Source organism: Achromobacter sp. (assembly GCF_050285585.1).
GTDB lineage: Bacteria > Pseudomonadota > Gammaproteobacteria > Burkholderiales > Burkholderiaceae_B > Achromobacter.
In genome coordinates, this window is sequence record NZ_JBLZXF010000003.1 from 1 (window position 1) to 109,794 (window position 109,794).

General features: G+C 67.0%; 111 protein-coding genes and 3 tRNA genes (1 of these 114 only partly in view). 54 read left to right on the forward strand and 60 right to left on the reverse strand.

The window, feature by feature from the left end:
- The 3 genes from ACN6PJ_RS05495 to ACN6PJ_RS05505 all read right to left on the reverse strand — a co-directional run.
- The coding region (locus ACN6PJ_RS05495) for a hydrolase (protein WP_427994887.1) at positions 1 to 683 on the reverse strand (683 nt) is incomplete at its 3' end.
- Positions 684 to 761: 78 nt separating this feature from the next.
- Positions 762 to 1,031, reverse strand: a complete 270-nt coding sequence (locus tag ACN6PJ_RS05500) for a XapX domain-containing protein (protein ID WP_427994888.1) — start codon at positions 1,029 to 1,031, stop codon at positions 762 to 764.
- Between the two features lie 111 nt (positions 1,032 to 1,142).
- Positions 1,143 to 1,805, reverse strand: a complete 663-nt coding sequence (locus ACN6PJ_RS05505) for a GntR family transcriptional regulator (RefSeq protein WP_427994889.1) — start codon at positions 1,803 to 1,805, stop codon at positions 1,143 to 1,145.
- A gap of 93 nt (positions 1,806 to 1,898) precedes the next feature.
- Here ACN6PJ_RS05505 and ACN6PJ_RS05510 point away from each other — a divergent pair, with 93 nt between their 5' ends.
- The 14 genes from ACN6PJ_RS05510 (at position 1,899) to ACN6PJ_RS05575 (ending at position 16,297) form a co-directional block, all read left to right on the forward strand.
- Positions 1,899 to 2,084 (forward strand): hypothetical protein, encoded by a 186-nt coding sequence (locus tag ACN6PJ_RS05510; RefSeq protein WP_427994890.1) that lies wholly within the window; start codon positions 1,899 to 1,901, stop codon positions 2,082 to 2,084.
- The gene (locus ACN6PJ_RS05515; RefSeq protein WP_427994891.1) at positions 2,081 to 3,460 is read left to right on the forward strand and encodes an amidase; all 1,380 of its coding nucleotides are present in this window, start codon (positions 2,081 to 2,083) and stop codon (positions 3,458 to 3,460) included. The genes ACN6PJ_RS05510 and ACN6PJ_RS05515 overlap by 4 nt, the downstream gene beginning before the upstream one ends.
- A gap of 10 nt (positions 3,461 to 3,470) precedes the next feature.
- Positions 3,471 to 4,667, forward strand: a complete 1,197-nt coding sequence (locus tag ACN6PJ_RS05520) for a CaiB/BaiF CoA transferase family protein (RefSeq protein WP_427994892.1) — start codon at positions 3,471 to 3,473, stop codon at positions 4,665 to 4,667.
- An 18-nt stretch (positions 4,668 to 4,685) separates the two neighbouring features.
- A complete protein-coding gene (locus ACN6PJ_RS05525; RefSeq protein WP_427994893.1) occupies positions 4,686 to 5,492 on the forward strand; it encodes an enoyl-CoA hydratase in 807 nt (268 codons plus the stop codon).
- A gap of 80 nt (positions 5,493 to 5,572) precedes the next feature.
- Positions 5,573 to 6,550 carry an ABC transporter substrate-binding protein gene (locus ACN6PJ_RS05530; protein ID WP_427994894.1) on the forward strand — a complete coding sequence of 326 codons (978 nt, stop codon included), beginning with the start codon at positions 5,573 to 5,575 and terminating at the stop codon, positions 6,548 to 6,550.
- A gap of 47 nt (positions 6,551 to 6,597) precedes the next feature.
- Positions 6,598 to 7,440: an ABC transporter permease gene (locus ACN6PJ_RS05535; protein WP_427994895.1), complete on the forward strand. Its 843-nt coding sequence runs from the start codon at positions 6,598 to 6,600 to the stop codon at positions 7,438 to 7,440.
- A gap of 7 nt (positions 7,441 to 7,447) precedes the next feature.
- Entirely contained in the window at positions 7,448 to 8,197 is a 750-nt protein-coding gene (locus tag ACN6PJ_RS05540; protein ID WP_427994896.1) for an ABC transporter ATP-binding protein, read from the forward strand.
- 15 nt (positions 8,198 to 8,212) lie between these two features.
- A complete protein-coding gene (locus tag ACN6PJ_RS05545) occupies positions 8,213 to 9,106 on the forward strand; it encodes a polysaccharide deacetylase family protein (protein ID WP_427994897.1) in 894 nt (297 codons plus the stop codon).
- Positions 9,103 to 9,981 carry an alpha/beta fold hydrolase gene (locus tag ACN6PJ_RS05550; protein ID WP_427994898.1) on the forward strand — a complete coding sequence of 293 codons (879 nt, stop codon included), beginning with the start codon at positions 9,103 to 9,105 and terminating at the stop codon, positions 9,979 to 9,981. Before ACN6PJ_RS05545 ends, ACN6PJ_RS05550 begins: the two co-directional genes overlap by 4 nt.
- On the forward strand, positions 9,978 to 11,366 hold the full coding sequence (locus ACN6PJ_RS05555) for an MmgE/PrpD family protein (protein ID WP_427994899.1): 1,389 nt from the start codon (positions 9,978 to 9,980) through the stop codon (positions 11,364 to 11,366). The genes ACN6PJ_RS05550 and ACN6PJ_RS05555 overlap by 4 nt, the downstream gene beginning before the upstream one ends.
- 335 nt (positions 11,367 to 11,701) lie before the next feature.
- Entirely contained in the window at positions 11,702 to 13,045 is a 1,344-nt protein-coding gene (locus tag ACN6PJ_RS05560; protein WP_427994900.1) for a COG3014 family protein, read from the forward strand.
- An 18-nt stretch (positions 13,046 to 13,063) separates the two neighbouring features.
- Positions 13,064 to 13,678, forward strand: a complete 615-nt coding sequence (gene lpoB / locus ACN6PJ_RS05565; RefSeq protein ID WP_427994901.1) for a penicillin-binding protein activator LpoB — start codon at positions 13,064 to 13,066, stop codon at positions 13,676 to 13,678.
- Positions 13,679 to 13,739: 61 nt separating this feature from the next.
- Positions 13,740 to 15,092 carry a CsgG/HfaB family protein gene (locus ACN6PJ_RS05570; RefSeq protein WP_427994902.1) on the forward strand — a complete coding sequence of 451 codons (1,353 nt, stop codon included), beginning with the start codon at positions 13,740 to 13,742 and terminating at the stop codon, positions 15,090 to 15,092.
- A 269-nt stretch (positions 15,093 to 15,361) separates the two neighbouring features.
- Positions 15,362 to 16,297 (forward strand): hypothetical protein, encoded by a 936-nt coding sequence (locus ACN6PJ_RS05575; protein WP_427994903.1) that lies wholly within the window; start codon positions 15,362 to 15,364, stop codon positions 16,295 to 16,297.
- An 83-nt stretch (positions 16,298 to 16,380) separates the two neighbouring features.
- On the opposite strand, the gene ACN6PJ_RS05580 is transcribed toward ACN6PJ_RS05575, so the two are convergent.
- Positions 16,381 to 16,980: a nitroreductase family protein gene (locus tag ACN6PJ_RS05580; protein WP_427994904.1), complete on the reverse strand. Its 600-nt coding sequence runs from the start codon at positions 16,978 to 16,980 to the stop codon at positions 16,381 to 16,383.
- A gap of 159 nt (positions 16,981 to 17,139) precedes the next feature.
- Here ACN6PJ_RS05580 and ACN6PJ_RS05585 point away from each other — a divergent pair, with 159 nt between their 5' ends.
- From ACN6PJ_RS05585 to ACN6PJ_RS05650, 14 genes are all read left to right on the forward strand, one after another.
- On the forward strand, positions 17,140 to 17,511 hold the full coding sequence (locus ACN6PJ_RS05585; protein WP_427994905.1) for a tRNA-binding protein: 372 nt from the start codon (positions 17,140 to 17,142) through the stop codon (positions 17,509 to 17,511).
- Positions 17,512 to 17,690: 179 nt separating this feature from the next.
- Positions 17,691 to 18,827, forward strand: a complete 1,137-nt coding sequence (locus ACN6PJ_RS05590; protein ID WP_427994906.1) for an NAD(P)/FAD-dependent oxidoreductase — start codon at positions 17,691 to 17,693, stop codon at positions 18,825 to 18,827.
- Between the two features lie 25 nt (positions 18,828 to 18,852).
- A complete protein-coding gene (locus tag ACN6PJ_RS05595; protein WP_427994907.1) occupies positions 18,853 to 19,254 on the forward strand; it encodes a RidA family protein in 402 nt (133 codons plus the stop codon).
- Between the two features lie 122 nt (positions 19,255 to 19,376).
- Positions 19,377 to 20,822 (forward strand): M81 family metallopeptidase, encoded by a 1,446-nt coding sequence (locus tag ACN6PJ_RS05600; protein ID WP_427994908.1) that lies wholly within the window; start codon positions 19,377 to 19,379, stop codon positions 20,820 to 20,822.
- Between the two features lie 53 nt (positions 20,823 to 20,875).
- Positions 20,876 to 22,447 (forward strand): ABC transporter substrate-binding protein, encoded by a 1,572-nt coding sequence (locus ACN6PJ_RS05605; RefSeq protein ID WP_427994909.1) that lies wholly within the window; start codon positions 20,876 to 20,878, stop codon positions 22,445 to 22,447.
- Between the two features lie 52 nt (positions 22,448 to 22,499).
- Complete coding sequence (locus ACN6PJ_RS05610; RefSeq protein ID WP_427994910.1) at positions 22,500 to 23,435, forward strand: ABC transporter permease; 936 nt, start codon at positions 22,500 to 22,502, stop codon at positions 23,433 to 23,435.
- Positions 23,436 to 23,447: 12 nt separating this feature from the next.
- On the forward strand, positions 23,448 to 24,323 hold the full coding sequence (locus tag ACN6PJ_RS05615) for an ABC transporter permease (protein ID WP_427994911.1): 876 nt from the start codon (positions 23,448 to 23,450) through the stop codon (positions 24,321 to 24,323).
- A gap of 8 nt (positions 24,324 to 24,331) precedes the next feature.
- Positions 24,332 to 25,345 (forward strand): ABC transporter ATP-binding protein, encoded by a 1,014-nt coding sequence (locus ACN6PJ_RS05620; protein WP_427994912.1) that lies wholly within the window; start codon positions 24,332 to 24,334, stop codon positions 25,343 to 25,345.
- Between the two features lie 8 nt (positions 25,346 to 25,353).
- Entirely contained in the window at positions 25,354 to 26,358 is a 1,005-nt protein-coding gene (locus ACN6PJ_RS05625) for an ABC transporter ATP-binding protein (RefSeq protein WP_427994913.1), read from the forward strand.
- Positions 26,359 to 26,370: 12 nt separating this feature from the next.
- The gene (locus ACN6PJ_RS05630; protein WP_427994914.1) at positions 26,371 to 27,825 is read left to right on the forward strand and encodes an N-acyl-D-amino-acid deacylase family protein; all 1,455 of its coding nucleotides are present in this window, start codon (positions 26,371 to 26,373) and stop codon (positions 27,823 to 27,825) included.
- Positions 27,822 to 28,748, forward strand: coding sequence for an N-carbamoyl-D-amino-acid hydrolase (locus ACN6PJ_RS05635; RefSeq protein ID WP_427994915.1), 927 nt, complete (start codon positions 27,822 to 27,824; stop codon positions 28,746 to 28,748). Before ACN6PJ_RS05630 ends, ACN6PJ_RS05635 begins: the two co-directional genes overlap by 4 nt.
- Positions 28,749 to 28,834: 86 nt before the next feature.
- A complete protein-coding gene (locus tag ACN6PJ_RS05640) occupies positions 28,835 to 29,467 on the forward strand; it encodes a helix-turn-helix domain-containing protein (RefSeq protein WP_081955023.1) in 633 nt (210 codons plus the stop codon).
- 31 nt (positions 29,468 to 29,498) lie between these two features.
- Entirely contained in the window at positions 29,499 to 30,140 is a 642-nt protein-coding gene (locus ACN6PJ_RS05645) for a hypothetical protein (RefSeq protein ID WP_427994916.1), read from the forward strand.
- A gap of 199 nt (positions 30,141 to 30,339) precedes the next feature.
- The gene (locus tag ACN6PJ_RS05650; RefSeq protein ID WP_043543579.1) at positions 30,340 to 30,519 is read left to right on the forward strand and encodes a hypothetical protein; all 180 of its coding nucleotides are present in this window, start codon (positions 30,340 to 30,342) and stop codon (positions 30,517 to 30,519) included.
- A gap of 7 nt (positions 30,520 to 30,526) precedes the next feature.
- On the opposite strand, the gene ACN6PJ_RS05655 is transcribed toward ACN6PJ_RS05650, so the two are convergent.
- Entirely contained in the window at positions 30,527 to 31,114 is a 588-nt protein-coding gene (locus ACN6PJ_RS05655; RefSeq protein WP_427994917.1) for a GrpB family protein, read from the reverse strand.
- Positions 31,115 to 31,345: 231 nt separating this feature from the next.
- Between ACN6PJ_RS05655 and ACN6PJ_RS05660 the strand changes: the two genes are divergently transcribed.
- A complete protein-coding gene (locus tag ACN6PJ_RS05660) occupies positions 31,346 to 33,157 on the forward strand; it encodes a hypothetical protein (protein WP_427994918.1) in 1,812 nt (603 codons plus the stop codon).
- 27 nt (positions 33,158 to 33,184) lie between these two features.
- Here ACN6PJ_RS05660 and ACN6PJ_RS05665 read toward each other — a convergent pair whose 3' ends face one another.
- Genes ACN6PJ_RS05665 through ACN6PJ_RS05680 form a run of 4 tightly spaced genes read right to left on the reverse strand, consistent with a single transcriptional unit; the run spans position 33,185 to position 36,369 of the window.
- Positions 33,185 to 34,150, reverse strand: coding sequence for a tripartite tricarboxylate transporter substrate binding protein (locus tag ACN6PJ_RS05665; RefSeq protein ID WP_427994919.1), 966 nt, complete (start codon positions 34,148 to 34,150; stop codon positions 33,185 to 33,187).
- A gap of 45 nt (positions 34,151 to 34,195) precedes the next feature.
- On the reverse strand, positions 34,196 to 34,708 hold the full coding sequence (locus ACN6PJ_RS05670; protein ID WP_427994920.1) for a carboxymuconolactone decarboxylase family protein: 513 nt from the start codon (positions 34,706 to 34,708) through the stop codon (positions 34,196 to 34,198).
- Positions 34,709 to 34,731: 23 nt separating this feature from the next.
- Positions 34,732 to 35,559, reverse strand: coding sequence for an SDR family NAD(P)-dependent oxidoreductase (locus tag ACN6PJ_RS05675; RefSeq protein WP_427994921.1), 828 nt, complete (start codon positions 35,557 to 35,559; stop codon positions 34,732 to 34,734).
- A 15-nt stretch (positions 35,560 to 35,574) separates the two neighbouring features.
- A complete protein-coding gene (locus tag ACN6PJ_RS05680) occupies positions 35,575 to 36,369 on the reverse strand; it encodes an SDR family NAD(P)-dependent oxidoreductase (RefSeq protein WP_427994922.1) in 795 nt (264 codons plus the stop codon).
- Positions 36,370 to 36,461: 92 nt separating this feature from the next.
- On the opposite strand from ACN6PJ_RS05680, the gene ACN6PJ_RS05685 reads away from it, so the two are divergent.
- Positions 36,462 to 37,388 carry a LysR family transcriptional regulator gene (locus tag ACN6PJ_RS05685; protein ID WP_427994923.1) on the forward strand — a complete coding sequence of 309 codons (927 nt, stop codon included), beginning with the start codon at positions 36,462 to 36,464 and terminating at the stop codon, positions 37,386 to 37,388.
- Positions 37,389 to 37,449: 61 nt separating this feature from the next.
- Here ACN6PJ_RS05685 and ACN6PJ_RS05690 read toward each other — a convergent pair whose 3' ends face one another.
- The 3 genes from ACN6PJ_RS05690 to ACN6PJ_RS05700 all read right to left on the reverse strand — a co-directional run bounded on the left by ACN6PJ_RS05690 (position 37,450) and on the right by ACN6PJ_RS05700 (position 39,568).
- Entirely contained in the window at positions 37,450 to 37,779 is a 330-nt protein-coding gene (locus ACN6PJ_RS05690; RefSeq protein ID WP_427994924.1) for a YciI family protein, read from the reverse strand.
- A gap of 237 nt (positions 37,780 to 38,016) precedes the next feature.
- Positions 38,017 to 39,171 (reverse strand): NADH:flavin oxidoreductase, encoded by a 1,155-nt coding sequence (locus tag ACN6PJ_RS05695; RefSeq protein ID WP_427994925.1) that lies wholly within the window; start codon positions 39,169 to 39,171, stop codon positions 38,017 to 38,019.
- A gap of 1 nt (position 39,172) precedes the next feature.
- Positions 39,173 to 39,568, reverse strand: a complete 396-nt coding sequence (locus ACN6PJ_RS05700; RefSeq protein ID WP_427994926.1) for a RidA family protein — start codon at positions 39,566 to 39,568, stop codon at positions 39,173 to 39,175.
- A 145-nt stretch (positions 39,569 to 39,713) separates the two neighbouring features.
- Between ACN6PJ_RS05700 and ACN6PJ_RS05705 the strand changes: the two genes are divergently transcribed.
- Entirely contained in the window at positions 39,714 to 40,610 is an 897-nt protein-coding gene (locus ACN6PJ_RS05705) for a LysR substrate-binding domain-containing protein (RefSeq protein WP_427994927.1), read from the forward strand.
- Positions 40,611 to 40,616: 6 nt separating this feature from the next.
- Here ACN6PJ_RS05705 and ACN6PJ_RS05710 read toward each other — a convergent pair whose 3' ends face one another.
- Genes ACN6PJ_RS05710 through ACN6PJ_RS05745 form a run of 8 tightly spaced genes read right to left on the reverse strand, consistent with a single transcriptional unit; the run spans position 40,617 to position 47,436 of the window.
- Positions 40,617 to 40,943 (reverse strand): NIPSNAP family protein, encoded by a 327-nt coding sequence (locus tag ACN6PJ_RS05710; protein ID WP_427994928.1) that lies wholly within the window; start codon positions 40,941 to 40,943, stop codon positions 40,617 to 40,619.
- Entirely contained in the window at positions 40,940 to 41,335 is a 396-nt protein-coding gene (locus ACN6PJ_RS05715) for a cupin domain-containing protein (protein WP_427994929.1), read from the reverse strand. The genes ACN6PJ_RS05710 and ACN6PJ_RS05715 overlap by 4 nt, the downstream gene beginning before the upstream one ends.
- Positions 41,336 to 41,349: 14 nt before the next feature.
- A complete protein-coding gene (locus ACN6PJ_RS05720; protein ID WP_427994930.1) occupies positions 41,350 to 42,249 on the reverse strand; it encodes an NAD(P)-dependent oxidoreductase in 900 nt (299 codons plus the stop codon).
- 26 nt (positions 42,250 to 42,275) lie between these two features.
- Positions 42,276 to 43,019 (reverse strand): SDR family NAD(P)-dependent oxidoreductase, encoded by a 744-nt coding sequence (locus ACN6PJ_RS05725; RefSeq protein ID WP_427994931.1) that lies wholly within the window; start codon positions 43,017 to 43,019, stop codon positions 42,276 to 42,278.
- 27 nt (positions 43,020 to 43,046) lie between these two features.
- Positions 43,047 to 43,946: an NAD(P)-dependent oxidoreductase gene (locus tag ACN6PJ_RS05730; protein ID WP_427994932.1), complete on the reverse strand. Its 900-nt coding sequence runs from the start codon at positions 43,944 to 43,946 to the stop codon at positions 43,047 to 43,049.
- 36 nt (positions 43,947 to 43,982) lie between these two features.
- Positions 43,983 to 44,966: a Bug family tripartite tricarboxylate transporter substrate binding protein gene (locus ACN6PJ_RS05735; protein ID WP_427994933.1), complete on the reverse strand. Its 984-nt coding sequence runs from the start codon at positions 44,964 to 44,966 to the stop codon at positions 43,983 to 43,985.
- Between the two features lie 58 nt (positions 44,967 to 45,024).
- Positions 45,025 to 46,404 (reverse strand): MmgE/PrpD family protein, encoded by a 1,380-nt coding sequence (locus tag ACN6PJ_RS05740; RefSeq protein ID WP_427994934.1) that lies wholly within the window; start codon positions 46,402 to 46,404, stop codon positions 45,025 to 45,027.
- Positions 46,405 to 46,437: 33 nt separating this feature from the next.
- Complete coding sequence (locus tag ACN6PJ_RS05745; RefSeq protein WP_427994935.1) at positions 46,438 to 47,436, reverse strand: Bug family tripartite tricarboxylate transporter substrate binding protein; 999 nt, start codon at positions 47,434 to 47,436, stop codon at positions 46,438 to 46,440.
- A gap of 142 nt (positions 47,437 to 47,578) precedes the next feature.
- Between ACN6PJ_RS05745 and ACN6PJ_RS05750 the strand changes: the two genes are divergently transcribed.
- Both ACN6PJ_RS05750 and ACN6PJ_RS05755 read left to right on the forward strand, forming a co-directional pair.
- Positions 47,579 to 48,451 carry a LysR substrate-binding domain-containing protein gene (locus tag ACN6PJ_RS05750; RefSeq protein ID WP_427994936.1) on the forward strand — a complete coding sequence of 291 codons (873 nt, stop codon included), beginning with the start codon at positions 47,579 to 47,581 and terminating at the stop codon, positions 48,449 to 48,451.
- Positions 48,452 to 48,602: 151 nt separating this feature from the next.
- Positions 48,603 to 48,947 carry a hypothetical protein gene (locus ACN6PJ_RS05755; protein ID WP_427994937.1) on the forward strand — a complete coding sequence of 115 codons (345 nt, stop codon included), beginning with the start codon at positions 48,603 to 48,605 and terminating at the stop codon, positions 48,945 to 48,947.
- A gap of 49 nt (positions 48,948 to 48,996) precedes the next feature.
- Here ACN6PJ_RS05755 and ACN6PJ_RS05760 read toward each other — a convergent pair whose 3' ends face one another.
- On the reverse strand, positions 48,997 to 49,446 hold the full coding sequence (locus ACN6PJ_RS05760) for a DoxX family protein (RefSeq protein ID WP_427994938.1): 450 nt from the start codon (positions 49,444 to 49,446) through the stop codon (positions 48,997 to 48,999).
- A gap of 198 nt (positions 49,447 to 49,644) precedes the next feature.
- On the opposite strand from ACN6PJ_RS05760, the gene ACN6PJ_RS05765 reads away from it, so the two are divergent.
- Positions 49,645 to 50,520 (forward strand): LysR family transcriptional regulator, encoded by an 876-nt coding sequence (locus ACN6PJ_RS05765; RefSeq protein ID WP_427994939.1) that lies wholly within the window; start codon positions 49,645 to 49,647, stop codon positions 50,518 to 50,520.
- An 84-nt stretch (positions 50,521 to 50,604) separates the two neighbouring features.
- On the opposite strand, the gene ACN6PJ_RS05770 is transcribed toward ACN6PJ_RS05765, so the two are convergent.
- The 10 genes from ACN6PJ_RS05770 to ACN6PJ_RS05815 form a co-directional block, all read right to left on the reverse strand.
- Positions 50,605 to 50,689: transfer RNA gene (locus ACN6PJ_RS05770), tRNA-Leu, on the reverse strand.
- A gap of 153 nt (positions 50,690 to 50,842) precedes the next feature.
- The gene (locus ACN6PJ_RS05775; RefSeq protein ID WP_427994940.1) at positions 50,843 to 51,832 is read right to left on the reverse strand and encodes a Bug family tripartite tricarboxylate transporter substrate binding protein; all 990 of its coding nucleotides are present in this window, start codon (positions 51,830 to 51,832) and stop codon (positions 50,843 to 50,845) included.
- Between the two features lie 106 nt (positions 51,833 to 51,938).
- The gene (locus ACN6PJ_RS05780; RefSeq protein ID WP_427994941.1) at positions 51,939 to 53,114 is read right to left on the reverse strand and encodes an alpha-hydroxy acid oxidase; all 1,176 of its coding nucleotides are present in this window, start codon (positions 53,112 to 53,114) and stop codon (positions 51,939 to 51,941) included.
- A complete protein-coding gene (hglS, locus tag ACN6PJ_RS05785; protein ID WP_427994942.1) occupies positions 53,111 to 54,496 on the reverse strand; it encodes a 2-oxoadipate dioxygenase/decarboxylase HglS in 1,386 nt (461 codons plus the stop codon). Before hglS ends, ACN6PJ_RS05780 begins: the two co-directional genes overlap by 4 nt.
- Before the next feature lie 81 nt (positions 54,497 to 54,577).
- A complete protein-coding gene (locus ACN6PJ_RS05790; RefSeq protein WP_427994943.1) occupies positions 54,578 to 55,519 on the reverse strand; it encodes a LysR substrate-binding domain-containing protein in 942 nt (313 codons plus the stop codon).
- 160 nt (positions 55,520 to 55,679) lie between these two features.
- Positions 55,680 to 57,935, reverse strand: a complete 2,256-nt coding sequence (locus ACN6PJ_RS05795) for a phosphocholine-specific phospholipase C (RefSeq protein WP_427994944.1) — start codon at positions 57,933 to 57,935, stop codon at positions 55,680 to 55,682.
- A 36-nt stretch (positions 57,936 to 57,971) separates the two neighbouring features.
- Positions 57,972 to 58,151, reverse strand: a complete 180-nt coding sequence (locus ACN6PJ_RS05800) for a hypothetical protein (RefSeq protein ID WP_427994945.1) — start codon at positions 58,149 to 58,151, stop codon at positions 57,972 to 57,974.
- Between the two features lie 86 nt (positions 58,152 to 58,237).
- Complete coding sequence (gene phnE / locus ACN6PJ_RS05805; RefSeq protein WP_427994946.1) at positions 58,238 to 59,242, reverse strand: phosphonate ABC transporter, permease protein PhnE; 1,005 nt, start codon at positions 59,240 to 59,242, stop codon at positions 58,238 to 58,240.
- Positions 59,239 to 60,063 carry a phosphonate ABC transporter ATP-binding protein gene (locus ACN6PJ_RS05810; protein ID WP_427994947.1) on the reverse strand — a complete coding sequence of 275 codons (825 nt, stop codon included), beginning with the start codon at positions 60,061 to 60,063 and terminating at the stop codon, positions 59,239 to 59,241. Before ACN6PJ_RS05810 ends, phnE begins: the two co-directional genes overlap by 4 nt.
- A 23-nt stretch (positions 60,064 to 60,086) precedes the next feature.
- Positions 60,087 to 61,022, reverse strand: coding sequence for a phosphate/phosphite/phosphonate ABC transporter substrate-binding protein (locus tag ACN6PJ_RS05815; protein ID WP_427994948.1), 936 nt, complete (start codon positions 61,020 to 61,022; stop codon positions 60,087 to 60,089).
- A gap of 231 nt (positions 61,023 to 61,253) precedes the next feature.
- Here ACN6PJ_RS05815 and ACN6PJ_RS05820 point away from each other — a divergent pair, with 231 nt between their 5' ends.
- Positions 61,254 to 62,093: an HAD-IIA family hydrolase gene (locus ACN6PJ_RS05820; RefSeq protein ID WP_427994949.1), complete on the forward strand. Its 840-nt coding sequence runs from the start codon at positions 61,254 to 61,256 to the stop codon at positions 62,091 to 62,093.
- On the opposite strand, the gene ACN6PJ_RS05825 is transcribed toward ACN6PJ_RS05820, so the two are convergent.
- The 4 genes from ACN6PJ_RS05825 to ACN6PJ_RS05840 all read right to left on the reverse strand — a co-directional run bounded on the left by ACN6PJ_RS05825 (position 62,094) and on the right by ACN6PJ_RS05840 (position 65,487).
- The gene (locus ACN6PJ_RS05825) at positions 62,094 to 62,999 is read right to left on the reverse strand and encodes a MurR/RpiR family transcriptional regulator (protein WP_427994950.1); all 906 of its coding nucleotides are present in this window, start codon (positions 62,997 to 62,999) and stop codon (positions 62,094 to 62,096) included.
- A 133-nt stretch (positions 63,000 to 63,132) separates the two neighbouring features.
- Positions 63,133 to 63,609, reverse strand: a complete 477-nt coding sequence (gene secG, locus ACN6PJ_RS05830; RefSeq protein ID WP_427994951.1) for a preprotein translocase subunit SecG — start codon at positions 63,607 to 63,609, stop codon at positions 63,133 to 63,135.
- 21 nt (positions 63,610 to 63,630) lie between these two features.
- Positions 63,631 to 64,377 carry a triose-phosphate isomerase gene (tpiA, locus tag ACN6PJ_RS05835; protein ID WP_043543637.1) on the reverse strand — a complete coding sequence of 249 codons (747 nt, stop codon included), beginning with the start codon at positions 64,375 to 64,377 and terminating at the stop codon, positions 63,631 to 63,633.
- A gap of 132 nt (positions 64,378 to 64,509) precedes the next feature.
- On the reverse strand, positions 64,510 to 65,487 hold the full coding sequence (locus ACN6PJ_RS05840; RefSeq protein ID WP_427994952.1) for an NAD(P)H-quinone oxidoreductase: 978 nt from the start codon (positions 65,485 to 65,487) through the stop codon (positions 64,510 to 64,512).
- A gap of 123 nt (positions 65,488 to 65,610) precedes the next feature.
- Here ACN6PJ_RS05840 and ACN6PJ_RS05845 point away from each other — a divergent pair.
- Positions 65,611 to 65,698 (forward strand) — tRNA-Ser (locus tag ACN6PJ_RS05845).
- A 162-nt stretch (positions 65,699 to 65,860) separates the two neighbouring features.
- Positions 65,861 to 66,298, forward strand: a complete 438-nt coding sequence (locus tag ACN6PJ_RS05850; RefSeq protein ID WP_427994953.1) for a universal stress protein — start codon at positions 65,861 to 65,863, stop codon at positions 66,296 to 66,298.
- 8 nt (positions 66,299 to 66,306) lie between these two features.
- On the opposite strand, the gene ACN6PJ_RS05855 is transcribed toward ACN6PJ_RS05850, so the two are convergent.
- Positions 66,307 to 67,233, reverse strand: a complete 927-nt coding sequence (locus ACN6PJ_RS05855; RefSeq protein ID WP_427994954.1) for a LysR substrate-binding domain-containing protein — start codon at positions 67,231 to 67,233, stop codon at positions 66,307 to 66,309.
- An 80-nt stretch (positions 67,234 to 67,313) separates the two neighbouring features.
- Here ACN6PJ_RS05855 and ACN6PJ_RS05860 point away from each other — a divergent pair, with 80 nt between their 5' ends.
- Together ACN6PJ_RS05860 and ACN6PJ_RS05865 are read left to right on the forward strand one after the other, a co-directional pair.
- Entirely contained in the window at positions 67,314 to 68,237 is a 924-nt protein-coding gene (locus ACN6PJ_RS05860) for a carbon-nitrogen hydrolase family protein (protein ID WP_427994955.1), read from the forward strand.
- 537 nt (positions 68,238 to 68,774) lie between these two features.
- The gene (locus tag ACN6PJ_RS05865) at positions 68,775 to 69,338 is read left to right on the forward strand and encodes a PIN domain-containing protein (RefSeq protein ID WP_427995248.1); all 564 of its coding nucleotides are present in this window, start codon (positions 68,775 to 68,777) and stop codon (positions 69,336 to 69,338) included.
- Positions 69,339 to 69,343: 5 nt separating this feature from the next.
- Here the strand turns inward: ACN6PJ_RS05865 and ACN6PJ_RS05870 are convergent, their stop codons facing one another.
- From ACN6PJ_RS05870 to rpsO, 4 genes are all read right to left on the reverse strand, one after another.
- Positions 69,344 to 70,561 carry a threonine ammonia-lyase gene (locus tag ACN6PJ_RS05870; protein ID WP_427994956.1) on the reverse strand — a complete coding sequence of 406 codons (1,218 nt, stop codon included), beginning with the start codon at positions 70,559 to 70,561 and terminating at the stop codon, positions 69,344 to 69,346.
- Between the two features lie 14 nt (positions 70,562 to 70,575).
- Positions 70,576 to 71,301, reverse strand: coding sequence for a hypothetical protein (locus tag ACN6PJ_RS05875; RefSeq protein ID WP_427994957.1), 726 nt, complete (start codon positions 71,299 to 71,301; stop codon positions 70,576 to 70,578).
- A gap of 185 nt (positions 71,302 to 71,486) precedes the next feature.
- The gene (gene pnp / locus ACN6PJ_RS05880; RefSeq protein ID WP_427994958.1) at positions 71,487 to 73,649 is read right to left on the reverse strand and encodes a polyribonucleotide nucleotidyltransferase; all 2,163 of its coding nucleotides are present in this window, start codon (positions 73,647 to 73,649) and stop codon (positions 71,487 to 71,489) included.
- Positions 73,650 to 73,739: 90 nt separating this feature from the next.
- Entirely contained in the window at positions 73,740 to 74,009 is a 270-nt protein-coding gene (gene rpsO, locus ACN6PJ_RS05885) for a 30S ribosomal protein S15 (protein WP_006223612.1), read from the reverse strand.
- 326 nt (positions 74,010 to 74,335) lie between these two features.
- On the opposite strand from rpsO, the gene ACN6PJ_RS05890 reads away from it, so the two are divergent.
- Positions 74,336 to 74,854, forward strand: a complete 519-nt coding sequence (locus ACN6PJ_RS05890) for a hypothetical protein (protein ID WP_427994959.1) — start codon at positions 74,336 to 74,338, stop codon at positions 74,852 to 74,854.
- Between the two features lie 68 nt (positions 74,855 to 74,922).
- Here the strand turns inward: ACN6PJ_RS05890 and pssA are convergent, their stop codons facing one another.
- From pssA to ACN6PJ_RS05910, 4 genes are all read right to left on the reverse strand, one after another.
- The gene (gene pssA / locus ACN6PJ_RS05895; RefSeq protein WP_427994960.1) at positions 74,923 to 75,696 is read right to left on the reverse strand and encodes a CDP-diacylglycerol--serine O-phosphatidyltransferase; all 774 of its coding nucleotides are present in this window, start codon (positions 75,694 to 75,696) and stop codon (positions 74,923 to 74,925) included.
- Between the two features lie 176 nt (positions 75,697 to 75,872).
- A complete protein-coding gene (ilvC, locus tag ACN6PJ_RS05900) occupies positions 75,873 to 76,889 on the reverse strand; it encodes a ketol-acid reductoisomerase (protein WP_427994961.1) in 1,017 nt (338 codons plus the stop codon).
- Between the two features lie 73 nt (positions 76,890 to 76,962).
- Positions 76,963 to 77,454, reverse strand: a complete 492-nt coding sequence (gene ilvN / locus ACN6PJ_RS05905; protein WP_006223608.1) for an acetolactate synthase small subunit — start codon at positions 77,452 to 77,454, stop codon at positions 76,963 to 76,965.
- Between the two features lie 12 nt (positions 77,455 to 77,466).
- The gene (locus ACN6PJ_RS05910; RefSeq protein ID WP_427994962.1) at positions 77,467 to 79,257 is read right to left on the reverse strand and encodes an acetolactate synthase 3 catalytic subunit; all 1,791 of its coding nucleotides are present in this window, start codon (positions 79,255 to 79,257) and stop codon (positions 77,467 to 77,469) included.
- A 399-nt stretch (positions 79,258 to 79,656) separates the two neighbouring features.
- On the opposite strand from ACN6PJ_RS05910, the gene ACN6PJ_RS05915 reads away from it, so the two are divergent.
- The gene (locus ACN6PJ_RS05915) at positions 79,657 to 81,879 is read left to right on the forward strand and encodes an FUSC family protein (RefSeq protein ID WP_427994963.1); all 2,223 of its coding nucleotides are present in this window, start codon (positions 79,657 to 79,659) and stop codon (positions 81,877 to 81,879) included.
- Between the two features lie 3 nt (positions 81,880 to 81,882).
- On the opposite strand, the gene yaaA is transcribed toward ACN6PJ_RS05915, so the two are convergent.
- The 3 genes from yaaA to ACN6PJ_RS05930 form a co-directional block, all read right to left on the reverse strand.
- Positions 81,883 to 82,653, reverse strand: a complete 771-nt coding sequence (gene yaaA, locus ACN6PJ_RS05920; RefSeq protein ID WP_427994964.1) for a peroxide stress protein YaaA — start codon at positions 82,651 to 82,653, stop codon at positions 81,883 to 81,885.
- 22 nt (positions 82,654 to 82,675) lie between these two features.
- Positions 82,676 to 83,458 (reverse strand): 3-hydroxybutyrate dehydrogenase, encoded by a 783-nt coding sequence (locus tag ACN6PJ_RS05925; protein WP_427994965.1) that lies wholly within the window; start codon positions 83,456 to 83,458, stop codon positions 82,676 to 82,678.
- A 105-nt stretch (positions 83,459 to 83,563) separates the two neighbouring features.
- Positions 83,564 to 84,778, reverse strand: a complete 1,215-nt coding sequence (locus tag ACN6PJ_RS05930; RefSeq protein WP_427994966.1) for a cation:proton antiporter — start codon at positions 84,776 to 84,778, stop codon at positions 83,564 to 83,566.
- 252 nt (positions 84,779 to 85,030) lie between these two features.
- On the opposite strand from ACN6PJ_RS05930, the gene ACN6PJ_RS05935 reads away from it, so the two are divergent.
- A tRNA-Ser gene (locus ACN6PJ_RS05935) sits at positions 85,031 to 85,121 on the forward strand.
- Positions 85,122 to 85,402: 281 nt separating this feature from the next.
- On the opposite strand, the gene ACN6PJ_RS05940 is transcribed toward ACN6PJ_RS05935, so the two are convergent.
- The 3 genes from ACN6PJ_RS05940 to ACN6PJ_RS05950 are packed head-to-tail and all read right to left on the reverse strand — an operon-like array spanning position 85,403 to position 88,650.
- Positions 85,403 to 86,020: a flavin reductase family protein gene (locus ACN6PJ_RS05940; RefSeq protein ID WP_427994967.1), complete on the reverse strand. Its 618-nt coding sequence runs from the start codon at positions 86,018 to 86,020 to the stop codon at positions 85,403 to 85,405.
- Between the two features lie 3 nt (positions 86,021 to 86,023).
- Positions 86,024 to 86,983 carry a carbon-nitrogen hydrolase family protein gene (locus ACN6PJ_RS05945; protein WP_427994968.1) on the reverse strand — a complete coding sequence of 320 codons (960 nt, stop codon included), beginning with the start codon at positions 86,981 to 86,983 and terminating at the stop codon, positions 86,024 to 86,026.
- Positions 86,984 to 86,997: 14 nt separating this feature from the next.
- Positions 86,998 to 88,650 carry an MFS transporter gene (locus tag ACN6PJ_RS05950; RefSeq protein WP_427994969.1) on the reverse strand — a complete coding sequence of 551 codons (1,653 nt, stop codon included), beginning with the start codon at positions 88,648 to 88,650 and terminating at the stop codon, positions 86,998 to 87,000.
- A 171-nt stretch (positions 88,651 to 88,821) separates the two neighbouring features.
- On the opposite strand from ACN6PJ_RS05950, the gene ACN6PJ_RS05955 reads away from it, so the two are divergent.
- Positions 88,822 to 89,670 carry an IclR family transcriptional regulator gene (locus tag ACN6PJ_RS05955; RefSeq protein WP_427994970.1) on the forward strand — a complete coding sequence of 283 codons (849 nt, stop codon included), beginning with the start codon at positions 88,822 to 88,824 and terminating at the stop codon, positions 89,668 to 89,670.
- Between the two features lie 82 nt (positions 89,671 to 89,752).
- On the opposite strand, the gene ACN6PJ_RS05960 is transcribed toward ACN6PJ_RS05955, so the two are convergent.
- The 3 genes from ACN6PJ_RS05960 to ACN6PJ_RS05970 are packed head-to-tail and all read right to left on the reverse strand — an operon-like array spanning position 89,753 to position 92,817.
- A complete protein-coding gene (locus tag ACN6PJ_RS05960; protein WP_427994971.1) occupies positions 89,753 to 90,730 on the reverse strand; it encodes a Bug family tripartite tricarboxylate transporter substrate binding protein in 978 nt (325 codons plus the stop codon).
- Between the two features lie 37 nt (positions 90,731 to 90,767).
- Positions 90,768 to 91,673, reverse strand: coding sequence for a dihydrodipicolinate synthase family protein (locus ACN6PJ_RS05965; RefSeq protein WP_427994972.1), 906 nt, complete (start codon positions 91,671 to 91,673; stop codon positions 90,768 to 90,770).
- Between the two features lie 16 nt (positions 91,674 to 91,689).
- Complete coding sequence (locus ACN6PJ_RS05970) at positions 91,690 to 92,817, reverse strand: mandelate racemase/muconate lactonizing enzyme family protein (protein ID WP_427994973.1); 1,128 nt, start codon at positions 92,815 to 92,817, stop codon at positions 91,690 to 91,692.
- Between the two features lie 163 nt (positions 92,818 to 92,980).
- On the opposite strand from ACN6PJ_RS05970, the gene ACN6PJ_RS05975 reads away from it, so the two are divergent.
- Positions 92,981 to 93,859, forward strand: a complete 879-nt coding sequence (locus ACN6PJ_RS05975) for a LysR family transcriptional regulator (protein ID WP_427994974.1) — start codon at positions 92,981 to 92,983, stop codon at positions 93,857 to 93,859.
- A 12-nt stretch (positions 93,860 to 93,871) separates the two neighbouring features.
- Here the strand turns inward: ACN6PJ_RS05975 and ACN6PJ_RS05980 are convergent, their stop codons facing one another.
- Positions 93,872 to 95,065, reverse strand: coding sequence for an amidohydrolase family protein (locus tag ACN6PJ_RS05980; protein WP_427994975.1), 1,194 nt, complete (start codon positions 95,063 to 95,065; stop codon positions 93,872 to 93,874).
- A 68-nt stretch (positions 95,066 to 95,133) separates the two neighbouring features.
- Entirely contained in the window at positions 95,134 to 95,331 is a 198-nt protein-coding gene (locus ACN6PJ_RS05985; protein ID WP_043543675.1) for a hypothetical protein, read from the reverse strand.
- A gap of 190 nt (positions 95,332 to 95,521) precedes the next feature.
- On the opposite strand from ACN6PJ_RS05985, the gene ACN6PJ_RS05990 reads away from it, so the two are divergent.
- On the forward strand, positions 95,522 to 96,025 hold the full coding sequence (locus tag ACN6PJ_RS05990; RefSeq protein WP_427994976.1) for a hypothetical protein: 504 nt from the start codon (positions 95,522 to 95,524) through the stop codon (positions 96,023 to 96,025).
- 305 nt (positions 96,026 to 96,330) lie between these two features.
- Positions 96,331 to 96,648: a virulence factor gene (locus ACN6PJ_RS05995; protein WP_427994977.1), complete on the forward strand. Its 318-nt coding sequence runs from the start codon at positions 96,331 to 96,333 to the stop codon at positions 96,646 to 96,648.
- A 93-nt stretch (positions 96,649 to 96,741) separates the two neighbouring features.
- On the opposite strand, the gene ACN6PJ_RS06000 is transcribed toward ACN6PJ_RS05995, so the two are convergent.
- From ACN6PJ_RS06000 to ACN6PJ_RS06020, 5 genes are all read right to left on the reverse strand, one after another.
- A complete protein-coding gene (locus tag ACN6PJ_RS06000; protein ID WP_427994978.1) occupies positions 96,742 to 96,903 on the reverse strand; it encodes a hypothetical protein in 162 nt (53 codons plus the stop codon).
- On the reverse strand, positions 96,890 to 97,138 hold the full coding sequence (locus ACN6PJ_RS06005) for a hypothetical protein (protein ID WP_427994979.1): 249 nt from the start codon (positions 97,136 to 97,138) through the stop codon (positions 96,890 to 96,892). The genes ACN6PJ_RS06000 and ACN6PJ_RS06005 overlap by 14 nt, the downstream gene beginning before the upstream one ends.
- Before the next feature lie 233 nt (positions 97,139 to 97,371).
- Positions 97,372 to 98,718 (reverse strand): serine--tRNA ligase, encoded by a 1,347-nt coding sequence (gene serS / locus ACN6PJ_RS06010; protein ID WP_427994980.1) that lies wholly within the window; start codon positions 98,716 to 98,718, stop codon positions 97,372 to 97,374.
- Positions 98,719 to 98,760: 42 nt separating this feature from the next.
- The gene (locus ACN6PJ_RS06015) at positions 98,761 to 100,101 is read right to left on the reverse strand and encodes a replication-associated recombination protein A (RefSeq protein ID WP_427994981.1); all 1,341 of its coding nucleotides are present in this window, start codon (positions 100,099 to 100,101) and stop codon (positions 98,761 to 98,763) included.
- A gap of 73 nt (positions 100,102 to 100,174) precedes the next feature.
- Positions 100,175 to 100,966 carry a deaminated glutathione amidase gene (locus ACN6PJ_RS06020; RefSeq protein ID WP_427994982.1) on the reverse strand — a complete coding sequence of 264 codons (792 nt, stop codon included), beginning with the start codon at positions 100,964 to 100,966 and terminating at the stop codon, positions 100,175 to 100,177.
- A gap of 194 nt (positions 100,967 to 101,160) precedes the next feature.
- Here ACN6PJ_RS06020 and ACN6PJ_RS06025 point away from each other — a divergent pair, with 194 nt between their 5' ends.
- The 8 genes from ACN6PJ_RS06025 to ACN6PJ_RS06060 all read left to right on the forward strand — a co-directional run.
- Positions 101,161 to 102,429 (forward strand): amino acid deaminase, encoded by a 1,269-nt coding sequence (locus tag ACN6PJ_RS06025; RefSeq protein WP_427994983.1) that lies wholly within the window; start codon positions 101,161 to 101,163, stop codon positions 102,427 to 102,429.
- 71 nt (positions 102,430 to 102,500) lie between these two features.
- The gene (locus tag ACN6PJ_RS06030) at positions 102,501 to 104,060 is read left to right on the forward strand and encodes an ABC transporter substrate-binding protein (RefSeq protein ID WP_427994984.1); all 1,560 of its coding nucleotides are present in this window, start codon (positions 102,501 to 102,503) and stop codon (positions 104,058 to 104,060) included.
- A 227-nt stretch (positions 104,061 to 104,287) separates the two neighbouring features.
- Complete coding sequence (locus ACN6PJ_RS06035) at positions 104,288 to 105,229, forward strand: ABC transporter permease (protein ID WP_043543687.1); 942 nt, start codon at positions 104,288 to 104,290, stop codon at positions 105,227 to 105,229.
- A 10-nt stretch (positions 105,230 to 105,239) separates the two neighbouring features.
- Positions 105,240 to 106,109: an ABC transporter permease gene (locus ACN6PJ_RS06040; protein ID WP_427994985.1), complete on the forward strand. Its 870-nt coding sequence runs from the start codon at positions 105,240 to 105,242 to the stop codon at positions 106,107 to 106,109.
- Between the two features lie 2 nt (positions 106,110 to 106,111).
- The gene (locus ACN6PJ_RS06045) at positions 106,112 to 107,119 is read left to right on the forward strand and encodes an ABC transporter ATP-binding protein (protein ID WP_427994986.1); all 1,008 of its coding nucleotides are present in this window, start codon (positions 106,112 to 106,114) and stop codon (positions 107,117 to 107,119) included.
- On the forward strand, positions 107,116 to 108,117 hold the full coding sequence (locus ACN6PJ_RS06050) for an ABC transporter ATP-binding protein (RefSeq protein WP_427994987.1): 1,002 nt from the start codon (positions 107,116 to 107,118) through the stop codon (positions 108,115 to 108,117). The genes ACN6PJ_RS06045 and ACN6PJ_RS06050 overlap by 4 nt, the downstream gene beginning before the upstream one ends.
- A gap of 13 nt (positions 108,118 to 108,130) precedes the next feature.
- Positions 108,131 to 109,003, forward strand: a complete 873-nt coding sequence (locus ACN6PJ_RS06055) for a MurR/RpiR family transcriptional regulator (RefSeq protein ID WP_427994988.1) — start codon at positions 108,131 to 108,133, stop codon at positions 109,001 to 109,003.
- 14 nt (positions 109,004 to 109,017) lie between these two features.
- Positions 109,018 to 109,794, forward strand: the 5' portion of a protein-coding gene (locus tag ACN6PJ_RS06060) for an N-acyl-D-amino-acid deacylase family protein (RefSeq protein ID WP_427994989.1). 675 nt of this gene lie beyond the right edge of the window; 777 of the gene's 1,452 nt are visible here — the first part of the coding sequence; its start codon is at positions 109,018 to 109,020; its stop codon lies off the right edge, out of view.

Below are 109,794 nucleotides of genomic sequence, written 5' to 3' on the forward strand. Positions count from 1 at the left end.
CCGGCGGCGACCGGCGCCAGGACTTCGTGCTTCGACGCCGTGCGTTCCGCCGCCTTGTGCACCATCGTATAGGCATAATCCACGCCCATGCCATAGGCGCCCGAATGTTCCTTGACGATCTGCATGACCGCGTCATAGGAATCGCGGCGCGCCCAGTCGCGCTGCCATTCCAGCATCACCTGCTGCCAGGTGACGGGCACGACGCCGGCCTGCACCATGCGCTGCATGGCGTAGTCGTGCGCTTCCTTGGACGTTCCGCCCGAGGCGTCGGCCACCATGTAGATCTCGTAGCCGCCCTGGTCCATGGCTTCGAGCGCGAAGCTGTTGTTGCAGACTTCCGTCCACAGGCCCGCCACGACGACCTTCTTGCGGCCGGCGGCCTTCAGCGCATCGCGCACCTTCTGGTCGTCCCAGGAATTCATCGACGTGCGTTCCAGCAGCTTCTGGCCGGGGAAAACGTCCAGCAGCTCGGGATAAGTATGGCCGGAGAAGCTCTCGGTCTCCACCGTCGTGATGATCGCGGGAATGCCGAAAACCTTGGCGGCCTTGGCCAGCGCCACGGTGTTGTTCTTCAGCGCCTGCCGGTCTATCGACTGCACCCCGAAAGCCATTTGCGGCTGATGGTCGATGAAAATGATCTGGCAGTTGTGCGGCGTCAGCAGTTCGAGTTTCGGGTTGGACATGGAAGGCTCCTTGGTCGAGCGGGTTGTGGCGAGGAATCGCCGTGAATGCCGGGTGGCCCGGCTGCCCATGGCGGCCCGTCAGGCGGCGGGCGGACCGTCCGGCCCGCCGTCCTTGCCCTGCGCGCGGGAAGGCAGTCCGGTGATTTTCGGAGCGCATTCGCTGCGGAACCAGGAGACGGATACCGGCTCCCGGTGAACGACGCGCTTTGCGATGGGGACGAGCTGCTCGCCGATCAGCATGCCGAGCAGGCCGACGAGCGCGATGGCCGGCGGCGCGGGCGATCGCACATGGATGAGCCCGTAGATCACGCCGACGAGCACGCCGGCGCCCAGCGATATCAGATACATAGCGGGCTCCCCACCATCAGTTGCAACGATGGGTACTTTCCCGCAGTTCCCGGGACGGCGCTAGAACGGCCGTCTCGTGGAATTTGTATTTCCGTCTCGGCGACGGGCCCGCTAGTTCTTGACCATGGACCGCGGCAGGTTGATCAGGAAATCGGCCAGGCCCTTGGCGCCTTGGGCCAGGCTTATGTGGCGCATCATCATCCGGTGCGCGCGCTCCGGATCGTTCGCCAGAATCGCCTCCAGCAATTCGCCGTGCTGCTCGTACGAGGCCCGCACCCTCCCTACCGCGCTGAATGCATGGCGCAGGTAGGCGCCCGTGCGGGCGCGCAGGCTGAGGAGTTCTTGCCGCAGGTATGGATTGCGGCAGCCATGGTAGAGCACCTCGTGGAACGCGTGATTGGCCTCGCGCCAGCCCTCGGCGTCATCCGCCTCGACCAGCGCCGCCGCCTCGCGATGGATGCGCGCCAGCTCCTGCCGCTCGTCGTCGGACATGCGCTGGCAGGCCATGCGCGTACACACGCCTTCCATCTCGGCCATCAGCTCCCAGATGGCCAGCAGTTCCTGCACGTCCATTCTTGCCACTTCCATGCCGTTGCGCGGCTGGCTCTCGAGCATGCCCTGCACCTTCAGCTGGATCAGCGCCTCTCGCACCGGCGTGCGCGACACGCCGAAGCGCGCGGCGAGTTCCTGCTCGTCGATCGCGTCACCGGGCTTCAGGACGCCGGCGCGGATGTCCTCCTCGACGGCCAGGCGGATGCGTTCACTGACTTTCATGGTTTTCACGTATAAAAATTCTATTGCTCTAAATTATCCCTTGTCCTATAAATATATTTATACGCGGTTAAATAATACAAGCAAGGGGAAGGAATGCCTATTCCTGACAGAGCTGAACCGTTGCAGGACGACAAGGCCGGTTTGCCGCCCTTGGCCTTGGGCCTGCGGGAACTCCTTGCGCTGCAAGGCATCCCGGCAAGCGACGCGCAAGTGCGCGGCGTCGCCAAGACTCTCGCCCGCCTCGCGCCCCCGGCGCGCCGGCAGGAGCCGGGGCAATGACCCCGGCCGGCCTGCCCGACGGCATCGCGCAGCTGCGCGCCGCCCTGCGCAGCGGCGAGGTCGGCCTGCGGGACGCCTTGTCGCGGCAACACGCGGCGTTCGCCGCGGACACCCGCCACAGCGCCGCCGCCGTATTCGACACGCCTGCGGAACTGCCCGATCCTGCACTGCCGCTGGCTGGCGTTGGCCTTGCCCACAAGGACATCTTCCAACTGCCGGGCCGGGCTCCCGGCCGCGGCACGGATCCCGCGGCGGCGCCAGCCCGCCCGGCCGGCGCCGCCGCCACGCTGATCCGGCGCCTGGCAGCCGCCGGCAGCAAGCCGCTGGCCGCGCTGGTCATGGCGGAACATGCCTGCGGAGCGACCGGCGAAAACCCCCACTACGCCTTGCCGGTGAATCCGATCGACGCCCAGGCCGCCGTGGGCGGCTCCTCCAGCGGATCGGCGGTCGCCGTGGCGGCGGGCTTGTGCTATGGCTCGCTGGGAACGGACACCGCGGGTTCCGTGCGCATTCCGGCGGCCACCTGCGGCGTCCTCGGATTCAAGCCCGCCAGAGGGTTGCTGCCCGCGCACGGCATCGCGCCGCTGGCGCCCAGCCTCGATACGGCGGGGATCCTCGCCCGCAGCGCGGCGGACGCCGCTCTCATCCTCGAAACCCTGGTTGCCCCGGCCCAGGCGCGGCGGCTTTTTCCGCAAGGCGCGAACGCCTGGGCGCGCGAGTCCGCAACGGCGGCATGGCGAATCGCGACCTGTTGGGAACATCCGAATCCCGCCGTATCGCTGGATGCCGGGATTGGACGGGCCTTGCAGGAAGTCGTGGACGGCCTGCCCCCGGGTTCACGGCAAATCCCCGTGACGCTTGAGGGCCTGCCGGTCTGGAGCCGGCTCGCGGACACGCTGCTGCATGCCGAAACCGCGGCGACCCACCAGGCCGCGCTGCGCGGGGAAGCGCCGGCGCTGACGCCCCTTACCCGCGGCGTGGCGCTGGCGGGCGCCGCGCTGCCAGCCGTCTGGTACCTCGACGCGCAGCGCCAGCGCAGCGCGCACGCCCGCCAGTTCATCTCTCAGGCGCTGGGCCGCGCCGATCTGCTGCTGACGCCGGCCCTGCCCCGCGGCGTGCCGGACTGGCGGCAGGTCCTGACCGGCGCGGGCACGTTCGAACCGCGCCGCCTGCTGGATCTGTTCTGCTGGATGTCTTTCGTCAATTACCTGGATCTGCCCGCGGTCGTCTTTCCCATCGGGCTGGACGCGCGCAAGCGGCCCATCAGCGTCCAGGCCGTCGCCCGCCCCGGGCAGGAAGCCCGGCTGCTGGCGTTCGCCCGCCACGTGGAGCAGGCGCGCCCGCACGCCGCTTCTTTTCTTCCCTCACCTCCTTGAAGCCGAGACCATGCCACAACTCTCCGCCTCGCCAGCCTTGCGGCGCTTCCGTGTGCTAGACCTCTCCCGCGTGCGGGCCGGCCCCACCTGCGTGCGCATGCTCGCCGATTTCGGCGCGGACGTGATCCGGATAGAACCGCCGCCCGGCGTCGATCCCAACGAGGCAATGTTCGCGGCCGACCGCTGGAGCGGGGACTTCCAGAATCTGAACCGCAACAAGCGCTCGCTGACCCTGAACCTGAAGACGCCGGAGGGCCTGGAGGTATTCAAGCGCCTCGCGGCTGGCGCCGACGTGGTGGTCGAGAACTGGCGCCCCGACGTCAAGCAGCGCCTGGGCGTCGACTACGAATCGCTGCGCCGGATCAACCCCAGGCTGATCCTCGCCAGCATCTCGGGATTCGGCCAGAGCGGCCCCTATGCGCGCCGGCCGGGCTTCGACCAGATCATCCAGGGCATGGGCGGGCTGATGTCGGTCACCGGCCTGCCTGGCCAGGGGCCGGTGCGCGCCGGCCTGGCCGTCGCGGATTCCAGCACGGGCCTGTATGCCGCGCTGGGCATCCTGACCGCGCTGCTGGAACGCGAACAGTCCGGCGAAGGCCAGTGGGTCCACGCCTCGCTGCTGCACTCGCAGATCGCCATGATGGATTTCCAGGCGGCCCGCTACCTGAACGACGGCGACGTTCCCCGCCAGGAAGGCAACGACCACCCGACCAGCAGTCCCATGGGACTGTTCCACGCCAAGGACGGCATGTTCAACCTGGGCGCCGCCGGCGAGGGCAACTGGAAGCGCTTTTGCGCCGCGCTCGAACGCCACGACTGGGAGTCGGACCCGGAATTCGCCACCGAGAAGCTGCGAGTGGCCAACCGCCAGCGTTTGAACCGTGAAATCCAGGCCATGTTCCTGAACGGGGAGGTGGACCATTGGGTGACGTTGCTGAATGAGGCCGGGGTGCCGGCCGGTCCCGTCTACTCCGTGCCGCAGATGTTCGAAGACCCGCAAGTGAAGCACCTGCAGGCCGCCCGCAGCTGCCCGGCGTGGCAAGGCGGCGAACGCACATTGATCACGCAGCCGGTCACCCTGGCCCGCACCCCCGCCGACATCGCGCGCACCGCCCCGGGCTGGGGCGAACATACCGAGGAAATCCTGCTCGAAGCCGGCTACGCTGACGCGGATATCGAACGGCTGCGCGAAGCCCGCGCCATCTGACGCACTGCGGAGTTTTCCATGACCCAGACCTCTCCTCCCGCCCCCGGCCGCCTTGACGTCGTCTTCGACGGCGGCATCGCGCGTATCCGCATCGTGAACCCCGCGCGCTACAACGCCATGTCGCTCGCGATGTGGGAAGACCTGGCGAGCGCCGTGCAGGCAGCGGGCGCCCGGGAAGGCGCGCGCGCGCTCGTGCTGGAGGGCGACGGAGACCGTGCCTTCGTGTCCGGCGCAGACATCTCCGAATTCGGCGCCCAGCGCAAGGACCCCGGGCAGATCGCCCGCTACGACGCCGCGGTCGCCGGCGCCATGCAGGCCTTGAGCGCCTGCCCCCTGCCGGTGATCGCCGCGGTGCGCGGCATCTGCATGGGCGGCGGCATGGCGCTGGCGCTGGCCTGCGACCTGCGCTATTGCACCCTGGGCTCGCGCTTCCGGATGCCGGCGGGGCGGCTCGGGCTCGGTTACTCGATGGAAGGCCTCAAGCGCATGCGCGACGTGTTGGGCACGGCTCGCACGGCCGATCTGTTCATGACGGCCAGGATCGTGGACGGCGCGGAAGCCGCCCGCATCGGCCTGGTGCAGGAAGCCTACGCCGACGAGGAATTCTCCCAGTCCGTGGCGCGGCGCATCGAGGAGGTGGCGGGCAATGCGCCGCTCACCCTGCGCGCCGCCAAAATGGCCTTGCGCCACCTGGCGGCCGACCCCTCCGCGCCTGCCGCGCAGGAAGTGGACGCAGCCGTCCGCGCCTGCTTTTTCAGCCGCGACTACCAGGAAGGCCAATTGGCCTTCCGGGAGAAGAGGCCGCCCGCATTCACCGGAAACTGAGCGCCGTCCGGCTCGATTTCCTCCTGGCGCGGCGCCGCCGCGCCGCCCGCAGTGTTTATCAAGCAACAAGGGGAAAATGCATGAAAACGCTCTACAGGATGACCCTAGCCGGCGCGCTGTGCGCGGCCGCCTCGGCCAGCCACGCGGTTGGCCCCCGCCCGGCGCCGGCGCCCCAGAAGCAGGTGCTGACGGTCGGCTATGTCAAGGTCGGCCATCTCTCTCCCATCATCTTCGTCGCCGATGACCTGAAGGCCTGCAACGTGGAGGTCAAGCCCGTCGAATTCGTCCGTTATGCCGACGCGCGCACCGCCCTGCTGTCGGGATCGGTGGACGTGTCCGGCATCGGACCCGCCGACCTGGCCATCGCGCTCGCCCAGGGCAGCCAGAAGCTGGTCGGCCTGTCCGGCGTCGCGTCCTCGCCCAAATACCTGGTGACGCGCAAGGGCGTCAAGATGGATGACTGGAAGGACCTCGCCGGCAAGCGCATCGGCATCGCCCCGGGATCGGCCGTCTGGTTCCAGTGGGCGGCCATGCTGGCCGAGAAGGGCGTGCCGTACAACACCTTCACCGCGGTGAACATCCAGGGCGGCGGCACCGCATTCGTGCAATCGCTGCAGCGGGGAGACGTCGACGCGGTCGCCCTGTGGGAGCCGTTCGAATCCCAGTTGGTCGCCGATGGCACCGCCTTTTTCGCCAAGAACCTCGAATACAGCCAGAGCAAGGCGGTGGGCGCGGAACTGGGGCTGCTCGCCAGCACGCGCGACGCGCTGCGCGACAAGCGCGAGGCGGTCAAGTGCTTCCTGTGGGCCTACAAGAACGCCGAGGAAAGGCTCGCCAAGGATCCCGAGGCATTCGCCGAAGCGTATTCCAAGTACACCGGGCTGCCCCTGAACGTCACCCGCGAATCGGCCAAGCTGATCAAGCTGGGCGGGGTGCTGGACCTGGAGCAATTGCGCCGCCAGGCCAAGACCTTCAACGAACTGGGCGTCATTCCGAAAGACGTGAGCGGGCAGATCGACACGGTATGGGATGAAGGGCTCCTCAAGGAAGTCATGTGATTGGGCGGCTTGCGCGGCGGTCTTCCCGGCCGCCGCAAGCCAAGGAGATGCTGGTGAACGCTTCAACACTGAAATGCGCAACGCCGATCCGCCGCTCCCGCCGCGCCATCGGCCAGGCCGGGCTGGGGCTCGCCGTTCCCGTCCTCATTCTCATCGTCTGGCAATGGGTGGGGCAGTCCCCCGATATGGCGGGCGTGGTTCCCACCCCCGTCCAGGTTGCGCGCGCCTGGTATGCCTGGATCTTCGCCCCCCCGGGGATGGGACTGAATCCCTACCAGGGCACCTGGGCAAGCAACGTGCAGTACTCGGCCCTGCGCGTGATCCAGGGTTTCGTCCTGGCCATGCTGCTGGGCATCCCCCTGGGCCTGGCCATAGGCTGGAGCCGCTTGGTTTCGCAGACGCTGGACCCGCTGATACAGGGCCTGCGGCCGATCCCCATCACGGCCTGGCTTCCCTTCTCCATCGCGCTGTTCGGCATCCGCGACATGGGCTCGATCTTCCTGATCTTCCTGGGCGGCTTCTACGCCATCGTCGTCAACACCACGCAAGGCGCGCGCGACGTCGACCGCAACCTGGTGCGCGCCGCGCGGATGATGGGCGCCTCTTCGGCCCAATTGCTGCGCCGGGTCGTGTTGCCCGCCGCGATGCCCGCCATCTTCACCGGCCTGCGCATCGGCCTGGGCATCTCCTGGACGGCCGTGATCGTCTCTGAAATGGTGGCCGTGAAATCCGGCCTGGGCTACGTGCTGTGGGACGCCTATTACGTGGGCCGCATGGACATCGTGCTGGCGGACATGGTTTCCATCGGCCTGATGGGCTTTCTCAGCGACCGCCTGATCGTCATCATCGAACGCCGGATTCTGGTCTGGCGCATGTTGCAGAATCATTGAGGGTGCCATGTCCGACATATCCGTCACCAACTTGAGCAAGACCTATCCGGGAGCGACCCCGGTGCAAGCGCTGGACGGCATCGACCTGCACGTGCAGGCGGGAGAGTTCGTCGCGCTGCTCGGGCCGTCCGGCTGCGGCAAGTCCACCCTGCTGAACCTGATCGCCGGCTTCGAGTCGCCGACGGCGGGCGGCCTGACCGTCGACAGCCAGCCGGTGACGCGCCCGGGCCCCGAGCGCGGCGTCGTATTCCAGGAAGCCGCGCTGTTCCCCTGGCTGAACGTATGGGAGAACGTCGTATTCGGTCCGAAGATCGCCGGCCAGTCCAAGGCCGAATATGCCGGCCGCGCGGAAGAGATGCTGCGCATCACCGGGCTGTCGGCGTTCACCCGGCACCTGCCCATCCAGCTTTCGGGCGGCATGCGCCAGCGCGTAGGCATCGCGCGCGTGCTCACTTTGGGATCCAAGGTGCTGCTGATGGACGAACCGTTCGGCGCGCTGGACGCGCAAACTCGGCTCACCATGCAGGAGCTGCTGCTTTCCGTATGGCAGACGCTGCGGACCACGGTCGTTTTCGTCACGCACGACATCGACGAGGCGATCCTGCTGGCCGACACGATCTACGTCATGTCCGCCCGCCCGGGCCGCATCGCCACGCGCATCACGGTGCCCATCGAGCGCCCCCGCTCGCTCGACCTGATCACCGGAGAGGCGTTCAATGGGCTCAAGCGCGACATCCTCAAGCAAATGCGGCACTGACCTCCAGGATCCACCATGGCAACGCCCCGTATCCCCTACGCATTTTCCGCCGACCCACCCGCTCTTGCCGCGCCCGGGCAAGGCAGGATCATGGTGCACCTGGTCATCAACGTCGAACACTGGCCATTCGACCAGCCCATGCCGCGCACCATCATCACCCCGCCTCACGGGCGCGAGACCGTGCCGGACGTGCCGAACTTCAGCTGGGCGGAATACGGGATGCGCGCCGGCCTGCCGCGCATGCTCGCCGCCATCCAGTCGCGCGGCCTGCCCGCCTCCACCAGCTGCAACGCCAGCGTGATCGATGCCTATCCGCGGGCCGCCGAGGCCATGCTTGCCGCGGGCTGGGAATTCATCGGGCACGGCATGCACCAGAAGTCCTTGAACCAGGCCGACGGCGAAGCCGGACTCATCAGCGCGTGCCTCGAGAAACTGCGCGCCTTCACCGGGCGCCTCCCCCGCGGCTGGCTCAGCCCCGGCCTGCGCGAAACGCCGGACACGCCGGACCTGCTTGCCGACGCCGGCGTCGAGTACGTGTGCGATTGGGTGCTGGACGACCTGCCCAACTGGATGCGCGTCAAGCGCGGTGCGCTGATCCAGATGCCCTACAACCTGGAGCTGAACGATTCGATCATCTATGCCATCGAAAAGCACTCCTCCCCCGAGTTCCTGCTGCGGCTGACGCGCACGCTGGCGCTGTTCGAACGCGAGTGCGAAACCCAGCCCAGGGTGCTCGCGCTCGGCCTGCACCCGCACCTGATGGGGGTTCCTCACCGCTTTGGCTACTTCGAGGAAATGCTGGACCTGCTGGCGCGCCATCCCAAGGTCGACTTCATGACCGGCAGCCAGATCGCCGACTGGTTCAAGCAACGCCGGCCCCTTCCTCTTTCCGCTCCCGAACTGCCATGACCATCGCCACCACGCATGACGGATACCGCCTGCATCTGGAGGAAACCGGGCAGGGTTCGCCCGTTGTGTTCGTCCACGAATTCGCGGGCGATCACGAAAGCTGGGAGCCCCAGCTGCGGGCCTTCGCGCGCCGCCACCGCTGCATCGTCTACGCCGCCCGTGGCTACCCGCCTTCCGACGTGCCGTCCGACCCCGCCGCCTATTCGCAGGAAAACGCCGTCCGGGACCTGGGCGCGGTGCTGGCCGCCTGCGGCATCGACCGGGCCCACATCGTCGGGCTGTCGATGGGCGGCTTCGCCGCCCTGCATTTCGGGCTGACCCATCCGGAACGTGTCCGTTCCCTCACAATCGCCGGGGTCGGCTATGGCGCGCTCGCGTCCGGCCATGCCGCGTTTCGCGAGGCCTCGCTGCAGGCGGCCGAACGCTTCGAGACGTTGGGCAGCGCCTGCTACGGGCCGATCTATGCCGCCGGCCCCGCGCGCGTCCAGTACCAGAACAAGGACCCGCGCGGCTGGCGGGCATTCGCCGACGCCCTCGGCCGGCATGACGCCACCGGCGCCGCGCTGACCCTGCGCGGCGTGCAGGCGGCGCGCCCCGCCCTCGATACGCTGGCCGGGCCGCTCGGCGCGCTGGCGGCTCCCGCGCTCATCATCGCGGGCGACGAAGACGACCATGCCCTGGAGCCGGCCCTGTTCCTCAAGCGCACCCTGCCCGCCAGCGGCCTGCTCGTGCTGCCCAAGACGGGGCACACGCTGAACCTGGAGGAACCCGAGGCGTTCAACCGGGCGGTGCTGGACTTCATCGCCGCCGTCGAGGCCGGCAGCTGGACGGCGCGCGATCCGCGCGCCAGCGGCGAAGTCATGAAGCTCTCATGAGCCTCGTCGGCGAACTCGCGCGGATCTGCCTGCGCCCCGCGTCGGCCGCCGACCGCGGACGCGCCGCGCTGCACGTGGCCGCCTGGACCGGCGCCGCGGCCCTCGGCGCCGCCACGCCCCAGGCCCAGACGCTGCGCGCGGGGTATTCGCTGCCCGGCAATGACCCCGCCGACGCGTGGGCCGAGCTGTTGCACGACGCCTCGCTGGGCTGCATGCACGAGCTGGATGATTTCCATCGCGAAGCGCTGGTGCATCCCGGGCCGGTGGTCATCCCCGCCGTACTGTGCCTCGCCCGCCGCCGGGCCTCCAGCGGCGCCGCCGCGCTTCTCGCCATCTTGCGGGGCTACGAGGCCATGATAAGGATCGGAGAATCCGCGGGCCCCGGCCATTACGAGCGATGGCACAACACCTCGTCCTGCGGGGCGGCGGGCGCCGCCGCCGCGGCCGCGAGCCTGCTCGGACTGGACGCCGCGCAGACCGCCCACGCGCTCGCGCTGGCCATCACGCAGTCCTCGGGCCTGTGGCAGATCCGCCTGGATCCCTGCGACGCCAAACCCTGGCACATGGCCCGCGCATCGCAGACGGGCGTCCAGGCGGCGCTGCTGGCTTTGGCGGGCATGCGCGGCCCGGCCCGCGCGCTGGAAGGAGAGAAAGGCTTTTACGCCGCCACCTGCCCGGATCCGCGGCCGGAGCGGATAGGCGCCGACCCGGACGGCCCATGGAAAATCCACCGGACCACCTTCAAGCCCTGGGCGGCTTGCCGCCATGCCCATCCCGCCATCGACGCCGCGCTGGCGCTGAGAAGCGCCTGGCGCGCCCAGGCTGGCTGGCGCGACCTGCCAACCGGAGACATTCGCTCGATCCGCGTGGAAAGCTATGACGACGCCCTCGCATTCTGCGATCGCGCGCAGCCGGCATCCCCGCTGGAAGCCCGCTTCAGCCTGCAACATGCCGTCGCCGTTGCCCTGTCCAAGGGCTGGCCCGACATCGAGGATTTCTCGGACGGCGCCATCGCGGACCCCGGGTACGCGCGCTTGCGGTCCCTGACCCGCGCCACGCCGGACGCAGCCTGCTCGGCGCGGTATCCCCGCCATTTCGGCGCCGCCGTGACGGTGTCGCTCAGGAATGGCCGCGATTTGCGGCAAGCGGTTCGGGACGCGCTCGGCGACCCGGAGCGCGCGTTGCGTGCGGATCAGGTGCTGGACATATCCCGGCGCCTGATGATCTCGGCCGGATGGTCCCCCGCCCAGGCACGCCGGCGCCTGGAGGCCATCATGGAACTGGATTCCCCGGCTGGCCTGGACAGCCTCGAACTCAGGCCGCTGCGGCCAACCGCAGCACCGCATGGACCGCCCCAAGCCGCGGCGCGCGCGCAATATAAATAAATCGCGTTTTCCGGCGTTAATCGAAACAAGGCGGGCAAACGCGTTTTCAAACTCGCGTTCCGTCTTCGCCCGGATAACGCCGAAACACCGGCCTGCCCGCGCCCTCCGACGGCGCGCAGATCCCTACCCCAGGCACGCCATTTGACGGAATAAACCGACGGCCGAGGCGCACGGAATCGACATCCGCGCGCACGGCGCGCAACCGGATATATTTCAACAAAATAAGACTAAAAGCATCCACAAATTGCTAATAATGTAATATTGTGATTAAATGTGAGCAAAATACTAAATACGTTCACGTTTATTAACAAATAGTATTATCCGGCGGAGAAGCGATGAAGTGGGCTGCTGTTGCAGGCTTGGCTCTGGTGTTGGCGGGTTGCGCCAATCCCCAAGCGCGTAAGGATTTTTCACGGGATCTGGCGGCCGGAAACCTGCCTGCGGCCACCAGTAGCGCGGTCCTGGCCGCCGGCCCGCAGGACGCTCCGCCCACCGATCTCCCCTGGGCCCTGGAAGCCGGGGCCCTGCTGCGGCACAGCGGCTTGTCCGAGCGTTCCACGCAGATGCTGGACGGCGCCGAAGAGCTCATGAAGGACGACGACACGCGCAATATCGCGGCCAGCGCCGGCAACCATGCGCTGTCGCTCGTGGCCAACGACAACGTTCTGCCCTATGCGCCGGCCGTGTACGACACGGTCATGCTCAATACCTACAAGGCCTTGAATTTCTGGCAGCAGGGCGATTACGCAAATGCCCGCGTCGAATGGAACCGCAGCGACGATCGCCAGCGCCGCGCCGCCGAGTACTTCGAAGCGGAAATCGCCAAGCAGCGCGATGAAGTGAAAGAAGGCGAAAACGCCGACCTGGTGAATCGCAGCATGTCCGGCACGGACGAAGCCCTGCTCAAGGCCGGCGTCGACCTGTCCCAGTGGGCGCCTTATGCCGGTTATGTGAACCCGGCGGCGCTCTACCTGCACGGCCTGTACTTCCTGTTCAACGGCGAAGAACCGTCCGACCTCGACAAGGCGCGCAAGAGCCTGGAACGGGCGTACGCGCTCACCAAGAACACACAGGTCAAGATCGACATGGCCGCGGCCCAGCGCAAGGGCGGCAAGCTCAAGCCCGCGGTCTGGGTCGTGTTCGAAAACGGCACGGCGGCGCACAAGGAACAGCTGCGGGTCGACCTGCCCCTTTTCCTGGTGAGCGGCAACGTCAAGTACACCGGCATCGCGCTGCCCGTCATGCGCGATGGCACGCCCGCCTATCCGTACCTGACCGTCGGCCGCCAGCAGACGCAGATGCTGGCCGACATGGACACCATCATCCGCGGCGAGTTCAAGACCCGGTTCAATGCGATCCTCATCAAGGAAATCGTGCGCGCCACGGCCAAGACCGTGCTGCAGAAGCAGTTGAACGATTCCAGCCCGCTTCTGGGCACGCTGGCCGCGATCGCCCAGGCGGCTTCGACGCAGGCCGACCTGCGTTCGTGGTCCACGCTGCCGCACAACTTCCAGCTGATGAGCGTGCCCTATCCCCAGTCGAACCAGCTGACGCTGGGCGTCCCCGGCCACGAGGACATCGTGGTCGACCTGCCCCAGGAAAAAAGGCCGGTTGTCGTGTACGTGCGTGCGATCAATGCCGCCACGCCGCCTCGCGTCGACATCCTCGCTTCCAAATAACGATCTACAAGGAAAACCATGAGCCTGAAGCTTTCTCTTTCGGCCGCGCTGCTGGCGGCGACGCTGGCCGGCTGCGCCCCCACGACCCAATACGTCGACCAGAAGAACGACAAGGTCGCGGTGATGGGCCTCGACTACAAGGACTTCGAGTCGGCCGCCAACAAGATGGTCAACGACATGCTGAACTCGCCGTTGATGGTGCATCCGAAGGCCGCCCAGGGCGGACGCTTCGTGATCGCGATGTCCAACATCACCAACGATACGGCGCAGCGCATCGACACCGATCAGCTGACCAAGAAGATCCGCGTGAGCCTGCTCAATTCGGGCCGCTTCGTCATCACGACGGCCGTGGGCCTGAACGGCCCCGAAGACGCGATGACCGCCAAGTCACGGGCATTGAAGGGGTCGAAGATGATGAACCAGGCCACGGTGAAGAAGGACGGCCGCGTCGTCGCGCCGGACTTCTCGCTCTCGGGCAAGATCATGCAGCGCAATAACCGCGTCGACAGCCGCATGCAGCAGGTCGATTACTACTTCCAGCTGACGCTGACCAACCTGGACAACGGGCTGGCCTATTGGGAAGGCGAAGAGGCCATCATCAAGCGCGGCGACAACCGCACGGTGACCTGGTAAGGGCCATGGACGAATGGACCGCCTGCCCGCAGCAGGCGGTCTTTTTTTCGAGAGCAGATTCATGATGAAGAAATGGATGTTGGGCACGGCGCTGTTCTGCGCCGTCCAGACGGCCAGCGCCGAGGACGTCACGGTGCCTGCGGTCGGGTACGGCGATACCTTTGAACAGGCCGTCGAATCGGCGCTGGGCAACGCCATCAAGCAGGTCAACGGCGCGGCCGTGGCCACGCGCTCGGCCAGCCCCAAGGCCTACGTGCAGGTCAAGCGGGACGCGCAGGGCCAGGCCTCGGCCGAACTCAACGCCAAGCGCACCGAACAGAATACGGAAAGCGGCCTGATCAAGGATGCGGTCACGAACAATGAGCAGAGCCTGAACGCCAACGCCTCGTCGCAAGCGGAAATGTCCAGCAAGACGACGGTCGAGGCCGGCGTCGGCAGCACCAACGACGTGCGCGCGCAAGGCAAGGTGAAAGGCTATTCCGTGACCAAGCAGGAATGCGGCGGCAGCAAGGGCTGCATGGTCGAACTCTCCGTCACCATCGAGAAGTTCGAGTACCAGGCGAAGACGCCCAAGCTCGAGCGCGACAGCATCGCCATCGTCACGACCGGCAAGCTGCGCCGCAGCGCGCTGTCCGCCGACATGCGGCAATCGGTCACCGACAAGCTGGTCAAGAGCGGGCGCTTCACCGTGCTGGACCGCACCAACGACGACGCGTTCGAAAAGGAAAACGACTTCCTGGCCAGCGACAACGTGTCCGACCAGCAGCGCGCCAGGCTCGGCCAGGCGGCCGGCGCGGATTTCCTGCTGATCATCGACCTGACCCAGGCCAGCGTGTCGACCCGGGTCCAGGAGAACAATATCGACCTCACCGGGGAAACCACCCGCGAAGTCTCGCAATCCACGCGCGCGTCGGTGCGCTACACGCTGGTCGAGGCCGCGACCCGCGCCGTGAAATGGTCGGACTCGGCCTCCTTCGCCTCGGGCGGCAACAAGATCAGCGCCGCCATGGAACAGTTCCAGGGCAAGATGGTCGGCGACATCATTGAAATCGTGAACCCCGCCAAGGTCGTGGCGGTGCAGAACGGCCGGGTGATCATCAACCGCGGCATGGGCAGCGTGAAGGAAGGCCAGGTCTACGACATCTACGCGACCGGCGAAGAGCTGGTGGATCCCGACACCGGCGAGAAGCTGGGCGCCACCGAGGAAAAGGTCGCTTCGATCAAGATCGGCGAGATCAAGGCCAAAGTGGCCTACGGCGCCCTGGTGAACGGCCAGCTGGAAGCGATCGCCAAGGGTTCGATCGCGCGGATGGCCGCAGCGCCCGCCGAGCCGGCCAAGAAGACGCCGCCCAAACGCGCCGCGCCTCCCAAGTCCGACCAGAAGATCGACCCGGCCGGAGGCGTCATTCTCTGACGTCCCGCCAGGCCGGCCGCCTGCGGGCACGCCTGTGCCGAGGGCGCGCCGGCCCCGATGCCTGCCCAGGTCCGGGACCGCTTCAGGACAAGGAAGCGGAAAATAGGACTCTGCCTGCGCGGCCCGGGCCGTCTCGTCCACGGAATTCTTGCGTACACTTCGGGCACCTTCACTCCCGAAGCCCTCATGCATCCGAATCCGTGACAGCCTCCTTGCCCCCACGCAGTCCCTCCCCCTGCCAGGCGCTTCGCCGCTTTCCCCGCACCCGCATGTTCTCCGCAGCCCGCCTGCGCGCAACCGCGCTCCGGCTGCTGCTGGCCTCGCTTGCGCTGGCCCCGCTGGCCGGCCTGGGCGGCTGCGGCCTCGTCGCGATGACGGGCAAGGCCATCGCCACCATTCCAGGCGATTTCAACGCCCTGGGCACGCACGCCGCCGCAGCCCGCGCCATGGAACGCAACGATGTGGACGCCGCCATCGGCCTGCTGGCGGGCACCCGCTACATCGGCGATCGCCGCGAAGTCAAAGGCGGCCCCACCTGGGGGCAGATCTATTGGCGCGCGGCAACCCTGGTGGCGCAGGCGCATGAAGGGGGCCGCGCCATCGACGACGCCGCGCTGCTGTCGGCCTACCGGATCCTGGCAAGAGGCGCGGACCTGGCCGAATCGGTGCGCTACCTGGCGCTGGCGCGCCCCCTGGTCGCGCGCCAATACGGGGAAAAGAGCCCGCAGGTCCTGGAACTGGCGCTGGATGATCGCGCCATCATGCTGGAGTATTTCCGCGCGGGCGGCGCGTTGAACCTGCGTGGCACCGATCTGCGGGTGAGCCTGTCCGGCATGCTGGATGCCCCCGGCAAACGCACCAGCGTACCGCTGGCCTACGATCCCGCGCTGCTCGCCGCATTTCCGCTGCGCCTGTCTCCCGCGGACCGCGAACTGCTTTTCGAGCTGAACCGCCTGTCCCTGCTGCCGCGCGCGCAATGGCATGATCCCGCCGCGCTCAAACGCATGATGGCGACCGAGGAATACCTGTGGTGGCTGGATGGCCCCCGTTCTTCCGGGCACCTGTATTGGCAGTTGAGCCGCGCGGTCAACGAAATGAGCACGGCGCCGATGATATGCGCCGCCCGCGCCGCGGGCTTCGACGTGCGGCCCGGAATCAACTACGGCCCCGAAGAGATCACGCCGCCGGGTTGCCTGTCACGATAGGAAAAGCTCCGGAGGCTTGGAGCCACCCAAAAAAAATGCCCGCCTTCCTGAGGGAAGGCGGGCATTTCAGAGACGGAGGCCGGTCAGCCCACCACGCGGAAGCGCTCGGCGTCGTCCATGAACGGCTTTTCGCCGAAGCCGTTTTCGTTGGAGCCGAACGGCATCTGCGCGCGCAGCTTCCAATAGGCCGGCACATTCCACTGGCGCGCCACGGCGGCGTCGATCAGCGGGTTGTAGTGCTGCAGGCTGGCGCCCACGCCGGCATTGGCCAGGGCCGTCCAGGCCGACAACTGGGCCATGCCGCCCGCCTGTTCGGACCAGACGGGGAAGTTCTCGGCGTACAGCGCAAACTTTTCCTGCAGGCTGCGCACCACGTCCTGGTCTTCATAGAACAGCACGGTGCCCACGCCGGCGGCGAAGCTCTTGAGCTTGGCCTCGGTCTTCTCGAAGCCTTCGGCCGGCGCGACCTTGCGCACTTCTTCGATGGCGATGTCCCAGAGCTTTTCGCTTTCCGCGCCGAACAGGATCACCGCGCGCGAACTTTGCGAATTGAAGGACGAGGGGCTGTGCTTGATCGCTTCCTGGATCAGGGTTGCCAGTTCCTCCTTGGAGGTCGACAGGTTGCGGCCCAGCGAATACTGCGTGCGACGCTTCTTCAGAGCGTCGAGATAAGCGTTGCTCATAACGATATAGCCTTCCGACTGGTAGATAGGGGAAAATGCACGGATGAATTCTACCGGCGGGCTATTGCGCAAAGCATATGCCCGGACCATAAAACCGCAATTTTGGACGGAACAAACCGTTCCACTGATGCGGCGAATCCCCGACATAGCGGAGCACGCATGCATTTCACGCAGGACCCCGACTCTCCTCCCGCCCCGGCCATTGCCTTCGACGATTTCCTCAAGGTCGACATCCGCATCGGCACGATCCGGTCGGCGGAGGCCTTTCCCGAAGCGCGCAAGCCCGCCTACAAACTGACGATCGACTTCGGCGCGGGCGTGGGCCTCAGGAAAAGCTCCGCGCAGATCACCGCACACTACGCACTGCAGGATCTTCCCGGCAAACGGGTCATGGCCGTCGTGAATTTTCCGCCGCGCCAGATCGGCCCGGTGAAGTCGGAAGTACTGGTGCTGGGCTTCGCGGACGCCGAAGGCGGCATCGTGCTTGGCGTGCCCGACGGCGAGGTGCCCAATGGCACGCGCCTGACCTGACGCCCGCGGGCGCGCTCTCCGCCCCTTCCGCATTCCGGCGCGCCAGCCCGCGCGCCGGCGCCCTGCCCGCCCGAGGTTCCGTTCCACGCCATCAGGGCATTCCCCTATTACCTGTCTGCCGTCCAGAAACTATCGTATTCGAGAATTATCAAATAAGAGAATTCTCGCTTCCGACAAAAATGACAGCAGAACCCCTATACGATTACGCCGTGATCGGCGCGGGCATCGCCGGCGCCTCAGTGGCCTACCGCCTGAGCGCCACGGCGTCCGTGGCCGTGTTGGAGCGAGAGGCCCAGCCGGGCTATCACTCCACCGGCCGCTCGGCAGCCATGTTCATGGAGACGTACGGCACCGCGCAGATCAAGGCGCTTACGCGCGCCAGCCGCGCCTTCTACGAAAAGCCGCCCCAGGGATTCAGCGAACATCCCCTGCTCAGCCCGCGCGGCGTGCTGTACGTCGCCACCCCCGACCAGAAGGACCTGTTGCGGGAAGTGTTCGACGACCTCCACAGCCAATCGCCCAACGTCACGCTGATCGACGCCACCCAGGCCATCGCGCGCGTGCCATGCCTGCGCGGCGACCAGATCTGCGGCGCCATCGAAGAGCCGGACGCCCGCGACATCGATGTGCACGCCCTGCACCAGGGATTCCTGCGCGGCATGGTCCGGCAGGGAGCGGTCCTGCACAACAACGCCGAAGTCGTGTCGGCCGCCCACGCCGACGAGGCCTGGACGCTGGCCCTGGCGGACGGCCGCCGCCTGCGCGCCCGCGTGCTGGTCAACGCCGCCGGCGCCTGGGCGGACCACGCCGCCGCCCTGTGCGGCGCGCGCCCCGTGGGCCTGCAGCCGTGCCGCCGCACCGCTTTCACCTTCTCCGGCCCCGAGGATGTGGACTTCTCCCAGTGGCCCGCCGTCGTCGGCGTCGACGAAAGCTATTACTTCAAGCCCGACGCCGGCCAGCTTCTGGGCTCGCCCGCCAACGCCGACCCGGTCGCCGCGCACGACGTGGTGCCCGAAGAGCTGGACGTCGCCACCGGCATCTACCGCATCGAAGCCGCCACCTCGCTCACCATCCGCCGTCCCAAGCACACCTGGGCCGGCCTGCGCTCGTTCGTGCGCGACGGCGATTTCGTGGTCGGCTGGGACAACGACGCGCCGGGCTTTTTCTGGCTGGCGGCGCAGGGCGGCTATGGCATCCAGACCGCCGCCGCGACCTCCGAACTCGCCGCCGCGCTGCTCCTGCGCCAGCCGGTGCCCGCCCACCTGCACGCGCACGGCGTCGACGCCGAAGCCGTGCGCCCCGCGCGCCTGCGCTGACCTTCCACATCGATCCGGACACGCCATGAACTCCATCACCCGCTATCCCAGCTCCCTGCCCCTGCCGTTTTCGCGCGCCACCCAGGCGGGCGGCTTCCTGTTCCTGTCGGGGCAGATTCCGATGGACGCGAACGGCCAGGTCGTGCGCGGCGACATCGGCGGCCAGACCCACGCCGCGCTCGACCGAATCGAGGAAACGCTGGCTCTGGCGGGCGCCACGCTCAAGGATGTGGTGCGCGTGACGGTGTGGCTGTCGGATCTGGCGCTGTTCGCGCAATTCAACGAGGCCTACCGCAGCCGCTTCCCGTCCGACTTCCCCTCCCGTTCTACCGTCGAGGCCAAGCTTGCCCTGGACGTGGACGTGGAAATCGAAGTACAGGCCTGGCTGGGCGGCGCTTGCGCGCCGGGCCCCGTGTCCGAGGCCTGAACCGGCCCCGGGCGGCGCGATCGCCTGGCACACCGCGCGGCCCCGGCGCCGCGCGGCGCATTCTTTCCTCGGCGCGCGCGGCCACGCCCGCGCCCCGTCCACCTTTCACGCGGAGCGGCAGCATGAAAATATTTTCCGGGTCCCTCGCGACCGAAACGAACACCTTCTCTCCCATTCCGACGGGCCTGTCCGCCTATCGCGCGCGCGGCTACTATCCGGCGGGCCAGCACCCCGACCGCATGCAGATGTTCTCGGGCCCGCTCTGGGCCGCGCGCCAGCGCGCGCAGGGCAGGGACTGGACGCTCATCGAGGGCATGACGGCGGGCGCCACGCCGGCCGGCATCACGACCCGCCACGCCTACGAAACCTTGCGGGACGAACTGCTGGAGGACCTGCGCCGCGCGGGCAAGGTGGATATCGCCCTGTTCGGCCTGCACGGCGCCATGGTCGCCGACGGCTACGACGACTGCGAAGGCGACCTGCTGAGCCGGGCGCGCGAGATCGTCGGCCCCGACACGGTGATCGGCGCCGAACTGGACCCGCATTGCCACATGACGGACGCCATGGTGGAAAGCGCCGACTTTCTGGTCTGTTTCAAGGAATACCCCCACACCGACATCCTGGATCGCGCCTACGACCTGGTGGATCTCTGCGTGGCGCGGGCCGAGGGCCGCATCCAGCCCAAACGCGCCGTGTATGACTGCGAGATGATTTCCATCATGCACACCAGCCGCGAACCGATGCGCGGCTTCGTGGACCGTCTGCTCGCCATGGAAGGCAAGGAAGGCGTGCTGTCCGTTTCCATCGCGCATGGATTCCCCTGGGGCGATACGCCTGACATGGGTTCCAAGGTGCTGGTATACACCGACGGCGACCAGGCCCGGGCCGACGCGCTGGCGCGCGCGCTGGGCGAGGAGATCATCGGCTTTCGCGACCGGCTGGCCCCTCCCTATCCCGACGCCGACGAGGCGCTGGACCAGGCGCTGGCGCTGAACGACTTCCCGGTGGTGCTGGCGGACTCCGCCGACAACGCCGGCGGCGGCGCGCCCAGCGACGCCACCTTCATCCTGGAGCGCGTGCTGGCGCGCGGCATCCGCGACGTGGCGACGGGCCCCTTCTGGGACCCGGTCGCCGTGCAGCTCTGTTTCGAGGCCGGCGAAGGCGCGCAGATCAAGCTGCGCATCGGCGGCAAGGTGGCGCCGGTGTCCGGCCAGCCGCTGGACCTGGATTGCGAAATCGTGGCGCTCAAGCGCGACGCCGTCATGACCGGGCTGGCAGGCACGCCGGCGCTGCTGGGCGACGTCGCGGTGGTGCGCAGCCAGGGCGTGACTCTCGCGCTCACCACCAACCGCACCCAGGCCATGGGCACCGACCTGTTCACGCAGTTCGGCGTGGACCTGAAGGCCATGAAGCTCATCATCGTGAAGTCGTCGCAACACTTCTACGCCTCGTACTCGCAAGTCGGCCGCCACGTCATCTATGTCGAGACGCCGGGCGCGATCACGCAGGACTACAACGCGCTGCCTTACACCAAACGCAAATTGCCGAAATGGCCGTTCACGGCATGAGGCGCCATCCATTGCCGCCCGGGACGGGCGGCGGAATGACCAAGGGGACAAGAATGATCAGACGTTTCAGTTTGCTGGGCGCAGCCGCGCTGCTGGCCATGGGCGCCGCCTCGGGCGCATTCGCGCAGTCCAAGACCCTGCGCCTGGTGCCGCATGCGGACCTCAAGACGCTGGACCCGCTGTTCAACACGGCCTACATCACGCGCAATCACGGCTACATGGTGTTCGACACCTTGTTCTCGCAGGATAGCAAAGGGCAGGTCAAGCCCCAGATGGTGGACACCTGGACCGCCTCCGAAGATGGCAAGACCTGGACTTTCACTCTGCGCGCCGGCCTGAAGTTCAATGACGGCACGCCCGTGAAGGCCGAGGACTGCGTCGCCTCGATCCAGCGCTGGGCGAAGAAGGACACGCTCGGCCAGGCCATGATGGCGGCCGGCGCCGAGCTCGCCGCCACGGGCGACAATACCTTCACGCTGACGCTGAAGGAGCCCTTCGGCCTGGTGCTGGACGCCCTGTCCAAGCCCTCCGGCATGCCGCCCTTCATCATGCCCAAGCGCCTGGCGATGACGGACCCGAACACGCAGGTCACGGAAATGGTCGGCTCCGGCCCCTTCCTGTTCAAGCGCGACGAATGGGTGCCCGGCAACAAAGTGGTTTACGTGAAGAACCCCGCCTATGTGCCGCGCGCCGAACCCGCCGACGGGCTGGCCGGCGGCAAGAACGTCAAGGTGGACCGCGTCGAATGGGTCTACATCCCGGACGGCAACACGGCTACCGCGGCGCTGATGAACGGCGAGGTCGACATGATCGAGCAGACCACGCCGGACTTCCTGCCCGTCCTCGAAACCAACCCGGACATCACGCTGGGCACCTCGGTGGCGTCGCAAGGCATGGTCATCGTCAACTCGCTGCATCCGCCGTTCGACAATCCGCTCGCCCGCCAGGCGCTGTACCACCTGGTCAACCAGAAGGAAATGCTGTCGGCCATGGGCTACCCGGAGAAATACCGGGTGGATTATTGCCCCACTCTCTATGTCTGCGGCTCGCCGCTGGCCACCGACGCCGGCGCGGCGCCCTACGCCAAGGCCGACCCGGCGCGCGCCAAGCAACTGCTGCAGGAAGCCGGCTACAAGGGCGAGAAGGTCGTGGTCCTATACCCGACCGACCACCTGAGCGCGCCGGCCGTCATGGTGCTGACGCAGAACATGAAGAAGGCCGGCATCAATGTCGACCTGCAATCCATGGACTGGGCCTCGCTGGCCGCGCGGCGGCTGAAGAAGGACGCGCCCGAGAAAGGCGGCTGGAGCGTGTTCCTCACCTGGGGCGGCTACTACGACGCCAGCACCCCGGTGACCAACCCCTGGCTATCCGCCGCCTGCGGCAACAGCCTGCCCGGCTGGCCCTGCGACAAGGAACTGGACACGCTGCGCACCAGCTGGATCCGCGAAACGGACCCGGCCAAGCGCAAGGACATCGCCAGCCAGATGCAGGTGCGCGCCTACCAGACCGTGCCGTACGTCATGTTCGGCGAATTCAAGCCCGTATCCGCGGTGCGCGGCCTGAAGCACACCGAGTTGCTGAAGACCGGCATCCCGGTGATGTGGAACATCGAAAAACCGTAAGGCGGACGCCGGGCGCCTCGCGCGCCTGGCCGCAAGCCTGGGGGAAACCAGCGTGAAATACATCCTGCGCCGCATCGCGGCCGTCATTCCCGTCATGGCCGTGGTCGCGGTCGTGGTGTTCCTGCTGATCCACCTGTCGCCGGGGGATCCCGCCGCCGTCATCGCGGGCGACAACGCCACCGCCGACGACGTGGAGAAAATCCGCCAGAACCTGGGCCTGGACAAGCCGCTGCTTCAGCAGTTCGGCATCTGGGTGGCCCATATCGCCACCGGCGACCTGGGCACCTCCATCTCCACGCAGATGCCGGTATCCGAGCTGATCGGGCAACGCATGGGCCCCACGCTGTCCATCGCCATATTCACCATGCTGTTCGCCGTGATCGCGGCAGTGCCGCTGGGCGTGCTGGCGGCGTGGAACGCGGGCCGCTGGCTGGACAGGCTGGTGATGATCGGCGCGGTCTGCGCCTTCTCGGTGCCCGTGTTCCTGATCGGCTACAGCCTGGTCTACGGTTTCTCCATCAAGCTGGGCTGGCTGCCCGTGCAGGGCTACAAGCCGCTGGCCGCGGGCGTAGCGCCCTATCTGCGCCACCTGGTGCTGCCCTGCCTGTCGCTGGGCCTGGTCTACATGGCCCTGCTGACCCGGATGACGCGCGCCACCATGCTGGAGGCCCTGTCCGAGGACTACATCCGCACCGCCCGCGCCAAGGGCCTGTCGGCGGGCCCCGTCGTGTGGCATGCGCTGAAGAATGCCGCCAACCCCATCGTCACGACCATCGGCGTGGGCGTCGCCCTGCTGATCGGCGGCGTGGTCGTCACCGAAACGGTGTTCGCCATTCCGGGCCTGGGCCGCCTGACCATCGATGCCGTGCTGCGCCACGACTACCCCGTCATCCAGGGCGTGCTGCTGGTGGCCTCGGGCATTTACGTACTGATCAACCTGCTGGTCGACCTGAGCTACCGGCTCTTCGATCCTCGCATCCGCTACTGAATGGGGACACGCATGACTACCGCTACCCTGCCGCTGTCCTCCCGGCGCCCGCGCTACCGCCGGGTCCTCAAGTCCCTGCGCCGCCACCCCATGCTGTACGTGGGCGGCGCCATCCTGCTGGCCCTGGCCGCGATCGCGCTGGCCGCCCCCTGGCTCGCCACGGTCGATCCGCAGGACATCAACCCGATGGCGCGCATGAAGCCGCCCTCGTCCGAGCATTTCTTCGGCACCGACGCCCTGGGCCGCGACGTGTATTCGCGCACCATCTGGGGCGCCCGCATCTCGCTGGTGGTCGGCGTCGTGGTGGCCGTGGTGGCCACCGTGGGCGGCGTCGCCCTGGGCATGGCGGCCGGCTATTTCCGCCGCCTGGACGCGTTCATCATGCGCATCATGGACGGCCTGATGGCCATCCCGGGCGTGCTGCTGGCCATCGCGCTGATGGCCACGCTGAAGGGCGGCCTGGGCACCGTGATCATCGCCATCGTCATTCCGGAAGTCCCCCGCGTCGTCCGGCTGGTGCGCGCCCTGGTCCTGACGATCCGCGAACAACCCTACATCGAGGCGGCCGTGTCCTCCGGCACCCGCGTGCCCGCGATACTGCTGCGCCACATCCTGCCCAACCTCTTCGCGCCGCTGATGGTGCAGGCCACCTTCATCGCCGCGTCGGCCATCCTGACCGAGGCCGTGCTGAGCTTCCTGGGCGTGGGCATCCCGCCCCAGACCCCCAGCTGGGGCAACATCATGGCCGAAGGCCGCAACTTCGTGGCCGTGGCCTTCCACATCATCCTGTATCCGGGCCTGTTCCTGGGCGTGGCCGTGCTGGCCGTCAACCTCGTGGGCGACGGGCTGCGCGACATGCTCGACCCTCGCCTGGCCAAAAAGCTGTAGGAGCGCACATGCAAACCCAACCTGTCTTGCGCGTGCACGAACTCACCACCTGTTTCGACGGCGACGACACCACGGTGGTCGCCGTGGACGGCCTGTCGTTCGACCTGCTGCCCGGCGAAACCCTGGGCCTGGTCGGCGAGTCCGGCTGCGGCAAGAGCGTCACGTCGCTGTCCATCATGCGCCTGCTGCGGGCGCCTGGCCGCGTCGCGGGCGGCCGGATCGAGTTCGACGGACGCGACCTGCTCGCCCTGCCGGAGAAGGCCATGCGCGAGATCCGGGGCAATCGGATCTCGATGATCTTCCAGGAACCGATGACCTCCCTGAACCCTGTGTTCACCGTGGGCAGGCAGATCAGCGAATCGCTCATGCTGCACCAGGGCCTGTCGCGCCGCGAGGCCCTGGCGCAGGCCGAAAAACTGCTGGACCTGGTGCAGATATCCGACCCCGCGCGCCGCGTGCGCGAATATCCCTACCAGCTGTCGGGCGGCATGCGCCAGCGCGCCATGATCGCCATGGCGCTGGCCTGCCAGCCCAAGGTCCTGATCGCCGACGAGCCCACCACCGCGCTGGACGTCACCATCCAGGCGCAGATCCTGCACCTGCTGCGCGACATCCAGGCCAGGCTGGGCACCGCCATCGTGCTGATCACGCACGATCTGGGCGTGGTGGCGCAGATGTGCCAGCGCGTCATCGTCATGTACGCGGGCCGCAAAGTGGAGGAAGGCAGCGTGGACGACGTCCTGGACCGTCCGCAGCATCCGTATACCCAGGCGCTGATCCGCTCCCTGCCCGACTTCGTCGACGGCCAGGGCCACGACGCGCGGCTGGCCGAGCTGCCCGGCATCGTGCCGGTGATGACGCCAGCCTCGCGCGGCTGCGCCTTCGCCGCGCGCTGCTCCCAGGCCCAGCCTCGCTGCAGCGAGGCCGCTCCGCCCGCCGTCGACGCCGGCAGCCGGCACCGGGTCTGGTGCTGGGCCCGCGAGGCGGAGACGGCGCCCGCGACCAACGCCATGATTGCGTGAGACCCGCCATGAACCTGCACGACATTCCCCTTGCTCCCGCCGTGTCCGCGCCCGCCCCCGACGCGATACCCATGCTGGAGGTCATCGGCCTCAAGAAGCATTTCCCCGTGGACGGCGCCGGCGGAGCGAAAGTACTGCGCGCCGTCGACGGCGTGTCCCTGTCGGTCCGGCGCGGCCAGACGCTGAGCCTGGTCGGCGAATCGGGCTGCGGCAAATCCACCACCGGCAAGTGCCTGGTCCGGCTTGCCGAGCCCACCGAAGGCCGCATTCTCCTGGAAGGGCACGACCTGGCGGCGATGAACGGACGCCAGCTGCGCGCCATGCGCCAGCGGATGCAGTTCATCTTCCAGGACCCGTTTTCCTCCATGAACCCGCGCATGCGGGTGCGCGACATCGTCGGCGAGCCCCTGCGCAACTTCGGCCATAGCCGCGCCGCGATCCGCGAACGCGTCGCCCAGTTGCTGACCCGCGTCAGCCTGCGGCCCGACGCCGCCGACCGCTATCCCCATGAATTTTCGGGCGGGCAGCGCCAGCGCATCGTGATCGCGCGCGCGCTCGCGCTGGACCCGGGGCTGATCGTCTGCGACGAGCCGGTATCGGCGCTGGACGTCTCGGTCCAGGCCCAGGTCATCAATCTGCTGATGGACCTGCAGCGCGACATGGGCCTGACCTACGTCTTCATTTCGCACGACCTGAGCGTCGTGCGCCACATCAGCCACCGGGTCGCCGTGATGTACCTGGGCCGGATCGTGGAGACCGGCACGCGCGATGCGATATTCGGGCGTCCCGCCCACCCCTATACCCGCGCCTTGCTGGCGGCGGTGCCGTCCGCGCGCCAGGGAGAACGCACGCCGGTCGAGGTGCTGAAGGGCGAAATCCCCAGCCCCTTGTCTCCGCCCTCGGGCTGCGCGTTCCGCACCCGCTGCCCCATGGCCCAGCCGCGCTGCGCCGAAGAAACCCCGCAGCCCCGTCACATCGCCCCTGAACAGCAGGTCGCCTGTCACTTTGCCTAGCCGGAGATACGCATGGCCCAGCCCGATTCCACCCCATTCGACTACATCCTCGCCGGCGGCACCGTCATCGACGGCACCAACGCCCCCGGCCGCCGCGCCGACGTCGGCGTGCGCGGCGACCGGATCGCCGCGGTGGGCGACCTGAGCGGCAGCGCCGCCGGCCGGCGCATCGACGTCGCCGGCAAGGTGGTCGCCCCAGGATTCATCGACTCGCATACGCACGACGACAACTACCTGCTCAAGCACCGCGACATGACGCCCAAGATCTCGCAGGGCGTCACGACGGTCGTCACCGGCAATTGCGGCATCAGCCTGGCGCCGCTGGCGCATGCCAGCCCGCCCGCGCCGCTGGACCTGCTGGACGAAGGAGGCTCCTACCGCTTCGAGCGGTTCTCGGACTATCTCGACGCCCTGCGCGCCGCGCCCGCCGCCGTCAACGCCGCATGCATGGTCGGCCACTCCACGCTGCGCGCCGCGGTCATGCCGGACCTGAAGCGCGAAGCCACGGCCGCCGAAATCCAGGCCATGCAGGCGCTGGCCGACGACGCGCTGGCCAGCGGCGCCATCGGCATCTCCACCGGCACGTTCTATCCTCCAGCCGCCAGCGCCAGCACCGAGGAAATCATCGAAGTGTGCCGTCCGCTCGGCACGCGCGGCGGCATCTACGCCACGCACATGCGCGACGAAGGCGAGCACATCGTGCCGGCCCTGGAGGAAACCTTCCGCATCGGCCGGGAACTGGGCGTGCCCGTCGTCATTTCCCACCACAAGGTCATGGGCAAGCCGAATTTCGGGCGGTCCAAGGAAACGCTGCGTCTGATCGAAGCCGCCATGGCCGCGCAGGACATCTCGCTGGACGCCTATCCCTACGTGGCGGGATCCACCATGCTCAAGCAGGACCGCGTTCTCCTCGCGGGGCGCACCCTCATCACCTGGTGCAAGCCCTTCCCGGAACTGAGCGGGCGCGACCTGGACGAGGTCGCCGCGGAACGGGGCAAGTCCAAGTACGACGTGGTGCAGGAACTGCAACCCGCCGGCGCCATCTACTTCATGATGGACGAGCCCGACGTCCAGCGCATCCTGGCGTTCGGTCCCACCATGATCGGCTCGGACGGCCTGCCCCACGATGAGCGCCCTCATCCGCGGCTTTGGGGCACCTTCCCGCGCGTGCTGGGGCATTACTCCCGGGACCTGGGGCTCTTCCCGCTGGAAACCGCCGTCTGGAAGATGACCGGCCTGACCGCCGCCAAGTTCGGCCTGGCCGAACGGGGCCAGGTGCAGCCCGGCTACTTCGCGGACCTGGTGGTCTTCGACCCGGAAACCGTGGCGGACTCCGCCACGTTCGAGCGCCCCACGGAACGGGCTGCGGGCATTCATTCCGTCTACGTCAACGGCGCGCCGGTCTGGCGGGACCAGGCGTTCACCGGCGAGCATGCCGGCCGCGTGCTGAACCGGAGCGCGGCATGAGCGCGCGCAAGCTCCACCTGGCCGTCGCGCAGCTGGGCCCCGTCCAGCGCAACGACACCCGCGCCCAGGTCGTGCGCCGCCTGCTCGACCTGCTCGAGGACGCCCATGGGCGGGGCGCCGCCTGGGTCACCTTTCCGGAACTGGCGCTGACCACCTTCTTCCCCCGCTGGTCGCTGGACGATCCCGCGGAGGTGCAGGCGTTCTTCGAAACCGAAATGCCCGGCCCCCTGACCCGCCCGCTGTTCGACGCGGCGCGCGAGAAAGGCATCGGCTTCTACCTGGGCTATGCCGAATTGGCCGACGGCAGGCAATACAACACCAGCATCCTGGTGGGGCGCGACGGCGGCATCGTCGGCAAATACCGCAAGATCCATATCCCCGGCGACGCCCAGGCGCGCGACGGCGCCGCGCTGCAGCACCTGGAGAAAAAGTATTTCGCCGTCGGCGACCTGGGCTTTCCGGTCTGGCGCACGCCCGACGCCGCCATCGGCATGTGCATCTGCAATGACCGGCGCTGGCCCGAGACTTTCCGCGTCATGGGACTGCAGGGCGTGGAGGTCGTCATGGCCGGCTACAACACGCCTTCCGGCTACGTCCAGTGGAACGAGCCGATCCACCTGCGCATGCACCACCATCTGCTGTCCCTGCAGGCGGGCGCCTACCAGAATGCCTGCTGGGTCGCCGCCGCCGCGAAGGCCGGCGTCGAGGAAGGCAACCCGATGATCGGCGGCTCATGCATCGTCGCGCCGACCGGAGAGGTCATGGTGCGAGCGTTCTCCGAGGACGACGAGGTCATCAACTTCGTCTGCGACCTGTCGGTGTCGGAGCACTACCGAGCCAACATCTTCAACTTCGCCGCCCACCGGCGTCCGGAGCACTACGGAATGATCGTCGAGCGCACCGGCGCCCTGCCTCCCGCCTGACCCGCTCACCCCTTACAATCCGGCATACACGCGGCGGGGCTTGCGGGCCCTGCCCCAGCCCTCAACCCTTGATGCCAGACCGCTACATGGCCCTATCCGGCAATACCTCCCCGCCCGAGATCGTGGGCAAGGAAGAAATGGGCGCTCGCCTGCGCGCCGAGCGCAAGGCAAGGAAACTGACCTTGCAGGCAGTATCCCGCGCCAGCGGCATCGCAGTGTCGACGCTCTCGAAGGCGGAGCTGGGGCAGATCGCCCTGAGCTACGAGAAATTCGCCGCGCTGGCGCGGGCGCTGGACATCGACATGACCCGCATGTTCATGCTGGGGGACGCTCCCCAGGCCGCCGTCGCCCCCACCTTCGTCAAGAACAAGCTGGGCGACGCCCGCGACTACGTCACGGAAAACTATCACTACCGTTTGCTGATGGGCGAATACCCCGGCAAGAAAATGACGCCCATGTTCGCCCTGATCGATGCGCGCGAGGTGGTGGAATTCGAGGACTACATCCGGCACCCGGGCCAGGAGTTCGCCGTGGTGCTGTCCGGCAAGGTCCGCATCCAGTTCGAAAACGGCGACAGCGTCGTGCTGGGCAAGCTCGAGACCGCCTATTTCGACAGCAGCATCGGGCACGTCTACCTGTCGCTCAGCAAGAAGCCGGCGGAGGTGCTGGCCGTCTGCAGCGACACGGACGAAGTGCCTTCGCGCCTGAAGGCATCCTGACCCCCCATCGGTAACGCGACAGAACACGGCAATGCGCATCCCCCTCTCGTCGGCCCTTTGCGGGGCCTTGATCATTGCCGGCCTGACGGCCGGCTCTTCTTCCTTCGCGCAATCGTCCGGCCGGCAATCCGTGCTGCGCGACATCGGCGGCATGCTGAGCGGCGCCAAGCGCGACGACTCCGTCCAGCGCACCGGGCGCGGCCTGCTGCTGGAAACGCGCCACTGCGTCGAGGGCCAGGCCCCGGTCTCCACGCTGATGCGCGGCCGTCTCGGCATTGCGCAGGAAGAGGCCCTGCTCGCGCTGTTCGAGCGCGTCCTGTGCGCCCGCTCCGACGACGGCATGGGCCAGCTCAATATCGCCCGCTTCGGCGGCGACGCCGCCGATCCGTTCGCCACGGGGCTGGTCTTCTACTCGGGCGGCAAGGAGCTGGGCGAATGGCCGGTCGAGCCCGAGGGCGAAAGCCCGCGGGAGGAAGCCTATATTTCCATGCTGGGCCTGTCTCCCGCCAGCCCCATTGGCGGCGTTTCGCTTTGGGACGTCCAGGCGCCCGGCCGCGTGCGCGTCTGGTTCGCGCCGTTCCTGCACATGCCGTCCGACGCCATGACCTACGACTTCGAACTGCGCGGCGGGCGCTGGGTGTGGGTCGCGGGCATCGCGTCCGCGCGCATGTAGGCGCCCCCCCTGCCCGGCGCTGGCATCAGACTGTCATATGCGCCGGCGATACTGGCGGCGCAATGCGCGCAAGCCCCGGAGAACTCCCGGGGAACCCCCCGGATATCCATATAGAAGGGAAATCGTTGGCGCGCGCGCGAGGCCGGCTTACGATGCCAGCCATAGATACCGGGCCTGGCGCCCGCAGGAAGATCCAGACATGCAACGCTTGATATCCCCGATTCTGACCCGCCGCCCGGCGCTGCTCGCCGGCCCGCGCAGCTCCCGCCGCTACGACGCCGTCGTATCGCTGCAGGCCTACCGCGAAGCGCGCCTGCTGCGCGAATCCGCCCAGCGGATCCTCGCCGTGTCCGCGCGCTACATGCTGCCGGGGGCGTGAGCGCCGGTCACAGGAAGCCGGCCGCGCGGAACATGCGTTCGTAGATCTGCCGCACCGTCGCTTCCTTGCGCTTGTTGTACGCCATTACCTCCATCATGCCCCCCGCCGCGACCTGCTTGGCGCGGGCATACCGATCGCGGTCCTCGTCATGGCCGCGCAACCAGTCCCGGAACATCCGGTGCCGGATATTCTCCGGGCAGTCCGGGCCGAACACGTGCAGGTTCACTTTGGGCTCGTCCAGTTGCAGCAGGCGATGCTGGTGCCAGGAAGGCTCCCGCAGCGCCAGGACATAGCCGATCGCCTGCAAGGCCGGGACGTACGCGTCTTCGCGCGCCGGATCCGCCACCGTGAGATCGATATCGATCACGGGTTTGGCCGCCAGGCCCGGCACCGCCGTCGATCCCACGTGCTCGACGCCCAGCGCCGACGGCCCCAGCGCCTCGCGTATCCGCGCCTCGAGCTCGCCGTAGCGCTTGGGCCATTCGGGATCGTAGGGAACGACTTCGACGGGCGCGGGCGCCGGCCTGGCGCGGACCCATGGATCCACGTCGGGATCGGCGTCGTAGTGCTTCATGATCTGTTCGGGCGTGGCCATGCAACGGGTCCTCCTGGCGGGCAGCATACCGAAACAGGCTACGCCCCTGCCTGGCCCGCGACAAGGACCGCCCCTCCTCAAGCCGATCTACAATCGGGTCCTCTTCATCGCCCTCAAAGCCGCGCAGTGACGGACACCCCTCCCAAGAGCAGCCATCGGGCCGCAGCATGGCTGTCGGCAGGACTGGCCGCCGCGATACTAATATCCCCGGCTGCAGACGCTGCGCCGATAATGATGCGGCCGAAGCCTGGCGCCGCCTACGAACAAGGCCTCTACTACCTGATTCCTCAGCCCTATGACGCGGTGAAGGGCAGCCTGGAACGAGACCTGGCATCGCCTGGCCAGCGCGGCTTTCAATGGCGCGACGACAGCGCGGCCTTGTCCCGCATGGAATCCTACTGGGCGCGGATCAGCGCAATGCGCGATCCCGCGCTGCGGAACGCCCTGAGCCGCCAGGCATCGCAAGCCGCGGCGCCGGTCCTGGACCAGGCGCTGCGTGCGGGCGTCATCACCGAAGCCGAGCGCGCGGATTTCGCCCAGGCCGTTGCCGCGCAATCCGAGCATGCGGCAGAGACCATCAGGCAGGCGCCTTTTTTCGCGCAAACGATTCCGCGCTGGTCGTTCCATCGCGAACAGGCCAAATCCCGGCCCGCGCAAAAGGACTACGGCACGGTCATGGACATCTCCCCCATGGCGGGCCGCAGCCCCATGACGCTGGTCTGGTTCGGCGGCACCTCCACTTCGGTATCGCGCCAATTCAAGCTGTTCAGCTGCATGGTGGGCGTGACCTGCGTTCCCTATCCGCACATCGAGCGCAAGACCGAGTCTTCCTCCCGCGCCGACCCTGCGCTGGAGCGCGCGGTGGCGGGATTCGCCCAAGGCATGCAGGCCCTGCCGTCCGCCGACGCGGATCGGATCATGCAAGGCTACTTCGACGCCTATGGCCTCGGCGCGGGCGCGGCCGCGGTCCCTGTGGTCCGGAGCGCATCGCTGCCGGAGGCCTCGCTGCCGGGGACCGAACTGCCCGCCGACGAATCGATGCTGCGGCGCTACGACAATCACGATTGGAGCCTGCTTGCCTTGCCCGACGGCAGCCTCCTGGCCTCCGGCAGCGCATCCCACCGCTACCTGCCTCAAGGCGATACCGTGGAGCGGGGCGACGCGGCGCCCGAGTTCGGCCCGGCATTCAACCTGAAGATTGACGCGAGCGGCATGGTCTGGGGCAGCAGCATAGGAAGCGACGGCGCCCGCGCGGTGCTGGCGTGGCGCCCCGGACAGGGCGAGTCCGTTTCCCATGCGCTGCCGCCGGATCTTTCCTACTGGCCCGCGAATGGCTGGACCGCGCGTCCGGCGGGCGGCGTCGCCGTCCGGGCAAGCGACAGTCTGTTCGTCCTTTCGCCGCAGGGCGAATGGAGCCGGCATACATGGAACGGCGCGCTGCGCAGCCAGGTCGACGACGTCCTGGAGCGGGCTATGCCCCGGGCGCACAGCCGCCGCATCCATTTCGGCGACGGCCTGTTCTGGTCCGCCGACCGCGGCGCCTACGGCATCGACCCCGGCACCGCGCGCGTGGCCCGCAGCGCCAAGGCCTCGACCGAAAACCTGTTCTTCGGCAGCCTGCCGGGCAACTGGGCGCTGGCGACGATCCATGGCAACGACGCCCGCCGGTTCCGGGTCGTGGACTTGTCCACCGGACGGGCGCGGTTCGACGTGGACACACCGGCCGCGAACTACACCTCCAGCCTGGCCCGCTCCGCCCGCGGCCGGCTGCTCGCGGTGGGGGGCTCCGACAACGCCGTCACCGTGCTGGACATGGCGGAAGGAAAGCCCCTGCTCAATCTGCGCCTTCCCAAGAGCGAGAGCGTCAGCGCCATGGCGTTCTCCTGGAAAGGCGACAGGTTGTGGATCTACGCCCGCAAGGTCGGAAGCGCCGACGGCGCGCGGCTCATCGCCTGGAACGTGCCGGAGGGCTTGGCCGACGGCGCCGCCGGAGCGGACTTCCCCGACCAGCTGCGCTGCGGCTATTCGCGGGATTGCCGATAGCGCCGCTCCCGGGCGGCCGGTGGCCGCCTATTCGCGGATCAGGCCGATCGCCTTGGAGAACAGCGCCCGCTGCTCCCGCAGATAGGCGCCGTACTCCTGCGGACTCAGCACGCTGACCTCCGCGCCTATCGTTCCCAGCGTCTTGTTCACCTCGCCGCCCTGATCGGCGACGACCTTGCGGGCGGCCTGGTACAGGGTATCGATCACCTGGGGCGGCGTGTCCCTGGGCGCCATGAGACCGTAGATGGTCGGGCTGCCGACGTCATAGCCCAGCTCGCGCAGGGTGGGGACGTCCGGATAGGCGGCAAGCCGCTTGCTGCTGAAGATGGCCAGGGGCCGCAGGCCGCCCGACTGGATGTGCGCCTGGGCCGGGCCCACGGCGGACACGGCGATATCCGTGTGCCCGCCCAGCAGCGCGGTGACCGCCGGCGCGCTGCCCTGGAAAGGAATGTGGCGCAGCTGGATCCCGGCCTCGGACGCGAAAGTCTCGCCCAGCAGATGGCTGATACCCATGGCGCCCGACGTGCCGTAGGAAACGCCGTCGGGACGCGCCTTGGCGTCGGCCACCACGTCGGCCAGCGTCTTGTACCTGGACTTGCTCGACGCCACGATCATCATGCCGCCCAGCGAGATCGCGGCCACGGGCGCGAACGAGTCCGTCGTGTACTTGATCTCCTTGTTGGCCAGCGGCACCACCACCAGCGCCCCGGGCGAGCTCCCGACGATGGTGTAGCCATCGGCCGGGGCGGATGCCGTGTAGGCCGCGCCGATGCCGCCTCCCGCGCCGGGCTTGTAGTTCATCACGATGGGCTGTCCCAGGTACTGGCCCATCTTCTCGGTAATGGGGCGCAGCATCTGGTCGGTATCTCCAGGCGCGAACGGAATGATCAACTGCACCGGTTTTTCCGGAAAGCCGGCCTGTGCCGGTGCGCCCAAGGCCAGGCCCAGAGCGATGGACGCGAACGCGCCGCGCAATCCTTTGAAGCTATGCATGCTTGTCTCCCTGTCTCGTTGTTCACCGGCCTTCAAGCGAGCCGTTCATTCGTGATCGATCTGGATCGCCTCCAGAAAGCGCGACACCATGTTGTAGGCGGCCACGGTGGCCGTGATCTCCACGATTTCCTTGTCGTCGTAGGCCTTGCGCACCGCCGCGAACGTGGCGTCCCGGACCCGGATCTCGCGCGTCATCTCGTCGCAATACGCCATCGCCGCGCGCTCTGCCGCGCCCAGCGGCGCGAAGTCGCCGGCCTTCAGCCCGGCCAGCTGGGCCGGGGAGCACCCCGCCTGCACGGCGATGGGCAGATGCTGCTCGAACTCGTAGTCGGCCTGGTTCAGCACCGCCACGCGCAGGATGAGCATCTCCCGAAGCCTGGCCGGCAGGCCGCTCTGCTGCCGTATCGCCGTGAGATAGGCCAGCCAGCCCTGCGCCACCGGAGGGCTGTTGAGCAGCATCCGGTAAAGATTCGGCAGGCCGGACCGTTCCGTTTCGATGCGTTCCACCAGCGGCTTCGTTTCCGGTTTGGTGATATCCGCGTAGTCAATGCGCGCCATCGTGATTTCCCTTTGATTGATCTTCAGTCGCAGCGGGCGCTCATGCCCCCGTCCACCACCAGCTCGGTCCCCGTGATGAACCTCGCCTCGTCCGAGGCGAGGAAGAGCACGGCATTGGCCGTATCCCGGCCGTCCCCGGAGAGCGGCAGCGGAATGCGCCGCCGCCGCCGTTCCAGCAGGGCCTCGATATCGCCCCCGGTCTGCTGGCCCGCCAGGAAAGCGTCCACCAGCGGCGTATGCAGCTGACCCGGCAGGACGGTATTGATGCGCACGCCCTTTGCGGCGTACTCCACGCCCACCACCCGGCCGAACTGCATCACGCCGGCCTTGGCCGCGGCATACCCGACCTGCGGCGCGCCTGTCCAGCGGATGGCCGAGGTCGAAGACACATTGACCACCGCGCCGGCGCCCTGCGCCTCCATGATGGGCAGGACGTGCCGGCACGTCGTGAAGACCGACGTCAGGTTCAGGTCCAGCTGCCTGTGCCAATCGGCTTGCGACAGGGCGGCCGGGCCGCCCGGGACCGGCCCGCCCACGTTGTTGACCAGGATGTCGATCCGGCCATGGCGCTGGACCACCGCATCGACCAGCGCCGCCACCTGGGCCGCGTCGCCGACATCGCAGAGATGGGTGTGGATGCGCGACCGGCACTCGCCCGCCAGCGCCAGCGTCTCCGGCAGCGATTCGGCCCGCTTGTCCGCCGCCACCACCACCGCGCCCTCCTGGGCGAAGCGCACGGCGATCGCGCGCCCATTGCCCCATCCCGGTCCGACGCAGCCCGCCCCGAAAACCAGCGCCACCTTGTTTGCCAGGCGCCCCGCGCCCGCGCCCGCTTGCCCGCATGTATTCATCGCCCGCCCCCCCGTTCAGCGCGTGGCCATGGTGATGCCGCCATCCACCACGATCTGCTGCCCCGTGATGTAGCGGCTCTCATCGCTGGCCAGGAAGGCCACGGCATGGGCCACGTCCCAGGCGTCGCCCATGCGCCCCGACGGCACCTGGGCATGCCGGTGCGCCACGAAACCCTCGTAATCGCCCTTGGCGTACTTCTGCGCCAGGCGTTCGACGAGCGGCGTGAACATCAATCCGGGCACCACCGAATTCAGCCGCACGCCATCGGCCGCATAGATGACGGCGGTGGCGGCCGTCATCTGCATCAGGGCCGCCTTGGCCGCCGCATAGCCCACCTGGGGTTTGCCCGCATAGCGCAACCCGGCGATGGACGAAATGTTGATAATCGAGCCTCCACCGGCGCGCTTCATGAGAGGTATGACGTGCTTGCAGCACAGGAATGCGGACGTCAGGTTCACCTGAATCTGATCGTTCCAGAGCGCCTCCGTCATGGAGACCGGGTCGCCGGGTTCCGAGCGGCCGACGTTGTTGACCAGGATATCGATGCGGCCGTAGGTCTCGATGCAGGCCCGCACCAGCTCCGCCACCTGCGCGCCATCCGTCACGTCGCACTGCCGGACCGCGATCTTCCCGCCTTCGGCGGCCACCGCGTCGGCGGATTGGCGCGCCGCGTCGATATTCATATCGCAGCCGTAGATCGCCGCTCCCTGCCTGGCCAGCACCGCGGCGGCGGCCTTGCCATTGCCCCATCCCTCGCCCAGCGTTCCGCATCCGGTCACGAGCGCTACCTTTCCATCAAGACGAAACATCCCAGCTCCAGAGAAAATCCGTGACGCAAAGGCTAAGGCAGCAAGGCGCCGAGGTTAAGTTCCGATTTGGACGGGATTGATAGACAAAAAGAATGAATCTGACGACGAGACAATTGCGCATCTTCGTGCTGCTGGCCGAAACGCTGAGTTTTCAGAGAACGGCCGAAATGCTGCACGTCACGCAGCCCACGCTGAGCAAACTGCTGAAGGAAACGGAAGAGACGCTGGGCGTCAAACTCTTCGAGCGCACCACCCGCATGGTGCGCCTGTCGCGCGAAGGCCAGGACATCCTGGACATCGCGCGCAGGATCACCGCGCTGCATGAAAAGGGCATGCTGGAGCTGAACCAGCGGCTGCGCGACCGCAACAACCGCGTGGCCGTCGCGGCCCTGCCCACGCTCGCGGCCTCGCTCATTCCCCTGTTGATCCAGAGCCTGGGGCGACGGCAGCCGCGGATCCAGGTGGACGTGTTCGATCCCATCGCCAACGAAGCCCTGCAATTGCTGCGCGAGCGGCGCGTGGACATCGCCGTCACGACCAAGAACGACGTCGGCGCCTCGGACCTCGTCTACCAGGAACTATTCACCGAGCCCTTCGTGCTGTTTCACAGCGCCCAGGTCCAACCGGACATTACGCATTGGGCGCCAGCGGAACTGGCGCGCCTGCCGCTCATCAGCATGCCGCCCGGCACCAGCGTGCGAGTATTGACGGAACGCGCCTTCCAGGCCGCGTCCCAGCCCTTCCATCCCGTCTATTCCCTGCGGGACCTGAATACCATCGCCCGTTTCGTGCAGCACAACTGCGGCATCGCGCTGCTGCCGGAATCCTCGCTGGACAACGCCACGCAGCGCGGCGTGCGCAAGACCCAGATGCAACAGGCGCTATCGCGTTCGGTCGGCATGTACATGCGCCGCGATGAGCAGCCCACCCGGCTGCTGCGCCTCACCCTGGACGAACTGCGCCGCCTGGGCCGGGACCGGCAGGCCCCTGCCGAGACCCGGCCGCGCCTGCCCTGCTGACCAGGACGATCTCCCCGCGGGCCGGTTGCGGGAGGTTCCGTTGGATCTGCGCCCCGCGCCTCTACGGCAGTTCCAGCGGCCACACCTCGACCACGCCATGCGCCACCGCGCAGGGCGTGCGCGACACCATGTCCACCGCCTCGGCCAGGTCCGCCGCCTCGACGATGGCAAAGCCCGCCACCGGCAAGGGCGGTCTCATGAACGGCCCATCCTCCGTAACCACGCCAGCGGCGTCCGGATTGCGCACCTGCACCGGCTTGCCCGCGATGCCCATCGACACACCGTCTTTCCGCAACTTCGCGTCGTGCGCGTGCGCCGCGTTCCGCACGGCTATCGGGGTTCGGTCATAACCCTCCCGGGTTCCATATCCTATCGTCACGAACTTTGGCATGGGCGGTCTCCTCTCCGGATATCCCGGCCGTATCACGCTGCCGGATCTTGAAGCGCGCACACCTTCGACCCGATCGGCAATTGCTTCCTTGCAATCGCCGGGGCACGCTGAAGGGAGCGTGGCCCGGCGGCCCGACCCGATTGGTCATCTCGATGCCGGAGACGTTGGCGCTTAGCACAATGATTTTCCTTGCATGGGTTCGACTTGTCGAGCGGCCGGCTTCGCGCATGTGCCGAGTCATTCCCGGTCGCCGCCCTCCCGGTGCCGCGCCGCATTCTCCAGGTCGGCGATCGGCGCCAGCAAGCCCCGATCGAACGCCTCCAGCCTCGCCCCGGCGCGCAGCCTTTCTGGCCAGTCGGGATGCGTAAGCGCGCCGCGCCCCAGCGAAACGAAGTCGGCCTCGCCCCTTTCCAGCAGCCCGCGGGCCTGCGCCGCGTCATGCAGCGAACCGTTGGCCAGCACCGGAACCGGAACGTGCTTGCGCGCCAGCGCGGCAAGGCTGGGGCCTTGTTCACCAAAAGCGGGACGCCATGCCTCGAACTCGGTCGTGTGCAGGTAATCGATGGGCAGCGCGCCCAGCGTGCGGAAGATCCGGGCCGCGTCAGCCTCGCCGCCTTCCCACTTGTGCGTGAAGTCGTTGACCTTGCCTTGCGAACAGCGCAGCCCCATGGCAAAGTGTTCCGCCGTGGACCGCCGGACGGCCTGCACGACCTCCGCTGTGAGGCGCAGACGATTGTCCAGGCTGCCGCCGTAGCCGTCCTCGCGCAAATTGGTGTGGGCGGTGAGGAACTGGTCCAGCAGATATCCGTTGGCGCCATGTATTTCGACGCCGTCGAACCCGGCTTCCTGCGCCCGGCGCGCGGCCTGCGCATAGCCATCGACCGCTGCGGCGAGGTCTTCGTCCGACATCGCTTCGGGCATCCGGTAGGGCCCTTCGCCCCGATAGAACGTCATCTGCTGCCCCTTTGGCAGCACGGCCGATGGGCCCTTCGTCGTATTGCGGTGGGGATTGCCCTGCGACAGCGCGCCCGCATGCATGAGTTGCGCGACGATGCGGCCGCCGCGCGCGTGCACGCGCTGCACCACGGCCCGCCACGCGTCGCGCTGCGCGTCGTCGGCCAGGCCTGGCTGGAAGAAATAGCCTTGCGCGTAGGCCTTGTCCGTATAGATGCCTTCGGTGATCACCAGGCCAAAACCGCCGGCGGCGAAAGCCGCGTAGTAATCGGCCATTTGCTTCGTGGCGCGGCCGTCCGCGGTGGCGCTGACCCGGGTCATGGGCGCGACGGCGAGACGGTTGGGCAGGCGCAGCGCCCGCCCCACCCGCAGCGGCGCGAACAATCCGGCGTGCGCGGCCTGCGCATCGCCTGCCGGACGATCGGGTAGGGTGCTCATGTCAACGGCCCTCCTGCGGACGCACGGCCGCGATGGCCTCGATCTCGATCATGGCGGCGGGGTCGTAAAGCGCCTTGATCTCGGCGATCGTGTCGGCCGGATAGGGCGCCGAGAAGAAGCGGCGGCGCAGCGCCACCACGTCGTCGAAATGCCCCATGTCCGTGACGAAGATGGTGACCTTGATCACGTCCTTCAGGCTCGAACCGCCCGCTTCCAGCGCGCGCTGCAGGTTCAGGAAAGCCTGCTCGCCCTGGGCGGGAAAACCGCCGGCCACGATCTTGCCGTCGTCGCCCGCCCCCGCCTGGCCGGAGATGAACAACAGGTTTCCGAACCGGATGCCCTGGGAAAGCAGAAAGGGAGCGTAGTGGTCGGGCTGGGTGATGACACGTTGCAGCATGGTGCGAATTCCTTCACTTATGATTTATCGGAGGACCCGCCATGAACAGCCGATCCATGCCGCTAATTTAGGAATCTCCAGCCCCTGTGACAAAGGTTCATTTGTCAGCTATAAGAAGAGATAAATTCATCTATAGATGCCAACCATGCAACGCCGATTTCTGCCGCTCTCCGCGCTGCGCGCCTTCGAAGCCGCCGCGCGCCTGGGCAGTTTCAAGTCCGCGGCGGAGGAACTGTCCGTTACGCCAACGGCCGTCAGCCATCAGATCCGCGCGCTGGAGGCGCAGACCGGGCTCGCGCTGTTCGATCGCCAGGTGCGCAAGGTGTCGCTCACCGACGCAGGGGCGCAGCTATACCCGGTCCTGCGCGACGGGTTCGATGCCTTCGAGGCGGCGCTGGCGCGATTGACGCAACCCCGCGCGCGGGCCCAGGTGGCGATCTCCGCGACCAATGCATTCACCGTGAAGTGGCTGGTGCCGCGCATGGCCGACTTCCGCAACCGGCACCCCGGCATCGACTTGCAGCTGCAGGCCAGCGACGACGTCGCCGACCTGCGATCGGCGGCGGTCGACATCGCGATCCGCTATGGGCGGGGGCCGTATCCCGGCCTGATCATCGAGCCGCTGTTCACCGACCGGTTCGCGCCCGTGGCGAATCCGCGCCTGGGCATCGAATCTCCGGAGGATCTGGCTCGCGCGCCACTGATCCGCTTCGACTGGAAGCGGGCCCAGCCGGAGAACCCGACCTGGGAACGCTGGTTCGCGGTCGCGCAACTGCCGCAGCCCGGGGAAGCGGGCCAGCTGCGCTTTTCCGATGAAGGACATGCCATGCAGGCGGCCGTCGCCGGCCATGGCGTTGCGCTGGTCAGCCTGGCCCTGATCGCCGAAGAACTGGAAGCCGGCCACCTCGTGCAGCCCGTCGGGCCGGCGATAGACGGCCATACCTATCACCTGGCCATGTACGCCGGCCGCCCTCCCTCGGCGCCGGTCCTGGCCGTCGCGGACTGGCTGCGCGCGCAGGCAGCGCGGCAAGAGCGCGGCTAGGCCCGGTCAGCGCAGGGGCGAGTAGTCGGTCGGGCTGAGAAAGAAGTTCTCGATGCGCTCCACGATGGGCCGCTCGGCCTCGCTGGCGGCGCGCTTGGCGATCCATTCCGGATCGGCCTGGAAGGCATTCCATTTGCGTTCGCGCTCCGCCAGGCTTTCCCATTGCAGCATGTAGGTCAGGGCGTGGTTGCTGGGGCCCGCCAGCGTCGTCCAGAATCCCAGCGGCCGGATGCCGTGCTTCTCGAAAAAGCCCAGCGTCGCCGTGCTGAATCGCTCGTGCAGCGCCGGCAGGCGCCCGGGCAGGCAGTGGTAGATGCGTGTTTCGATGATCATGATTGCTCCCCCGCGCGCGCGTATTCGGCCTCCGGCAGCGCTTCCTGCCAGTCGGCCTTGCCCAGTGAAATGGCCAGGTGGGCCATGAAGGTGTCGGCCGCCGCGCCGTGCCAGTGCCGCTCATGAGGCCGTATCCACACCACGTCGCCCGGGCGGATTGCCTGGGGCGCCTCGCCTTCGACACAGATCCAGCCCCGGCCCGAGGTCACGTGCAGGACCTGCCCGTGCTCATGCGTGTGCCAGAAGGTGCGCGCGCCCGGCGAAAAGAAAACGTGGTTGATCCCTACGTTGTCCGCCGCAGGCATGACCGGATCGGCCCAGACCACGCCGGAGAATGTCGCGCTGCGCTGTTCGGAAGGCTTGCCTTCGTCCCTGCCATGAAAGACTTGCATCGAAGCTCCTTGGTTCAAACGGTTTTCAGGCGGACCCCGCCCGACACGTCGCCGATGGCGTCCACCACGCGATTGCTGATCTGGTCGCCGTAGCCCAGCGCCGTGGCCAGGCCGAAGCAGGCCACCGGGCCGGCCGCGTTCAACGAAGCCACGCCCAGTTCTCGCACCATGTCCACGTACAGCACCACATCCTTGCTCATCAGCTTGCTGGTCAATCCGCCTTCGAGGTAGTTGCCGTCGACGATGAAGGGAAAGCGGTTGAGCGAGGCGAAGTTCACCCCGCTGCTGCTGTTGATCACCTCAAGCAGGCGATGCAGGTCCAGCCCGGCCTTCTTGCCGGCCACCATGACCTCGGCGGTGGCGGCCAGGCTGACCGCGTTCAGGAAATTGTTGAGCAGCTTGGTGGCGTGGCCCGCGCCGCTGCCGCCCATGGCCACGACCTTGGCGCTGATGGGCGCGAACGCCCAGCCGACGGCCTCGATGGCCTCGGGGTCGCCCCCCACCATCAAGGTCAGCGCGCCCTTCTCTGCCGCGGCCGCGCCGCCCGATATGCCGGCATCGACGTACCGCACGCCCCGCTCGGCGAAGCGCGCATGCAGGCGCACCGTGGAACTGGCCGCCGCCGTGCTCAGGTCGATAACGATCTGGCCGTCGCGGCAGTGCTCCAGGATGCCGTCCGCGCCCTCGACCACGGACTCCACCACGTTGCTGTCGGGCAGCGACAGCATGACGACGTCGGCATACGCCATGACCTCGCGGATCGTCGCGGCGGCCTCGGCCCCGGCCACGGCCGCGCGCGCCGGATCGCTGTCATGCCCGCGCACCGCGATGCCCGCGCCGACCAACCGCCGCGCCATCCGGCCGCCCATATTGCCCAGGCCGATAAAGCCGACACGTTTCCTGTCCATCTGCATTCTCCTTTGCCTCGGACGCCCGGGCGCTAGTAACCCAGGACGGTCATCGCGCCGTCCACCTTGAGCGTGATGCCCGCCACCGTCGCGCTGGAGTCCGATGCCAGGAACACCGCCGCCTCGGCCACGTCGGCCCCGGCGGCCAGGCGGTTCAATGGCGTGCGGCGGCGGCGCGCGGCCCAGCCCTCCTCGGAAATCACCGAACTCGCGCCGGGCGTGACGACGGGCCCCGGCGCCAGCGCGTTGACGCGGATACCGTGGCCGCCCAGCTCGACGGCCTGCTGCCGGGTCAGGGCATCCAGCGCCCCCTTGATGGCGCTGTAGACCCCCGCCCGCGAAATCGACACGGACACCGCCACCGACGACAGGTTGATGACGGCGCCGCCGCCGCGGGCGATCAGATGCGGAGTGGCAGCCTGCAGCGACCACAGCGCGCCCTTCAGTCCCACGTCCAGCATCTTGCCGACCTCGTCTTCCGGCATGTCGACCAAGGGCGCATAGAAGAAATACGCCGCGTTGTTGACCAGGATGTCCAGGCCGCCCGCTTCGCCCGCATAGGCGTCGACCACGCGCAAGACCTGCTTGCGGTCGCGGATATCGCAGGCGAGCGGCGCCGCGCCCGGCACATCGCGCGCGGCCTCGGCCAGCAATGCCTCGTCGATATCCAGCAACCCTACCCTGGCGCCTTCGCGCGCATAGGCCCGCGCGATCTCGCGGCCGATGCCGCCCGCGCCGCCGGTGATGATCGCCACCTTGCCATCCAGCACTCCCATGTCGCCTCCCTGTTTTGCGAACGGCGGTTACTGCCTGGACCGGACCTTCACGCCCGCCCAGTCCTCGACCACGCGCGCCACGTCGGCATAGTCGGCGTCCTGGCCGCGGATAGCCGTGGTCATCACCAGCATCTCGCGCACCGACGAGCCCACCACCATGGGCACGCCATGGCGCTCTGCCTCTTCCAGGCACAGGCGCACATCCTTGTGCGCCAGCCGCGCGGCGAAACCCACGTTGAAGGTGCCGGTCAGCACGGCCTTGGGGAACTTCTCCATGGTGGCCGAGTTGCGTCCGGACCCGGCGTTGATGACGTCGATCATGACGCTGGGATCCAGGCCGGCCTTCACTCCCAGCGCCATGGCTTCGGAGGTGATCGCCACGGCGGTGGCCGACAACAGGTTGTTGGCCAGCTTCATCACCTGGGCTAGCCCCGCTTCGGGGCCCAGATAGAAGGGCTTGCCGAAATGGCCCAGCACCTGAGCCAGCCCCTCGTAGCGCGCCGGCGGGCAGGCCACCATGACCGCCAGGGTGCCGCGTTCGGCGCCGGTCGGCCCGCCGCTGATCGGGGCATCCACGTACTCGATGCCTTGGGCGGCCAGCGTGTCGAACGCGCGCCGCGCCGCCGCCGGCCCGATGGTCGACAGGTCCACCACGCAGCTGGCCCGGCTCGCCCGCGCCAGCCCGCGCTCGCCTCCCAGCACCTGCTCCACCACCTTGCCATCGGGCAGGCTCAGGAAGACCACGTCGGCCGCGTCTCCCACGGCCCGCGCGCTGTCGTGGGCCACGGCGCCGCGGGCCGCCAGCAGCTGGCGCGCGGCGGGGTTGCTGTCTGCCACGTGCAGCGGGTAGCCGGCATCCAGCAGGCGTCCCGCCATCGGGCCGCCCATATTGCCCAGGCCGATGAATCCGTAAATCGTCTCGCTCATCTTTCCATCCTCGAAATATGCCGCCGGCGGCGGGGGTTAGCGGGCCTGCAGACCGATCTGCCTGGCCAGCTCGGCGAACTGTTTCTGATCACGCCGCAGCACGCCGGAAAAAGCCTCGGGACTGCGCTCCTCGGCCGAGGGAATCCGCGCGGCCAGGCTGTCGATGCGGGCGCGGAAATCCGGCGACTGGACCGCTTGGGTCAAGGCCTGGGCCAGCTTGTCGACCACGGCCTTGGGCGTGCCCTTGGGCGCCACCAGCCCGTTCCAGATCTGCAAGTCGAACTGGGGCACGCCGCCCTCGGCGAAAGTCGGCACATCGGGCATCTGGGGCAAGCGCTCTTTGGATGCCACGGCAATGGCCTTGATCTGCTTGCCCCGGTGCAAGGGCAGCATGGTGACCGTCTGGTCCAGCACCGACTGTATGGTGCCGCCCATCAGGTCGGTAATGGCCGGCCCCGACCCCCGGTACTGCACCAGCTCGGCCTGCACGCCCGCCATCTGCAGGAACATCGCCTCGGCCAGGTGCGCGGTGGTGCCCGGCCCGCCGGAGCCGAAATTCAACTTGAGCTCGCCGCTGCGCATTCCGGTCAGCATGGAAGGCAGGTCCTGGATGCCGCTCTGATTGCTCACGCTGAGCACCATGGGCACATTGGCGATGGTGCCTACCGCCGTCGTGTCCTTGACGATGTCCAGGCCGGCCTTGGGATACAACAGCGGGATCAGCACCATGGATTGATTGCTGAACATCAGGGTGTAGCCGTCCGGCGCCGAGCGGGAAAGCCGCTGGAAGGCCAGCAGTCCGCCCGCGCCGGTGACGTTCTCCACCACGAAAGTGGTCTTGGTGGCCTTGCCCAGCTCGCTGGCGATCAAGCGGGCCAGGGCGTCCAGGCTGCCGCCCGGCGCCACGCCCACCATGATGGTGACGGACTTCGACGGGAAGCTTTCCTCGGCCTTGGCCGCCTGGCCCGCCCCCAGGCAAAGGGCGATGCCGGCAAGCGCGGATACGATGCGTCGTTTCATGTTGTCTCCTCTCTATGGGACGGCCTTTGCGGCCTTGTGCCTTGGTGGAAAAAACGGTTCAGCGCCGGCTCAGCATTCCCGCCAGCGCGCGGACGGAATCCGCCCTGTCCAGCTGCGCGATGGCCTCCAGGCATGCGCCGGTCGTTCCTGCCGGCAGGCCCGCCAGCGGAAACAACTGCAGGAACTTGGCCTCCACGTCGCGCCAATCGATGCCGCGCGCGCCCGAGCCGCGCGGCGCCCGGCAAGTGGCGCGATGCACCGCGCCGTCCTGCATGTGTATCGAGACCGTGCCCCCATGCCGGTGCGGAAAGCGGTCCGGCAGGGGCGGCGGATCGGGATCGAACTCGACCTTGTCCTGCAACGCCGCGATGACCGGATCGGCCATGCGGACCTCGTCCATATGGCTCCAGCCGAAGCCATCGTCGGCGATCGACGCGGCCACGAAATAAGGCAGGCTGTGCGCCGCGTCCACCAGATTGCGCGGATGGGGATCGCCCTTGAAATTGGTCCATTGCACGGCCGCCGACACGACGATGCGCGCGATGCCGTCCGGGCGGACGGCGCCGGCGCGGGCGGCCTCGGCGGCCGCCTCGGCGGTTGCATGAAAGGGATGCGCGCCCGGCATGAGCTTGATCGCCATGTCGGTCACGATGTCCCAGGAAGCGCCCCAGTCGCGCACGATGTCCTCGCGCGCCTGCCCTCCCAGGGCATCGAGCAGGCCGCGGGGTTGCTCCAGCACGCCCAGCTCGCCCTCGAACCCCCGCTGCGCCGCGAGCGCGGCGGCGATGCCGGCGCTTGCCGCCTGGCCCGCGTGATATTCCCGCGCGCAGCTGGTGTCGGCCGCGATGGCCATGCCGCTGGCCGAGGTCGCCGAGAGCGCGATGGCATGGGCGAGGCGCGGCGCGTCCAGGCGCAAAAGCAGGCCCGCCGCGACGCAGGCGCCGAACACCGTGGACCACGAGCCATGGAACCCTCGCTGCATGCGGCCCGGCGTGAGGGACTCGTCGATGCGCCCGGCGACTTCATAGCCCAGCACCATCGCGGTCAACACGTTCCTGCCGCTTGCGCCCTCGCGCTCGCCCACCGCCAGCGCCACGCTGGAAACAATGGTGCCGATGTGCGCGATGCTGCGCATATCGCTGTCGTCCGACGCCGCCGCGTCGCTGGCCACCGCATTGACGCGCGCCGCCCTGGCCAGCGGCAGGCGGCCGCCGTCGAACCACAGGCCTGCCGCCGGCGTTCCGCCATCGGCCAGTTCGATCTCGCGGACGATGCGAGCCGATTCGATACCGTAGCCCATGGAGGCGCTGGCCAACGTGCTGGCCAGGCTCATCTTGGCGTGCTCGATGGCGAGAGCCGGCAGCGCCTCGACGGGCGTGGACAGGACGAAGTCAGCCAGTTGGCGCGCCAAGGGGCGGGCCAAGGAGGGGGATTGCACAATAGATTCCTTGACGAGAGCGTTGCGCCGGCATCACTGCGCGGCGGTTCCCAATTGCTTGAGGACGGGGACCCATTTGGCGAGGTCCTGGCGCACCAGGGCCTCGAAATCCGCGGGCTTGGGCAGCGGCATGCCCGGCAAGGTGAAGCCCTGGCCGATCAACTTTTCACGCAACGCCGCCTGGCTCATGACCTTGTCCAGGGCCGTGTACAGGCGCGTCGACACGTCGGCCGGCAACGCCGCCGGGCCGACCAGCCCCCACCAGAGCGTGACGGAGTAGTCCTTCAGGCCGCTCTCCTGCAGCGTGGGCACCTCCGGCAGCAACGAGGAACGCTTGGGCCCGGTGACGGCCAGCGCCTTGAGCTTGCCCGCCTTCACCAGCCCGATGGCCACGGGCAGGTTGTAGAAACCCATGTCCACATCGCCGCTGATGATCGCGCTCAGGCCCTGAGGCGCGCCGGTATAGGGCACGTGCATCAGCGCCTTGTCGAGGTACTGCGACACCGTGGCGCCGGCGATGTGGTGGCTGGTTCCCACGCCGCTGGAGGAAAACCGGAAACTCTCCGGCGGCTTGGCCTTGACGTCGGCCAGCAAGGCGCGGGCATCCTGGTAAGGCGACTTCTCGGCCACGACCAGCAGGTTCTGCACGTCGGCGATTTCGCCGATGAAGCTGAAGTCCTTGATCGAGTCGTAGCCCGGCGCCCGATACAGCACCTGGTTGTTGACGAACGTCCCCTGCGCGGCAATGCCCAAGGTGTAGCCATCCGGCTTGGCGCGGGCGATATCCGCCGTGCCGATGGTGCCGCCCGCGCCGGCCTTGTTGTCCACCACCAGCGGCTGGCCCAGTTCATCGGCCAGGGCCGACGCCACAACGCGCGACAGCGTATCGGCCGCGCTGCCCGCCGCGAAAGGCACGATCAACCGGATGGAACGTTCCGGATAGGCCGCCTCGGCGCCCCCGCCCCAGAACGCAGCACAGAACATGGGCAGCAATACGCAGATGCCGGCCTTGCGCCGATAAAACCCGCTCATTTCGTCTCCTCCTTGCCGCGGCTCGACTCGGCATCGCGCCCCGGACACTTGATTTAGTTTTGTCGTACAAGGCAGACTGTAGGCGCGTTCTCCTTAGGCGTCTGTCGAAACTTATTCTTTTAATATTGAGTTGATTTCAACAATGCATAAGCTCAGGAATCGTCTTGGCCCGCTCCGGGTGCTGGATGCCGTGTATCGGAGCGGCGGCGTGGGCCGGGCCGCCGAGCTCCTGCACGTCACCCCCGGCGCCGTCAGCCACCAGGTGCGGCGGCTGGAAAGCGAACTGGGCGTGCAACTGGTGCAGAAAGACGGCCGCGACATCGCCTTCACCGCGGTCGGCGCCGAACTGGCGCTACAGGCAGCGACGCTGTTCGATCAGTTGGACGGCGTGCTGGCCAAGGCGGCCGAAGCGGGCGCCAACCGGCGCATCCGCGTCAAGGTCATCCCCAGCTTCGCCATCAAGTGGCTCATGCCCCGGCTGGGCTCGCTCTACCTGCGGCACGGCGACATCGACATCGAAATCGCCACGGTCTCGCGCGCCGACGACACAGAATTGCACAACGCCGACTTCGTCGTGCGTTGCGGCGACGGCGACTGGCCGGGCCTGCGCGCCGACCTGCTGTTCCCCGATGAACTCGTGCTGGCCTGCTCGCCCGCGCTGGCCAAGCGCCTGCGCAGCCCCGAAGACGTGCTGGGCGAAACCCTGCTCAAATCCATGATCGCGCCCGATTGCTGGGATCGCTGGCTGCAGTCCGCGGGCCTGGCCGCAAGCGGCGATACCCGCTTCATTCCGCTGGCCAACGCCGTGCTGTGCCTGCAGGCCGCGGCCGAAGGCCTGGGCATCGCGGTCACCCAGCGGGCCTACATCGCGCAGGATTTCGCCGCCGGCCACCTGGTCCAGCCTCTGGCCCATACCGCGCGCAGCAGCCATGGCTATTACCTGGTCAGCAACCCCGCGCGCGCCAACGGCCCGCCCTTCAGCATTTTTTCCGACTGGTTGATCAGTGTGAAGTGAAGGCCTGCGCGCGTGCCGGCAAAGGCGCCGGACGGCCTCGCAGGGATCGCGGCGTTCTCGTGCCCGCCGAATTGCCATACTGGTAAGATAATCCGTCCCCAGTACTTTCGGTTCCCAGCCGGGGATCCCGTTTTTTCAGAAGGCCCACACCGTGCAACATACCCGTCGCTCGAAAGCCGGATTGATCATCGCCATCGTGGCGGGCTTCGCCGCGGCGTTCGCGTTGCTGGGCGGACTGAGCATCGGATTCTCGGCGCCGGCCCTTGCGCTGCTATCCGTCGCCGGCGGCTTCTTCGGCGCCATCGCCGCGCCGGAAATCGAACCCAGGGCCTTCCGTCGTCCGGCGCTATGGCAAATCGGCTTCTCGGTCATCGGTTGCGTGCTGGTCGCCGCTCTGCTCGGCGCGAACGCCGAGGGCTACGGGCTGGCGGCGATGCTGGGCATCCTCCTGGGATTTTTCGCCCCGTCCTGGATCAAGCACCTGACCTTGCCTTGAGCGCGGACGCCGGGGATCGTTTCCGGCGCCCAAGACGAGATACCGTTGCTCAGCGGCCGCGGCGAGCGTCCAGGCTGAAGGCGCCGGCGCCATGGGCGGCCAGGACCAGCAAGCCGCCGATCACGGCGATGTTCTTGTAGAACAGCAGTTGCTGCATCATCGCCTGCTCGGCGGGCACGGACCAGAAGGCATGGAACGAAAAGGTGGCCACGGCGGTAAAAATCGCCAGGACGAGGGCGGCGGCGCGGGTCCGGAATCCGGCCAGCAAGGCCAGGCTGGCGCCGACTTCAACGATGATCGCCACGATGGCGGCCAAGCTGGGCGCCGGCAGGCCCACCGAACCGATATAGCCGACGGTGCCGGCGAATCCGGTGATTTTGCTCCAGCCCGCGGGCAGGAAGAGCGCGACGATGGCGAGGCGGCCCAGCAGGGCCAGCAAATTCGAGCTGGACGAGGCGGCGCCGGCCGAGGCGGCGTGGTTCAGGGTGTTGGCGGTCATGATGTGATTCCTTGGCAAGTCGTTGATCGGGTGGAATATCCGGTGGATCCACACCCGGGCCCGCAAGTTGGAAAAAGGCCGGGTGCAAACATGGCCGCTACTTTATTTGTCCCGAAGCTCGAAATAAATATGCATTCCTGAGATATATTGTTTACGTTTCCAGGACAATAATTCGGCCCTATGGATCGTTTCAATGAAATGCGTGTTTTCGTTGCCATCGTGGAACGGGGCAGCTTCATCGGCGCCGCCGACGACCTCGGCTTATCCAAGGCTGCGGTTTCTCGCCTGCTTGCCGACCTGGAAAAACGCCTGGGCGTGCGCCTGCTGAATCGCACTACCCGCCGGCTGTCGTTTACGGGCGAAGGCGAAACGTTCTATCAAAGGTGCAAGACACTGCTGGCGGAAGTCGAAGAGGCGGAAGCCGAGATCACCGCCCGGACCGGCGAGGCCCGGGGACTGCTCAAGGTGAATGTGCCGGTCACCTTCGGCCTGCTGCACCTGGCGCCGCTGTGGGGCCCCTTCATGGCGCAGAATCCGGCGGTCACGCTGGACATCACTTTGTCCGACAGATTGGTGGACGTGGTGGAAGAAGGCTACGACCTCGTGGTTCGCATCGGCCGGCTGCGCAGCTCCTCGCTCATCAGCCGCCTGTTATCCACCACGCGCATGGCGTTGTGCGCGTCGCCCAAGTACCTGGACGAACACGGCCGCCCGACCCATCCTTCCGAACTTGCGGGCCACGCCATCCTGTCCTACAGCCTGTTTTCGACCGGCGACCAATGGACCTTCACCGGCCCCGATGGCCCGGTCACCATCGTCGTGGCGCCCCGCATGCGCAGCAACAGCGGCGACACCTGCCGCTATGCGGCCCTGCAGCACCAGGGCATCATTCTTCAGCCCACGGTCCTCATCGGCGATGACCTGCGCAGCGGCGCGCTGGAAGAAATCATGCCGGCGTACCGCTCGTTCGACATGGGCATCCATGCCCTGTATCCCAGCCGGCGCCACGTATCGCCAAAGGTCCGGATCCTGATCGATCATCTCCACCAGGCCCTGGCGGATAGAGCCTGGTAACGCCCCGCGCGGCCAAAACAAAAAAGCCCGCAAGCAATCTTGCGGGCTTTCTTCGGGTTCCAGGACGCGCCTGGAACAAATTCTTGGTGCCGACGGCGAGACTCGAACTCGCACAGCTTTCGCCACTACCCCCTCAAGATAGCGTGTCTACCAATTTCACCACGTCGGCCAATCCATCCGGAAAGACATGCTTTCCTGGAAAGTCGAACATTCTATCACGCAAATCGGAATTCGGGTGAGTCCGACCCTGCTTTGTCGTTCGGACGCCACCCGTCCCTTCCGGAAACGCCCCGCGGCCTCAGGGCCGCGCCGGGCGCCCCCCTCAGTTGATCTGCAGATTGGTCGCCTTGACGACCTCGCCCCACTTGCGGGTTTCGCTTTCCATGAAGGCCTTGAACGCTTGCGGCGTGTTGGGCGGCGGGGGCATCAGGAAGCCGTTGGTCTGGTAGCTGGCGGCCAGGGCGGCGTCGGAGGTCAGGGCCTTGTTGACGGCGGCGTTGACCTTCTGGACGATTTCCGGCGGGGTGCCGGCGGGCGCGAACAGGCCGAACCAGGCCGCCACGTCGAAGCCCGGCACGCCGGATTCGGCGATGGTCGGGATTTCGGGCGCGAATGGAACGCGGGAGCCGGTGGTGACGGCCAGGCCGGTCAGCTTGCCGGCCCGCACGTGAGGCAGCAGCGGCGGCAGGTTGTCGAAGATCGAGTCCACCTGCCCGCCCAGCAGATCGGCCACGGCCGGGCCGCTGCCGCGGTACGGGACGTGCAGGATGTCGATGCCGGTCTTCATCTTGAACAGCTCGCAGCCCAGGTGCGCGGACGAACCGTTGCCGGGCGAGGCGCAGGTCAGCTTGCCGGGATTCTTCTTGGCGTAATCGATGTACTCCTGCACGGTCTTGACGGGCACGCTGGCGTTGACCGCCAGGATGTTCGGCACCACGTTCAGCAGCGCGACGGCATCCAGGTCCTTGAGCGCGTCGTAGGACATCTTGGAATAGAGCGACTGGTTGATCGCGGTGGAGATAGAGCCCACGAACAGGGTGTAGCCGTCGGGCGCCGAACGGGCGACGGACTCGGCGCCGATGTTGCTGTTGGCGCCGGGCTTGTTCTCCACCACGAACGTCTGGCCGAATTCCTTGCCCAGCACGTCCGCGATCATGCGCGCGCTGATGTCGGTCGTGCCGCCCGGGGCATAGCCCACGACCAGCCGCACCGGCTTGGACGGATAGGCGCCTGCCTGGGCCTGGGCCGGCCCGGATGCGACGCAGGCGAGCACCGCCGCGGCGCCAGCCAGTTTGGTATAGATTTTCTTCATGTTTCCTCCTGTCGAAAACGGATGAGCGCGCCCGAATGGGCGCCGCTGTTTTTGTTGTTGTCTGGGCAAGGCTGCCCTGGAAGACCGCGCCGCGGCCCCGCCCGCCCTATGCGGGGCAGGCAGGGCGTATCGGCGCGATCAGGTCCGGCGTGACGTCGGCAAGCGTGCTGCAACCGAGCAACGCCATGTCGGTCGAGATCTCGCTGCGGAATATCTCGGCCACTTTCCGGATGCCGGCATTGCCTGCGACCGCGGCGCCGAAAAGCTGCGGCCGGCCGGTGAAGACCATGCGCGCGCCCAGGGCGATTGCCTTGAGCACGTCGGATCCCCGGCGAAAGCCGCCGTCGACCATGACCGGAAAGCCCGAAGGCACCGCCGCCACGATGTCGGGCAGCGCCTGCAGCGGCGAAATGCAGCCATCCAGCTGGCGTCCGCCGTGGTTGGAGACGATGACGCCATCGGCGCCGGCCTCGCAGGCCTGGCGCGCATCCTCGGCGTGCATCACGCCCTTGAGCACCAGCTTGCCGGGCCAGTTCTCGCGGATCCAGCGGATGTGCTCCCACGAGAGCTTGTCGCGCTCGCCGCGAAAGCCGTTGGGTGGGTCCTGCGTGATGGGCGGCCCGATTTCCTCGTACAGGTTCGAGAACCGCGGTACGCCGCTGCCGAACAGCGTGCGCATGAAGACATTCAGTGTCCAGCGCGGATGCAGCATACCGTCCAGCACCACGCTGGGGCTCATCTTGAAAGGCACGGTGAAGGCCAGCCGCTGCAGGTTCTCGCGGTTCGCGCCGACGCAGGTGTCGATGGTGACGACCAGCACCGGAATCTCGGCCAGCCGCAGGCGGGCCATCAGCTTGGCGATGCGCTCGATGTTGCCCGGCAGGTAGGCCTGGTACCAGCAGCGCTTGCCCGTGGCCTCCTGCAAGCGCTCCAGCGGCACGCTGGAAGCGCCGCTGATGATGAACGGAATCCGCGCATCCTGCGCGGCGCGCGCCAGCGCCAGGTCGCACTCGTGCATCACGATGGCCGAAAACCCGGTAGGCGCGAAGCCCACGGGCATGGCGTAGTCCTGCCCGAACAGGCTGACCTGGCTGCTGCGCTGGTCCACCACGCGCAGGCCGCGCGGGCGAAAGCCGATGTCGCGCAGGGCGCGCATGCTCTCGTCGAGCGACGCGCCATCCTCGGTGCCGCCGCAGACGTAGCCTTCGACGCAACGCGGCATGATGCGCCGCGCCTCGCGCTCGAAGTCCCGCACCGACAGACAGCGGTCAAACCGGCTCATGCGGCCACCGGCGCGCTAAGCGCCTGCAGGCAGGCGGCCAGCGAACGGTCCTGCGTGTCCTGGTAGAGCGCCAGCTCATCCAGCACCGGCGCGCCCAGGGCTTGCTCGAAGGCGGCCTGGCTGGCGTTCTGCGCATACTCGGCCTGCGCCTTGTCGCCCAGGTTCGATTGGAAGATGCCCGCGGCGCTGACCGGCAGGAAATCCTCATACACCAGCGGTTCGAAACGGATGTACCCCTGGGCGATCAGCGATTGCGCATCGGTGTCGGCAGGCGCGCCGTCCTTGCCCGTCAGGTAGTAGCGGAAGTAGGCCAGCCCCTGGGCATGGAGTTCCGCGTAGTCGTCGGGGAAGGCGGCGAAGCATTCCTGCAGATTCTGCATGTAGGCTGCGGCGTTGCTTTCGTTGGGCGCGCCGCTGATGCGGGTGCGCGCCAGGTCCAGCAGATGGTCGTACAGCGCCCGGCCCTTGCGCGTCAAGGCGACGCCGCGCTGTTCGATCTCGCCGAAGCGGGCCGTATGGCTGCCGCCGGCGGGCTTGCCGTCGACGCCGGTGAAGCTCACGGCCTCCTCCAGCGCCTTGAAGCTGGTCTGGCGCAACAGGATGGGACACTTGCGCGGCGGCGGGCCCTCGATCACGGCCTTGGCCGACACCCCGCGGCGCGGCATCTCCGCCTGGGCCTCGTCGATGTCCAGGGTGCGCGGGGTCAGGTGGTTGATGTGCGGGCCCTTGAAAGCGACCACGTCGGCGATCAGTCGGTGCTGGCCGTGCAGTTCGCGATAGTCGTCCAGGCTGACCGTGGCCTCGCCGTGCCAGCGGAAGGTGTGCAGGGCCTCGCCCACGAACTCCCGGGCGCAGGCTTCGTCCAGGCCCCCTTCGGCCTCGAAACGGGCGGCCAGTTCCAGCGCCCGCGCGGTGAAGATCTGGCGGGCCGCGAGGATGCGGGCGGCCTTCTCGCGCAGCGCGGCGTCGTCGATCAGTTCCAGGCGCAGCAGCGAGGTGAAGACGCGGAACGGGCTGGCCTGCAACGCGGCCTCGTGCGTGGCGCGGAACGCGGTCGAATGCACGGGCACCCCGGCCGGCGACAGGTCGTAGTACCCCACGGGCTGCATGCCCATCACGGCGAACACGCGGCGCATATTGGCCAGTTCCTCGGCCGTGCCCACGCGGATGGCGCCGTGGCGCTCGATGTCCAGGCGCTCGATCTCGCCCGTGCGCGCCAGCTGCGCGGCCAGCTCGGGCTGTTCGGCCAGCGTCTTGGCGTTGACCTGGGCGACCAGGTCCAGCAGCGTGTCATACAGGGGCACTTCCGACTTGTACATGTCGGACATGGCGCGGGAGAACCAGGCGCGGATCTGGTCCGGGCTGACGAAATTCTGACTCATGGAAGGCTCGGCACATCGGTAGACAAAGGATGGCCGCATGAAATCATGACGCGCTGCCGCAATCAAATGAAAAAAATCGGCTTAATCAGTCCGTTTTTTCATGGACCGCGCGCGCCGGGCGTCCAGGGCGCGCTTCTGCGCGGCCTCTTCCTCCACCCAGGCGACGAACTGCTTGATCTTCGGGACCTCCGCCGAATGCTCCGAATAGGCGACGAAGTACGCGCCGTCGCTGGGCTGCACGTAGCCCCAGGGAATCACCAGCTTGCCGGCCTGCAGCTCCTCTTCGGCCAGCAGCCGCGGCGTCAGGGCGATGCCGCAGCCGCCTTCCGCCGCGCGCACGCACATATAGAAGGTGTCGAAACGGGCGCCGTGGTAGCTGCGGTCGGACTGGAAATGCTGGCGCGAGAAATAGTCGTGCCAGGCCTCGGGCCGCGAAGCGCACTGGATCAGCGCCTGCCCGCTCAGCGCCTCGAGGCTGTCCACCCGGTCCCCCGGCAGGAAGCCGGGCGCGCAGACCGGCACCACCTCCGCCTCGAACAGTTCGCGGCACTGGGCGCCGGGCAAGGTGCCGTGGCCGAAGAAAAAAGAAATGTCGATCTTGGCCTGCATCAGGTCGAAGGGCCGGGTTTCGCTGCGCACCTTGACCTGGATGCCGGGATGCGCGGACATGAAGCGCTGCAACCGCGGGATCAGCCAGCGCGCGCCGAACGTGGGCTGGGTGCCGATGGTAAGGACCTGTGTCTCGCTGCCGTAGGTGAGGATGTAGCGCGAGGACATATCCACCTGGTTCAGGATGGCCCGCACCTCCGATTGGTACAAGGCCCCGGCGGGCGTCAACTGCAGGCGGCGCCGCACCCGCAGAAAGAGCGGATTGCGCAGGAGCGCCTCCAGCTGCGCGATCTGCTTGCTGATCGCGCTCTGGGTCATGTGGAGTTCCTCGGCGGCGCGCGTGAAGCTCATGTGCCGCGCCACCGCCTCGAAACACTGGAGCGCCATCATCGATGGCATCAAACGCTTTTCCATGGGGCCGATCCGGGGTATGCCTGTGCTGGCGGCGGCCTGCAATCCCTCGCCGGCCGCCGCGCAAGCGGCATTATCGCAGGCCCGGCCTCACTACTGGTATCCGCCCCCCGGCCGGGCGCGCGCCCCCCGATGCGCGCCCGGCCCGCTCACGCCTGGAGGATCACAGATGAAGCGCCATGGCCGGATCGCTGACTCCCGGACGGCCGTTCTCCATGCGTCCGGCGAAACGGCGCTCGAAGCCTTCGGCGGTCACGGAGAAGTCGTACCAATTGCCGCTTTCCTTGATGGACCAATGGTGTTCCGCCACCCCGCCCGGCTCGACCGCCAGGGTCCAGGGGCCATCCGTGCGGTAGGCGTTGGACTGCAACGTGGCCAGCAGGCGGGCCGCGCCGCGGTTGAAGACCTTCACGTACAGGGCGCTGCCCGCCGGTTCGTAGCAGACCTGCACTTCGAGAGCCGCGCCACGCTGCGTGTTGCCGGCAAAGGTCCGCACGAAGCCGTTGCTGCTGTAGACCCACAGGTCGTAGTCGCCGCCGGTCCAGGTGTCCGACAGCGTCTTGCCCGCTTCAACGGTGTAGCGTCGCGGGATCAAGTCCAGATTCCGCTTGTCGTAGACATGGAACACGGCGCCGGCGTCGCCCGTGTTGCTGAACAGCAGCTCCACGGCGCCGTCCCGGCCCAGCCGGGCGCTGGTGTGCAGTTCGTAGGGCAGCGCGCGGGACAACCGCGTTCCGGTTTCCTGGTACAGCGGTTGCGGGATGGCTGGCGCCTGGGTCACCGCGGTGGTCGGCAGGAGTTTCTGGGCCGCATTGATGGCGGGATAGTTGCTCGTGTCGGGCAGCTTGGGAACGGCTGGATCGTTCGGGTTGGCGAAGTCGAAGCAGGTGGTCAGGTCGCCGCAGACCGCGCGGCTCCACGGGCTGATGGCATCGACCTGGATACCGAAGCGCTGCTCCAGGAACCGACCCAGCGAGGTGTGGTCGAACACCTGCGAATTGACCCAGCCGCCCTTGCTCCACGGCGACACCACGTACATCGGCACGCGCGAACTCAGGCCCCACGGACGGATGCTGCCGGTGATCGTGTCTTCCGCCTTCAGATAGTTGCCCACGGAGGCATCGAAATACTCGCCCTCCAGCGGCACGGTGGACTTGCCCATCAATACGCCGTTGGCGTCATAGGACGGCACGGCCGGCATCGCCACATGGTCGAAGAAACCGTCGTTCTCGTCGAAAGTCACGAACAGCGCGGTCTTGCTCCAGACGTCGGGGTTGGCGGTCAGCGCGTCCAGCACGTCGGCAATGAAGTCGGCCGCGCCGGCCACGCCTTCGCTGCTGCCCGGGTGCTCGGCCAGGGCCTGCGTGGGCAACACCCACGACACCTCCGGCAATGTGCCATTGGCTACGTCCTGCTTCAACTGGGCCAGGAAATTCACGGCGCCGTCGTTCTTTTCGGGGCCTCCCGTCAGGCCGTGTTCATAGAGGGGCGAGCCCGGCTGCGCGGTGCGGAAACTCTGGAAGGCCAGGCAGCCGTGCATGGCGCCCGTCCAATTGTTGTTCATGTTCTGGTAGATGTGCCAGCTGACGCCGGCGCGCTGCAGCAGATCCGGCAAGGTGTCCCACTTGAAGGGGCTGTTCTTGTACTTGTAGTTGTAGGCGCCGGTCACGGGGTCGATCTGGCCGGAGCCATCCGCCTCCTGCGCGCGGCCCGCCACCCAGTTGGAGGGACTGGGCCAGCAGCGCGAATTGACGGGTTCGGAATCGGTGTCCGTGCAATTGATGCCCTGCTTGCGCAGTTCGGGATTGGCGTTGGCGCCCGACCAGAACACGATGCGGTTCGGATCGGTGCCGGTCAGGATGGAACAGTGATAGCCGTCGCACACCGTGAATGCGTCGGCCAGCGCGAACTGGAACGGAATATCCTCGCGCATGAAGAAGCCCATGGTCGCCTGGTTCTTGAACCGGATCCACTGGTCCATCTTCCCCTGGTTCCAGGCCGCCTGCTGGTCGGGGAAATTGTGCGGCGTGCCCGATCCGATCAGCGCGTTGCTGGTCCGGGAATCGCGGCGGAAGGGCTGGATGTCCTGGCCGCCGTTGGGATCGGGCTGGAAGAACACCGACTTGCCGCTGGCCAGCGGAATCGGGAACCGGTCGCCGAAGCCGCGCACGCCGCGCATGGTGCCGAAGTAGTGGTCGAACGAGCGGTTCTCCTGCATCAGGATCACGATGTGCTTGATGTCCTTGATCGTGCCGCTGTCGACCGCCGCGGGAATCGCCAGCGCGCGCTGGATGGAGGCGGGCAGCAACGCCATCGCCGACAGCGCGCCGGCCGCCTGGGCCGATGCGCGGAAGAACTGGCGGCGGCCCGGCAAGGACGGGGACGCGCTGGCGGAATGGGAAATTCGGGTCTTGGTCATGGGGCGACTCATGCGTTGGGTTGGACGGAACGACGTTCAAGGCGCGCAGCGCAGTTGCGGCGCGGGCGGCTGAGGCTCGGGCTGCCCGGGCTGCCCGGTCCCGGGCGGCGAGGCCGTGTCGTCATCCGAATCGTCGTCGCCACCGCAAGCGGCAAGGGTCAGGCTCAGGGCGATGGCCGCAACAAGGGCGCGGCCCAGTGCAAAGTACGGGGTCATGAAAACTCCTGGTCAGGGAACGTTGCCGGGTCGGCCCGGCGGGAAACCTATCGGGGCGCGGCCGCCGGGCAGGCCGCCGCGCCGGCTCAGCTCAAGCGGCGCCGCAACCGCGCGGCAACCTGGTCCAGCAGGAACACGGTGATGAAGATCACGGCGAGAATGGTCCCGACGTGGGCGTACTGGTACATGTCGTAGCGGCCTTTCAGCTCCTGCCCGATGCCGCCCGCCCCCACCAGTCCCACGACCGTGGCCATGCGCACGTTGCGGTCCAGGATGTACAGCGTGTAGCCGGTGAACTTGGGCATGACCTGCGGCAGCACCGCGTAGGCCAGCACGCGCGGCTTGCTGGCGCCGATCGCGGCCAGCGCCTCTTGCGGCTTCGTGTCTGCCGTCTCGATATCCTCGGCGTAGAACTTGCCCAGGAATCCCATCGAATGAATGGCCAGCGCCAGCACCCCGGCAATCGGGCCGAAGCCGTAGGCCAGCACCAGGAACAACGCGCAGATCAGTTCCGGCATGGCGCGGAACATGCTGACCGCCGCCCGCGCCGCTACGTATAGCAGCCGGTTGGGCGCGTAGTTGCGCGCGCTGCAATAGGCCAGCGGCGCGCTGCCCAGCACGGCCAGTAGCGTCGCCCAGATCGCGATCTCGAAGGTCTCGACCATCTTGATCGCCACCCGCCACAGATAGCCCAGCGGTTCCACCAGGTAGGTCTGCGTGGATGCCTCGTCTTCCATTTTCAGCGTGTGCGGATTCAGCCGGCTTTCGGTCACCTGCGCGGTTTCCACGCGCGACAGCCAGGGCAGCCTTTCAGGATCGAAGCCTTCGATGCGCGAGGTCTCCGTGCGATACGAAATCTGCAACGGGAACAAGTTGCCGGCCAAGGAGCGCAGGCCCGACGTGACCTGGGAACGCTCCTTCAATCCGACCGCGGCCAGCGCGCCATCCAGGGTCAGCGCCGCCATGCGGCCCATTTCCACCCGCTGGCCGGTGTAGAGGAACAGCATCAGCGCCGCGCATGCGATCAGCAGCGCCCGGGCGCCATAGGGCGGCGCCAGGCGCCATGCGGCGTTTTCCGCGTGGGCGTTCATTGCGCGCCTCCCGCGGACAGCGCCACCGGCCGTATCGATGGAGCGGCGCGCGGGCTCGCCGGCCCGGGAGACATGGCGGCGCCCGTCGGCCGCGCGGCCTGATACAGCGCGCGGGCAGTCGCTTCATCGAACTGGCCGGCCGGCCCGTCGAACACGATGAGGCCGTGGCGCAAGGCAACGATGCGGTCCGCGAATTCCCGCGCCAGATCGACCTGGTGCAGGCTGCAAAGCACGGTCGCGCCGCGTTCCCGCGCCTGATTGCGCAACAGTTCCAGAATATCGCGGCTGATGCGCGGGTCCAGGCTGGCCACGGGTTCGTCGGCCAGGAGCACGGCGGGCGCCAGCATGAAGGCGCGGGCGATGCCCACGCGCTGTTGCTGGCCGCCGGACAATTCGCTCACCCGGCGCCGCAGGTGCTCGGGTTGCAGGCCGACCTCGCGCACCAGCCGGCAGGCGCGCTCGCGCAGCTCCGCCGGAAAGCGCATCAGATAGGCGCGCCATGCCGGCAGGCCGGGCAGCGCGCCGGACAGCACGTTGGTCGCCACGGTGGCGCGCGGCACCAGGTTGAAGTGCTGATGCACCATGCCGATCCGGGGCCGAACGGCCGCCAGCGACGATGCCTGCACCTGCGTGCCATCGACCCACACCTCGCCCCGTGTCGGCGCGGTCAGCCCGTTGGCCATGCGCAGCAAGGTCGATTTTCCGGCGCCCGACGCGCCCAGGACCACGCAGAACTGGCCGCGCGGCACCCGCAGCGAAACCGATTCCAGGGCGGTGGTCCCGTCGGCGTAGCGCATGCCCACGGATTCGTAGCGCAGCATGTCCATTTCCGTTGCGCCGGCGATCACCGCTGTGCCGCCTTCTGCAGGATTTCGCTCTTGATCGCGTCCGTCAGCAGGGCCATCTTCGACGCGGGGCCGGCGAACTGCGCCTCGGAAAACTCGGTATCGAAGCGGTCGAGCTTGGCGCCGCCATAGCCGCGCACCATGTCAGGGGTCACGCCGGGCGCCTGGTGCACCGTCGAAAATGCCTGCTTGAGCGTGGCCTTGAGCGGCTCCGGCAGCTTGGTGTTCATCGCCAGCGGCGGGTACGGAATGGGCTCGCTTTTGAAAATCACCTTGACGGACTTCGGATCCACCGCGCCCTGGCGCACGGCCTTGTCGAAGGAATCGAACGACAGCGCGGCCGCGTCGACCTGGCCCTGCACCAGCGCGGCCAGAGTGCTGGCATGGCTGCCGGTCAGCTGCAGCGCCGCCAGGTCCTTGGCCGGGTCCATGCCGTCCTTGATCATGGACGCCACCTGGAAGGTGAAGCTGGAGGCCGAATTCACGTCGCCGAACGCGGCGCGCCTGCCCTTCAGGTCGGCAAGCGTATCGATCGGCGAATCCGCCTTGGCGAACATCGCGGCGTAGTAGGCGGATTCGCCCTTCTGCACGCCCACGGCCAGCAATTGCGCGCATTGGCGCTCGTGCGCCTGCACGTAGGAAACCGGGCCGAGGAATGCGACCTCCGCCAACTGGTTGCACATGCCTTCCACCACGGCGCCGTAGGACTGGCCCACCGTCAGTTGGAAATGCAGGCCCGTGCTGCGCGTGATGGCGTTGAAGATCGGGGCGTAGTCAGCCTTGGTGCCCGACTCGGTGCCGCCATCGGCGGGAATGAGCAGCACGCGCAGCGGACGCTGTTGCGAGCCGTCGGCCAGGGATTGGGCTTGCGCGGAAGGCGCGGCGGCCAGCAGGGAAAGCAGCGCCAGGGCGGGCGCGCAGGTGCGGATTTTCATTGGGTCGTTCCTGGTCTTGGAGAAATTGCGATCGGGGCGCAAGAAGCGCTGCCCCCGATTCCGGAACGCAGATTAGTCACCGCACATGACAGGCAAATGAAAATTTCTCAAATCAAAAAAATGAATTTTTGAATTTTATTCAGATAGAATCACAGCCGCCGGGTGTGCCCGAATCGTCGCGGGCGCCCGCTCCCTCAACCCGCACGCGCTTCGACGCCTCCTCGCCGATCCATGACCCGCATTGCCTGCACTCCCCGCCCGTCCTCCCCGCAAGCCCCTGCCGCCGAACCGCCCTGGACCGCGCGCTCGCGCGGCCTGATCCTCGATCTGGACGGGACCCTGGTACGCGGACATGAAGTGATACCCGGCGCCAGCGAATTGCTGACTCGCTGGGCGCAGCGCTATGTCATCGTGTCCAACAACTCCACCGATACGGCGGCGGGCCTGGCGCCGCGCTTACGGGCGATGGGTCTGCCGGTGCCGCCCGAAGCGCTGGTCCTGGCGGGAGAACAGGCCTTGCGCCATATCGCCCGCCAGCATCCAGGCGCCCGGCTGATGCTCTGCGCCTCGGAGGCGCTGCGCGCCTGCGCCGCCGGCCTGGGCTTGGCGCTGGTGTCCCGCGACGCGGACATCGTGCTGCTGGCGCGCGATCTGGCCTTTGGCTATGGCACGCTGCAGACCCTGGCGCGAGAGCTTGCGCGAGGGGCGGCGTTGATGGTCAGCAATGGCGACCTCACCCACCCCGGTCCGGAAGGGGCCGTCGTTCCCGAGACGGGCGCGCTGCTGCAGTCGGTGCTGGCCTGCGCTCCCGGCGCGCGGCCGCAGGTGCTCGGCAAGCCTGGCGCCCTGCTGCTGGAGGAAGGCTTGCGCCGGCTGGGCCTGACGCCGGCCGACACCACGGTCATCGGCGACAACGTGCGCACCGATGCGCTGGGCGCGGTGCGTCTGGGCATCGGGTATCTGCTGGTCGGCAATGCGCCCCACGCGGATGCCCCGGACGTGGCCGGCCTGCTCGATAGTGCATGCGCGCGCCGGCATGAACTGCCGGCGGGCATCGAGGGCGATCGGTGATCAGTAGCGCTTGTTCGACAGCACGTCGAAGGTGCTGCGCAGCGTGGAGACGGCCTTGTCGTAATCGGACAGGGCCAGGCAGGCGATCAGGGTGTCGATGATGGCCAGCTGGGCAAGCCGGCTGGTCATCGCCTCGGTGCGGAAGCGGGTCTCGCGCGACATGGTGTGCAGCACCACGTCGGCGTATTCCTGGATCGGCGATTTGCCGAAATTGGTGATGCAAACCGTGCGCGCGCCGGCTTCCTTGGCCAGCCGTGTCGCCAGCACGGTTTCATGCGTGCTGCCCGAGTGGGAAATGGTCAGCACCGCGACGTCGGGCCCGGTCAGCGACGCGCTGATGGCCTGCACGTGGGAGTCGGTGACGGCCGTGGCATGCAGCCCGATGCGCAACATGCGGTAGTGCGCGTCGTGGGCGATGACCGCCGAACTGCCGATCCCGTAGATCTCCACGCGGCGAGCGCCGCGGATCAGCTCCACCGCCGCCGACAGCGCCGCCACGTCCAGCACCGATTCGGTTTCCTGCAAGGTCTGGATATTGCTGTGGAAAATCTTGCTGATGACCTGCCCCGGCGTATCCTGGGCGGCCAGGTCTTCATGGATGTACTGCACCGGCTGCACGATCTGCTGCGCCAGCGCGATCTTCAATTGCTGGAAGCCCGTGGCGCCCAACAGCTTGCAAAAGCCCACCACGCTGCCTTCGCTGCACTGGGTGCGTTCCGCGACTTCGCTCACCGACATGTGGACCACTTCGGCGGGATGGCGGATGACGAATTCGCCGATGCGCTGCGAAGCCGCCCCCATCGACGGCAGCAGGCTCTGGATGCGCGACAGCATGGCCTGCGGCGAGCCTCGTTGCGCATCGGCGGCGGCGGACGAGGTTCGGGATGAGCGTTTGGATGTAGCCATGGCGGGTCGATGATCGGGGAAGCGGAGGCGAACGCAACGATACCTTACCCGCCCGCCCGGCGAAGGGTTTCTTCCCGGGAGATCCGACGATGAAAAAAGGCCGGCATGCGCCGGCCTTTTCGTTTGCTGGGGATTACTTCGCGGGCGTTTCCGTCGGCTTGTCGCCCGCGGCCGGAGCCGGAGCGGCGGGCGCCGCCGGGGCCGAGGGCACCGACGCGTCGGGCTTGGCCGGCGCCGCGGGAACCGAAGCGGCGCCCGGCACGGACGAGGCGCCCGACGGCGTCGCGGGCGCCGAACCCGGCACCTGGGGAACCGAACGGTCGGCCGGGTAGCTCTGCATCACGCCGGAATCGACGGCGGAACTGGTCGACCCCTTGTGGCTGACATAGGCCAGGCCGGCGGTGGACGCGAAGAAGACGACGGCCGCCCACTTGGTTGCGCGCGACAGGAAGTTCGCCGCGCCGGTAGCGCCGAACAGGCTGCCGGCCGAGCCGCTGCCGAAAGCGGACCCCATGTCGGCGCCTTTGCCCTGCTGCAGCAGGACCAGGACGATGATAGCCAGCGCCGATATCACTTGGACGGCCAGCAGAAGTTTGAGCATCAAGGGCATTGCAGACTCCGGAACGGAAACTTAGATGGCGGCGATTCGCAGAAATTCTTCGGCCACAAGCGACGCGCCGCCGACCAGGGCGCCGTCGATATCAGTCATGGCGAACAAACTGGCGGCGTTGGCAGCTTTGACGCTGCCGCCGTACAACACTTGCACCTGCCCGGCGCCCAGGGCGCGCAAGGCGGCGCGGATGGCGCCGTGGACTTCCTGCGCCTGCTCGGGGCTGGCGCTGCGGCCCGTGCCGATGGCCCAGACCGGCTCGTAGGCCAGGACCATGCGCGACACGGCTTCGGCCCCAAGCGCCAGCACGGGCTTGAGCTGACGCTCGATCACGGCCAGGGTGTTGCCGGCGTCACGGTCGGCCAGGGATTCTCCGACGCAGACCACGGGCGTCAGGCCGGCGGCCAGGGCGGCCTGGGCCTTAGCGGCGACGGCTTCGTCAGTTTCGCCATGCAGCACGCGCCGCTCGGAGTGGCCGGCCAGGGCCCAACGGCAGCCGAACTCCTTCAGCATGGAGCCGGAGACTTCCCCGGTGTAGGCGCCCTTGTCGTGCGCGCTGACGTCCTGCGCGCCCCAGGACACGCTGCTTCCGGTCAGGGCCGAAGCGGCTTGCGCCAGGTACGGGAACGGAACGCAGACGCCGATTTCGCAGTGGCTCGCAGCATCCGCGGCACGCAGCTCGGTCAGCAACGCGGCGTTCTCGGCCAGGTTACCGTGCATCTTCCAGTTGCCCAGCACGAGGCGGGCGCGGTTTTCGACTGAAGTCATGGCGAATTGTCTAGAGAGGGGCCTAGAGGAATTGCGGACGGCAAGCGCCCACGGGCCTGCCTGGAAAAAATTCCAGGCGAAACCCGTGATTGTATCCTGTTGCGCGGCGCTACGCCGAGCGCCGCGCGATTCTTACATTGTCAGGATGATTTTGCCGATGTTTTCACCGCTTTCCATCATGGCGTGGGCGCGGGAGGCTTCCGCCAGCGGGAACGTGGCGTGCACGATGGGCTTGATGGCCCCTTTTTCCAGCAGCGGCCAGGCCTGCTCGCGCAGGGCGCGAGCGATGGCGCCCTTGAAGGCGACCGGGCGGGGACGCAAGGTTGAGCCGGTGATGGTCAGGCGGCGGCGCATGACCTGGGCCGTGTCCACGTTGGCGTGGGATCCGCCCAGCTGGGCAATGATGACGATGCGGCCGTCGTCGGCCAGGCACTGCATGTCGCGGGCGATGTAGTCGCCGGCCACCATGTCCAGGATCACGTCCACGCCGCGTCCGCCGGTGGCGTCCAGCACTTCCTTCACGAAGTCCTGGGTCTTGTAGTTGATGCCGCGCTCGGCGCCCAGGGCCTCCACCGCGCGGGCCCGGTCGTCGCTGCCCACCGTGGCGTAGACCTTGTGGCCCATGGCGCGGGCCAGCTGGATCGCCGTGGTGCCGATGCCGCTGGCGCCGCCGTGCACCAGCAGGGCCTCGCCCTCGGACAGGCGGCCGCGGTCGAACACGTTGCTCCAGACGGTGAAATAGGTTTCCGGCAGGCCGGCGGCCTCGATGTCGGACAGGCCCTTGGGGATGGGCAGGCATTGCTCCACCGGCGCCACGCAGTACTCCGCGTAGCCGCCGCCCGCCACCAGGGCGCAGACCTTGTCGCCCACGGCGAAACCGCTGCCGGCGACGTCGCCGCCGACAATCTCGCCGGCCACTTCCAGCCCCGGCAGGTCCGAGGCGCCGCGCGGCGGGGCGTAGTTGCCCTTGCGCTGGAAGACGTCCGGGCGGTTGACGCCCGCGGCGCTCACTTTGATCAGGACTTCACCCGCGCCGGTTTCCGGCGTGGGCCGCTCCACGGGGACCAGGACCTCGGGGCCACCGGGGCGAGAGATTTCTACGGCGTGCATCGCGTGCCTCCTTTGCAGCAAATGGATTATTATTGCGCCCTTTACTGCGGATCGCGTCCGCGTCGGGCGGATTGTTTGCCAGATGGCCGGATTGCCGGAGGATACGCGGTCCATGCACGACCCGGAAGCGTGGCAGAGTGGTCGATTGCACCGGTCTTGAAAACCGGCAACGGGCAACCGTTCGTGAGTTCGAATCTCACCGCTTCCGCCAAGATATGGAATCAAGCCCTTGCGCCGCAAGGGCTTTTTCATTTGGCCTTCCGCCATGCCCCGGAATGTCCCCGCAAGGGGTAGTATTGATTGTGCTGCTGCTGTTCACGCTCCTCGGAGGGCGCCCGGACTCGCGCGCCCTCCTCACCCTCAGGAGGTTGTCATGTACAAGCACATACTCATCCCCATCGATGGATCCGCCCTGGCCTATTCCGGCCTGGACCAAGGCCTGGGCCTGGCCCGCGCGCTGGGCGCCAGCGTCACGGTGCTGACGGTCTACAGCCCCTTCCAGACGATTTCCATGGAAACCGTGCAATTGGAAGGCGTGCGCACGGAATACGAACGCCACGCCCGCGACCTGGCCCAATCCTACCTGGCGGATGCCGCGGCCCGGGCAAAAGCCGCCGGCGTGGCCTGCACGACGGAAATGCGCGAGAGCAACAACCCCTACCAGGCGATCATCGACCTGGCGATGACCCAGGGCTGCGACCTGATCGCCATGTCGTCGCGGGGCCATGGCGCCATGGCGGCCATGCTGCTGGGCAGCCAGACGCAGAAAGTGCTGGCGCACTCCACGCTGCCGGTGATGGTGTACCGCTGAAACCGGCGCTAATCCGCCCAATCGTAGCCTTCCAGCACGCCCAGCACGCTGCGCCTGACCGCCGCCACCGCCTCGTCGCGCAGCGCGTCCCCCCGCCATCCCATTTCGATGGCATAGCCCGGCATGGCTATCGGGCAGGGGAGCATGCGCAGGCCGGTGGCCGCGGCCAGGCCGCGCGCCGCGTGCGTGGGCAGCGTCGAAACGGAATCGCCTCCGCGCAGCAGGAAGGCCAGCGCCGAGAAATGCGTGGTGGCGGCCAGCACGCGGCGCGTCAGCCCCAGGCCGTGCAGCACTTCGTCCACCACGCCGATGAAACCGCCCGAGGACACGAGGACATGCTGGCGGCGGACGAATTCGGCCACGGACAGGGTTTGCTGGCCCGGCGCCAGGCTCGCGGGATCCAACAGACAGGCATAGCCGCCCTGCCCGACCGTTACGCGTTGCAAGGCCTGCGAGGCCAGGCCGCCCGATGCGATCACCAGATCAGCCTCCCGCGCCATGAGCATGTCCGCCGCCAGCCGGCTGTGGGTCTGCCGGAAGATGAGGCGCAGGCCCGGCGCGCTTTCCGCGAGGGCGCCGATCGCCTCGCGCCCCAGCGCGATCTCGAAATCGTCCGACAGGCCCAGCGTCACGGAGCGGCCGGCGAAGTCCGCCGCGCCCGGCCGCGCCAGCGCCAGGCTTTGACGGCATTTGTCGAGCGCCTCGCCGATGACGGGCCGCAACTCGCGCGCGCGCAGGCTCGGCGCCAGCCCCCGGCCCGTCCGGGTGAACAGGGCGTCCCCATACAGGGCCCTCAGGCGGCCCAGCGCCGCGCTGACGGCCGACTGCGTCACGCCCAGACGCAAGGCGGCGCGGCCCGCGCCGCCTTCGTCATAGATCGCCTCGAAGACCTTCAGCAGGTTCAGATCCGTCGATTCGATATCAATTCTATTCATATCATTTATCTCTGGGCGGGATTGATTGATTTTAGAGGGAGCCGGACACTAGTTGCCCCCCCACGCACCGAGATACCGCCATGACCCCCAAAACCGTTGCCGCGCTGCAGATCGGCTCATCCCCGGAAGGCAAGGCCCAGACCCTGGAGAACATCCTGGCCTATGAAAACGAGATCGCGGCCTCCGGCGCGTCCCTCGTCGTCATGCCCGAAGCGCTCCTGGGCGGCTACCCCAAGGGCGAAATGTTCGGCACGCGCCTGGGCTACCGCCTGCCCGAGGGCCGCGAGGCCTACGCCCGCTACTACGAAAACGCGATCGACGTGCCCGGACCGGAAACGGAAGCGCTGGCCGGCCTGTCGCAGCGGACCGGGGCCAGTCTCGTCGTCGGCGTGATCGAACGCGGCGGCAGCACGCTGTATTGCACCGCCCTCTTCTTCGAACCGGGCACCGGCCTGGCCGCCAAGCACCGCAAGCTCATGCCGACCGGCACGGAACGTCTGATCTGGGGCCAGGGCGACGGCTCGACCCTGCCCGTCATCGACGCGGCCGCCGGCCGCATCGGCGGCGCCATCTGCTGGGAAAACCACATGCCGCTGCTGCGCACCGCCATGTACGCCAAGGGCGTCGAAATCTGGTGCGCGCCCACGGTGGACGAACGCGACATCTGGCAATGCTCCATGCGCCACATCGCCCACGAGGGCCGCTGCTTCGTCATCAGCGCCTGCCAGGTGCAGCCCTCGCCCGCCGAACAGGGCCAGGACGTGCCGGGCTGGGACGCGGCCCGGCCGCTGATCAATGGCGGATCGGTCATCGTCGGCCCGCTGGGCGACGTCCTGGCCGGCCCCTTGCGCGGCAAGCCCGGGCTGCTGACCGCCCGGGTGGACATCGGTGAGCTGGTGCGCGCCCGCTATGATTTCGACGTGGTGGGGCACTATTCGCGTCCGGACGTGTTCTCGCTGACCGTCGACGAGCGGCCCCGCCCGCCGGTGCAATTCATCTCCTGAGCGCAAGGCCGGCCGGGCGCCGCCTCCGGCCCCGGGATGGTATAGTCTCGCCCGCTGCCGGCCCTTCGCGGGCCGCGCAATGCCCGAGTGGTGAAATTGGTAGACACAAGGGACTTGAACTAATTTGAGCCCTTTGGAGGAAACTCCAAAGGTGTAGCCCGTCAAACTCGGCGAATGCCCTGGACACGTTCCGAGCCAACGCCGAGCCAAGCCCCGCCAGCAAGACCGGGGAAGGTGTAGAGAGCAGACGGCGGGCACCTAAGGCCGCAAGGCTATGGTGAAGGCGTGCTCCAGACCACGAACAGCGCCCCCTGCGCTGGCGGCGAAAGCCGAAGTGGTAAGAAAATCCCTCGACCTCGCGGTCGTACCGGTTCGATTCCGGTCTCGGGCACCACCAGCCTGCATCGGCCCGCGCCGCGGGCCGGTTCGCCGCCTCGCCTTTTCCCCTTTTCCTTCACCGACCGGGCCGGCCCCGACCGTATCTTGACCGCCACGTCCTCCTCACCGCCCTTCATCGTTCTCGACGCCTGCGTCCTCATGTCGGGCATCCTGCGCCGGCTGCTGCTGCGGCTGGCCGAGGCGGGCGTGTTCGTGCCGGTCTGGACCGACCGCATCGGAGAGGAATGGCGGCGCAACGCCTCGCGCATCTGGGCGATACCGCCCGAGGTCATGACCGAGTTGTGGGACGACATGAATGCGCGCTTTCCCGGCGCCCGGGAAGTGGACACCCAGGTCTACGAGGCGTCCTTGCGCTACAGCGACCCCAAGGATTTCCACGTGATCGCGGCCGGCCTGGCGCGGCGCGCCCGCTGCGGCCTGCAGCAGCCGCCCGTGGTGCAGGTACTGACCTGGAATCTGAAGGACTTCAACCGTTCGGAACTGCGGCGCCAGGGGCTGGACGTCTACAACCCCGACCGCATGCTGGTGCAATGGTGGCAGGCCGGCGCGGACCGCATCCGCGAGGCGGCGGCCCAGGTGCCCGCCGACTACGTCGCGCTGGGGCGCGAGCCCGAACCGCTGTCGGCGACGCTGCACCGGGAGCGGCTGTACGGCCTGAAGAATCTGCTGGCGCGCGACGCCGCCTCCGCCGGCTCGGCCTGACTCCTTCAGTGGTCGTGGTTGCTGGCGGCGAAGCCCGCCGCGTTCAGGAGTTCGATCACTTCCTGGATATGCTCAGGGCCGCGCGTCTGCAGCACGAAATCCACTTCGACATTGCGCACCGGCAATGAGGTGAACGCCCGCTGGTGGTGCACCTCGGTGATGTTGGCCTGCGCGTCGGCGATGAGCTTGGTGGCATGGGCCAGCGCGCCCGGCAGGTCGCGCAGGTCCACGCGGATGCGGGCCAGGCGGCCAGCGCGCACCATGCCGCGCTCGATCAGTTCTCCCAGCATCAAGGGATCGATGTTGCCACCCGTCAGGACCAGGCCGATGCGCTTGCCCTTGTAGCGGTCGCTGCCTTCTTCCTGCGCGCGCAGCAGCGCGGCCAACCCCGCGGCCCCCGCCCCTTCGACCACCGATTTCTCGATTTCCAGCAACACCACGATGGCGTGCTCGATATCGCTTTCGCTGACCAGTTCGATGCGGTCGACCAACTGGCTGACGATGGGCCGGGTCAGCTCGCCCGGCGATTTGACGGCGATGCCTTCCGCGATGGTGTACGCCCCCTGTGGCATGGACACGCCCTTGACGGCCGCGTACATGGAAGGAAAGCGTTCGGTCTGCACGCCAACGATCTCGATGCCGGGCTTGAGCGCCTTGGCCGCGGTGGCGATGCCCGAAATCAGGCCGCCCCCGCCGATGGCGATGACCAGCGTGTCCAGCTGCGGCTGGTCCTCCAGCATCTCCAGGGCCACCGTGCCCTGCCCCGAAATGACGGCCTCGTCGTCATACGGGTGGATCATGGTCAGCCCGCGCTCCTGCGCCAGTTCGTAGCCGCGCGCCTTGGCATCGTCGAAGGTGTCGCCCGCCAGCACGACCTCGGCGCCGAAACGGCGGGTATTGGCGACCTTCACGGTAGGCGTGAAGCGCGGCATCACGATTACCGCCGGCACGCCCATGCGCTGCGCGTGGTAGGCCACGCCCTGGGCGTGATTGCCGGCCGACACCGCGATCACGCCCGCCGCGCGCTCGGCGTCCGACAGCGTCAGCATGCGGTTCAGCGCGCCCCGTTCCTTGAACGACGCGGTGAACTGCAGGTTCTCGAACTTCAGCCAGATTTCGGCGCCGAAGATATCGGACAGCGTGCGGGAAAGGGTAAACGGCGTCTTCAGCACCTGGCCGCGCAGGTTTTCGCGGGCGGTCTGAATGGAAGCGATATCGATCACGATGGAGAATCCTGTTAGCGCACCGGCAGGAAATTGAATAGCAGCAGGCCCTGCGCGTAGTTGATCCCGATGCGCCGCGTGTTCTCGCCGAGCAGGTTGGCGATCAGGTCCAACCGGCCGATGATGGCGCCGAATTCGCGCTCAAAGCTGAGGTTCGTGGCGTTCAAGGACATTTCATTGGCCAGCAGCAGGGGTTCGCCCTGGCTGTTGCGGCGCGACGCCAGCAGCCAGGCGGCCGCCTCGACGTTCCGTGCGGCATTGTAAATCCGCTGCCCGTCCAATGCGTCCGTGGCGTACAGGCGGGTTTTCCCGTTGTGCGCGGCAATGATGGTGTCGGCCAGGCCATAGATGAACGCGGCCACGCGGTCGCCCGAGTAATTGGGATCCAGCGACACCGCCAGGATCTGGACGTCGCGCAGGCCCGCGAGATCGCCGGGGGGGATCCGGACTTCGATGGAATGCTTCACGAGCGCAATGGCCTTCGCCTGGTCCGCCACGCCGGTCTTGCGCCATTCCCTGGGGTTGCGGCGGTAGAGCTTGTCGAGGAGGACATACAGGCTGGCCAGATTGTCCCGCACCTCCAGCGTAACGGTGCGGTTGAAATCGGTCTGGCCGAACTGGTCGGCGGACATGCCTTCGCTGTTGGGCCCGCGCTGGCCCGGTCCCGGGCTGCTCGTGCAGCCGGCCAGCAACGTTGCAAGCAGCGCCGCAGCGCCAGCGGATCTCAGCCATCCGGTCATGCCTTGCTCATCCATTTCCCCCCGCGAGAACGCTCGAAGGCCGCGCTCTGGACTGGCGGGCCTTACTCTCCGCGCAAGACTTTACAGGAAGTGGGGGAATTTGGGAGGCGCGATTGCCGGCCCCGGCCTGCCCAAAAAAAAAACGGCGCCCGAAGGCGCCGTCCCGTGCTACCGGTTACGCGGGCTTATTCGGCCTGCGGTTCCGATTGCGGCGCGGCTTCGGGCGCGGCAGCGGCTTGCTGCTGCTCGATGCCGCCGATGGCCTTGATGGACAGGCGCAGGCGGCCCTTGTCGTCGGCCTCGATGACCTTGACGCGGACTTGCTGGCCGACCTTCAGCACATCGTTGATGTTCGCGATGCGGTAGTTGGCGATTTCCGAGATGTGCAGCAGGCCGTCGCGGCCCGGCAGCACTTGCACGATGGCGCCGAAGTCCAGCAGGCGCAGCACCGAGCCTTCGTAGATCTGGCCCACTTCGACGTCGGCGGTCAGCTCGACGATGCGGCGCTGGGCTTCCTTGGCCTGCGCTTCGTCGACGCTGGCGATCACGATCGTGCCGTCGTCGGAGATGTCGATCTGCGTGCCGGTTTCTTCGGTCAGCGCGCGGATGGTGGCGCCGCCCTTGCCGATCACGTCGCGGATCTTCTCGGGGTTGATCTTGATGGTCAGCATGCGCGGAGCGAAAGCCGACAGCTCGCCGCGCGAACCGTCCAGCGCTTCCTTCATCTTGCCCAGGATGTGCAGGCGGCCTTCGCGGGCCTGGGCCAGCGCCACCTGCATGATTTCCTTGGTGATGCCCTGGATCTTGATGTCCATCTGCAGTGCGGTGACGCCGTTTTCGGTGCCCGCAACCTTGAAGTCCATGTCGCCCAGGTGATCTTCGTCGCCCAGGATGTCCGTCAGCACGGCGAACTTGCCGCCGTCCAGGATCAGGCCCATGGCCACGCCGGCCACGTGATCCTTGACCGGCACGCCGGCGTCCATCATGGCCAGCGAGCCGCCGCAGACCGAAGCCATCGACGACGAGCCGTTGGACTCGGTGATTTCCGACACGATGCGGATCGTGTACTGGAAGTCTTCAGGGGCCGGCAGCAGCGGGATCAGCGCGCGCTTGGCCAGGCGGCCGTGGCCGATTTCGCGGCGCTTGGGCACGCCGATGCGGCCCGTTTCGCCGGTGGCGAACGGAGGCATGTTGTAGTGCAGCATGAAGCGGTCGCGGTACTCGCCCATGAGCGCGTCGATGATCTGTTCGTCCTGCTTGGTGCCCAGCGTGGCAACGACCAGCGCCTGGGTTTCGCCGCGGGTGAACAGGGCGCTGCCGTGAGCACGCGGGAGCACGCCCAGGCGCACGCTGATCGGACGCACGGTGCGGGTATCGCGGCCGTCGATGCGCGGCTCGCCGTTCAGGATCTGGCCGCGGACGATGGCCGATTCCAGCGAGAACAGGATGTTGTCGACGGTCACGGCGTCGGGGGCCGGCTCGCCCTTCTCGGCGGCGGCGGCGTTCAGCTTGGCCGACACGTCGGCGTAGACTTCGCGCAGCTGGGTGGTGCGGGCCTGCTTTTCGCGGACCTGGTAGGCGGCGTTCAGGCCTTCCTGCGCGGCCGCGGTGACGGCGGCGATCAGGGCCTCGTCCTTGGCGGGAGGCTGCCAGTCCCAATCGGGCTTGCCGGCTTCCTTCACGAGTTCGTGAATAGCGTTGATGACGGCCTGCATTTGCTCGTGGCCGTAGACCACGCCGCCCAGCATGATTTCTTCCGACAGCTGGTCGGCTTCCGATTCCACCATCAGCACGGCGTTTTCGGTGCCGGCGACAACCAGGTCCAGCTTCGAGGACTTGAGTTGCGAGGCAGTGGGGTTGATGGCGTACTGGCCATCGATGTAGCCCACGCGCGCGGCGCCGATCGGGCCGTTGAACGGGATGCCCGAAATGGCCAGCGCGGCCGAGGCGCCGATCATGGCGGCGATGTCGGGATCGATCTCGGGATTGACCGACAGCGTGTGGATGACCACCTGGACTTCGTTGTAGAAGTCTTCGGGGAACAGCGGACGCAGGGGACGGTCGATCAGGCGCGAGGTCAGCGTTTCCTTTTCGGACGGCTTGCCTTCGCGCTTGAAGAACCCACCCGGAATACGGCCGGCGGCGTAGGTCTTTTCGATGTAGTCGACGGTCAGCGGGAAGAACGTCTGACCCGGCTTGGCCTTCTTGGAAGCCACGACGGTGGCCAGGACGACGGTGTCCTCGATCGACACCACCACGGCGCCGGAGGCCTGGCGAGCGATTTCGCCGGTTTCCAGGACGACCGTGTGCTGGCCGTACTGGAACGATTTTGTCACTTTATTGAACATGACGATTATTCCTTACAAATGAAAAACCGTGGCCGTCGCGACATGCGTCGCACCGACCACGGTTGCGTCATGGGGAGCCAGCCCCGTCGATCACTTGCGCAGACCGAGTTTTTCGATCAGTGCGCGGTACGAATCGGGATTGCGGCCCTTGAGATAGTCGAGCAGCTTGCGGCGACGGCTGACCATACGCAGCAGACCGCGGCGCGAGTGATGGTCCTTCATGTGTTCTTTGAAGTGACCGGTCAGTTCGTTGATACGGGCGGTGAGCAGAGCCACCTGAACTTCGGGGGAGCCGGTATCGCCTTGAGCGCGTTGGAATTGCGCAACGATATCGGATTTCTTGATGTCAGCTACAGACATTGATGACCTCTTCGGACATGCGACAGGGCCGAGGCGCCCTGACGTGGTTTGTAAAAAATTTGCGCGAACCTGGCTGAATTCGCTTTCTCACTGCTGCCAATGATGACTCAAACGGCACCTGGACAATAGACGCGAAGCGCGGTGCTCGGCACCGGGCGCGCGCTTGGGTTTCCAGGCCTCCGTGGCCAGCGCAAAATATCTTGCAGAATCAATACACTTGATAAAGCTCGATGATTATAGCCGATTCGCTAGAATTACCCCAATACGCCCGTCCGTCCCCTTTCCAGGATCGGGCCGCCGCGCCCCGACCTCCCCAGGAGAACGATATGTCCAAATATTACAGAATCGCCCGTACCGCGTTCGCCGCGGCGGCGCTGGCCGGCCTGGCGGCGTGCGCGAACATGGCCGAGGTGCCGCCGGGCACGCCCTACGCCGAGGTCATGACCAAGTTCGGCCGCCCCAATTTCGAATGCCCGCAGGCCAACGGCGGACGCCGCGTGATCTGGACCCAGCAGCCCATGGGCCAGTACGCCTGGGGCGCCAACGTCGGCGCCGACGGACGCGTGGACCGCGTGGTGCCCCTGCTGACGGACGCGCACTTCAAGGTGCTGGAAGTCGGCGATTGGGGCCCCGACCGCGTGCGCTGCGAATTCGGCCCGCCCGCCCGCATCGACGAAGCCGGCCTGGGCGAAAAGCGCGAAGTGATCTGGTCGTACCGCTACAAGGAAAACAGCGTCTGGAATTCGCTGATGTACGTGTACATGGGCCGCGACGGCAACAAGGTCACGCATTTCCACCCCGGCCCGGACCCGATGTACGACGACGACCGGTTCATGCGGTGGTGAGCCCCAGGCATCGCTGGCAAAGCAAAACCCGCCTTGCGGCGGGTTTTTTTGTGCCTGTTGGGACCCGGTCAGGACGTGTGCCCCCGGCGCTCCTGCGTCAGGCGGCGAGCCCGGTTCCAGCGCCAGGCCCAGGTAACCCAGCCCGACAGGCCGTACAGCACGAACAGGCCGAAAAGCACGACCGGGGGATCGCTGGAGACGAAGACGAACACGGCCACCACCAGCAGGATGCCCCAGAAAGGCACGCTGCGGCCAAGCGCGAAGCTCTTGCCGCTGAAGAACGGCGCATTCGACACCATGGTGATGCCGGCGTACATGGTGAGCGTGAACGCCACCCAGGCCATCAGGCTGTCGTGGATGGGCAGCTTGTTGTCCACGGCCAGCCAGACGAAGCCGGCCACCAGGGCGGCAGCCGCCGGGCTGGGCAATCCCTGGAAGTAGCGCTTGTCCACCACGGCGATATTGGTGTTGAAGCGCGCCAGGCGCAGCGCGGCGCCCGCCACGTAGACGAACGCGGCCAGCCAGCCCCAGCGGCCAAGGTCGTTCAGGATCCATTCGTACATGACCAGCGCGGGCGCCACGCCGAAGGAGGTCATGTCGGACAGCGAATCGTATTGCTCGCCGAAGGCGGACTGCGTGTTGGTCAAGCGCGCCACGCGGCCGTCCATGCCGTCCAGCACCATGGCGACGAAAATGGCGATGGCGGCGACTTCGAAACGATCGTTCATGGCCTGGACGACGGCATAGAACCCCGCGAACAACGCCGCTGTCGTGAAGGCGTTGGGCAGCAGGTAGATGCTTCGGTGGCGGTTCTCGGAATCGCGCATGGAAAAATTGGGCATGGTCTCAATAACTTACAACGGACATTGAAAGGTTAACCCATCTGGCCCCGCTTGCGGGCCGCAGCCAGGGCCGTGCAGTTCCCCAAAAGGCTTCGCGGCAAAAAAAACGGCATGCCTTCGCAGGCATGCCGCTCTGACCCTGATTGCGCGGGGACGGCCCCCGCGCGGTGCGGGGATTAGTTCTTGGACTTGTCCACCAGCTTGTTGGCGGCGATCCAGGGCATCATGGCGCGCAGCTTGCCACCCACCACTTCGATCTGCGATTCCGCGTTGATGCGGCGGCGCGAGGTCAGCGTCGGGGCGCCGGCGGCGTTTTCCAGGATGAACTTCTTGGCGTATTCGCCGGTCTGGATGTCCGTCAGGCACTGGCGCATGGCCTTGCGGGTTTCGTCCGTGACGATCTTCGGACCCGTTTCGTACTCGCCGAATTCGGCGTTGTTCGAAATCGAGTAGTTCATGTTGGCGATGCCGCCTTCGTAGATCAGGTCGACGATCAGCTTCAGTTCGTGCAGGCACTCGAAGTACGCCATTTCGGGCGCGTAGCCGGCTTCCACCAGCGTGTCGAAACCGGCCTTGATCAGTTCGACGGTACCGCCGCACAGCACGGCCTGTTCGCCGAACAGGTCGGTTTCGGTTTCTTCGCGGAAGTTGGTTTCGATGATGCCGGCACGGCCGCCGCCGTTGGCGCTGGCGTACGACAGGGCCACGTCACGCGCGGCGCCCGACTTGTCCTGGTACACGGCCACCAGGTGGGGCACGCCGCCGCCTTGCTTGTACGTGTTGCGCACGGTGTGGCCCGGAGCCTTCGGCGCGATCATGATGACGTCGATGTCTTCGCGCGGCACGACCTGGCCGTAGTGCACGTTGAAGCCGTGGGCGAACGCCAGGGCGGCGCCGGCCTTGATGTTGGCGTGGACTTCCTTGTTGTAGACCGAAGCGATGTTCTCGTCGGGCAGCAGCATCATGACGATGTCGGCCGACTTGACGGCGTCCGCGACTTCCTTGACTTCCAGGCCGGCGTTGGCGGCCTTGTTCCACGAGGCGCCGCCCTTGCGCAGGCCGACGATGACCTTCACGCCCGACTCATGCAGGTTCAGCGCGTGCGCGTGACCTTGCGAACCGTAGCCGATGATGGCAACGGTCTTGCCTTTGATGAGGGACAGATCGCAGTCTTTGTCGTAGAAAACTTTCATGTTGTGCTCCAGATTCCAGTATTTGGATATTCGTTTGATTCAGATGTAGGGTGAGGCAGGCCTGGAAGGCCGGTCAAATCTTCAAAATCCGTTCACCGCGTCCGATGCCGGACACGCCGGTGCGTACGGTTTCAAGGATGGCACTGCGGTCCAGGGCCTCGAGGAAGGCCTGTACTTTTTCCTGCACCCCGGTCAATTCGATGGTGTAGGACTTGTCGGTGACGTCAATGATGCGGCCGCGGAAGATATCCGCCATGCGCTTCATTTCCTCGCGTTCCTTGCCAACGGCGCGCACCTTCACGAGCATCAGCTCGCGCTCGATGTGGGCGCCTTCGGTCAGGTCCACCACCTTTACGACATCGACCAGGCGGTTCAAATGCTTGGTGATCTGTTCGATGACTTCGTCCGAACCGGTCGTGACGATGGTCATGCGCGACAGCGTGGAATCCTCGGTGGGCGCCACGGTCAGGGTTTCGATGTTGTAGCCCCGCGCCGAAAACAGGCCCACCACGCGAGACAGCGCGCCGGGTTCGTTTTCGAGGAGGACGGAAATCACGTGCTTCATTGCGGGGCCTCCTTACAGGTCTTCAGAGCCGAGCAGCATTTCGGTCAGCCCGCGGCCGGCCTTGACCATCGGCCACACGTTTTCGGTGCGGTCGGTGATGAAGTCCAGGAAGACCAGGCGGTCCTTGTGCTTCTTGAACGCTTCGCGCAGCGCGGGCTCCACGTCAGCCGGGCGTTCGATGCGCAGACCCACGTGGCCATAGGCCTCGGCCACCTTGACGAAATCGGGCAGCGAATCCATGTAGGATTCGGAATATCGCGAACCGTAGTCGATCTGCTGCCACTGCCGGACCATGCCCAGGAAGCGGTTGTTCAGGCAGACGATCTTCGGCGTCAGGCGGTACTGGTGGCAGGTCGACAATTCCTGGATGTTCATCTGGATCGACGCTTCGCCGGTGATGACGGCCACGTCGTGCCCAGGATTGGCCATCTGCACGCCCATCGCGTACGGCAGGCCCACGCCCATGGTGCCCAGGCCGCCGGAGTTGATCCAGCGGCGCGGCTTGTCGAACTTGTAGTACTGGGCCGCCCACATCTGGTGCTGGCCCACGTCGGACGTGACGAAGGCGTCGCCGCCGGTCACTTCCCAGAGCTTTTCCACCACGTACTGCGGCTTGATGACCTCGTCCGAGTTGGCGAACTTCAGGCATTCCTTGCCACGCCAGGCCTCGACCTGCTCCCACCACTTGGCGATGGAGGCCGGCTTGTGCTCGGCGGAGGCGATGTCGTACTGCGCGCTGAGGTCCGCCAGGACATCCTTCACATTGCCCACGATCGGGACGTCCACGCGCACGCGCTTGGAGATCGACGAAGGATCGATGTCGATATGGATGATCTTGCGGGCGTTCTGCGCAAAATGCTTGGGATTGCCGATCACGCGGTCGTCGAAGCGCGCGCCGATGGCCAGCAGCACGTCGCAATGCTGCATCGCCATATTGGCTTCGTACGTGCCGTGCATGCCGGGCATGCCCACGAACTGGCCGCTGCTGGCCGGGTAGCCGCCCAGGCCCATCAGGGTGCTGGTGCAGGGCGCGCCCAGCTGCGTCACGAGCTTGTTGAGCTCGGGCGCGGCGTTCGACAGGATGACCCCGCCGCCCGTGTAGATCATCGGGCGCTCGGCGGACAGCAGCATCTGCACGGCCTTCTTGATCTGCCCCTGGTGGCCCTTGTTGACGGGCGCGTAGGAACGCATCGAGATTTCGCCCTTGGGCGGCGCGTACTTGCACTGCGCGACGGTGACGTCCTTGGGGATGTCGACCAGCACCGGGCCGGGACGGCCTGTGCGCGCGATGTAGAACGCGCGGCGCATGGTCTCGGCCAGGTCCTTGACGTCGCGCACGAGGAAGTTGTGCTTGACGCAGGGACGCGTGATGCCGACGGTGTCGCACTCCTGGAAGGCGTCCTCGCCGATGGCCGCAGTGGGCACCTGCCCGCTGATGATGACCATGGGGATGGAATCCATGTACGCCGTGGCGATGCCGGTGACGGCGTTGGTCACGCCCGGGCCGCTGGTCACGATGCAGACGCCGACCTTCTGCGACGAGCGCGAATAGGCATCGGCGGCGTGCACGGCAGCTTGCTCGTGGCGCACCAGGATGTGCTGGAATTTGTCTTGCTTGAAAATCGCGTCGTAGATGTAGAGCACCGCGCCGCCGGGGTAGCCGAAAACGTGTTCCACGCCTTCTTCGGCCAGGCAGCGCACGACGATATCGGCGCCATTCAGTTCCATGTTGTCATTCCTTTCAAAACCGGCCCTGCAAACCCTGCCTGCTGCTCGCCCGGATACGGCGGCAACTGAACCCATACCGGCTACGACAACATGATCCGGCGCTTAGCGGCTCACGGAGCCACGCCACCCGGACACCTTGCCGACCCGGCACACGCTCGACAGAACGCAGTGCAAACGCCCCTGGGGGACGCTGGAGGTCGAAATGGAAGCCTTGGCAACACACGCTTGTGGCGCGGCCAACGGCAGGTGTAACTGCTGCGGGATGGGGTGGGAGGTGACCCTGGCCATCCGCCTCAACGCACCGGCTTCGGATAGGCAGGCCGGCGCAAGTGGAGCAATTTACCGCGTTGCGTCAAAGGTGGCAAATCGGCTTTCCCGCGAGCGTTGCGCGGAAGGTTCGGTAACCATCTGACCCCAAAAAAAGCACGACTCTCTCTATACTTGATTCCGTTATCCAGAACCTCATCGCCGCCCATGGACTTGCGCATCGCCAGCATCCGCCGCTTCCTCTATAGCCACTACTTCTTCGGAGGGGTGCGCCAGGGGGTGGGGATGCTGTTGCCCGTGCTGGTGCTGGGCGGCATCTTCGGCAACTACACGACAGGGCTGGTGGCGACCTTCGGCGCGCAGTGCCTGGCCATCATCGACCAGCCCGGCGGCCCGCAGCGCCATCGCACGAACGAAATGCTGGGCGGCGCTGCGCTGGGAACCCTGACCGTCGTCGTCACGGGGCTGGCCTCCACGCATCCCGTGCTGATCTGGCTGGCGGTCATCGTCCAGTGCTTCGTCTATTCCATGTTCACCGTGTTCGGCAAGCGCGGCGGGCTGATCGGCTTTGCCGGCCTGCTGCTGATGACGCTGACCATGCACTCGCCGCTCGAGCCCCATGAAGTATTGGCGCACGCAACGGCCACGTTGGGCGGGGCGCTGTTCTACGTGGTGTTCAGCCTGGGTTTTTCCCGCATGTTCTGGCTGCGCGAGGAACAGCAAGCCATGTCGGTGGCGCTGTTCGCCACCGCCGACTACGTAGCGGCCCGCGCCACCTTCTATGACGACACCGCGGACCTGGACGAAGCCTACCGCACGCTGATCCAGCGCCAATCCGTCATGACGGAAAAGCACCAGGCGGCGCGCGACATGGTGCTGCGCGCCCTGCCCCGCGGCAAGGGCCTCGGCGACCGCCAGCGCGTGATGATCTGGAACATGTTCGTGGACATGCTGCAGCTCCTGGATACGCTGGTGGCCACGCATACCGACTACGCCGCGCTGCGCCGCGCGCTGGCCGGCAGCGACTGCCTGATGTTCATGCGCGATGCGCTGGTGAAAATGTCGCTGGAACTCAACCGCATCGCGCTGGACGTCTCGCGCGGGCGCAAGGTGCAATACCGCAGCAGCGCCAAGGCCGAACTGCGCGCGATCGAGTACGAGATCGAGCAGCTCAAGCAGCAGGGCCTGGGAGAGCGCGAGCCCGAAATGCTGGCGCTGATCGTCCAGGTGCTGCGCCGCCTGCGCAATTCGGCGCGCATCGTGGACAGGCTGGCCGACCACACCGCGGCCTCCCCGGACGCCAAGCCCACCGACGTGCTGCGCATCAACAAGTCGCTGACGCGCTTCATTTCGCGCCAGGAATTCCGCGTGGGGCTGCTGACCAGCAACCTGCGCCTGGATTCGCCTCATTTCCGCTACGCGCTGCGCGTGACGGCCGCCGCGGCCATCGCCATGACGCTGGCCAGCCGCTGGCTGTCGCCGGAATTCTCCGCGCACAACTACTGGATCATGCTGACCATCGTCATCATCATGAAGCCGGGCTTCGCGTTGACGCGCCAGCGCAACGGCTGGCGCTTGATGGGCACGGTGATCGGCTGCCTGTGCGCCCTGTTGCTGTTCAACCTGACCGACCGCCCCGGGATTCTCTTCGCCGTGCTGCTGGGCGCCTGCATCATGGGCAACAGCCTGGTGCAGCTCAACTACATGGCCAGCGCCATCTTCAACACGCTGTTCGTGGTGCTGGTGTTCCACTTCGTGTCGCCCGGCACCGTCTCCATGTCGGTGATCGGCGAACGCGCCATCGACACGCTGCTGGGATGCGCGCTGGCGCTGGTATGCAGCTACATCCTGCCCTGGTGGGAAGCCCGCTATCTCAGGCCGCTGGCGGCGGCGGCCACGCGGGCCAACCGCGAATACCTGGTGGCGGGCCTGCGCTACGTCGAAGCCATGCAGGCCCACGGCGCCCCGGTCGGCGCCTCGGCCGGCGAAACCCCGGCGGTCACGGACGCCGACCTCGCCTGGCGGCTGGCTCGCAAGAACGTGCATATCTCGTTCAGCAATTTCGCCGAAGCCTTCTACCGGATGATGAGCGAACCCAAGTCGCACCAGGTGAGCGTGCCCGAACTGAACAACCTGCTGATCCAGAACCACATCCTGGCCTCGCAGATCACGGCCGCGGTGCCCATCATGGCCGCCCTGCCCGCCACGCCCGAGGCCGTGCAGCGGGCGCTGACCGGCATCGTGGACCTGCTGGACGAAAAACGCGCCCAGGCGCCCGCCAACCTGCCCACGCAGTTCGAAACGGAAGGCGAACAGGCCGCCCTGGTCTACCCGGTCAAGCAGATGCTCAAGGCCGCCCACATGATCCGCCAGGAATTGCAGGCCCTGGACGACCCCGCGCACGCGCCCCCGGTGGCGGCCGCGGCCTGACGCCTACGCTTTGCGCCGGAAGACCAGCTTGTCTGCGGACGAGGCGGTAGCGTCGAACGTGTAGCCTTCCAGATCGAAGCCCTGCAGGCCTTCCGGCTTGGAGACCTTGTGCAGGATCGCGTAGCGCGCCATCAGGCCGCGCGCGCGTTTGGCGTGGAAGCTGATGACCTTCCACGTGCCGTTCTTCCAGTCCTGGAAAACGCACTGCACCACGCGCGCCTTGAGGGTCTTCAGATCGACCGACTTGAAGTACTCCTCGGACGCCAGGTTGACGATCACCGGCGCCTTCTGGCCCGCCTGCCGTTCGTTCAGATAGTCGGCGATGGCCGAGCCCCAGTACTCGTACAGGTTCTTGCCCTTGGGCGTGACCAGGCGCGTGCCCATTTCCAGGCGATACGGCTGCATCAGGTCCAGCGGACGCAGGACGCCGTACAGGCCGCTGAGGATCGCCACGTGGTCCTGCGCCCAATCCAGCTGCTTGGCCGACAGGGTGGAAGCCTCCAGTCCTTCGTACACGTCGCCGTTGAAGGCCAGCACCGCCTGGCGCGAATTGGCCTGGGTGAAGCTGCGCTTCCAGTGGGCGTAACGCTGCACGTTGAGCTCGGACAGGGCGGGGCTCAGGCTCATGAGCTCGGAGATATCCTCGGCCGACTTGGTCTTGAGCACCTTGATCAGGGCAGCGGCCTGGTCCACGAACAACGGCTGGGTATGCGTCTCGACGTGCAGGGGCGAGTCGTAGTCCAGCTTCTTGGCGGGAGAAAGCAGAAACAGCATTGCAGGATTTCCTTTTTTATATTCAGCGCGCCGTCCAGCCGCCATCGACCGAGACGGACGTTCCCGTGATTTGCGCGGCGGCGTCGGAAGCCAGGAACACGGCGGTGCCGCCCAGCTGTTCGGGCGTCACGAATTGCAGCGAGGGCTGTTTTTCGCCCAGCAGTTCGCGCGCCGCGGTTTCCTGGTCCACCCCGCTCTTCTCGGCCAGCGCCGTGATCTGCTTTTCCACCAACGGAGTGCGGACCCAGCCCGGGCAGATGGCGTTGGCGGTGATGCCCTGGCCGGCCGTTTCCAGCGCCGTGACCTTGGTGAAGCCCACCACCCCATGCTTGGCCGCCACATAGGCCGATTTGTTGGCCGACGCCACCAGGCCGTGCGCCGAGGCGATGTTGATGATCCGGCCGTAACCCTGCTTCTTCATGTGCGGCAGCGCGGCGGCGGTGCCGTGGAACACGGCCGACAGGTTCAGCGCCAGGATCGCGTCCCACTTCTCGACCGGGAAGTCCTCGATCTGCGCGGTGTGCTGGATGCCGGCATTGTTGACCAGAATGTCGATGCGGCCCATCTGGCGCACCGCGTTCTCGACCAGATCGCGCACGGCCGCGCCCTTGGACAGGTCGGCGCCGTCGTAGATCACCTTCACGCCATGCTTGTCGGCCAATCCGGCCCGGACCTTCTCGATTTCCGCGGCGTCGCCGAAACCGTTCAAGACGATGTCCGCGCCCTGCGCGGCGAAAGCCGTGGCGATACCCAGCCCGATGCCGCTGGTGGAACCGGTGACAAGGGCGACTTTTCCTTTGAGCATGAGCGATCTCCTGTGATCTGGCATGTAGGTCGGGGAACAAGGCAGGCGTCAAGTGTAGCTGCCCCGCAAGACGGCAATCATGCCATGCCGCCACCGCCGGCCGCGTCAGGCGGCGGGCGGCTTGTCCTGGGGGCCGGGAGACGGCGTTTCGGGGCCGGGCGGGCCCGCGGCCGGGAGATCCGCCATGCCGCCCCGGTTCTCGGGGATGCGTTCCAGCAACTTGATGAGCACCGGCACGACGCCCATCGAGATCGCCACCACCACGGACAGCACGTCACGCTGCTCCAGATCCACCAGATGGTTGTCCCAGGCTTCATTGAAAATGGCGAAACTGAACTCGCCCCCCTGCGCCAGCGCGACCGCGAACAACAGGCGGTGATACCGGGGCAGGCCCAGGAAGCGGGCGAATCCGTACAGCACCAGGCCCTTGACCAGCAGCAGCGCGGTCACGCCGACGATGATGAAGATCCAGTGGTGCTCCACCACCTTCAGGTTCACGGACATGCCGATGGCCACGAAGAACAGCCCCAGCAGCAAGCCCTTGAAAGGATCGATGGATTTTTCCAGCTCGTCCCGATAGCGCGACTCGGCCATCAGCACCCCGACCAGGAATCCGCCCAGGCCCGCCGACAGGCCCGCGTAGTCGAACAGCTGGGCGGCGCCCACCACCATCAGCAGCGCCGCGGCGGTGAACAGTTCGTTCAGCTGCGCCTTCGCCGCCCAGCCCAGCAGCCGCAGGCGATAGGCCACGGCAACCACGACCACCGCGATCAGCGCCTCCTTGAAGGATGGCGCCGACGTGCCGTCCGAGCCCAGAAGCCCGGCCGCCACCAGCATCGGGATCGCCGCCATGTCCTGGAACAGCAGCAGCCCCAGCGCCGAACGCCCCAGCGGCATGCGCATCAGCCCGCGCTCCTCGAGCAGACGCAAGGCCACCGCCGTGGACGACAAGGCCAGCGACAGGCCGCAAAGCACCGCCGCCTGCCATCCCATCCCGGCCAGATGCCGCAGCGCCGCGCCGAACACCACCCCCAGCAGCAGGCCGCAGACCAGCATCTGCAGGGATCCCAATACGAACACCTCGTTGCGCATGGCCCACAGGCGCTTGGGCGAAAGCTCCAGCCCGATGATGAACAGCATCATCACCACACCCCATTGGGACACCCCGATCATGGTGTCGACATTCGTGACCAGCTTCAGGCAGGACGGCCCCACCAGCACCCCCGCGATCAGGTAGCCCGGGATGGCGCCCAGGCCCAGCTGCTGGGTAACGGGTACGCAAATCACGGCCGCTAGCAGAAGGATGAGGATCAGATCCATGGGGCGATGGGCTACGGGTGGACGCCGGAGGGGCGGCGCGCAATGCTGGCGCTGTCGAGATTCTGGGCAAAGAATGCCGCCGCCGGAAGTCAGTTGAAACCCGCTATGAGCGTCTTTCAGACACCGCTTTACACAAACGAAAAAAATCCTGTAGAATTGCGGGCTTCGCTACTTCGACGACGAAGATCCTTCCGACCAGGGATTCTTTTGTGGAATTGATTTTCCGCCGTTTTCGACACCCAGTAGTGGAAAGGAGAGGTGGCAGAGTGGTCGAATGTACCTGACTCGAAATCAGGCGTACGGTATCCCCGTACCGTGGGTTCGAATCCCACCCTCTCCGCCAATTTAAAAAAGCCTTGCAAGTCGCCGACTTGCAAGGCTTTTTGCTTTGCAGCCGCGGATTTACGCCACGGATTTCCGCCACGGGCTTACCCCCCATCGCGCCGCCACTCGGACACGGAACACAGGCACACCACGAAGCATCGCAGCGCCGGGCAGCCGAGCGGGCGCTCGATCGCGCGGGAGCAACGATTCCACATGGGCAACCCGCCTGCCCCCCCCCCTGCCAGCAAGATCTCTATTCAACAACGCAAAAAGGCCAATCCCGAAGGATTGGCCTTTTTGTCAGACTGGCGCCGTCGGCCGGGCCAGCTGGAACAGGTCCGAACTGCGGGCATACCAGCCGCCCCCGTGCATGCGCGCAATCAGCGCCATGGCGGGCGTATCCATGTAGCCGCGCGCCGCGTCCTGCACATAAGCGTCGTCGACGTGCGCGCCCAGCACGCGGCCGATGACCACGATCTGGCGGGGTCCGGTCACGATGGTGGCCTGGCTGACGCATTCCAGCGATACCGGGCTGCCTTCGATCAGCGGCGGACGCACGTGGATGGCGGGCTTCGCGGTCAGGCCGGCCGCCGCCAGCTCGTCCACCTCCGGCGGATAGTCCGCGCAGGTCTGGTTCATCTGCTGGACGAGGGATTCCGGCACCAGGTTCACGACGAATTCGCCGTTCTCGATGATGTTGGCGCCCGAATCCTTAAGTTCGCCATTGGCATGGCGCATCAGCCCGATGGCGACCGTGGGCGGCTGATGACCCATGACGTTGAAAAAGCTGAACGGCGCCGCATTGACGACGCCTTTGCCGGACACCGTGGTGACCCACGCGATCGGGCGCGGGGTGACGGTCGACGTCAGCACGTTGTAGACCGTCTGCGCTGGCAAGGCGCTGAAATCGAAATGCATGGATCAAGCCTCCTGCTGCTGGCCGTCGTCGATGGCGGCAACGGCGCGCTTGGCGCGGGTGTCCACGTGCAACTGGAATACATCGGGCCGCGCATAGTGGCCGGAGACGTCGAAATCGTACTTGCCGCGCAGGATCTGGTTGGGATTGATGTCCGCGTAGAGTATGGTCTCGCCCGAGAAGTCCGGGCCGGCCAGCACTTCTCCCAGCGGGTCGATGATGGCGCTGCCGCCGCGCATCAGCACCGTGTCCGGCTTGTCGCCCAGCGCGCATTCGAAATCGTCGGGGTAGGCGTCGCGGCGCAGGTGCTGGCAGGAAGTCAAGACGTAGCAGCGCCCTTCCAGCGCGATGTGCCGCATGCTGGGGATCCACGAATCGCGGTCGTCCGCGGTGGGCGCGCAATACAGCGCCACGCCCTGGCTGTACATGTACATGCGCAGCATCGGCATGTAGTTTTCCCAGCAGATGACCGCGCCGATCTTGCCGTAGGGCGTGTCGAAGACCGGCAGGGTCGAGCCGTCGCCGAAGCCCCAGACGAGGCGCTCGCCGGCGGTGGGCATCAGTTTGCGGTGCTTGCCCGCCAGCCCCTTGCGGCCATTGAAATAGAGCACGGTGCAGTACAGCGTGCCGCCATCGGCCTCGATGCAGCCCATCACCACGAAGCTGTCGGTCTCCGCCGCGGCCTCGGCGATCACCGCCACTTCCTCGCCATCCAGGCGGACGGCCTGGCTGTGATAGCGGGCGAAGGCGTCGCGGCCTTCAGGCTTGCGCATGCCTATCGGCGCGCCGAATGAATTGCCCTTGGGGTAGCCGCCAAGGAAGGCCTCCGGAAACACCTGCACGCGGGCGCCCTGCTCCGCCGCCTGGCGGATCAGGGACGCCGCCTTCTGGGCGCAGGCGACGCTGTCGGTGGGGATGGATGCCGCCTGGATGACGGCGGCCTTGAAGCTCTGTTGCGCGGACATGTCTCTCCTTTCTCTCAGTGTGCGGCGTCTTCGTCTATGGCCCGGGCACGGGTGTTCGGCAGGAACAGGCTGCCGATGACGCCGACTATCGCTGTCACGGCGACCGGATACATCAGGCCGCCGAAAATATTGCCGCTGGCCTGGGCCAGGTAGGTCGCGGTGAACGGCACGATACCGCCGAAGATGCCGGCGCCGATGTGGTACGGGAAGGATAGCGCCGTGTAGCGGATGCGGGCAGGAAACAACTCGACCAGATAGGACGCGACCGGACCGTAGACCATGGCCACGACGGCCGTCATCAATACCAGAATCAGCACGATGGTCGTATTGTCGACGCGAGCGGGATCCGCGCGCTCGGGATAGCCGGCGGCGGCCAGGGCGGCCGCATAGCCGGCGCGGTCGAAGCCGTTGACGGTCCTGCCGCCCACGCTCATCGCGATTTCCTGTCCGGGCAGCGGCGCGGCGTACTCGAAATTGATGCCCTTGCCCACCAGGAATTTCTTGGCCTGCACGCACACCTTCTTGTGGTCCGCATGGCTGCCGATCATCGCGGCCTGCAGCCCGAAATCGCAGGCGCCGCCGCTCACGTCGGCATGCACGCGCACCGGCGTGCTTTGCATGGCTTGCGCCAGGGCGGGGTTGCCCGCCTTGAGCAGCGCATCGAACATGGAATGGTAGCCGAGTGCCGCCACGAACAGGCCCGCCATCATGATCCACTTGCGGCCGATGCGGTCCGACAGCCAGCCGAACAGCACGAAGGTGGGCGCGCCGATGATGAACCCGATCAGGATCAGCATATAGACGCTGGTCTGGTCCAACTGCACCGCCTGCTGCATGAAGATCATGACGTAGAACTGGCCGGTAAAGTAGGTTGCGCCCTGGCCCGCCGTGACGCCGATCAGCGCCAGCACCACCAGCCGCAGGCTCGACCACTGGCCGAAGGTTTCCTTGACCGGGTTCTTCGACAGGCGGTTCTGCTGCTTCATCCGCGTGAACACGGGCGACTCGTGCAGCTTGGCGCGCACGTAGATCGAAATCGCCAGCATCACGATGGACAGGATGAACGGCAGGCGCCAGCCCCATTGCCGGAAGTCCTCCGCGCTCATCGAGGCCTGCGTGCACAGGATCACGATCAGCGACAGGATGAGGCCCGCCGACGACGTGATCTGGATCCAGCCCGTCAGCAGCCCGCGGCGCTTGGGCTCGCAGTGCTCGGCGACGTAGATCACCGCGCCGCCATATTCGCCGCCCACGGCCAATCCCTGGATGACGCGCAGGGTAAGCAGCAGGATCCACGACAGGTGGCCGGCGGACTCGTACGTGGGCAGGCAACCGATCAGCACGGTTGCGCCGCCCATCATCACCACGGTGATCAGGAAGGTGTACTTGCGGCCCAGCTTGTCGCCCAGGTAGCCGAACATCACCGCGCCCAGCGGCCGGATGATGAAGCCCACCGCCAGCGCGCCCAACGCCGCCAGCAGGGCGACGGTGGGGTTGTCCTGCGGGAACAGGACCTGGCTCATGAAGACGGCCAGGGTCCCGTAGATGAAAAAGTCGTACCACTCGAACAAGGTGCCCAGGGTCGAGGCCACCACCACCTGGCGCTCCTCTTTCCGGCTGAGCGTCTGGCCTGCGCCGACGCCCTGCATTGCAACATTCGCTTCCATGCTTGCTTTCCCCAATCGCTTTAGATTGATATTGCTGTAGTCATTAACTATTATCAAACTTAAGCCTGGGCAGGAAAAAGCTAGGGAAAACCCGGCGCGCGCGCTTTCCCCTCTGCCGGAACGGCCTGGCGCCGCTGCTACACTCCCGCCAGAAACACTGTGGAGGCAGTAATGGCAAGGCCCGCCGGCAAGGTCGAAAAGAACGCAGAACAAACGCCAACCGCTGCGCGCAGGGGCATCCAATCGATCGAGGTGGGGTTCCGGATCCTGGACGTGATCCGCCGGGCCGGCCGGCCGCTGCCCTTGAAGGAAATCGCGGACGCCTGTGAACTGACGGTGCCCAATGTCCATTACTACCTGGTGAGTTTCCAGAAGGTGGGCGTGGTGCAGCAGCATACGGACACCGGCCACTATGGCCTGGGGCCTTACGCCTTGCGGCTGGGCCTGGCGGCCCTCGAACAGTTCGACGTCTTCACCACAGCCCGGCCCATCATGGCCGAGGTCGCCGCGGTCACCGGCCACACGGTGTTCCTGGGCGTATGGGGAAACAAGGGGCCGACCATCGTCTACCGCGTGGAGGGCGCCCGCAGCCGGCCCTTACTGGAGTTGCGCGTGGGCAGCGTGCTTCCCCTGCTGTCGTCCGCGCTCGGCCGGAACTTCCTGGCCCACCTCCCGGAGGCCAGCACCCGCGAATTGCTGGAGCGGGAAATGGCCACGCCCCAGTCCGAGGGATATGGCGGCGCGGCGGGAAACTCCTACACGCCGCAGGACGTGCAGGCCATCCGCGACGAAGTGCGCAAGCACCACCTCAGCCGCTGCCGCGACGCGCTGCTGCCCCATTTCACGTCGCTGTCGGCGCCCATCTTCGACATGCTGGGCGAAATGAAGGCCGCGATCACGCTGATGGGCCCCGTCGGCGCCATCGACGACGACCTGCAATCCGAAACCGCCCGGCTGCTCAGCGAAAAAGCCTGCTCGATTTCCGCGATGGCCGGCTGGGTGGATCCGCAGGCGCGCTGAACGCCGCGCGCGCCGCACGCGAGTCCTCGTTTGCCAGACAACCGCTGCGGCAATGCGCCGGCCGAGCCCTTCCGACGAACGTTCACCCTTCCGCGACGATCTTCGCGTCCTTGATGGTTTTGGCGTATTTCTGCTGTTCCTGTTTCATGAAGTCGGCGAAGCGCTGCACGCTGCCGCCGCCGTCCTCCGCGCCGACCTGCGCCAGTTTTTCCTGCACGTCGGCCATCGCCAGGACGTTGTCTATGTCCTGGTTCATGCGCTGAACCATCGCCCTGGGCATGCTGCCCGGCCCCACCATGCCGAACCAGATGCTGGCCTCGAAGCCCGGATAGCCCTGCTCGGCCACCGTGGGCACGTCCGGCTGGCTCTTGGAGCGCTGCTGCAGGGTCTGCGCCAACGCGATCACTTTGCCCGACTGCAACAGCGGCGTCGCGGTGGTCATGCCTTCGAAGCAGTACTGGACGTGGCCGCCCATCAGGTCGTTCATCAAGGGAGCGGATCCCTTGTAGGGCACGTGCAGCACATCGATGCCGGCGCGGGCCTTGAAGATTTCCAGCGCCAGGTGCTGCGCGGAGCCGGTGCCGGCCGAGCCGAAAACGATCTTCCCGGGCTGGGCCTTGCACTGCTGGACCAGCTCGGACAGGGTCTTGGCCGGCTGCGCCGCGCCGCCGATCAGGATCGTGGGCGTCTTGCCCACCAGGGCGATGGGCGAAAAATCGCGTTCCACCGAATAGGCCAGCTTGGGCTGCAGGCCGGGCGCGATGCCATGGCTGTTCACATGCGCCATCAGCAGCGTATTGCCGTCTCCGGGCTGGCGCGCCACCTGCTCCGCAGCGATGAGGCCCGCCGCGCCCGCGCGGTTTTCAACGATGACGGGGATATTCCACAGCACGCCCAGCTTCTGGCCCAGCAAGCGCGCCAGCACGTCGGTGCCGCCGCCCGCGGGGAATCCCACCACGATCTTCACCGGCCCTGGCGGCATGTCCTGCGCCCGTGCCGCCGGCAGCACGAGCGCCGCCCCCAGCGCCGCGGCGCCGGTCATGAATTGCCTACGTTGCATGCTTGTCTCCTCGCGCCGGTCTGTCGCCGGCGACTGGTTATGAAAGAACGGCAAGCCGCTGCGCCAACTGCGCAGCATCGGCCTCGCTCAGTTCCACCAACGGCGGCCTCACGGTGGCCCAGGCCGGATCGCCGCGACGCCGCGCAATGGCGGCCTTCATGGCGGGGATCATGGGATAGGACTGGAAGATGGCGCGGGTCTCGTTCAGGGCGCGCTGCCTGTCGTCGGCCCCATCTTCCTGCCAACGTCGGTAGAGTTCGACGATGGGGCCGGCGTTGACGTTGCCGGTGGCGGTAATGCAGCCGGCGCCGCCGGCGCGCAGCGTGTCCAGCAGCACCGTCTCCGTGCCGGCGAACACGTCGAAGCCGCGTGGCTGGAAATCGCGCAGCATCGCTGCCGTGTTGGCCCAATCGCCTGAACTGTCCTTGATGCCCGCGACGATGCCGGGGAACTCGCCCAGCAGGCGCTCGATCAGCGGCAAACTGATCGGCACGCCGGACACGGGCGGGATGTGATACAGGTAGATGCGCAGGCGATCGTCCGCCACCTGCTCGATGACGCGCGCGAAAGCGCGGAACAGGCCCTCGTCGCTGACGCCCTTGTAGTAGAACGGCGGCAGCATGAGCACGCCGCCGCAACCCGCCCTGACGGCATGCTTCGTCAGCTCTACCGCATCGGGCAAGGCGCAGGCGCCTGTGCCCGGCATCATGCGCCCGGCTGGCAGGCCCGCCGCCAGCAATGCGTCCAGCAGCCCGCGCTTTTCCGCAACGGTAAGCGAATTGGCCTCGGAGTTGGTGCCGAAGATCGCCAGGCCCGCGCCCTGTTCCAGCAAGGCTCGGCAATGCTCGACGAAGCGCGGTGCGCTGGGCGACAGATCCTCGTTGAACGGCGTCAGCACGGGGGAATAGACGCCCTGCGGGCGCTCGGGGGCAACGATGCTCATGCGATCTCTCCTGTGATCAGCGGCCGACGCGGGTCCACTTGCCGAACCGCTCGACCATGCGTTCGTCGAAGCCGAATCCCAGGCCGGGCTCCTGATGCAGGATCACGCGCCCCTGCTTGTGGGTCAGTTGGCGGTCGACGAGCTTGCGGAAGTTCAGGACCTGGTCGTCCCAGAAGAATTCAACATAGCGCGCATTCGGCGTCGCCGCCACCAGCGGCGCATGCACATCGTGGAACCAGTGGGGGCAGACCACGACGCCATAGCTGGCCGCGGTGGCGGCGATGCGCTTCCATTCGGTGATGCCGCCGCAAACGGCGGCGTCGGTCTGGAGAATGCCTGCCGCGCCCTTGTCCAGCAGCTCTTTGTGATACCAACGGCCGTAACCGATCTCGGCGGTCGCGATGGGCAGGCGCGTCAACCGCGCAAGCTTGGCGTGGCTGTCGAGATCGTCCGGGCTGAAGGGCTCTTCGATGAAGTAGGGGTCGTACTGCTCGAAGCGGCGGACATAGTGCATGGCCTGGGTCACGTCCTGCCATGCGTTATTGCAGTCCATCATCAGTTCGACATCTGGCCCCACCGCCTCGCGCGCCGCCTTCAGGCGCGCTTCTTCTTCGCGCGGGGACAGGCGCCCGGTCTTCATCTTCACCGCGCGGAAACCTTTCTCCACGTAGCTGGCCATTTCCTCGCCCAGATGCTGCGGCGTCTTGCCGTCGAGGTAGTAGCCGCCGCTGGCGTAGGCGGGCACGGACTCGAGCTCGACCGCTCCCAGGTAGCGGTGCAGCGGCAGGCCCGCCGTCTTCGCGTTCAGGTCCCACAGCGCGATGTCCAGCGCGCTCAGCGCCCGCATCACGGTGCCCTGGCGGCCCTGCAGCAGGGCTTCCTGGTACATGGCCTGCCACAGCCCTTCGACGGCGTGCGAATCCTTGCCCAGCAGCACCGGGGCCAGCAGGCTCTCCACCGCCGCCTCGAAGATGGCGCCGCCGGCGCTGCCGACATAGCAAAAGCCGATGCCTTCCACGCCCTCGGCGGAGCGGACCTTGACCAGCCCATAGTGCCGCGTCGATACGCTACGGTTCGAAAACGAGGTGACTTTGTCCAGGGGCACCGCGGCGGCGCAGACGTCTATGGATTCGATGATGGGCACAACAGGCTCCTTGGTGGCTGGAATGTTCCGATGGGCGGCGCCAACGCTGTTTTACGCAGTCTCGACGCCCTGGACGTATTCTTGTCCCGGCCAAAGAAAACAACAATTATCTTCACCCATATTTAGAATATGGAAAAAACGTCTTCTGGAGAAACAAGGCGCCATGGACTCCCGATTCCTGCAGACCTACGTGCACGTGGTGGAGCTCGGTTCCATCGCGCAGGCGGCGCGGCACCAGGGGCTGACGCCCGCCACGGTGCAACAGCGGCTGCGCGCGCTGGAGGCGGATATGGGCAGCGCGCTGATCGCGCGCTCCGGCCGCACGGTGAAGCCGACGCCGGCCGGCACCCGGATCCTGGAACGCGCCCGCGCGATCCTGCGCGACGTGCGCGACCTGCGCTCGGCCGCCTCGGACACCGAATTGCCGGCGGGCCCTCTCCGGCTGGGCGCCACGCCCACCGCCCTGACCGGCATCATGCCGCCCGTGCTGCGCACCTGGGTGGCGCGCCATCCTCACATCGAGATCTACATAGAACCCGCTCCCACGACCCTGCTCTACAGCAAGGTGCTGGCCGGCGAACTGGACGGCGCGCTGCTGGTGCACCCCTTGTTCTCCATCCCCAAGACCTGTGTCTGGCGCGACCTGCGGCAGGAACCCCTGGTGCTGGTGACACCCGCCGGCATGCAGGTGGGCGACCCGCTGGCCGTTCTCGCCCGGGAACCCTACATCCGTTATGACCGCAGCGTGGTCGGCGGCAAGATGGCGGAGGACTATCTCAGGGCACGCAATCTGCGGCCGCACGTGCGCTTCGAGCTCGACGGAATCGATTCGATCGCCCGCCTGGTTTCGGAAGGATTGGGCGTCGCGCTGCTGCCTGACTGGGCCACCACCGGCGCCCCGTCCGCCAGCGTCAGGCGCTGGCCGCTGCCTGCGCCGCGCCCCGCGCGCACCGTCGGCGCGATCTGGCCGCGCTCGGGGGTGCGCTCGGCGCTAATGCAGGCGTTCGTGGAATTGACCGAGTCGCAGCTCGGCCTGGGTTGAATTGCGGGCCAGTCAGGCACCGAGGGGCGCGTCCTGGCCGTTGCGGGCCACGATCGCGCCGCGGGACACCACCAGGCGGCGGGGCGCCCGCTTCACGACGGCTTCCGCCACGCAGCTGGCGTCCACGAGCACCAGGTCCGCGCGCGCGCCGGGCGCCAGGCCGTAGTCGGCGAAACCGCAGGCGCGGGCCGCGGCGCTGGTCACGCAATCGAACGCCCACTCGACCTCGTCGTCGCGGCGCAGGTCGTTGCGCAGCCCGATCAGCGTGGCGCGCGCCAGCATGTCGGGGCTACCGTAGGGAGTCCAGGTGTCGCGGATGCCGTCATTGCCGCCGAACAGGGTCACGCCCGCCTCGCGGCAGGCGCGCACGGCCGGCACCGGCCGCGACGGCGGCGCCGTGGTCAGCAACGCCACGTCGAGCTCCGCAAGCCGCGTCAGCAGCCCGTCCAGCCGCTTTGCGTCCACCCCTCCCAGACAGAAGGCGTGGCTGATGACGACCTTGCCGTTCATGCCCAGCGCCCGGGTGCGGTCCAAAATCAGCTCCAGCGTGAACGCGCCCAGCTCGCCGGGTTCGTGCAGATGGATGTCGACCGGCTTGCCGTGCTTGTCGGCGATGCCGAACAGCACGTCCAGCGACCGGGCGGGGTCGCGGTCGATGGCAGAGGGATCCAGCCCGCCCAGCACGTCGGCGCCGCTCGCCAGCGCCTGATCCAGCAATTCGGCGGTGCCCGGCCGGACCAGCAGGCCGGACTGGGGAAAGGCCACCGTCTGGATCTCGACCAGCCCCGCCAGCTCCTGGCGCGTGGCGTGCACGCCTTCCAGGTGGCGCAGCCCGGCATCGGTGTCGACGTCGACGTGGGTGCGGATGCGGGTCGTGCCCTCGCGCAGGAAGGCAAGCGCGAGCGCGCGCGCATGGCTGGCGGCATCATGGCCGGTGCTGGCGCGCCATTGCCGTTCGTTGTGGATGCGATCGGTCAATGCCGATCCCACTTCGTTCACGTACCAGGACGATCCCCAGGTGGTCTTGTCCAGGTGGGCATGGCCCTCGATCAGGCCGGGCAGCAGCAGGGCGCCCTCGCCGTCTTCCGTGGCAATGCCGGGATCCGCGCCGAGCACCTGGCCGATTTGCTGGATGCGCCCATCGCGCACCAGCACGTCCGCGGCCTGGCCCTGGACGCGGACATTCTTCAACAACAGGTCGGTCATGGTGGATTCCTACGCTACGCGCGCGGCGGCCTGCCGGGCGCGTAGCCGGGCGATGGCGCCGCCTGGGCTCAGACTTGGGGCGGTTCGATCCAGAAAAAACGCTCGCCCTGGCGGACCATGTCGGCCACGCCTTCGGCGCCGATGCGGTAATCCGTACCCATCAGCGTAGCGCCGCCGTCTTCATGAATATGAATGATGGCCAGCGGGTCGTTTGCCATGGTGTACCAGTAGTACCCCGGCTTGAGATCATGCAGGTCTGTGTTCATGCTTCGAGTATACAAACTTCCCCGCGCCGTATTCAAAAAGACACATTAATCCGGCCGGGTGCCTGACATGACGCGCGCGACACGGCATACTGTTTGATGCCAAGCCCAAACCGCGCGCTGTCGGCATGCGTCGGCTGGGCAATTGCCGCAATGGCGCATATGCCTTGATCGTGAGAGGAACCGCGAGCGTATGAAAAGGCAATCACTTCAGTTCAGCGAGCCGCTTAAACAGGCAGTCTTGAGCGGTGGAAAGGTACAGAGCCGGCGCATCCTGAAGCCGCAGCCGAGCAAGCCGACCACGGTCTGGTATGCCGATGCCTCGGATTCCGGAAGATGGGTAGCCATGGGGCCTTCCCTGGACAATCCTTCCGAATTGCGCAGGACATCCAGCTGGGTGCGGTGCCCCTATGGAAAATCCGGCGAAAGCATCGTATTGACGGACGAAGCCGGCAATCCGTTCACCACGGCCGTCATCGTGGGCGTGCGCATCCAACGGCTGCAGAACCTGACCGAGGCCGATGCCCGGGCCGAAGGCATACTCGCGCTTTATCAGGCATCGTCCCTGCTGCCGGGCGTGCCGCTACAGACCGCGTTCGCGCTGACGTGGTGCGAACGCTACGGCGCACATGCCTGGGCCGCCAATCCCTGGGTCTGGGTCGTCGAATTCCGCCGCCAGCAAGCCCTGGAAGCCTGACCCCCGCCGTTTGAATGGGGCGCCCGCGCAACACCGTTACCCCGACGGCCGCGCCGATAGTGACCACCTGTAACGCTCAAGCCCGGCTTCAGGGCATTCCAGCCGATTTCAATCCATTTCAACCCCGGTTTCCCCATAGCGGGCGCCCGCTGTTGCAAGGCAGCAAGGGGCGGCCGATTTCTTTGGGGACGGTTGCGGATTGTCGCGATTGAAGGCGGGGCGCTTACCAATGGCTGGCGAAAAAGTCCGAAAATGGCATCAACGAATACTCAACTTTGCTGCGTCATGCAGTAGGCAGGTGCAATATGAAAAAATGGCTTATCGCTGGTGTTGGTGCCGCGGGTCTGCTGATTTCCAGCGCCGCCTTGGCACGCGTGGACGTCGGCATTTCCATCGGCGTCCCCGGCATCGTGTACCCGGCCCCGGTGTACGTGGCGCCCGCGCCCGTCTACGCACCGCCGCCGCCCCCGGTCTATTACCGCCCCGCCCCGGTGTACGTCGCGCCGCCGGTGGTCTATCCGGCGCCGGTCTATTACCGCGGGGGCCGTTACTACGATCGCGGCTATTACCATGGCCGCGGGCACGGACACCATCATCGCGGCCGAGGCCACGACCGCGACTGATCCGCTGCTCCTTGAATGACAAAGGCCGCTCCAGGGAGCGGCCTTTTTTTGCATTCCCCTATCGGCGACGTGCCGGCGCCTGATGGGGTTTGTTCAGGCCGGGCGAGCCTGGACGGGTTTTGCGGCGACCAGGGCGGCCGGCTGCTGCGCCGCCTGCCGGGCCTTGCCATCGGGCCAGCGCGGCGATTCCTGGACGAGATCGATCCATCGGCGCGGCGTGCTCGACCCGCGCCACCAGCCATTATGCGGACGCATGAGCAAACTCCGGTTCGCCGTTGAAGCGCACGCCATTGATACCCTGGAACAATTGCTGGCTCTCCTGCTCTGCTTCGTGCAGCGTGGTGAACGGCGCCTGCCCGGGAACGGTCCAGCATTTTTCCGGCGCGGTGCCACCGACCCGGCGGGTCCATATTTGCACGCGATAGCCCTGATCTTCCTCGCGAGCTACGGAGCATCTCACACGAAAATCTCCAATCATTCTTGAAGTCATGGACAACTCCTTGTTATATAAGTGAATGAAGCGTGTAGAACACAAAGTGTATTGTGCCGCAACTATCCGGCCCTTTTTATGGAATACACAATTGCTCACATCAAAATCAGACACTCATGCCGTCAGGTTAATAAGCCAAAACGACAGGAATATGTCCACATAATAAAAAAAAACGGAGCCCTCGGGCTCCGCCTTTTTATCCATCTGATGGAGGATGGACGCATTATTCCGCGTCAGGGTTTCAATACCGTCTGGCCGCCCATATAAGGCTGCAACGCCTCGGGAATCAGCACGCTGCCGTCGGCCTGCTGGTGGTTTTCCAGGACGGCCACCAGCGCGCGCCCGACCGCCAGGCCGGAACCATTGAGCGTATGCACGAATTCCGGCTTGCCCTGGGCATTGCGGAAACGCGCCTGCATGCGGCGGGCCTGGAAGGTTTCGCAGTTGGAAACCGACGAAATCTCGCGCCAGGTATTCTGGGCCGGCAGCCAGACTTCAAGGTCGTAGGTCTTGGCGGAGCCGAAACCCATGTCGCCCGTGCACAGCAGCACGACGCGGTACGGCAGGCCCAGCAGCTGCAGCACGCGCTCGGCGTGGCCCACCATGTCTTCCAGCGCCTCGTACGACTGGTCCGGATGCGTGATCTGCACCATTTCAACCTTGTCGAACTGGTGCTGGCGTATCATGCCGCGCGTGTCGCGGCCGCCGCTGCCAGCCTCGGAACGGAAGCAGGGCGTGTGCGCCGTAAGCTTGATCGGCAGGTCCGCGGCGGCCTGGATGGTATCCCTGGCGACACTGGTCAGGGTGATTTCGGACGTGGAGATCAGGTATTGGTCTTCACGGACGTAGGGCTTGCCCTGATCGTCCTGCTTGGGATCGTCGTCGCCGCCCCCCTTGGAGACAGCGAACATGTCGTCCTTGAACTTCGGCAGCTGGCCCGTGCCATAAAGCGTCGAGGCGTTGACGATATACGGCGTATAGCACTCCGTGTAGCCGTGCGTGCCGGTCTGCAGGTCCAGCATGAACTGCGACAGCGCGCGGTGCAGGCGGGCGATGGGGCCGCGCATGAACGAGAAGCGCGCGCCCGACAGCTTGGCGGCCATATCGAAATCCAGCCCCAGCGGCTCGCCCACGGCGACGTGGTCGCGGGCCTCGAACGGCAGGGCCGGCGGGTTGCCGTCGGCTCCCGCGGGGCCCGGCAGCCAGCGGCGCACTTCGACGTTGTCGTCGGCGGACCCGCCCTGGGGCACGCTGGCATGCGGCAGGTTGGGCACCGACATCAGCAGATCGTTGAGCGGCTGCTGCAGCGCGGCCAGTTCTTCCTCCAGCTGCTTCAGGCGCACAGGCACGGCCTGCGATTCCGCCATGACGGCGCTGGCGTCTTCGCCCTTGGCCTTGAGCTGACCGATCTGCTTGGCCAACGCGTTGCGGCGGGCTTGCAGGGACTCGGTTTCGGTCTGGACGGCCTTGCGCCGGGATTCCAGGTCGTTGAACCGTTCCGTGTCGAAGGACACGCCGCGGGTCTTGAGGCGGTCTACGACGGTTTGCAGGTCTTTGCGCAGCAGTATCGGGTCTAGCATGGTGTGGTCGGTGAGGTTGCGTGAAGCAACGGGCGGCGCCCGTTACCGTTTCCTGGCACGTTCCTGCGCGTCCAGCTCGCGCAGAAATGCCAGCTTTTGCTGGATTTTAGCCTCCAGGCCGCGATCGGTCGGCCGATAGAAGGAGGGATTCAGTCCATCCGGGAAATATTGCTCGGCGGCGGCGTAGCCGTGGGGCTCGTCGTGCGCGTAGCGATAGGCCTTGCCGTGGCCCAGCTGCTTCATCAATTTGGTGGGCGCATTGCGCAGGTGGATGGGCACCGGCGCGCTGCCGTGCTCGGCCGCGAACTTGCGCGCCTGGTTATAGGCGTTGTAGACGGCGTTCGACTTGGCCGCGCAGGCCATGTAGACCACCGCCTGCGCCAGCGCGAGCTCGCCTTCCGGCGAGCCCAGGCGCTCGTAGATGTCGGCGCCGTTCACGGCCAGGTCCGTTGCGCGGGGGTCGGCCAGGCCGATGTCCTCGACGGCCATGCGCACCAGGCGGCGCGCCAGGTACTTGGGATCCGCGCCGCCATCGATCATGCGGCAGAACCAGTACAGGGCGGCGTCGGGATTGGATCCCCGCACCGACTTGTGCAGGGCGCTGATCTGGTCGTAGAACGCGTCGCCGCCCTTGTCGAAGCGGCGCAGGTTCTGCGACAGCGAAATCTCCAGCCAGGCCGCGTCGACCGTGTCGCGGCCGGCCGCCTGCGCGGACTCCGCCACCACCTCCACGGCGCTGATGAGACGGCGCGCATCGCCATCGGCCCAGGCCGCCAGCTGTTCGCGCGCGTCGGCCTCGATGCGGATGATCTCGCCCTCTTCCCGTCCGTCGTTCAAGGCCTGCTCGGCGCGGTCGACCAGCCGTTGCAGCTCTTCGGCCGTCAGCGATTCCAGCACGTAGACGCGCGCGCGCGACAGCAACGCCGAGTTGACCTCGAACGAGGGATTTTCCGTGGTGGCGCCGATGAAGGTGAACAGCCCGCTTTCCACATAGGGCAGGAAGGCGTCCTGCTGGGCCTTGTTGAAGCGGTGCACCTCGTCGACGAAGAGGATGGTGCGGCGCCCCTGGCCCTGCGCCACCTGGGCCACGGTGACGGCGTCGCGGATGTCCTTGACGCCGCCCAGCACTGCCGAGATGGCGATGAACTGGGCGTCGAAGCCGTCGGCCATCAGACGCGCCAGCGTGGTCTTGCCCACGCCCGGCGGCCCCCAGAAGATCATGGAATGCGGACGCCCCGATTCGAACGCGACGCGCAGCGGCTTGTCCGGGCCCAGCAGGTGCGATTGCCCGACCACGTCGGACAAGGTGCGCGGACGCAGCCGTTCGGCCAGGGGCACATAAGGCCGATGCGCGGGATCGGCCGCGAAGAGATCGTTGCTCATTGGCAGCAGATGGGGGGAGACAGCAAGTAAATCAAGACAGCATTACACCATGCGAGGCCTCGTTTGGCCTCCGCTAGGCAAGCTCCGGCGGCGCGAAGCGGCGATTGGCCAGCACCGGCAGCACCTTGCGCGCATGGGCCAGGCGTTCGGGGTCGATATCGGCAAACACCAGGGCCGGCGCCTCGCCTGCCCGCGCCGTCACCACGCCCAGCGGATCCACGACCATGCTGCAGCCGATGTTGCGCTCGCCACATTCGCCCGTGGCGGCCACGTAGCACGTGTTCTCCAGCGCGCGCGCCGTGACCAGCACTTCCCAGTGCTTTTCCTTCAGGGGGCCGCGCACCCAGGCCGCCGGCAGCACCAGCAGGTCGGCGCCATCCAGCGCCAGGCGGCGGGCCAGTTCGGGGAAGCGCACGTCGTAGCAGGTCATCAGGCCGACGCGCAGCCCGGCGATGTCGAGCAAAGGCGGAATGTCGTTTCCGGGGGTGACGTTGGTGGACTCCTTCATGGTGAAGGCGTCGTACAGGTGCAGCTTACGGTACTGAGACAGGATCCGGCCGTCCCGCAGCGTGACCAGCGTATTCCATACCCGCCCCTCGCCCGTGGGGACGTGGACGCACATCATCGTCGACAGCGACGATCCCCGGCTGGCTTCCAGCAGCCGGCTGATGAAAGGGCCGTCCAGCGGCTGCGCGGCCTTCAGCACGATCTGCGGATCGGTGATGTCGCGCGCCAGGATGCCCTCGGGCAGGACCAGCAGGCCGGCGCCGCCGGCACGGGCGCGCTCCATCAGGTCGATGCAGACCTGCGCATTTTCTTCCCAGACGCGGCTGACCGCGAACTGGCCCAAAGCGACTTTCAGCATGGCTCTTCCTTTCATGGAGGCGACGGGCACGCCGCGCGTGCGCGGCATGGGCTTTTCCTTTTTTCTCTATTGTCGCGCCATCCGCGCGCGCCCGCTGACTACGGGTAACTCCTAGCTGCCGTCTGTAAATTTCTTTCAGGATAATTAAAAAACTACTGATTCAGAGTAAATATTTTCCATACCAGGCGCCCATCATGACCAACTCCTTCTCCCCCGCCGCTCCCCTGGACCCAAACGGCAAAGGCCTGGGCGCCTTCCCCGAATCCTGTACTACCGCGGACGTGGCGGCGCTGCAGTGGAACCTGCTCCGCGAAGACGTCAGCCTGCCGGTGGCCGTGCTGTATGAATCCCGCGTGCGCCACAACCTGCAATGGATGCAGCGCTTCATGGAGGCCTACCGGGTCAAGCTGGCGCCGCACGGCAAGACCACCATGAGCCCTGCCCTGTTCAAGCGCCAGATCGACAACGGCGCGTGGGGCATCACGCTGGCCACCGCGCCGCAGGTGCTGGCCGCCTACCGGCACGGCGTCCGCAAAGTCCTGATGGCGAACCAGCTGGTGGGCCGCGCCAACATGGCCATCATCGCCCAGCTCCTGCGCGATCCCGCCTTCACCTTCTTCTGCATCGTGGATTCGCCTGCCAACGCTGCTCAACTGGGGGCCTATTTCGGCGAACAGGGCCAGATCCTGCCGGTGCTGATCGAACTGGGCCCCGCCGGCGGCCGCACGGGCGTGCGCGACGACGCGCAACTGCAAGCCGTGGCCGAGGAAATCGGGCGCTGGCCGGGCCTGGCCCTGGCTGGCATCGAGGTCTACGAGGGCGTGTTGCAGGAAGAAGGCGCCATCCGCGCCTTCCTGCGCCGCGCCACGGACGCCCTGCGCGGACTGGCCGCGGCCGGCCGCCTGCGCAAGAACGGCCCGGCGCTGATCTCGGGCGCCGGCTCCGCGTGGTTCGACGTGGTCGCGGAGGAATTCTCGCAGCTCGACATCGGCGCGCCGCTGGAAATCGTGCTGCGCCCGGGCTGCTACCTGTCGCACGACGTGGGCATCTACCGCACGGCGGCCGAACGCATCAACGCGCACAATCCGGTAGCCCAAAAAATGGAGCCCGGCCTGCAACCCGCCCTCCAGGTCTGGGCCTACGTGCAGTCGCTACCCGAACCCGGCCGCGCTATCGTCGCGCTGGGCAAGCGCGACGCCGCCTTCGACGCCGGCCTGCCCACGCCCGCCCTGCTGTACCGCCCCGGCGCGCAGACGCCCGGGGCCGCCCCCGCGCACTGGAAACTCACGGCCATGATGGATCAGCACGCCTTCATGCAGATCGGCGAAGGCGACGACATCCAGGTCGGCGACATGATCGCCTTCGACATATCCCACCCCTGCCTGACGTTCGACAAATGGCGTCAGGTGCTCCTGGTGGACGAGCAGTACCGCATTACCGACGTGGCCGAAACCTTCTTCTGACAGGCCAGGCGCCCGCGCGCCCTCCCGATCCACACGCGACACCCTGTTTTTGACCCTCTGGAGAGAGAATCATGAACTTCCGCACCTCCCCGCGAGGCGGCAGGCTCAATAGCCTGCTGCTGGCCGGCGCAATTGGCTTGACCGCATTGTCGTCCCCCGCCCTCTGTGCCGCGCCGGTCAAGGGAGGAACGATCTCGGTGGCCACCATCGGCGAACCGCCGACGCTGGATCCGATGACCAGCACGGCGGATCTGGTGGGCATCCTGACCCAGCATTTCTTCGAAACGCTGTACACCTTCGACGCCAAGTGGAATCTCGCGCCGCTGCTGGCCGAAAAATTGCCGGACGTCTCCTCCGACGGGCTGACCTATACGATCCCGCTGCGCCAGGGCATTACGTTCCACGACGGCTCGAAGATGGATTCGGCGGACGTGCTGGCTTCGCTGAAGCGCTGGACCGAGACCGCCACGCGCGGCAAGATGGCCGCGAAGATCATCGCCGGCATGGAAGCGCCGGACGCCAACACGATCCGCATCACGCTCAAGGAACCCTACGCGCCCCTGACCGCCTTGCTGGCGATGAACAACAGCGCGGCCGTCATCATGCCCAAGGGCAAGATCGCGCCGGCGCTGACCGAATTCGTCGGCACCGGCCCCTATCAATTGAAGGCGCGCGTGCCGGACCAGTACATCCAGCTGGTCCGCTTCGAAGGCTACAAGCAGCGCGACGGCGAGCCCGACGGCTACGGCGGCGCGCGCAAGCAGTACCTGGACGAGATCCGCTTCGTTCCGGTGAGCAACTCCAACACCCGCGTCGAGAGCGCGGTGGCGGGCCAGTTCGACTACATCGATTCCCTGCCGGTGGAATCGCTGCCCAAGCTCAAGAACGGCCGCTCGGATCCGGTGATGCTCAAGCCCTTCGGCTGGCCGCGCCTGGTGCTCAATACCAAGCAAGGCATCATGTCCAACCTGGCCGTCCGGCAGGCCGTGCAGCTGGCGCTCAATGAAGAGGACATGCTGTACGCCGCATTCGGCGACAAGGACTTCTACAAGCTCAACGGCGACCTGTATCCCGAAGGCTACCCATGGGCCACGTCCCTGGGCGGCAAGGTCTACAACAAGGCCGACGCCGCGGCGGCAAAAAAGCTGGTGGACGGCGCCAACGTGCAGGACCGCAAGATCCGGATCCTGACCAGCCAGCAGTACGAATTCCATTACAAGATGGCGCTGGTGGCCGCCGAATACCTGAAGGCGGCCGGCTTCACCGTGGACATGCAGGTCGTGGACTGGGCCACCCTGACCCAGCGCCGCCAGGACCCGGCCGTATGGGACATCTTCATTACCCACAGCCCGTTCCTGCCCGAACCCGCGCTGATCGACTTCCCGTCCAAGGATGCTCCGGGGTGGTGGGACACGCCGCGCCGCAACCAGGTGCTGGGCGCGTTCAACCAGGCCCGTTCCCAGGAAGAGCGCGTGAAACGCTGGGCCGACGTGCAGCAGGCCGTGTATGACGAGGTGCCCTTCATCAAGGTCGGCGACTTCAACGCGCAGGCCGCGCGCTCGCCTTCGCTCCAGGGCACCAAGGCCGTGCCGTGGCCGTACTTCTGGAACGCTTGGAAGTCGGCGAAGTAGATCTGACGGATGGAGGCATGCGTAGGATGGGTGGAGCGCGGCAGTTCCTAGGCAAGAACCCAGGTCCCCAGCGCGCGAAACCCATGCGGCCGTGGGCAGACGGTGCCCTGCAGCGGCCGGAAAACACGCTCTTGCGGCCGCATGGGTTTCGCGCGCTGGCGACTTGAGTTCTTAAGAACTCTCGCTCTCCACCCATCCTACGCCCGGATATTTTTAGGACGTTCATCGTGTTGCGTTATCTCTTGAACCGCCTGGTCGGGCTGGTGGCCGTGATGTTCATCGTCGCGACCATCGTGTTCGTGATCATCCGCGTCACGCCCGGCGACCCCGCCGCCGTGATGCTGGGGCCGCAGGCCAGCCAGCAGGACATCGCCGCGCTGCGCACCCAGCTGGGGCTGGACCAGCCCCTCGCCGTGCAATACGTATCGTGGCTGGGCAAGCTCGCCCAAGGCGACCTGGGCCAGTCCATCTTCCTGAACAAGCCCGTGCTGTCGGCCCTGGCCGATCGCGCCGAACCCACGCTGCTGCTGACGCTCATGTCGCTCCTGATCGCCAGCGCCATCGCCCTGCCCGTGGGCATACTTTCCGCGGTCAAGCGCGGCACCACGCTGGATCAGTCGGTGCTGTCGTTCTCGATGTTCACTTCCAGCGTTCCCAGCTTCTGGCTTGGGTTGCTGCTGATGCAGCTATTCTCGGTGAAGCTGGGCTGGCTGCCCGTGGCCGGCTATGGCGGCCCCGACGCTTCGCTCATGACGCGCCTGTCGCACCTGATCCTGCCGGCCGTGGTGCTGGGGCTGGTGAACTCCGCGCTCATCACCCGCTTCATCCGCGCCAGCATGCTGGACGTGCTGCGCGACGACTACGTGCGCACCGCGCGCGCCAAGGGCCTGACGGAAAGCCGGGTGATCCTGAAGCACGCCGTGCGCAATGCGCTGATCCCGATCCTCACGGTGCTGGGCCTGACCACCGCGCTTCTGATCAGCGGCGCCGTCGTGACCGAGACGGTATTCGGCCTGCCCGGCGTGGGCAGCCTGGTGGTGTCGGCGGTGCTGCGCCGCGACTATCCCGTCATCCAGGGCGCGCTGCTGATCATCGCGGCCATCTACGTGCTGATCAATCTGTTCATCGACCTGCTGTACCTGCTTGTCGATCCGCGCGTCCGCTACTGAAGCCACTGACATGACAACTCCGACTACCGCTAACGCCGGCACGGATCGCTGGCAGGTGCTGCGCCTGCTGGTGGCGCGCAAGACCGTGCTGATCAGCCTGATCGTGTTGATCGTGCTGGTGGCCGCCGCGCTGCTGGCGCCTTGGATCAGCCCCTACGATCCGTTCAAGCTGTCCATCATGAACCGGCTGAAGGCGCCAGGCGCCGCGCACTGGTTCGGCACGGACGACTTCGGGCGCGACGTGTTCAGCCGCGTCATCCATGGGGGCCGCCTGTCGCTGATGGTGGGCTTTTCCGTGGTGATCGTATCCAGCGCGCTGGGGATCGCGCTGGGCCTGGCCGCCGGCTTCTTCCGCTCGGCGGACAAGTTCGTGTCGCGGCTGATCGACGCCATGATGGCCTTCCCCGACATCCTGCTGGCGATCTCGCTGGTGGCGGCGCTGGGGCCGTCGCTGATCAACGTGGTGATCGCGCTGGGCATCGTCTACACGCCGCGCCTGGCCCGCATCGTGCGCGCCTCCACGCTGGTGATCCGCGAACTGCCCTTCGTGGAAGCGGCCCGCGCGCTGGGCGTGCCCACCTGGCGCATCGTCACCGTGCATGTGCTGCGCAACCTGGTGTCGCCCATCCTGGTGCAGGGCACATTCATCTTCGCCTATGCGATCCTGGCCGAGGCCGGGCTGTCGTTTCTCGGCGTCGGCGTATCGCCCGACATTCCCACCTGGGGGACCATGATCAACGCAGGCCAGCAATACATGGGATCGGCCGACTGGATCATGATCTTCCCCGGCATCGCCATCGTGCTGTCCGTCTTGTCGCTGCAATTGGTGGGCGACGGACTGCGCGACGTCCTCGACCCGCGCCTGCGCAAGGAGCTGTAATCATGACCGCAAGCACCCGAGACATCGTGCTGTCAGTGGAAGGGCTCAAGACCTGGTTCCACAGCCGCGACGGTATCGCCAAATCCGTGGACGGCGTCACCTTCGACCTGGCGCGCGGCGAAACGCTGGCCATCGTGGGCGAGTCGGGCTCGGGCAAGTCCGTGACCAGCCTGTCCATCATGGGCTTGCTTCCCAAGCCCGCGGGCCGCATCGAAGGCGGCAGGATCCTGTTCCGCGATCGCCAGGGCATGCGGCACGATCTGGCGCAGGCCTCTCCGGCCACGCTGCGCCGCATCCGCGGGGCCGAGATCGCCATGATCTTCCAGGAGCCCATGACCAGCCTGAACCCGCTGTACACGGTGGGCGACCAGATCGCCGAAGCCGTGCTGCAGCACGAAGGCGGCTCCTACGCGGCGGCGATGCAGCGCGCCCGTGAAATGCTGGAGCGGGTGGAGATCCCGGCCGCCGACCGTCGCGTCAACGAATACCCGCACCAGATGTCGGGCGGCATGCGGCAGCGCGTGATGATCGCGCTGGCCCTGGCCTGCAATCCCGCCGTGCTGATCGCCGACGAACCCACCACCGCACTGGACGTCACCGTGCAGGCGCAGATCCTGGACCTGCTGCGCCGGCTGCAGGCCGAGATGAACATGAGCATCCTGTTCATCACTCACAACCTGGGCGTGGTGGCCGAGATCGCGCATCGCGTGGCGGTGATGTACGCGGGGCGCGTGGTCGAGGACGCTGGCGTCTATGAACTGTTCGAGCAGCCCACGCATCCCTATACGCGCGGTTTGCTTTCCTGCATACCCACCGCCGCCCTGCTGGCTTCGGGCGAGCGCCTGCGCGCGATCCCTGGAAACGTGCCCAGCGTGCTGTCGCTGCCGCCCGGCTGCACCTTCGCGCCGCGCTGCCCGCTCGCCGCCAGCGACTGCCTCGCCGCCGTGCCCGAACTCGTGCCGGTGCGGACCGAACACCGCGCGCGCTGCATCAAGGTGAATCCGATATGACGAGTAGACCAGACCCCGTCCGCGCCGAAGAGCCGCTGGTGCGGATCCAGGACCTGAAGGTCCATTTCCCCACCTCGTCGGCGCGCAACGCGCCCGTGGTGCGCGCGGTGGACGGCGTCAGCTTCGACGTCCCGCGCAATACCATCGTCGGCCTGGTCGGCGAATCCGGTTCGGGCAAGACCACCACCGGCCGCGCGCTGCTGCGCCTGTTCGCCCCGACCGCCGGCCGCATCCTGTTCGACGGCCAGGACATCACCACGCTGTCCGAGAAGCAGATGCTGCCGTGGCGCCGCCGCATGCAGATCGTGTTCCAGGATCCATACGCCAGCCTCAACCCGCGCATGACCGTGGCCGAGATCCTGGGCGAGGCGCTGGATACCCACAAACTGGCGCAGCACCGCCGCCCGGCCCGCATCGGGGAACTGCTTGAGCGCGTGGGTCTGAACGCCGACCATGCCCGGCGCTATCCCCACGAATTCTCCGGCGGCCAGCGCCAGCGCATCGGCATCGCGCGCGCCTTGGCGGTAGAACCGGACTTCATCGTGGCCGACGAGCCGGTATCCGCCCTGGACGTGTCGGTGCAGGCGCAGGTGCTGAACCTCCTGCAGGACCTGCAGCGCGATCTGGGCCTGACCATGCTGTTCGTGGCCCATGACCTGGCCGTGGTGGACTATCTGTGCGACGAGGTCGTGGTGATGTACCTGGGCCGCGTCATGGAGCGCGGGCCGACCCGCGAGGTATACGCCCGCCCCAGGCACCCCTACACCCGCGCGCTGCTGTCCGCCGCGCCCGTGCCGGATCCCCGCGCCCCGCGCTCGCGTATCCTGCTCAAGGGCGACATCCCCAGCCCGGTCAATCCGCCCACCGGCTGCGTATTCCGCACCCGCTGCCCGCACGCGATCGAGGCCTGCGGGACAATCGAGACACAGGCCGTCGCCGTCGGCCCGGGCCACTACGCGGCCTGTTCCCGCCTCGACGCCCCCGAACTGGCCCAGTGACCCAGGAACTCCCATGAATATCATCCGCGACATCGTCTTCCAGATACGCAGTCGGCGGGACGCTTTGAGCGTGACCGAACGCAAGGTTGCCGACGCCATCCTCGACGACATCATCTGGAGCGCCAGCGCCACCGTCGACCAGCTCGCCGCCAAGGCGGGCGTCAGCATCGCCACCATCTCGCGCTTCGCCCGCACCGTCGGCTGCGACGATACGCGCGACCTGAAGATGAAGCTGGCGCAGGCCAGCACGGTGGGCAGCCGCTTCCTGGATCCGAGCGCCCCCGCCGAGGAAAGCACTTTCTACGCTCGTATCTACGGCGACATCGAAAGCACGCTGCGCGCCCACCTGCCCGTCTTCACGGAGCAACTGTTCGAAACGGCCGCCGCCGCCCTGGACGGGGCCCGCATGATCTATGTGTTCGGCATGGGCGGAGCCTCCGCCGTGCTGGCTCAGGAAGTCCAGTCGCGCCTGGTGCGGCTGGGTTACCCCATCGCGGTCTACAGCGATGCCGTGCTGCTGCGCATGGTCGCGGCCACGCTGGACGAGCGTGACGCCGTGCTGGTGCTGTCGGCCTCGGGCCTGACGCCCGAGATCGTGGGGGCGGCCCGCATCGTGAAGCAATACCGCGCGCGCCTGGTCGCCATCACGGATACGACCTCCGAGCTGGCCAGGCTCGCCGACGTGGTGCTCCCGATCCGGACGGACGAAACGGACTTCATCTACAAACCCTCGGCCTCGCGCTACGCCATGATGCTCGCGATCGACCTGCTCTCCACCGAACTGGCCATGCTGAACCAAGAAGAAAACCGCGAACGCCTGCGCCGCATCAAGCTGGCGCTGGACGAGCACCGCGGCGGCCCGAATCGCTTGCCGCTGGGCGATTGAACCTGGAACAAAAGATGTACGACACCCTCATCGGCAACGTGCTGGTCCTGGACGGCTCCGGCGACGCCGGATACCACGCCAGCGTCGCGCTGGCCGGCGGCCGCATCGCCGCGATCGGCGAACTGCCCGGCGCGCCCGCGCGCCAGATCATCGACGGCACGGACCTGGCGCTGGCTCCGGGTTTCATCGACGTGCACACCCATGACGACACGAACGTGATCCGCACCCCGGGCATGCTGCCGAAGCTGTCCCAGGGCGTGACCACGGTGGTGGTGGGCAATTGCGGCATCAGCGCATCGCCCGTGACCCTGCGCGGAGAACCTCCGGATCCGATGAATCTGCTGGGCCAGCGGGAAGACTTCAGCTACCCGACGTTCGCGCACTACACACGGGCCATCGAGGCCGCGCGGCCCGCCGTCAACGTCGCGGCGCTGGTGGGCCACACCGCGCTGCGCAGCAACCACATGGACCGGCTGGACCGGCCCGCCACGCGCGACGAGGTGCTGGCGATGCGCGCCCAGTTGCGCGACGCGCTGGCCCACGGCGCCATCGGCCTGAGCACCGGCCTGGCCTATGCCTCCGCATTCGAGGCGGACACGGACGAAGTCAAATTGCTGGCGGAAGCGCTGGATGAATTCGGCGCGCTCTACACCACGCACCTGCGCTCGGAATTCGCCGCCATCCTGGATGCCATGCAGGAGGCTTTCGACATCGCGCGGCATGCCCGCGTGCCGGTGGTGGTATCGCACCTGAAGTGCGCCGGCGCGGGCAACTGGGGCCGCACCCGGGAA

Bases quoted from the DNA above. Each gene is read 5' to 3' on its own strand.
- ACN6PJ_RS05635 (WP_427994915.1), top strand. From the start codon at position 27,822: ATGAGCGCGCGCAAGCTCCACCTGGCCGTCGCGCAGCTGGGCCCCGTC.
- ACN6PJ_RS05700 (WP_427994926.1), bottom strand. From the start codon at position 39,568: ATGCTGCAACGTGTCATCACCCAGCCCGACCACTACGCTCCCTTTCTG.
- ACN6PJ_RS05645 (WP_427994916.1), top strand. From the start codon at position 29,499: ATGCGCATCCCCCTCTCGTCGGCCCTTTGCGGGGCCTTGATCATTGCC.
- ACN6PJ_RS05960 (WP_427994971.1), bottom strand. From the start codon at position 90,730: ATGCAACGTAGGCAATTCATGACCGGCGCCGCGGCGCTGGGGGCGGCG.
- ACN6PJ_RS05665 (WP_427994919.1), bottom strand. From the start codon at position 34,150: ATGCATAGCTTCAAAGGATTGCGCGGCGCGTTCGCGTCCATCGCTCTG.
- ACN6PJ_RS06025 (WP_427994983.1), top strand. From the start codon at position 101,161: ATGACCAACTCCTTCTCCCCCGCCGCTCCCCTGGACCCAAACGGCAAA.
- ACN6PJ_RS05855 (WP_427994954.1), bottom strand. From the start codon at position 67,233: ATGAATAGAATTGATATCGAATCGACGGATCTGAACCTGCTGAAGGTC.
- ACN6PJ_RS05655 (WP_427994917.1), bottom strand. From the start codon at position 31,114: ATGGCCACGCCCGAACAGATCATGAAGCACTACGACGCCGATCCCGAC.
- ACN6PJ_RS05980 (WP_427994975.1), bottom strand. From the start codon at position 95,065: ATGACCGACCTGTTGTTGAAGAATGTCCGCGTCCAGGGCCAGGCCGCG.
- ACN6PJ_RS05675 (WP_427994921.1), bottom strand. From the start codon at position 35,559: ATGAATACATGCGGGCAAGCGGGCGCGGGCGCGGGGCGCCTGGCAAAC.
- serS (WP_427994980.1), bottom strand. From the start codon at position 98,718: ATGCTAGACCCGATACTGCTGCGCAAAGACCTGCAAACCGTCGTAGAC.
- ACN6PJ_RS05875 (WP_427994957.1), bottom strand. From the start codon at position 71,301: ATGACCGGATGGCTGAGATCCGCTGGCGCTGCGGCGCTGCTTGCAACG.
- ACN6PJ_RS05890 (WP_427994959.1), top strand. From the start codon at position 74,336: ATGTCCAAATATTACAGAATCGCCCGTACCGCGTTCGCCGCGGCGGCG.
- ACN6PJ_RS05750 (WP_427994936.1), top strand. From the start codon at position 47,579: ATGCATAAGCTCAGGAATCGTCTTGGCCCGCTCCGGGTGCTGGATGCC.
- rpsO (WP_006223612.1), bottom strand. From the start codon at position 74,009: ATGTCTGTAGCTGACATCAAGAAATCCGATATCGTTGCGCAATTCCAA.
- ACN6PJ_RS05670 (WP_427994920.1), bottom strand. From the start codon at position 34,708: ATGGCGCGCATTGACTACGCGGATATCACCAAACCGGAAACGAAGCCG.
- yaaA (WP_427994964.1), bottom strand. From the start codon at position 82,653: ATGCTGTTTCTGCTTTCTCCCGCCAAGAAGCTGGACTACGACTCGCCC.
- ACN6PJ_RS06030 (WP_427994984.1), top strand. From the start codon at position 102,501: ATGAACTTCCGCACCTCCCCGCGAGGCGGCAGGCTCAATAGCCTGCTG.
- ilvC (WP_427994961.1), bottom strand. From the start codon at position 76,889: ATGAAAGTTTTCTACGACAAAGACTGCGATCTGTCCCTCATCAAAGGC.
- ACN6PJ_RS05820 (WP_427994949.1), top strand. From the start codon at position 61,254: ATGACCCGCATTGCCTGCACTCCCCGCCCGTCCTCCCCGCAAGCCCCT.
- ACN6PJ_RS05760 (WP_427994938.1), bottom strand. From the start codon at position 49,446: ATGACCGCCAACACCCTGAACCACGCCGCCTCGGCCGGCGCCGCCTCG.
- ACN6PJ_RS06005 (WP_427994979.1), bottom strand. From the start codon at position 97,138: ATGACTTCAAGAATGATTGGAGATTTTCGTGTGAGATGCTCCGTAGCT.
- ACN6PJ_RS06050 (WP_427994987.1), top strand. From the start codon at position 107,116: ATGACGAGTAGACCAGACCCCGTCCGCGCCGAAGAGCCGCTGGTGCGG.
- ACN6PJ_RS05505 (WP_427994889.1), bottom strand. From the start codon at position 1,805: ATGAAAGTCAGTGAACGCATCCGCCTGGCCGTCGAGGAGGACATCCGC.
- ACN6PJ_RS05525 (WP_427994893.1), top strand. From the start codon at position 4,686: ATGACCCAGACCTCTCCTCCCGCCCCCGGCCGCCTTGACGTCGTCTTC.
- ACN6PJ_RS05585 (WP_427994905.1), top strand. From the start codon at position 17,140: ATGCATTTCACGCAGGACCCCGACTCTCCTCCCGCCCCGGCCATTGCC.
- phnE (WP_427994946.1), bottom strand. From the start codon at position 59,242: ATGAACGCCCACGCGGAAAACGCCGCATGGCGCCTGGCGCCGCCCTAT.
- ACN6PJ_RS05660 (WP_427994918.1), top strand. From the start codon at position 31,346: ATGATGCGGCCGAAGCCTGGCGCCGCCTACGAACAAGGCCTCTACTAC.
- ACN6PJ_RS05950 (WP_427994969.1), bottom strand. From the start codon at position 88,650: ATGGAAGCGAATGTTGCAATGCAGGGCGTCGGCGCAGGCCAGACGCTC.
- pssA (WP_427994960.1), bottom strand. From the start codon at position 75,696: ATGCCCAATTTTTCCATGCGCGATTCCGAGAACCGCCACCGAAGCATC.
- ACN6PJ_RS05705 (WP_427994927.1), top strand. From the start codon at position 39,714: ATGCAACGCCGATTTCTGCCGCTCTCCGCGCTGCGCGCCTTCGAAGCC.
- ACN6PJ_RS05555 (WP_427994899.1), top strand. From the start codon at position 9,978: ATGAGCCTCGTCGGCGAACTCGCGCGGATCTGCCTGCGCCCCGCGTCG.
- ACN6PJ_RS05680 (WP_427994922.1), bottom strand. From the start codon at position 36,369: ATGTTTCGTCTTGATGGAAAGGTAGCGCTCGTGACCGGATGCGGAACG.
- ACN6PJ_RS05520 (WP_427994892.1), top strand. From the start codon at position 3,471: ATGCCACAACTCTCCGCCTCGCCAGCCTTGCGGCGCTTCCGTGTGCTA.
- ACN6PJ_RS05865 (WP_427995248.1), top strand. From the start codon at position 68,775: ATGTCGGGCATCCTGCGCCGGCTGCTGCTGCGGCTGGCCGAGGCGGGC.
- ACN6PJ_RS05620 (WP_427994912.1), top strand. From the start codon at position 24,332: ATGCAAACCCAACCTGTCTTGCGCGTGCACGAACTCACCACCTGTTTC.
- ACN6PJ_RS05685 (WP_427994923.1), top strand. From the start codon at position 36,462: ATGAATCTGACGACGAGACAATTGCGCATCTTCGTGCTGCTGGCCGAA.
- ACN6PJ_RS05745 (WP_427994935.1), bottom strand. From the start codon at position 47,436: ATGAGCGGGTTTTATCGGCGCAAGGCCGGCATCTGCGTATTGCTGCCC.
- ACN6PJ_RS05735 (WP_427994933.1), bottom strand. From the start codon at position 44,966: ATGAAACGACGCATCGTATCCGCGCTTGCCGGCATCGCCCTTTGCCTG.
- ACN6PJ_RS05580 (WP_427994904.1), bottom strand. From the start codon at position 16,980: ATGAGCAACGCTTATCTCGACGCTCTGAAGAAGCGTCGCACGCAGTAT.
- ACN6PJ_RS05690 (WP_427994924.1), bottom strand. From the start codon at position 37,779: ATGCCAAAGTTCGTGACGATAGGATATGGAACCCGGGAGGGTTATGAC.
- hglS (WP_427994942.1), bottom strand. From the start codon at position 54,496: ATGAGTCAGAATTTCGTCAGCCCGGACCAGATCCGCGCCTGGTTCTCC.
- ACN6PJ_RS05850 (WP_427994953.1), top strand. From the start codon at position 65,861: ATGTACAAGCACATACTCATCCCCATCGATGGATCCGCCCTGGCCTAT.
- ACN6PJ_RS05945 (WP_427994968.1), bottom strand. From the start codon at position 86,983: ATGTCCGCGCAACAGAGCTTCAAGGCCGCCGTCATCCAGGCGGCATCC.
- ACN6PJ_RS05715 (WP_427994929.1), bottom strand. From the start codon at position 41,335: ATGCAAGTCTTTCATGGCAGGGACGAAGGCAAGCCTTCCGAACAGCGC.
- ACN6PJ_RS05650 (WP_043543579.1), top strand. From the start codon at position 30,340: ATGCAACGCTTGATATCCCCGATTCTGACCCGCCGCCCGGCGCTGCTC.
- ACN6PJ_RS06055 (WP_427994988.1), top strand. From the start codon at position 108,131: ATGAATATCATCCGCGACATCGTCTTCCAGATACGCAGTCGGCGGGAC.
- ACN6PJ_RS05630 (WP_427994914.1), top strand. From the start codon at position 26,371: ATGGCCCAGCCCGATTCCACCCCATTCGACTACATCCTCGCCGGCGGC.
- ACN6PJ_RS05640 (WP_081955023.1), top strand. From the start codon at position 28,835: ATGGCCCTATCCGGCAATACCTCCCCGCCCGAGATCGTGGGCAAGGAA.
- ACN6PJ_RS05765 (WP_427994939.1), top strand. From the start codon at position 49,645: ATGCGTGTTTTCGTTGCCATCGTGGAACGGGGCAGCTTCATCGGCGCC.
- ACN6PJ_RS05515 (WP_427994891.1), top strand. From the start codon at position 2,081: ATGACCCCGGCCGGCCTGCCCGACGGCATCGCGCAGCTGCGCGCCGCC.
- ACN6PJ_RS05815 (WP_427994948.1), bottom strand. From the start codon at position 61,022: ATGAAAATCCGCACCTGCGCGCCCGCCCTGGCGCTGCTTTCCCTGCTG.
- ACN6PJ_RS05825 (WP_427994950.1), bottom strand. From the start codon at position 62,999: ATGGCTACATCCAAACGCTCATCCCGAACCTCGTCCGCCGCCGCCGAT.
- ACN6PJ_RS06040 (WP_427994985.1), top strand. From the start codon at position 105,240: ATGACAACTCCGACTACCGCTAACGCCGGCACGGATCGCTGGCAGGTG.
- ACN6PJ_RS05720 (WP_427994930.1), bottom strand. From the start codon at position 42,249: ATGCAGATGGACAGGAAACGTGTCGGCTTTATCGGCCTGGGCAATATG.
- ACN6PJ_RS05710 (WP_427994928.1), bottom strand. From the start codon at position 40,943: ATGATCATCGAAACACGCATCTACCACTGCCTGCCCGGGCGCCTGCCG.
- ACN6PJ_RS05790 (WP_427994943.1), bottom strand. From the start codon at position 55,519: ATGGAAAAGCGTTTGATGCCATCGATGATGGCGCTCCAGTGTTTCGAG.
- ACN6PJ_RS05530 (WP_427994894.1), top strand. From the start codon at position 5,573: ATGAAAACGCTCTACAGGATGACCCTAGCCGGCGCGCTGTGCGCGGCC.
- ACN6PJ_RS05605 (WP_427994909.1), top strand. From the start codon at position 20,876: ATGATCAGACGTTTCAGTTTGCTGGGCGCAGCCGCGCTGCTGGCCATG.
- ilvN (WP_006223608.1), bottom strand. From the start codon at position 77,454: ATGAAGCACGTGATTTCCGTCCTCCTCGAAAACGAACCCGGCGCGCTG.
- ACN6PJ_RS05940 (WP_427994967.1), bottom strand. From the start codon at position 86,020: ATGCATTTCGATTTCAGCGCCTTGCCAGCGCAGACGGTCTACAACGTG.
- ACN6PJ_RS05975 (WP_427994974.1), top strand. From the start codon at position 92,981: ATGGACTCCCGATTCCTGCAGACCTACGTGCACGTGGTGGAGCTCGGT.
- ACN6PJ_RS05810 (WP_427994947.1), bottom strand. From the start codon at position 60,063: ATGCTGCGCTACGAATCCGTGGGCATGCGCTACGCCGACGGGACCACC.
- ACN6PJ_RS05550 (WP_427994898.1), top strand. From the start codon at position 9,103: ATGACCATCGCCACCACGCATGACGGATACCGCCTGCATCTGGAGGAA.
- lpoB (WP_427994901.1), top strand. From the start codon at position 13,064: ATGAGCCTGAAGCTTTCTCTTTCGGCCGCGCTGCTGGCGGCGACGCTG.
- ACN6PJ_RS05510 (WP_427994890.1), top strand. From the start codon at position 1,899: ATGCCTATTCCTGACAGAGCTGAACCGTTGCAGGACGACAAGGCCGGT.
- ACN6PJ_RS05615 (WP_427994911.1), top strand. From the start codon at position 23,448: ATGACTACCGCTACCCTGCCGCTGTCCTCCCGGCGCCCGCGCTACCGC.
- ACN6PJ_RS05595 (WP_427994907.1), top strand. From the start codon at position 18,853: ATGAACTCCATCACCCGCTATCCCAGCTCCCTGCCCCTGCCGTTTTCG.
- ACN6PJ_RS05625 (WP_427994913.1), top strand. From the start codon at position 25,354: ATGAACCTGCACGACATTCCCCTTGCTCCCGCCGTGTCCGCGCCCGCC.
- ACN6PJ_RS05570 (WP_427994902.1), top strand. From the start codon at position 13,740: ATGATGAAGAAATGGATGTTGGGCACGGCGCTGTTCTGCGCCGTCCAG.
- ACN6PJ_RS05730 (WP_427994932.1), bottom strand. From the start codon at position 43,946: ATGAGCGAGACGATTTACGGATTCATCGGCCTGGGCAATATGGGCGGC.
- ACN6PJ_RS05990 (WP_427994976.1), top strand. From the start codon at position 95,522: ATGAAAAGGCAATCACTTCAGTTCAGCGAGCCGCTTAAACAGGCAGTC.
- ACN6PJ_RS05955 (WP_427994970.1), top strand. From the start codon at position 88,822: ATGGCAAGGCCCGCCGGCAAGGTCGAAAAGAACGCAGAACAAACGCCA.
- ACN6PJ_RS05930 (WP_427994966.1), bottom strand. From the start codon at position 84,778: ATGGATCTGATCCTCATCCTTCTGCTAGCGGCCGTGATTTGCGTACCC.
- secG (WP_427994951.1), bottom strand. From the start codon at position 63,609: ATGCCCTTGATGCTCAAACTTCTGCTGGCCGTCCAAGTGATATCGGCG.
- ACN6PJ_RS05775 (WP_427994940.1), bottom strand. From the start codon at position 51,832: ATGAAGAAAATCTATACCAAACTGGCTGGCGCCGCGGCGGTGCTCGCC.
- ACN6PJ_RS05995 (WP_427994977.1), top strand. From the start codon at position 96,331: ATGAAAAAATGGCTTATCGCTGGTGTTGGTGCCGCGGGTCTGCTGATT.
- ACN6PJ_RS06045 (WP_427994986.1), top strand. From the start codon at position 106,112: ATGACCGCAAGCACCCGAGACATCGTGCTGTCAGTGGAAGGGCTCAAG.
- ACN6PJ_RS05795 (WP_427994944.1), bottom strand. From the start codon at position 57,935: ATGACCAAGACCCGAATTTCCCATTCCGCCAGCGCGTCCCCGTCCTTG.
- ACN6PJ_RS05695 (WP_427994925.1), bottom strand. From the start codon at position 39,171: ATGAGCACCCTACCCGATCGTCCGGCAGGCGATGCGCAGGCCGCGCAC.
- ACN6PJ_RS05725 (WP_427994931.1), bottom strand. From the start codon at position 43,019: ATGGGAGTGCTGGATGGCAAGGTGGCGATCATCACCGGCGGCGCGGGC.
- ACN6PJ_RS05910 (WP_427994962.1), bottom strand. From the start codon at position 79,257: ATGGGTTCAGTTGCCGCCGTATCCGGGCGAGCAGCAGGCAGGGTTTGC.
- ACN6PJ_RS05600 (WP_427994908.1), top strand. From the start codon at position 19,377: ATGAAAATATTTTCCGGGTCCCTCGCGACCGAAACGAACACCTTCTCT.
- ACN6PJ_RS05500 (WP_427994888.1), bottom strand. From the start codon at position 1,031: ATGTATCTGATATCGCTGGGCGCCGGCGTGCTCGTCGGCGTGATCTAC.
- ACN6PJ_RS05540 (WP_427994896.1), top strand. From the start codon at position 7,448: ATGTCCGACATATCCGTCACCAACTTGAGCAAGACCTATCCGGGAGCG.
- ACN6PJ_RS06000 (WP_427994978.1), bottom strand. From the start codon at position 96,903: ATGCGTCCGCATAATGGCTGGTGGCGCGGGTCGAGCACGCCGCGCCGA.
- ACN6PJ_RS05800 (WP_427994945.1), bottom strand. From the start codon at position 58,151: ATGACCCCGTACTTTGCACTGGGCCGCGCCCTTGTTGCGGCCATCGCC.
- ACN6PJ_RS05840 (WP_427994952.1), bottom strand. From the start codon at position 65,487: ATGCACGCCGTAGAAATCTCTCGCCCCGGTGGCCCCGAGGTCCTGGTC.
- ACN6PJ_RS05780 (WP_427994941.1), bottom strand. From the start codon at position 53,114: ATGAGCCGGTTTGACCGCTGTCTGTCGGTGCGGGACTTCGAGCGCGAG.
- pnp (WP_427994958.1), bottom strand. From the start codon at position 73,649: ATGTTCAATAAAGTGACAAAATCGTTCCAGTACGGCCAGCACACGGTC.
- ACN6PJ_RS05575 (WP_427994903.1), top strand. From the start codon at position 15,362: ATGTTCTCCGCAGCCCGCCTGCGCGCAACCGCGCTCCGGCTGCTGCTG.
- ACN6PJ_RS05915 (WP_427994963.1), top strand. From the start codon at position 79,657: ATGGACTTGCGCATCGCCAGCATCCGCCGCTTCCTCTATAGCCACTAC.
- ACN6PJ_RS05560 (WP_427994900.1), top strand. From the start codon at position 11,702: ATGAAGTGGGCTGCTGTTGCAGGCTTGGCTCTGGTGTTGGCGGGTTGC.
- ACN6PJ_RS05985 (WP_043543675.1), bottom strand. From the start codon at position 95,331: ATGAACACAGACCTGCATGATCTCAAGCCGGGGTACTACTGGTACACC.
- ACN6PJ_RS05860 (WP_427994955.1), top strand. From the start codon at position 67,314: ATGACCCCCAAAACCGTTGCCGCGCTGCAGATCGGCTCATCCCCGGAA.
- ACN6PJ_RS06020 (WP_427994982.1), bottom strand. From the start codon at position 100,966: ATGCTGAAAGTCGCTTTGGGCCAGTTCGCGGTCAGCCGCGTCTGGGAA.
- ACN6PJ_RS06015 (WP_427994981.1), bottom strand. From the start codon at position 100,101: ATGAGCAACGATCTCTTCGCGGCCGATCCCGCGCATCGGCCTTATGTG.
- ACN6PJ_RS05965 (WP_427994972.1), bottom strand. From the start codon at position 91,673: ATGAGCATCGTTGCCCCCGAGCGCCCGCAGGGCGTCTATTCCCCCGTG.
- ACN6PJ_RS05535 (WP_427994895.1), top strand. From the start codon at position 6,598: ATGCTGGTGAACGCTTCAACACTGAAATGCGCAACGCCGATCCGCCGC.
- ACN6PJ_RS05925 (WP_427994965.1), bottom strand. From the start codon at position 83,458: ATGCTCAAAGGAAAAGTCGCCCTTGTCACCGGTTCCACCAGCGGCATC.
- ACN6PJ_RS05590 (WP_427994906.1), top strand. From the start codon at position 17,691: ATGACAGCAGAACCCCTATACGATTACGCCGTGATCGGCGCGGGCATC.
- ACN6PJ_RS05545 (WP_427994897.1), top strand. From the start codon at position 8,213: ATGGCAACGCCCCGTATCCCCTACGCATTTTCCGCCGACCCACCCGCT.
- tpiA (WP_043543637.1), bottom strand. From the start codon at position 64,377: ATGACTTCAGTCGAAAACCGCGCCCGCCTCGTGCTGGGCAACTGGAAG.